Annotated in this window: 115 protein-coding genes, 11 tRNA genes, 9 rRNA genes, 2 pseudogenes and 2 other annotated features (2 of these 139 cut by a window edge); of the genes and pseudogenes, 133 read left to right on the forward strand and 4 right to left on the reverse strand. The window is 43.6% G+C overall.

From position 1 onward, the window contains the following. The 14 genes from P9989_RS00345 to rsmI all read left to right on the forward strand — a co-directional run. Positions 1-213, forward strand: a 16S ribosomal RNA gene (locus P9989_RS00345) (it extends 1,356 nt beyond the left edge of the window). A gap of 216 nt (positions 214-429) precedes the next feature. After that, a 23S ribosomal RNA gene (locus P9989_RS00350) occupies positions 430-3,353 on the forward strand. A 116-nt stretch (positions 3,354-3,469) separates the two neighbouring features. After that, positions 3,470-3,583, forward strand: a 5S ribosomal RNA gene (gene rrf, locus P9989_RS00355). Together the 16S, 23S and 5S rRNA genes form the textbook arrangement of a ribosomal RNA operon. 292 nt (positions 3,584-3,875) lie before the next feature. Further along, positions 3,876-4,058, forward strand: a complete 183-nt coding sequence (locus P9989_RS00360; RefSeq protein ID WP_283076913.1) for a sigma factor G inhibitor Gin — start codon at positions 3,876-3,878, stop codon at positions 4,056-4,058. An 87-nt stretch (positions 4,059-4,145) separates the two neighbouring features. Continuing rightward, on the forward strand, positions 4,146-5,573 hold the full coding sequence (locus P9989_RS00365; protein ID WP_283076914.1) for an aminotransferase class I/II-fold pyridoxal phosphate-dependent enzyme: 1,428 nt from the start codon (positions 4,146-4,148) through the stop codon (positions 5,571-5,573). A 13-nt stretch (positions 5,574-5,586) separates the two neighbouring features. Then, positions 5,587-6,213 carry a dTMP kinase gene (tmk, locus tag P9989_RS00370; protein WP_283076915.1) on the forward strand — a complete coding sequence of 209 codons (627 nt, stop codon included), beginning with the start codon at positions 5,587-5,589 and terminating at the stop codon, positions 6,211-6,213. Between the two features lie 56 nt (positions 6,214-6,269). Further along, complete coding sequence (locus P9989_RS00375; RefSeq protein WP_283076916.1) at positions 6,270-6,599, forward strand: cyclic di-AMP receptor DarA; 330 nt, start codon at positions 6,270-6,272, stop codon at positions 6,597-6,599. An 18-nt stretch (positions 6,600-6,617) separates the two neighbouring features. Then, positions 6,618-7,058, forward strand: a complete 441-nt coding sequence (locus tag P9989_RS00380) for a YaaR family protein (RefSeq protein WP_283076917.1) — start codon at positions 6,618-6,620, stop codon at positions 7,056-7,058. Between the two features lie 13 nt (positions 7,059-7,071). Then, positions 7,072-8,058: a DNA polymerase III subunit delta' gene (gene holB, locus P9989_RS00385; protein ID WP_283076918.1), complete on the forward strand. Its 987-nt coding sequence runs from the start codon at positions 7,072-7,074 to the stop codon at positions 8,056-8,058. Positions 8,059-8,065: 7 nt separating this feature from the next. Continuing rightward, positions 8,066-8,893 (forward strand): PSP1 domain-containing protein, encoded by an 828-nt coding sequence (locus P9989_RS00390; RefSeq protein WP_283076919.1) that lies wholly within the window; start codon positions 8,066-8,068, stop codon positions 8,891-8,893. Continuing rightward, positions 8,859-9,257: a DNA replication initiation control protein YabA gene (gene yabA, locus P9989_RS00395; RefSeq protein WP_283076920.1), complete on the forward strand. Its 399-nt coding sequence runs from the start codon at positions 8,859-8,861 to the stop codon at positions 9,255-9,257. Before P9989_RS00390 ends, yabA begins: the two co-directional genes overlap by 35 nt. 197 nt (positions 9,258-9,454) lie before the next feature. Next, positions 9,455-10,198 carry a tRNA1(Val) (adenine(37)-N6)-methyltransferase gene (locus tag P9989_RS00400; protein ID WP_283076921.1) on the forward strand — a complete coding sequence of 248 codons (744 nt, stop codon included), beginning with the start codon at positions 9,455-9,457 and terminating at the stop codon, positions 10,196-10,198. Beyond that, positions 10,188-10,481, forward strand: coding sequence for a GIY-YIG nuclease family protein (locus P9989_RS00405; protein WP_283076922.1), 294 nt, complete (start codon positions 10,188-10,190; stop codon positions 10,479-10,481). The genes P9989_RS00400 and P9989_RS00405 overlap by 11 nt, the downstream gene beginning before the upstream one ends. Then, positions 10,453-11,328, forward strand: a complete 876-nt coding sequence (gene rsmI / locus P9989_RS00410; protein WP_283076923.1) for a 16S rRNA (cytidine(1402)-2'-O)-methyltransferase — start codon at positions 10,453-10,455, stop codon at positions 11,326-11,328. The genes P9989_RS00405 and rsmI overlap by 29 nt, the downstream gene beginning before the upstream one ends. A gap of 107 nt (positions 11,329-11,435) precedes the next feature. Here rsmI and abrB read toward each other — a convergent pair whose 3' ends face one another. Continuing rightward, positions 11,436-11,714 carry a transition state genes transcriptional regulator AbrB gene (gene abrB / locus P9989_RS00415; protein ID WP_079524845.1) on the reverse strand — a complete coding sequence of 93 codons (279 nt, stop codon included), beginning with the start codon at positions 11,712-11,714 and terminating at the stop codon, positions 11,436-11,438. 420 nt (positions 11,715-12,134) lie between these two features. On the opposite strand from abrB, the gene metG reads away from it, so the two are divergent. The 25 genes from metG to P9989_RS00540 all read left to right on the forward strand — a co-directional run bounded on the left by metG (position 12,135) and on the right by P9989_RS00540 (position 36,150). Then, positions 12,135-14,102, forward strand: coding sequence for a methionine--tRNA ligase (gene metG / locus P9989_RS00420; protein ID WP_283076924.1), 1,968 nt, complete (start codon positions 12,135-12,137; stop codon positions 14,100-14,102). An 85-nt stretch (positions 14,103-14,187) separates the two neighbouring features. Further along, positions 14,188-14,958, forward strand: coding sequence for a TatD family hydrolase (locus P9989_RS00425; RefSeq protein ID WP_283078801.1), 771 nt, complete (start codon positions 14,188-14,190; stop codon positions 14,956-14,958). Positions 14,959-15,172: 214 nt separating this feature from the next. Next, a complete protein-coding gene (locus tag P9989_RS00430) occupies positions 15,173-16,456 on the forward strand; it encodes a G5 and 3D domain-containing protein (protein WP_283076925.1) in 1,284 nt (427 codons plus the stop codon). 100 nt (positions 16,457-16,556) lie between these two features. Continuing rightward, a complete protein-coding gene (gene rnmV / locus P9989_RS00435; RefSeq protein WP_283076926.1) occupies positions 16,557-17,120 on the forward strand; it encodes a ribonuclease M5 in 564 nt (187 codons plus the stop codon). Next, entirely contained in the window at positions 17,110-17,976 is an 867-nt protein-coding gene (gene rsmA, locus P9989_RS00440) for a 16S rRNA (adenine(1518)-N(6)/adenine(1519)-N(6))-dimethyltransferase RsmA (protein WP_283076927.1), read from the forward strand. Before rnmV ends, rsmA begins: the two co-directional genes overlap by 11 nt. Before the next feature lie 62 nt (positions 17,977-18,038). Continuing rightward, positions 18,039-18,917 (forward strand): sporulation peptidase YabG, encoded by an 879-nt coding sequence (gene yabG, locus P9989_RS00445; protein ID WP_283076928.1) that lies wholly within the window; start codon positions 18,039-18,041, stop codon positions 18,915-18,917. A 206-nt stretch (positions 18,918-19,123) separates the two neighbouring features. After that, positions 19,124-19,384, forward strand: coding sequence for a biofilm formation stimulator Veg (veg, locus tag P9989_RS00450; RefSeq protein WP_079524832.1), 261 nt, complete (start codon positions 19,124-19,126; stop codon positions 19,382-19,384). Between the two features lie 157 nt (positions 19,385-19,541). After that, positions 19,542-19,721, forward strand: coding sequence for a small, acid-soluble spore protein, alpha/beta type (locus P9989_RS00455; RefSeq protein WP_079524830.1), 180 nt, complete (start codon positions 19,542-19,544; stop codon positions 19,719-19,721). Positions 19,722-19,858: 137 nt separating this feature from the next. Beyond that, positions 19,859-20,725, forward strand: a complete 867-nt coding sequence (ispE, locus tag P9989_RS00460; protein ID WP_283076929.1) for a 4-(cytidine 5'-diphospho)-2-C-methyl-D-erythritol kinase — start codon at positions 19,859-19,861, stop codon at positions 20,723-20,725. A 62-nt stretch (positions 20,726-20,787) separates the two neighbouring features. After that, positions 20,788-21,609 carry a pur operon repressor gene (gene purR, locus P9989_RS00465; protein WP_283076930.1) on the forward strand — a complete coding sequence of 274 codons (822 nt, stop codon included), beginning with the start codon at positions 20,788-20,790 and terminating at the stop codon, positions 21,607-21,609. A 180-nt stretch (positions 21,610-21,789) separates the two neighbouring features. Continuing rightward, positions 21,790-22,086: a septation regulator SpoVG gene (spoVG, locus tag P9989_RS00470; protein ID WP_079524823.1), complete on the forward strand. Its 297-nt coding sequence runs from the start codon at positions 21,790-21,792 to the stop codon at positions 22,084-22,086. A gap of 222 nt (positions 22,087-22,308) precedes the next feature. After that, complete coding sequence (gene glmU / locus P9989_RS00475; RefSeq protein ID WP_283076931.1) at positions 22,309-23,688, forward strand: bifunctional UDP-N-acetylglucosamine diphosphorylase/glucosamine-1-phosphate N-acetyltransferase GlmU; 1,380 nt, start codon at positions 22,309-22,311, stop codon at positions 23,686-23,688. A gap of 15 nt (positions 23,689-23,703) precedes the next feature. Further along, the gene (locus P9989_RS00480) at positions 23,704-24,657 is read left to right on the forward strand and encodes a ribose-phosphate diphosphokinase (RefSeq protein ID WP_283076932.1); all 954 of its coding nucleotides are present in this window, start codon (positions 23,704-23,706) and stop codon (positions 24,655-24,657) included. An 89-nt stretch (positions 24,658-24,746) separates the two neighbouring features. Beyond that, the gene (locus tag P9989_RS00485) at positions 24,747-25,394 is read left to right on the forward strand and encodes a 50S ribosomal protein L25/general stress protein Ctc (protein ID WP_283076933.1); all 648 of its coding nucleotides are present in this window, start codon (positions 24,747-24,749) and stop codon (positions 25,392-25,394) included. A 134-nt stretch (positions 25,395-25,528) separates the two neighbouring features. Further along, entirely contained in the window at positions 25,529-26,095 is a 567-nt protein-coding gene (pth, locus tag P9989_RS00490) for an aminoacyl-tRNA hydrolase (RefSeq protein WP_283076934.1), read from the forward strand. A gap of 79 nt (positions 26,096-26,174) precedes the next feature. Beyond that, positions 26,175-26,405 carry an anti-sigma-F factor Fin gene (gene fin, locus P9989_RS00495; protein WP_079524816.1) on the forward strand — a complete coding sequence of 77 codons (231 nt, stop codon included), beginning with the start codon at positions 26,175-26,177 and terminating at the stop codon, positions 26,403-26,405. A 40-nt stretch (positions 26,406-26,445) separates the two neighbouring features. Continuing rightward, positions 26,446-29,982 (forward strand): transcription-repair coupling factor, encoded by a 3,537-nt coding sequence (gene mfd / locus P9989_RS00500; RefSeq protein ID WP_283076935.1) that lies wholly within the window; start codon positions 26,446-26,448, stop codon positions 29,980-29,982. A 242-nt stretch (positions 29,983-30,224) separates the two neighbouring features. Continuing rightward, positions 30,225-30,761 (forward strand): stage V sporulation protein T, encoded by a 537-nt coding sequence (gene spoVT, locus P9989_RS00505; RefSeq protein WP_283076936.1) that lies wholly within the window; start codon positions 30,225-30,227, stop codon positions 30,759-30,761. A gap of 181 nt (positions 30,762-30,942) precedes the next feature. Beyond that, positions 30,943-32,532: a putative polysaccharide biosynthesis protein gene (locus P9989_RS00510; protein ID WP_283076937.1), complete on the forward strand. Its 1,590-nt coding sequence runs from the start codon at positions 30,943-30,945 to the stop codon at positions 32,530-32,532. Next, positions 32,533-33,990 carry a bifunctional methyltransferase/pyrophosphohydrolase YabN gene (gene yabN / locus P9989_RS00515; protein WP_283076938.1) on the forward strand — a complete coding sequence of 486 codons (1,458 nt, stop codon included), beginning with the start codon at positions 32,533-32,535 and terminating at the stop codon, positions 33,988-33,990. It abuts the gene before it with no gap. A gap of 3 nt (positions 33,991-33,993) precedes the next feature. Continuing rightward, positions 33,994-34,254, forward strand: a complete 261-nt coding sequence (locus tag P9989_RS00520; protein ID WP_283076939.1) for an RNA-binding S4 domain-containing protein — start codon at positions 33,994-33,996, stop codon at positions 34,252-34,254. 151 nt (positions 34,255-34,405) lie between these two features. Continuing rightward, positions 34,406-34,708: a sporulation protein YabP gene (gene yabP, locus P9989_RS00525; RefSeq protein WP_283076940.1), complete on the forward strand. Its 303-nt coding sequence runs from the start codon at positions 34,406-34,408 to the stop codon at positions 34,706-34,708. Then, positions 34,705-35,295, forward strand: a complete 591-nt coding sequence (yabQ, locus tag P9989_RS00530; RefSeq protein ID WP_283076941.1) for a spore cortex biosynthesis protein YabQ — start codon at positions 34,705-34,707, stop codon at positions 35,293-35,295. The genes yabP and yabQ overlap by 4 nt, the downstream gene beginning before the upstream one ends. Positions 35,296-35,311: 16 nt before the next feature. Next, the gene (locus tag P9989_RS00535) at positions 35,312-35,689 is read left to right on the forward strand and encodes an FtsB family cell division protein (RefSeq protein ID WP_283076942.1); all 378 of its coding nucleotides are present in this window, start codon (positions 35,312-35,314) and stop codon (positions 35,687-35,689) included. 74 nt (positions 35,690-35,763) lie between these two features. Then, entirely contained in the window at positions 35,764-36,150 is a 387-nt protein-coding gene (locus P9989_RS00540; RefSeq protein WP_283076943.1) for a S1 domain-containing RNA-binding protein, read from the forward strand. Positions 36,151-36,741: 591 nt separating this feature from the next. Here P9989_RS00540 and P9989_RS00545 read toward each other — a convergent pair. Both P9989_RS00545 and P9989_RS00550 read right to left on the reverse strand, forming a co-directional pair. Continuing rightward, positions 36,742-36,813, reverse strand: a tRNA-Glu gene (locus P9989_RS00545). Between the two features lie 65 nt (positions 36,814-36,878). After that, a tRNA-Met gene (locus tag P9989_RS00550) sits at positions 36,879-36,952 on the reverse strand. Positions 36,953-37,223: 271 nt separating this feature from the next. Here P9989_RS00550 and spoIIE point away from each other — a divergent pair. The 50 genes and pseudogenes from spoIIE to rplA all read left to right on the forward strand — a co-directional run bounded on the left by spoIIE (position 37,224) and on the right by rplA (position 83,405). Further along, entirely contained in the window at positions 37,224-39,665 is a 2,442-nt protein-coding gene (gene spoIIE, locus P9989_RS00555; RefSeq protein WP_283076944.1) for a stage II sporulation protein E, read from the forward strand. 63 nt (positions 39,666-39,728) lie between these two features. Next, positions 39,729-40,466 carry a vWA domain-containing protein gene (locus P9989_RS00560; protein WP_283076945.1) on the forward strand — a complete coding sequence of 246 codons (738 nt, stop codon included), beginning with the start codon at positions 39,729-39,731 and terminating at the stop codon, positions 40,464-40,466. Beyond that, positions 40,429-41,361, forward strand: a complete 933-nt coding sequence (locus P9989_RS00565) for a serine/threonine protein kinase (protein WP_283076946.1) — start codon at positions 40,429-40,431, stop codon at positions 41,359-41,361. The genes P9989_RS00560 and P9989_RS00565 overlap by 38 nt, the downstream gene beginning before the upstream one ends. A gap of 110 nt (positions 41,362-41,471) precedes the next feature. Further along, entirely contained in the window at positions 41,472-42,863 is a 1,392-nt protein-coding gene (gene tilS / locus P9989_RS00570; RefSeq protein ID WP_283076947.1) for a tRNA lysidine(34) synthetase TilS, read from the forward strand. Between the two features lie 11 nt (positions 42,864-42,874). Beyond that, on the forward strand, positions 42,875-43,414 hold the full coding sequence (gene hpt, locus P9989_RS00575; RefSeq protein ID WP_283076948.1) for a hypoxanthine phosphoribosyltransferase: 540 nt from the start codon (positions 42,875-42,877) through the stop codon (positions 43,412-43,414). A 118-nt stretch (positions 43,415-43,532) separates the two neighbouring features. Then, on the forward strand, positions 43,533-45,596 hold the full coding sequence (ftsH, locus tag P9989_RS00580; protein ID WP_283076949.1) for an ATP-dependent zinc metalloprotease FtsH: 2,064 nt from the start codon (positions 43,533-43,535) through the stop codon (positions 45,594-45,596). A gap of 156 nt (positions 45,597-45,752) precedes the next feature. Next, positions 45,753-46,547 carry a type III pantothenate kinase gene (locus P9989_RS00585; RefSeq protein WP_283076950.1) on the forward strand — a complete coding sequence of 265 codons (795 nt, stop codon included), beginning with the start codon at positions 45,753-45,755 and terminating at the stop codon, positions 46,545-46,547. Between the two features lie 3 nt (positions 46,548-46,550). After that, positions 46,551-47,432 carry an Hsp33 family molecular chaperone HslO gene (gene hslO / locus P9989_RS00590; RefSeq protein WP_283076951.1) on the forward strand — a complete coding sequence of 294 codons (882 nt, stop codon included), beginning with the start codon at positions 46,551-46,553 and terminating at the stop codon, positions 47,430-47,432. Between the two features lie 153 nt (positions 47,433-47,585). Then, positions 47,586-48,512 (forward strand): cysteine synthase A, encoded by a 927-nt coding sequence (cysK, locus tag P9989_RS00595; RefSeq protein ID WP_283076952.1) that lies wholly within the window; start codon positions 47,586-47,588, stop codon positions 48,510-48,512. A 130-nt stretch (positions 48,513-48,642) separates the two neighbouring features. Beyond that, positions 48,643-49,467 carry a dihydropteroate synthase gene (gene folP / locus P9989_RS00600; protein WP_283076953.1) on the forward strand — a complete coding sequence of 275 codons (825 nt, stop codon included), beginning with the start codon at positions 48,643-48,645 and terminating at the stop codon, positions 49,465-49,467. Further along, positions 49,460-49,828, forward strand: a complete 369-nt coding sequence (gene folB, locus P9989_RS00605) for a dihydroneopterin aldolase (protein ID WP_283076954.1) — start codon at positions 49,460-49,462, stop codon at positions 49,826-49,828. Before folP ends, folB begins: the two co-directional genes overlap by 8 nt. Continuing rightward, positions 49,821-50,309 (forward strand): 2-amino-4-hydroxy-6-hydroxymethyldihydropteridine diphosphokinase, encoded by a 489-nt coding sequence (folK, locus tag P9989_RS00610; RefSeq protein WP_283076955.1) that lies wholly within the window; start codon positions 49,821-49,823, stop codon positions 50,307-50,309. The genes folB and folK overlap by 8 nt, the downstream gene beginning before the upstream one ends. 40 nt (positions 50,310-50,349) lie before the next feature. Further along, positions 50,350-50,916 (forward strand): annotated as a pseudogene (locus P9989_RS00615) (tRNA-dihydrouridine synthase). Positions 50,917-51,048: 132 nt separating this feature from the next. After that, positions 51,049-52,536, forward strand: coding sequence for a lysine--tRNA ligase (lysS, locus tag P9989_RS00620; RefSeq protein ID WP_283076956.1), 1,488 nt, complete (start codon positions 51,049-51,051; stop codon positions 52,534-52,536). Between the two features lie 416 nt (positions 52,537-52,952). Further along, positions 52,953-54,521, forward strand: a 16S ribosomal RNA gene (locus P9989_RS00625). Between the two features lie 216 nt (positions 54,522-54,737). Further along, positions 54,738-57,661: ribosomal RNA gene (locus P9989_RS00630) — 23S ribosomal RNA — on the forward strand. Between the two features lie 164 nt (positions 57,662-57,825). Beyond that, positions 57,826-57,939: ribosomal RNA gene (gene rrf / locus P9989_RS00635) — 5S ribosomal RNA — on the forward strand. Between the two features lie 15 nt (positions 57,940-57,954). Beyond that, positions 57,955-58,030 (forward strand) — tRNA-Val (locus P9989_RS00640). 6 nt (positions 58,031-58,036) lie between these two features. Further along, positions 58,037-58,112 (forward strand) — tRNA-Thr (locus P9989_RS00645). A gap of 34 nt (positions 58,113-58,146) precedes the next feature. Then, positions 58,147-58,222, forward strand: a tRNA-Lys gene (locus P9989_RS00650). Between the two features lie 7 nt (positions 58,223-58,229). Then, positions 58,230-58,311 (forward strand) — tRNA-Leu (locus tag P9989_RS00655). A 6-nt stretch (positions 58,312-58,317) separates the two neighbouring features. After that, positions 58,318-58,392: transfer RNA gene (locus tag P9989_RS00660), tRNA-Gly, on the forward strand. Positions 58,393-58,435: 43 nt separating this feature from the next. Beyond that, a tRNA-Leu gene (locus P9989_RS00665) sits at positions 58,436-58,524 on the forward strand. 11 nt (positions 58,525-58,535) lie between these two features. After that, positions 58,536-58,612: transfer RNA gene (locus tag P9989_RS00670), tRNA-Arg, on the forward strand. Positions 58,613-58,621: 9 nt separating this feature from the next. Then, positions 58,622-58,698 (forward strand) — tRNA-Pro (locus tag P9989_RS00675). Between the two features lie 17 nt (positions 58,699-58,715). Further along, a tRNA-Ala gene (locus P9989_RS00680) sits at positions 58,716-58,791 on the forward strand. Positions 58,792-58,968: 177 nt separating this feature from the next. Beyond that, a 16S ribosomal RNA gene (locus tag P9989_RS00685) occupies positions 58,969-60,531 on the forward strand. 216 nt (positions 60,532-60,747) lie between these two features. After that, positions 60,748-63,671: ribosomal RNA gene (locus P9989_RS00690) — 23S ribosomal RNA — on the forward strand. A 116-nt stretch (positions 63,672-63,787) separates the two neighbouring features. Beyond that, positions 63,788-63,901 (forward strand): 5S ribosomal RNA (gene rrf / locus P9989_RS00695). A 95-nt stretch (positions 63,902-63,996) separates the two neighbouring features. Beyond that, positions 63,997-64,689 carry an MgtC/SapB family protein gene (locus P9989_RS00700; protein ID WP_283076957.1) on the forward strand — a complete coding sequence of 231 codons (693 nt, stop codon included), beginning with the start codon at positions 63,997-63,999 and terminating at the stop codon, positions 64,687-64,689. A gap of 162 nt (positions 64,690-64,851) precedes the next feature. After that, complete coding sequence (locus P9989_RS00705) at positions 64,852-65,316, forward strand: CtsR family transcriptional regulator (protein ID WP_283076958.1); 465 nt, start codon at positions 64,852-64,854, stop codon at positions 65,314-65,316. A 20-nt stretch (positions 65,317-65,336) separates the two neighbouring features. Continuing rightward, entirely contained in the window at positions 65,337-65,882 is a 546-nt protein-coding gene (gene mcsA / locus P9989_RS00710; protein WP_283076959.1) for a protein-arginine kinase activator protein McsA, read from the forward strand. Continuing rightward, complete coding sequence (gene mcsB, locus P9989_RS00715; protein ID WP_283076960.1) at positions 65,882-66,952, forward strand: protein-arginine kinase McsB; 1,071 nt, start codon at positions 65,882-65,884, stop codon at positions 66,950-66,952. Before mcsA ends, mcsB begins: the two co-directional genes overlap by 1 nt. 19 nt (positions 66,953-66,971) lie before the next feature. Continuing rightward, positions 66,972-69,428, forward strand: a complete 2,457-nt coding sequence (gene clpC, locus P9989_RS00720) for an ATP-dependent protease ATP-binding subunit ClpC (protein WP_283076961.1) — start codon at positions 66,972-66,974, stop codon at positions 69,426-69,428. A gap of 172 nt (positions 69,429-69,600) precedes the next feature. Then, the gene (radA, locus tag P9989_RS00725; RefSeq protein ID WP_283076962.1) at positions 69,601-70,974 is read left to right on the forward strand and encodes a DNA repair protein RadA; all 1,374 of its coding nucleotides are present in this window, start codon (positions 69,601-69,603) and stop codon (positions 70,972-70,974) included. Next, positions 70,975-72,048 carry a DNA integrity scanning diadenylate cyclase DisA gene (disA, locus tag P9989_RS00730; protein ID WP_283076963.1) on the forward strand — a complete coding sequence of 358 codons (1,074 nt, stop codon included), beginning with the start codon at positions 70,975-70,977 and terminating at the stop codon, positions 72,046-72,048. Positions 72,049-72,208: 160 nt separating this feature from the next. Beyond that, the gene (locus tag P9989_RS00735) at positions 72,209-73,315 is read left to right on the forward strand and encodes a PIN/TRAM domain-containing protein (protein WP_283076964.1); all 1,107 of its coding nucleotides are present in this window, start codon (positions 72,209-72,211) and stop codon (positions 73,313-73,315) included. 132 nt (positions 73,316-73,447) lie between these two features. Continuing rightward, entirely contained in the window at positions 73,448-74,590 is a 1,143-nt protein-coding gene (gene ispF, locus P9989_RS00740) for a 2-C-methyl-D-erythritol 2,4-cyclodiphosphate synthase (RefSeq protein ID WP_283078802.1), read from the forward strand. 65 nt (positions 74,591-74,655) lie between these two features. Further along, on the forward strand, positions 74,656-76,125 hold the full coding sequence (gene gltX, locus P9989_RS00745) for a glutamate--tRNA ligase (protein WP_283076965.1): 1,470 nt from the start codon (positions 74,656-74,658) through the stop codon (positions 76,123-76,125). A 44-nt stretch (positions 76,126-76,169) separates the two neighbouring features. After that, positions 76,170-76,383 (forward strand) — a binding site (T-box leader). 50 nt (positions 76,384-76,433) lie between these two features. Continuing rightward, positions 76,434-77,096, forward strand: coding sequence for a serine O-acetyltransferase (gene cysE, locus P9989_RS00750; RefSeq protein ID WP_283076966.1), 663 nt, complete (start codon positions 76,434-76,436; stop codon positions 77,094-77,096). Beyond that, on the forward strand, positions 77,086-78,486 hold the full coding sequence (gene cysS, locus P9989_RS00755; RefSeq protein WP_283076967.1) for a cysteine--tRNA ligase: 1,401 nt from the start codon (positions 77,086-77,088) through the stop codon (positions 78,484-78,486). Before cysE ends, cysS begins: the two co-directional genes overlap by 11 nt. A 6-nt stretch (positions 78,487-78,492) precedes the next feature. After that, positions 78,493-78,909 carry a Mini-ribonuclease 3 gene (locus tag P9989_RS00760; protein ID WP_283076968.1) on the forward strand — a complete coding sequence of 139 codons (417 nt, stop codon included), beginning with the start codon at positions 78,493-78,495 and terminating at the stop codon, positions 78,907-78,909. Then, complete coding sequence (gene rlmB, locus P9989_RS00765; RefSeq protein ID WP_283076969.1) at positions 78,899-79,642, forward strand: 23S rRNA (guanosine(2251)-2'-O)-methyltransferase RlmB; 744 nt, start codon at positions 78,899-78,901, stop codon at positions 79,640-79,642. The genes P9989_RS00760 and rlmB overlap by 11 nt, the downstream gene beginning before the upstream one ends. A gap of 2 nt (positions 79,643-79,644) precedes the next feature. Then, positions 79,645-80,154, forward strand: a complete 510-nt coding sequence (locus P9989_RS00770) for an NYN domain-containing protein (RefSeq protein ID WP_283076970.1) — start codon at positions 79,645-79,647, stop codon at positions 80,152-80,154. Between the two features lie 80 nt (positions 80,155-80,234). Further along, positions 80,235-80,891, forward strand: a complete 657-nt coding sequence (gene sigH / locus P9989_RS00775; protein ID WP_283076971.1) for an RNA polymerase sporulation sigma factor SigH — start codon at positions 80,235-80,237, stop codon at positions 80,889-80,891. A 75-nt stretch (positions 80,892-80,966) separates the two neighbouring features. Further along, on the forward strand, positions 80,967-81,116 hold the full coding sequence (gene rpmG, locus P9989_RS00780) for a 50S ribosomal protein L33 (RefSeq protein WP_283076972.1): 150 nt from the start codon (positions 80,967-80,969) through the stop codon (positions 81,114-81,116). A gap of 39 nt (positions 81,117-81,155) precedes the next feature. Continuing rightward, the gene (gene secE / locus P9989_RS00785; protein WP_283076973.1) at positions 81,156-81,329 is read left to right on the forward strand and encodes a preprotein translocase subunit SecE; all 174 of its coding nucleotides are present in this window, start codon (positions 81,156-81,158) and stop codon (positions 81,327-81,329) included. A gap of 153 nt (positions 81,330-81,482) precedes the next feature. Continuing rightward, positions 81,483-82,019, forward strand: a complete 537-nt coding sequence (gene nusG, locus P9989_RS00790) for a transcription termination/antitermination protein NusG (protein ID WP_283076974.1) — start codon at positions 81,483-81,485, stop codon at positions 82,017-82,019. Between the two features lie 149 nt (positions 82,020-82,168). Beyond that, positions 82,169-82,594: a 50S ribosomal protein L11 gene (gene rplK / locus P9989_RS00795; RefSeq protein ID WP_283076975.1), complete on the forward strand. Its 426-nt coding sequence runs from the start codon at positions 82,169-82,171 to the stop codon at positions 82,592-82,594. Positions 82,595-82,709: 115 nt separating this feature from the next. After that, positions 82,710-83,405, forward strand: coding sequence for a 50S ribosomal protein L1 (gene rplA / locus P9989_RS00800; RefSeq protein ID WP_283076976.1), 696 nt, complete (start codon positions 82,710-82,712; stop codon positions 83,403-83,405). Positions 83,406-83,436: 31 nt separating this feature from the next. On the opposite strand, the gene P9989_RS00805 is transcribed toward rplA, so the two are convergent. Next, a complete protein-coding gene (locus tag P9989_RS00805) occupies positions 83,437-83,568 on the reverse strand; it encodes a hypothetical protein (RefSeq protein WP_283076977.1) in 132 nt (43 codons plus the stop codon). Continuing rightward, positions 83,459-83,599, forward strand: a sequence feature (ribosomal protein L10 leader region). It overlaps the preceding gene by 110 nt. Before the next feature lie 56 nt (positions 83,600-83,655). On the opposite strand from P9989_RS00805, the gene rplJ reads away from it, so the two are divergent. The 44 genes and pseudogenes from rplJ to P9989_RS01025 all read left to right on the forward strand — a co-directional run. Further along, on the forward strand, positions 83,656-84,156 hold the full coding sequence (gene rplJ / locus P9989_RS00810; RefSeq protein WP_283076978.1) for a 50S ribosomal protein L10: 501 nt from the start codon (positions 83,656-83,658) through the stop codon (positions 84,154-84,156). Positions 84,157-84,215: 59 nt separating this feature from the next. Continuing rightward, on the forward strand, positions 84,216-84,581 hold the full coding sequence (rplL, locus tag P9989_RS00815) for a 50S ribosomal protein L7/L12 (RefSeq protein ID WP_283076979.1): 366 nt from the start codon (positions 84,216-84,218) through the stop codon (positions 84,579-84,581). Positions 84,582-84,698: 117 nt separating this feature from the next. Further along, the gene (locus P9989_RS00820) at positions 84,699-85,301 is read left to right on the forward strand and encodes a class I SAM-dependent methyltransferase (protein WP_283076980.1); all 603 of its coding nucleotides are present in this window, start codon (positions 84,699-84,701) and stop codon (positions 85,299-85,301) included. Between the two features lie 317 nt (positions 85,302-85,618). After that, the gene (rpoB, locus tag P9989_RS00825; RefSeq protein ID WP_283076981.1) at positions 85,619-89,149 is read left to right on the forward strand and encodes a DNA-directed RNA polymerase subunit beta; all 3,531 of its coding nucleotides are present in this window, start codon (positions 85,619-85,621) and stop codon (positions 89,147-89,149) included. 58 nt (positions 89,150-89,207) lie between these two features. Then, the gene (gene rpoC / locus P9989_RS00830; RefSeq protein WP_283076982.1) at positions 89,208-92,813 is read left to right on the forward strand and encodes a DNA-directed RNA polymerase subunit beta'; all 3,606 of its coding nucleotides are present in this window, start codon (positions 89,208-89,210) and stop codon (positions 92,811-92,813) included. A gap of 165 nt (positions 92,814-92,978) precedes the next feature. Then, positions 92,979-93,230 (forward strand): 50S ribosomal protein L7ae-like protein, encoded by a 252-nt coding sequence (locus tag P9989_RS00835; RefSeq protein ID WP_283076983.1) that lies wholly within the window; start codon positions 92,979-92,981, stop codon positions 93,228-93,230. A 96-nt stretch (positions 93,231-93,326) separates the two neighbouring features. Beyond that, positions 93,327-93,740, forward strand: a complete 414-nt coding sequence (rpsL, locus tag P9989_RS00840; RefSeq protein ID WP_283076984.1) for a 30S ribosomal protein S12 — start codon at positions 93,327-93,329, stop codon at positions 93,738-93,740. A gap of 54 nt (positions 93,741-93,794) precedes the next feature. Then, positions 93,795-94,265, forward strand: a complete 471-nt coding sequence (gene rpsG / locus P9989_RS00845; RefSeq protein ID WP_079525120.1) for a 30S ribosomal protein S7 — start codon at positions 93,795-93,797, stop codon at positions 94,263-94,265. 42 nt (positions 94,266-94,307) lie between these two features. Continuing rightward, positions 94,308-96,386, forward strand: coding sequence for an elongation factor G (gene fusA, locus P9989_RS00850; RefSeq protein WP_283076985.1), 2,079 nt, complete (start codon positions 94,308-94,310; stop codon positions 96,384-96,386). A gap of 128 nt (positions 96,387-96,514) precedes the next feature. Beyond that, positions 96,515-97,705 (forward strand): elongation factor Tu, encoded by a 1,191-nt coding sequence (gene tuf / locus P9989_RS00855; protein ID WP_283076986.1) that lies wholly within the window; start codon positions 96,515-96,517, stop codon positions 97,703-97,705. 370 nt (positions 97,706-98,075) lie between these two features. Next, positions 98,076-98,384 (forward strand): 30S ribosomal protein S10, encoded by a 309-nt coding sequence (gene rpsJ / locus P9989_RS00860; RefSeq protein ID WP_079525128.1) that lies wholly within the window; start codon positions 98,076-98,078, stop codon positions 98,382-98,384. 33 nt (positions 98,385-98,417) lie between these two features. Further along, on the forward strand, positions 98,418-99,053 hold the full coding sequence (gene rplC, locus P9989_RS00865; RefSeq protein ID WP_283076987.1) for a 50S ribosomal protein L3: 636 nt from the start codon (positions 98,418-98,420) through the stop codon (positions 99,051-99,053). A gap of 22 nt (positions 99,054-99,075) precedes the next feature. Beyond that, entirely contained in the window at positions 99,076-99,699 is a 624-nt protein-coding gene (rplD, locus tag P9989_RS00870) for a 50S ribosomal protein L4 (RefSeq protein ID WP_283076988.1), read from the forward strand. Next, on the forward strand, positions 99,699-99,986 hold the full coding sequence (gene rplW, locus P9989_RS00875) for a 50S ribosomal protein L23 (protein ID WP_079525133.1): 288 nt from the start codon (positions 99,699-99,701) through the stop codon (positions 99,984-99,986). Before rplD ends, rplW begins: the two co-directional genes overlap by 1 nt. Before the next feature lie 34 nt (positions 99,987-100,020). Further along, entirely contained in the window at positions 100,021-100,854 is an 834-nt protein-coding gene (rplB, locus tag P9989_RS00880) for a 50S ribosomal protein L2 (RefSeq protein WP_283076989.1), read from the forward strand. A gap of 58 nt (positions 100,855-100,912) precedes the next feature. After that, positions 100,913-101,191 (forward strand): 30S ribosomal protein S19, encoded by a 279-nt coding sequence (gene rpsS / locus P9989_RS00885; RefSeq protein WP_079525137.1) that lies wholly within the window; start codon positions 100,913-100,915, stop codon positions 101,189-101,191. Positions 101,192-101,212: 21 nt separating this feature from the next. Further along, complete coding sequence (gene rplV / locus P9989_RS00890; protein WP_283076990.1) at positions 101,213-101,554, forward strand: 50S ribosomal protein L22; 342 nt, start codon at positions 101,213-101,215, stop codon at positions 101,552-101,554. Between the two features lie 3 nt (positions 101,555-101,557). After that, positions 101,558-102,224: pseudogene (gene rpsC, locus P9989_RS00895) on the forward strand (30S ribosomal protein S3). Then, positions 102,218-102,652 carry a 50S ribosomal protein L16 gene (gene rplP / locus P9989_RS00900; protein WP_079525143.1) on the forward strand — a complete coding sequence of 145 codons (435 nt, stop codon included), beginning with the start codon at positions 102,218-102,220 and terminating at the stop codon, positions 102,650-102,652. The pseudogene rpsC and the gene rplP overlap by 7 nt, the downstream one beginning before the upstream one ends. Beyond that, a complete protein-coding gene (gene rpmC, locus P9989_RS00905; RefSeq protein WP_008636054.1) occupies positions 102,642-102,842 on the forward strand; it encodes a 50S ribosomal protein L29 in 201 nt (66 codons plus the stop codon). The genes rplP and rpmC overlap by 11 nt, the downstream gene beginning before the upstream one ends. Positions 102,843-102,866: 24 nt before the next feature. Then, on the forward strand, positions 102,867-103,130 hold the full coding sequence (rpsQ, locus tag P9989_RS00910) for a 30S ribosomal protein S17 (RefSeq protein WP_283076992.1): 264 nt from the start codon (positions 102,867-102,869) through the stop codon (positions 103,128-103,130). A gap of 41 nt (positions 103,131-103,171) precedes the next feature. Further along, positions 103,172-103,540 (forward strand): 50S ribosomal protein L14, encoded by a 369-nt coding sequence (rplN, locus tag P9989_RS00915; protein WP_188379106.1) that lies wholly within the window; start codon positions 103,172-103,174, stop codon positions 103,538-103,540. A gap of 42 nt (positions 103,541-103,582) precedes the next feature. Then, the gene (gene rplX / locus P9989_RS00920; RefSeq protein ID WP_079525150.1) at positions 103,583-103,894 is read left to right on the forward strand and encodes a 50S ribosomal protein L24; all 312 of its coding nucleotides are present in this window, start codon (positions 103,583-103,585) and stop codon (positions 103,892-103,894) included. Positions 103,895-103,920: 26 nt separating this feature from the next. After that, positions 103,921-104,460: a 50S ribosomal protein L5 gene (gene rplE, locus P9989_RS00925; protein ID WP_283076993.1), complete on the forward strand. Its 540-nt coding sequence runs from the start codon at positions 103,921-103,923 to the stop codon at positions 104,458-104,460. 26 nt (positions 104,461-104,486) lie between these two features. Beyond that, positions 104,487-104,672: a type Z 30S ribosomal protein S14 gene (locus P9989_RS00930; RefSeq protein WP_035511674.1), complete on the forward strand. Its 186-nt coding sequence runs from the start codon at positions 104,487-104,489 to the stop codon at positions 104,670-104,672. Positions 104,673-104,702: 30 nt separating this feature from the next. Beyond that, on the forward strand, positions 104,703-105,101 hold the full coding sequence (rpsH, locus tag P9989_RS00935; RefSeq protein ID WP_204710840.1) for a 30S ribosomal protein S8: 399 nt from the start codon (positions 104,703-104,705) through the stop codon (positions 105,099-105,101). A gap of 31 nt (positions 105,102-105,132) precedes the next feature. Continuing rightward, the gene (rplF, locus tag P9989_RS00940; RefSeq protein WP_283076994.1) at positions 105,133-105,669 is read left to right on the forward strand and encodes a 50S ribosomal protein L6; all 537 of its coding nucleotides are present in this window, start codon (positions 105,133-105,135) and stop codon (positions 105,667-105,669) included. 35 nt (positions 105,670-105,704) lie between these two features. Further along, positions 105,705-106,067 carry a 50S ribosomal protein L18 gene (gene rplR / locus P9989_RS00945; protein WP_283076995.1) on the forward strand — a complete coding sequence of 121 codons (363 nt, stop codon included), beginning with the start codon at positions 105,705-105,707 and terminating at the stop codon, positions 106,065-106,067. Between the two features lie 20 nt (positions 106,068-106,087). Further along, positions 106,088-106,585 carry a 30S ribosomal protein S5 gene (gene rpsE, locus P9989_RS00950; RefSeq protein WP_079525159.1) on the forward strand — a complete coding sequence of 166 codons (498 nt, stop codon included), beginning with the start codon at positions 106,088-106,090 and terminating at the stop codon, positions 106,583-106,585. Positions 106,586-106,603: 18 nt separating this feature from the next. Beyond that, positions 106,604-106,786: a 50S ribosomal protein L30 gene (gene rpmD, locus P9989_RS00955; RefSeq protein WP_079525161.1), complete on the forward strand. Its 183-nt coding sequence runs from the start codon at positions 106,604-106,606 to the stop codon at positions 106,784-106,786. A gap of 31 nt (positions 106,787-106,817) precedes the next feature. Continuing rightward, positions 106,818-107,258 carry a 50S ribosomal protein L15 gene (gene rplO / locus P9989_RS00960; protein ID WP_283076996.1) on the forward strand — a complete coding sequence of 147 codons (441 nt, stop codon included), beginning with the start codon at positions 106,818-106,820 and terminating at the stop codon, positions 107,256-107,258. After that, entirely contained in the window at positions 107,258-108,550 is a 1,293-nt protein-coding gene (gene secY, locus P9989_RS00965; protein ID WP_283076997.1) for a preprotein translocase subunit SecY, read from the forward strand. Before rplO ends, secY begins: the two co-directional genes overlap by 1 nt. Positions 108,551-108,586: 36 nt before the next feature. Then, on the forward strand, positions 108,587-109,240 hold the full coding sequence (locus P9989_RS00970; RefSeq protein ID WP_283076998.1) for an adenylate kinase: 654 nt from the start codon (positions 108,587-108,589) through the stop codon (positions 109,238-109,240). After that, positions 109,237-109,983 (forward strand): type I methionyl aminopeptidase, encoded by a 747-nt coding sequence (gene map, locus P9989_RS00975; RefSeq protein ID WP_283076999.1) that lies wholly within the window; start codon positions 109,237-109,239, stop codon positions 109,981-109,983. Before P9989_RS00970 ends, map begins: the two co-directional genes overlap by 4 nt. Positions 109,984-109,999: 16 nt before the next feature. Then, positions 110,000-110,335, forward strand: a complete 336-nt coding sequence (locus P9989_RS00980) for a KOW domain-containing RNA-binding protein (protein ID WP_283077000.1) — start codon at positions 110,000-110,002, stop codon at positions 110,333-110,335. Next, entirely contained in the window at positions 110,313-110,531 is a 219-nt protein-coding gene (infA, locus tag P9989_RS00985) for a translation initiation factor IF-1 (protein WP_079525173.1), read from the forward strand. The genes P9989_RS00980 and infA overlap by 23 nt, the downstream gene beginning before the upstream one ends. Before the next feature lie 36 nt (positions 110,532-110,567). Continuing rightward, positions 110,568-110,681, forward strand: a complete 114-nt coding sequence (gene rpmJ / locus P9989_RS00990) for a 50S ribosomal protein L36 (protein WP_003156543.1) — start codon at positions 110,568-110,570, stop codon at positions 110,679-110,681. Positions 110,682-110,706: 25 nt separating this feature from the next. Next, complete coding sequence (gene rpsM, locus P9989_RS00995; RefSeq protein WP_283077001.1) at positions 110,707-111,072, forward strand: 30S ribosomal protein S13; 366 nt, start codon at positions 110,707-110,709, stop codon at positions 111,070-111,072. Positions 111,073-111,097: 25 nt separating this feature from the next. After that, entirely contained in the window at positions 111,098-111,493 is a 396-nt protein-coding gene (gene rpsK / locus P9989_RS01000) for a 30S ribosomal protein S11 (protein ID WP_079525176.1), read from the forward strand. A 175-nt stretch (positions 111,494-111,668) separates the two neighbouring features. Continuing rightward, positions 111,669-112,613, forward strand: coding sequence for a DNA-directed RNA polymerase subunit alpha (locus P9989_RS01005; protein WP_283077002.1), 945 nt, complete (start codon positions 111,669-111,671; stop codon positions 112,611-112,613). Positions 112,614-112,658: 45 nt separating this feature from the next. Then, positions 112,659-113,018 (forward strand): 50S ribosomal protein L17, encoded by a 360-nt coding sequence (rplQ, locus tag P9989_RS01010; RefSeq protein ID WP_283077003.1) that lies wholly within the window; start codon positions 112,659-112,661, stop codon positions 113,016-113,018. A gap of 225 nt (positions 113,019-113,243) precedes the next feature. Next, a complete protein-coding gene (locus tag P9989_RS01015) occupies positions 113,244-114,083 on the forward strand; it encodes an energy-coupling factor ABC transporter ATP-binding protein (RefSeq protein ID WP_283077004.1) in 840 nt (279 codons plus the stop codon). Continuing rightward, the gene (locus P9989_RS01020; RefSeq protein ID WP_283077005.1) at positions 114,059-114,931 is read left to right on the forward strand and encodes an energy-coupling factor ABC transporter ATP-binding protein; all 873 of its coding nucleotides are present in this window, start codon (positions 114,059-114,061) and stop codon (positions 114,929-114,931) included. The genes P9989_RS01015 and P9989_RS01020 overlap by 25 nt, the downstream gene beginning before the upstream one ends. Then, on the forward strand, positions 114,924-115,343 hold the 5' portion of the coding sequence (locus P9989_RS01025; RefSeq protein WP_283077006.1) for an energy-coupling factor transporter transmembrane component T family protein. The gene runs 378 nt beyond the window's last position; 420 of the gene's 798 nt are visible here — the first part of the coding sequence; the start codon lies at positions 114,924-114,926; its stop codon lies beyond the right edge, outside the window. Before P9989_RS01020 ends, P9989_RS01025 begins: the two co-directional genes overlap by 8 nt.

A 115,343-nucleotide genomic window follows, 5' to 3' on the forward strand; every position in this document is an offset into this window, starting at 1 on the left:
AGCCGGAATCGCTAGTAATCGCGGATCAGCATGCCGCGGTGAATACGTTCCCGGGCCTTGTACACACCGCCCGTCACACCACGAGAGTTGGCAACACCCGAAGTCGGTGAGGTAACACATTATGTGAGCCAGCCGCCGAAGGTGGGGCCAATGATTGGGGTGAAGTCGTAACAAGGTAGCCGTATCGGAAGGTGCGGCTGGATCACCTCCTTTCTAAGGAACTATGGAAGGCGGACACAACCTTCGGGTTGATGGATGCTGATCCATACGGAAGACGCACTGGTTGGTTGTTCAGTTTTGAGAGATCAAACGATCTTCTCAATGTGAACCTTGAAAACTGGATAAGATATTTCAGAACGTGTTTGATCGCAAGATCAACACGGGATGACAAGACATCAAACATCAATTTTTAAACGTCTTTTCACAGATAGTTAAGTGAATAAGGGCGCACGGTGGATGCCTTGGTACTAGGAGCTGATGAAGGACGGGACTAACACCGATATGCTTTGGGAAGCCGTAAGTAGGCTGTGCACCGAAGATTTCCGAATGGGGAAACCCCCTGCTCGTAATGGAGTAGGATCGTTTACTGAATTCATAGGTAAACGAAGGCAGACCCGGGGAACTGAAACATCTCAGTACCCGGAGGAAGAGAAAGCAAACGCGATTTCCCGAGTAGCGGCGAGCGAAACGGAATCAGCCCAAACCAGAAAGCTTGCTTTCTGGGGTTGTAGGACACTCCATTGGAGTTACCAAAAAAGAAGATAGATGAATCGATCTGGAACGATCAGCCAGAGCGGGTAAGAGCCCTGTAATCGACATCTTCTTTTCTCCGGAGTGGATCCTGAGTACGGCGGAACACGAGGAATTCCGTCGGAATCCGGGAGGACCATCTCCCAAGGCTAAATACTCCCTAGTGACCGATAGTGAACCAGTACCGTGAGGGAAAGGTGAAAAGCACCCCGGAAGGGGAGTGAAAGAGAACCTGAAACCGTGTGCCTACAAGTAGTCGGAGCCCATTGATGGGTGACGGCGTGCCTTTTGTAGAATGAACCGGCGAGTTACGACTGTATGCAAGGTTAAGCATCAGAAGCGGAGCCGCAGCGAAAGCGAGTCTGAACAGGGCGCGTGAGTATGCGGTCGTAGACCCGAAACCGTGTGATCTACCCATGTCCAGGGTGAAGGTCAGGTAACACTGACTGGAGGCCCGAACCCACGCAAGTTGAAAATTGCGGGGATGAGGTGTGGGTAGGGGTGAAATGCCAATCGAACACGGAGATAGCTGGTTCTCTCCGAAATAGCTTTAGGGCTAGCCTCAGAATAGAAAGTCTTGGAGGTAGAGCACTGATTGGACGAGGGGCCCCTACCGGGTTACCGAATTCAGTCAAACTCCGAATGCCAACGACTTTGTTCTGGGAGTCAGACCATGGGTGATAAGGTTCATGGTCGAGAGGGAAACAGCCCAGACCGCCAGCTAAGGTCCCTAAGTGTGTGTTAAGTGGAAAAGGATGTGGAGTTGCTTAGACAACCAGGATGTTGGCTTAGAAGCAGCCATCATTGAAAGAGTGCGTAATAGCTCACTGGTCGAGTGACTCTGCGCCGAAAATGTACCGGGGCTAAACACACCACCGAAGCTGCGGATTGATCCGAACGGATCAGTGGTAGGAGAGCGTTCTAAGGGCTGCGAAGTCAGACCGTAAGGACTGGTGGAGCGCTTAGAAGTGAGAATGCCGGTATGAGTAGCGAAAAAAGAGTGAGAATCTCTTTCACCGAAAGCCCAAGGTTTCCTGAGGAAGGCTCGTCCTCTCAGGGTTAGTCGGGACCTAAGCCGAGGCCGAAAGGCGTAGGCGATGGACAACAGGTTGATATTCCTGTACCGCCTCCTTTCCGTTTGAACGACGGGGGGACGCAGGAGGATAAGGAGAGCGCACCATTGGATGTGTGCGTCCAAGCAGTAAGACGGTCGAGGCAGGTAAATCCACTCGGCAACGTCAAGCTGTGATGGGGAGGGAACTAAAGTACCGAAGCTCCTGATTTCACACTGCCAAGAAAATCCTCTAGTGAGGAAAGAGGCGCCCGTACCGCAAACCAACACAGGTAGGCGAGGAGAGAATCCTAAGGTGAGCGGGAGAACTCTCGTTAAGGAACTCGGCAAAATGACCCCGTAACTTCGGGAGAAGGGGTGCTCCTCTGCCGAGGAGCCGCAGTGAAAAGGCCCAAGCGACTGTTTACCAAAAACACAGGTCTCTGCGAAGCCGTAAGGCGAAGTATAGGGGCTGACACCTGCCCGGTGCTGGAAGGTTAAGGGGATGCGTTAGCGCTTTTGGCGCGAAGCGTTGAACCGAAGCCCCAGTAAACGGCGGCCGTAACTATAACGGTCCTAAGGTAGCGAAATTCCTTGTCGGGTAAGTTCCGACCCGCACGAAAGGTGCAACGACTTGGGCACTGTCTCAACGAGAGACCCGGTGAAATTATACTATGCGTGAAGATGCGCATTACCCGCGACAGGACGGAAAGACCCCGTGGAGCTTTACTGTAGCCTGATATTGAATGTTGGTACAGCTTGTACAGGATAGGTGGGAGCCTGAGAAACCGGAGCGCTAGCTTCGGTGGAGGCGCTGGTGGGATACCACCCTGGCTGTACGGACATTCTAACCCAGGACCGTGATCCGGTTCGGAGACAGTGTCAGGTGGGCAGTTTGACTGGGGCGGTCGCCTCCTAAAGAGTAACGGAGGCGCCCAAAGGTTCCCTCAGAATGGTTGGAAATCATTCGCAGAGTGTAAAGGCACAAGGGAGCTTGACTGCGAGACTTACAAGTCGAGCAGGGACGAAAGTCGGGCTTAGTGATCCGGCGGTACCGTATGGAAGGGCCGTCGCTCAACGGATAAAAGCTACCCCGGGGATAACAGGCTTATCTCCCCCAAGAGTCCACATCGACGGGGAGGTTTGGCACCTCGATGTCGGCTCATCGCATCCTGGGGCTGTAGTCGGTCCCAAGGGTTGGGCTGTTCGCCCATTAAAGCGGTACGCGAGCTGGGTTCAGAACGTCGTGAGACAGTTCGGTCCCTATCCGTCGTGGGCGTTGGAAATCTGAAAGGAGCTGTCCTTAGTACGAGAGGACCGGGATGGACACACCGCTGGTGTACCAGTTGTTCCGCCAGGAGCATGGCTGGGTAGCTACGTGTGGACGGGATAAGTGCTGAAAGCATCTAAGCATGAAGCCCCCCTTGAGATGAGATTTCCCCTTACGCCAAGTAAGTAAGATTCCTCAGAGACGATGAGGTCGATAGGTCCGAGGTGGAAGCGTGGTGACACGTGGAGCTGACGGATACTAATCAATCGATGACTTAACTATATCAAAAAGCGGAGACGACCTTTATGGGAGTCAAAGCTAGATTATTAAACGTAAACATGATGTTTGTCTTGCCCCTCTTATCCAGTTTTGAAGGTTCGCCCTTCCTAACAGAATGATGTGGTGGCGACAGCGAAGAGGTCACACCTGTTCCCATGCCGAACACAGCAGTTAAGCTCTTCAGCGCCGATGGTAGTCGGGTCGATCCCCGTGAGAGTAGGACGCGGCCACGTCAATCTAAAAAGTCTTGGAATTTTCCAAGGCTTTTTTTGTGTGAAGTAACAGAGCAGCGCTAATCCTTCATTCCATTCAAAGGAACGCTTCACCTCGTCTTATCATAGTGTATAAAGGAATAATGGATGATGCCTAAACAGGCTACAATTATAATCATTGATAAAATCCAAGAAACCTTATTAATCTAAATTTTTTTAAAAAAATAGGTATACTATTAATAGATTCGGAGATACTAAGGGTAAATTAAAGATTGTTCTCAGGGCAGAGAACACTTTGAGGAGGGCGCCCAATATGAAATCTACTGAAAGCTGCAGTATTTGTTCCAAGAAGACTGACGATGGGATTCATTTGTTACAAGTCTATATTTGCCGTTCGTGTGAAAAAGAAATGATAAATACTCCTACTGATGACCCTAAATATCAGTATTTTGTACAACAAATGAATAAGGCTCATCGTTCAGTCATTGTATCCTAGTATTTAGGCCACTCTAAATGGGTAGAGTGGCTTTTTTCTATGATTAATAGAGAGTATGATACAGATAGGATAAGAGGGGGGAATCGTATGAATACAAGTCAAGATAAAACGCCTCTTTATAGTGCTTTACTCAAATTGAAGGAGAAAAGTCCTTATTCCTTTCACGTTCCGGGTCACAAATTTGGCAAAGTATTTTCAGAGAGGGGAAAAGTGCTGTTTCAATCCACTTTAGAAATGGATGCTACGGAAATCACAGGACTGGATGATTTACATGCAGCTAAAGGTGTAATTAAAGAAGCTCAGGAATTGGCAAGTCAGTTTTTCGAAAGCGACAATACTTATTTTTTAGTCAATGGGACAACTTCAGGAATTTTAGCCGCAGTTATGTCTGTTTGTCGCCAGGGAGAAACAGTTATTGTTCAGCGAAATTGTCATAAATCTATTCTTCATGGCTTAGAACTAGCCGGAGCTAAGCCCGTGTTTTTGCTGCCTGATTATGAAGAAAATACGGGGCGTTACAGTGGGGTAACTGCCGAATTAGTCAATGAAGCATTGAAACAGTATCCAGATACCAGAGCTGTCTTTCTTACTTATCCAGATTACTTTGGCCGTGTTTTTGATATAAAAAAGGTATGTGAAGCTGTACATAACTATAAGATTCCAGTTGTTGTGGATGAGGCTCATGGTGTTCACTTTAAACTAGGAACGCCATTTCCTGCTTCATCGATAGACTTAGGCGGGGATTTAATTATTCAGTCGGCACACAAAATGGCTCCTGCCATGACAATGGCTTCCTATCTTCATGTGAAGGGAGATAGGGTGGACCAATCACGTCTCAGATATTATCTGCAAGTTTTTCAATCTAGCAGTCCGTCTTATCCGCTGATGGCCAGTCTGGATTTAGCCAGACATTATCTTGCTTCCTTTGAACAAGCTGATAAAGGTAACTTGTTAACTTACATTGACGGTCTTCGACAAGTTTGGTCAGACGCTTCTGGTTATTGGCGGTTGTTACCGACCGGATATTGGGACGACCCACTAAAACTTACGTTAGAGGCCCGTGGTGGTTTGTCAGGGTTTCAATTAGCAGAAGTACTTGAGGCTCAACATATGTATCCAGAACTTGCTACTGAAAAGCAGGTTTTATTAACAACCGGGCTGGCACCAACTGTTAACCTGGACAAGTTGCAAGAACGCTTGGAGGAGGTAAATTGCCGATTAAAAAAACAGCCGATAAGTGCTACAATAAATATAGATCAACCACCGTATCCAAGGTTTCAAACTTTAGACATCGACTATGCGGACATGTCTTTAAAACCCGCAGAATTTGTGGACTGGAAAGATGCCGTAAACCGAATTTGTGCAGAGGCTGTGGTGCCATACCCTCCAGGCATTCCATTTATTTTGAAAGGGGAACGTGTCTCAAAGGAACAGGAAACTGGTGTGAAATCGTTACTTCGTCAAGGGACAAGTTTTCAGAATGTGCATGTTGAACGTGGAATCTGGGTATTTTAAAGGAGAATTGTTGGTGAAGGGACTTTTTATTACATTTGAAGGCGGCGAGGGAGCCGGAAAATCGACCATACTTAAAATCATTGGAGAGGAACTGACAGCAAAGGGATATTCTGTGCTGGAAACAAGAGAGCCAGGCGGCATACAAATAGCCGAAAGAATACGGGACATCATTTTAAATACACGTCATACGATGATGGATGCGAGAACAGAAGCGCTGCTTTATGCCGCTGCCCGGCGCCAGCACTTAGTAGAAAAAGTTCTGCCAGCCATGGAGGCTGGAACCATTGTGTTGTGTGATCGCTTCGTTGATTCAAGCCTGGCGTATCAAGGCGCCGCCAGGGGATTAGGAATAGATGAAGTATGGAAAATAAACGAATTTGCTATCGCCGGATGTATGCCCGATCTGACCCTATTCTTTGATATCAAACCAGACCAGGGGTTAAAGCGGATTGCTAAGAATAAGGAACGAGAGAAAAATCGACTGGACCTTGAGGAGCTCGAGTTTCATGAAAAGGTGTATCAAGCTTATCACATGCTCCTTGAGCAAAATCCGGATCGAATGAAACACATAAATGCTGAACAAACAGTCAAACAGGTGAAGCAGGATGCGATGCAGGAGCTTGAACTATTTTTGTCATAAAAGGTAAAAGGATTCTGCTATAATAAGTAAAAACGGTAATGGGAGGATGCATTTTTATGAAAATGATTATTGCGGTCGTTCAGGATAAAGACAGTAATCGTTTAAATGATGCATTGGCGGAAAATCAATTTAAAACGACGAAGCTATCGACAACGGGTGGGTTCCTAAGAGAAGGAAATACCACATTTATGATTGGTTGTGATGATGAGCAGGTTGATGATGCTTTAAATATTATTAAGAGAAATTGCAGTCAGCGTGATCAGATGGTCGCCCCGATTTCACCAATGGGCGGGAATGCAGATTCATATATTCCTAAGCCTGTGAAGGTAGAGGTTGGCGGTGCAACTGTATTTATCCTCCCAGTTGATTCTTTCTTTCAGTTTTAAGGGAAAGGGGTTATCGAAATGAAGATTACCCAGGATATTTTCACCCAGCTCGATGCAGCTAAAAAGCAGACTCCTCAGCAAATGAGCGGGAATACAAGCTTTAATCAAATCGTGCAAACTCAAACCCAGCAATTACAGCAAAACCAACTTAACAAGCTGTTGAAAAATATTTCTGCCCAGGGAGAGCGAATAGCAAGGTTTCGTTCGTTTCGTGACCTTGCTAAATATAAGCGGTTGGTCAAAGGTTTTGTTGAGGAATCTGTTCAGTATGGGATGAGCTTAAAGCATAGTCATAGTTTTGATTGGCGGGGCCGTAGTCGAAAATTGACCATAGTGGAATCAATTGATCAGAAGCTGGCTGAATTAACTGAATCCGTTATGGATCAAGAGAAGCAGTCCATTGATATTTTGGGTCTCATCGGTGAAATTAAAGGATTATTAATTAATTTATATACTTAAGGACGGAATCACTATGCAGACATGGGGAGAAATGAAAGAAGTTCAACCGCTAGTAAGTCAAATGCTTATGAATAGTTTTAACAAAGGGCGTATTTCGCACGCATACTTGTTCCATGGAAATAAAGGTACAGGTAAGCGTGAAATGAGTGTGCTTTTTGCCAAAAACATTTTTTGTAAGCACCGTAAGGGAGTTCATCCATGTCTTGAATGCAGGGATTGCATACGAATTGATTCAGGAAACCACCCAGATCTTCATTGGGTAGAGCCTGATGGTCAATCTATAAAAAAAGAACAAATCCTTAATTTACAAAAAGAATTTACGTATACAGGCTTAGAATCAAATCGTAAAGTGTACATCATCGTCGATGCAGACAAAATGACGGTCAATGCTTCAAACCGTTTGCTCAAGTTTCTCGAGGAACCTAGTCAGCAGACTACGGCGATGCTGTTAACAGAAAATAGCCAGGCGATGCTGGATACCATTAGGTCACGTTGTCAACTCCTTTCCTTCCAGCCCCTCAATCAGTTAAGAATTGCAGAAAAGCTGGTGGATCAAGGAGTCTCTCAGTCGAATGCCAAATTGCTTTCAGAACTTACGAATAATTTGTCTGTTGCCCAGGAGTTAAATGACGATGAGTGGTTTGCTAATGTGCGAAAATTAGTGATACAATTAATTGAAGTGCTTCTAAATAAACCAAATGAAGGACTTTTATTTATCAACCATCAGTGGATGTCTCATTTTAAGGAGCGTCAACAGCTTCAGATGGGGTTGGACGTGCTCATGCTATGGTTTCACGATTTAATTCATTATGATTTGGACCGGGAAGATGCCATTGTTTTTGTGCAAGAGAAAGAGAAAAGAAACCAGGCTGCTTTAAGGTGGTCACGTCAATCCGCTGTGCAATCCTTGTCGTTCATTCTTGAGGCTAAACGAAAGATAAATCAGAATGTCCATCCTACTTTAGTGATGGAACAGCTTACACTTCAACTGCAGAGGTGATTATCAAGTGATCGAAGTTGTAGGTGTCCGATTCAAACAAGCGGGAAAGATCTATTATTTTGACCCGGGGGATTTAACGATGACGACAGAAGATTACGTCATTGTCGAAACAGTTCGGGGAATTGAATTTGGTAAAGTGGTTATCTCTAACCGGTCAGTCGATGAGGAAGATATTGTTTTACCTTTGAAAAAAGTGATCCGAATCGCTGATGAAAAAGATAAATTGACTGTAGATGAGAACCATGACAATTCTCAAGAGGCTTACCGTGTATGTGAGATGAAGATACGTGAACATAAATTGGACATGAACTTAGTAGAAGTTGAATATACGTTTGACCGTAAAAAAGTTATTTTCTATTTCACAGCAGATGGAAGAGTAGATTTCCGAACGTTAGTAAAAGATTTGGCATCAGTATTTAAAACACGAATTGAACTGCGCCAAATTGGAGTCAGGGATGAGGCCAAAATGCTTGGCGGTATCGGGCCTTGCGGACGTATGCTTTGCTGCTCAACCTTTTTAGGTGATTTTGAACCAGTGTCTATTAAAATGGCCAAGGATCAAAATTTGTCGCTGAATCCAGCAAAGATTTCTGGTCTATGCGGTCGCCTTATGTGCTGTTTGAAATATGAGAATGATGACTATGAAGCTGCTAAGAAGGAACTTCCTGACATAGGTAGAAGTATTGCTACTTCCTTAGGTAAAGGGAAGGTTGTAGGGTTAAATATGCTGGAGCGAATCGTTCAAGTTGAATATAAAGAACAAGAACGTGTACTTGAGTATTCCCTGCAGGAACTGATCGATGAAGGAGTCGTTCAAACCGAAGCCACAGAATAATGAGGTGGAATCAAGCGTGAACAAAAAAGCTATTTTTGAACAAGTATCACATTTTGAGTCACAAATTGGCGAGCTTTATGAGCAATTAGGTGACTTAAAGGCCCAACTTGCTTACTTACTAGAAGAAAACCAGCACTTATCGCTTGAAAACCATCATTTAAGGCAACGTTTGGATAAAGAAAGTGAGCAAACTGAACAAGCTACACGGAATTCAAGTCATGCGAAAGGGACAGTTGTGGGTGAAGGTTATGATAATCTAGCCAGGCTGTATGAAGAAGGTTTTCATATTTGTAATCTGCATTTTGGCAGTCCGCGTGAGGAAGATTGCTTGTTTTGTCTGTCTTTTTTGAACAAGAAGAAATAATTTCGGTCCAGGCCTTTCCTTGCTTCACGCGAGGAAAGGCCCTATTTTTGACCCCGCAGGACGTGGGGTAGTTCGGTGTTGAAACAGGATGTTTCGGTTTTAGCCGAACTTCCATTATTCCCTTACTTCCTTTAACTTTTTACGATATCTTAACAAGTATGCGACTTGTATTTTTCACAATAGAAAGGATTACATATATGGTTGTGCTAAAAGGTGATGAACGAATTGACTTTCTGCTGGCAGAAGAAAATATGAGGATTATCCAAAGTAAAGAAGTGTTTGCTTTTTCAATAGATGCTGTCCTATTAGCTCGGTTTACCTCTGTCCCTATTACAAGAGGAAAAATCCTGGACTTATGTACCGGTAACGGTGTGATCCCTTTATTTCTTAGCCGAAGGTCCCAAGTGAAAATAACCGGCGTGGAAATTCAGGCACGTTTATACGACATGGCCGTTAGAAATATCCAGCTCAACGACCTTGAAAACCAACTTGAAATGATCCACGGAGATTTAAAGGATATGCCAGCGATATTAGGGAATGGGAAATTTGATCAAATTACGTGTAACCCTCCCTATTTTCCTACTCCTGTAACGGATAAAAGAAATATAAATGAACACTTAGCCATTGCCAGACATGAAATTTACTGTTCACTAGAAGATGTTATAAAAGCCTGCAGCCGTCTGTGTAAATCTGGCGGCAAGGTCTCAATCGTCCATCGTCCCGGCAGAATGATTGATTTGATTTCCCTCTTCCGAAAGTATCGTTTAGAACCGAAACGGATTCAGCTTGTTTATCCTAAAAAAGGGAAAGAAGCAAATGTTTTGTTAATTGAAGCGGCGCGTGATGGCAAACCCGATTTAAAAATTCTTCCGCCGTTGTACACCCATAATGAAAATGGAGAATATAGTCGGGAATTCAGGGAGATTCTTTATGGAAAATAACCATTTTGTCTACATGCTTCGTTGTAATGACGACACGCTTTATACAGGATATACAAATCATTTAAAGTCACGGATTGAAAAGCATTCTGCTGGCAAAGGAGCCAAGTACACGAGGGGCAGGGGGCCATTTACTTTAGTCTACTGCCAATCCTATGATTCAAAAACAAAAGCGATGCAGATGGAATATAAAATTAAGAAAATGTCTAGAGTTGAGAAGGAAGCGTGGATTGCAAATCATCAAGGGGGAATGCTGGATGAATATACAAAAAAGCTTCGGACATGATAGACAGGCCGGCGAACTTTATGTCGTCCCGACGCCAATTGGAAATTTAGATGATATGACTTATCGGGCAGTTGCAGTATTAAGCAAGGTAAATGTGATTGCTGCAGAAGATACAAGAAATACTAAGAAATTGCTCAACCACTTTGATCTTCATACCTCCTTGATCAGCTATCACGAACACAATAAAATGACGCGAGGACCTCAACTTATTGATCGGTTGAAAAACGAGGAAATGATTGCTGTCGTGAGTGATGCTGGAATGCCAGGTATATCTGATCCAGGCTCTGATTTAGTTAAGTTAGCTCTTGATGAGGATATCCCTGTTATTGTCCTGCCTGGAGCTAACGCCGCCATACCTGCTTTAGTAGGGTCTGGTCTGCCTACTGACAGCTTTTATTATTACGGTTTTTTACCTCGCAAAAAGAAAGATCGATTAGCAGAGTTAGAATTATTGCAAAATCAGAAATCGACTATTATTTTCTACGAATCTCCACACCGTTTAAAGGATATGCTGGCCCACGTTCATGAGCAGTTTGGAAACCGCAGGGCGGTGCTTGCTCGGGAGTTAACGAAACGTTATGAAGAGTATGTACGCGGAACATTGAAAGAATTATGGGAGTGGGCTAACCGTTCAGAGATACGTGGTGAGTTTTGTGTCGTTGTTGAAGGCACTACGGAAAATGAGGTAGTGGATCCATTTTGGTGGAGTCATTTATCTATTAATGAGCATGTAGAGTACTATATTCAGGAAAAAGCCTTGAAAAGTAAGGAAGCGATTAAACAAACTTCTGTAGACCGCAAACTTCCAAAACGAGAAGTCTACCAAGTATACCATGTAGAGAAATAATAAAGACCCTAACTGTCAGGCCTGTTTCAGTTAGGGTTTTTTTATTGAGCATATGCCATTTTTTATTAAAAGTTTGTTACATGCCAGTTGTCTGCTTATCTCTTTGTTTATTTGTTGATATGGCTTTGAATTTCTTTAAGTAACATTTGTGCACCTTCTTGGCTCAGCACTAAGTTACCATTTGCAAGTTTCATGTTGTCATCGGAAACTTCCCCTGTAACGTGACAAGTCATGTTAGGCTTATATTTCTTAAGAACGATACGATCATCATCCACATAGATCTCTAGCGCATCCTTCTCGTTAATTCCAAGGGTGCGGCGAAGTTCGATTGGAATTACGACACGACCCAGCTCGTCTACTTTACGTACAATACCTGTAGATTTCATTTTTTGGCTCCCCTCACTCAAAAGTTATTCGTCATATTTCGACATATGTCTCGCAGTATATAATACCAACGATTCCCAAACATGTCAATTCTGAATATTTTGTCCTATTTCCATACGTAATGCGGAAAAAATAACCATAAACTCTGCTAGATCAACCTATTCATGTACAAATTGAGAAATTCATATTCCAAAAATGGATTTAATATCCAAATTAAGAATTAATTACATTGTACCAAAGTCATGATTAATGTGAAACAACAAAAAAGAGAGCCTTTCTGTTTTTTGACAATTTATCAATTCATTCGGTATATTTGGAGGCTAGGAATGGAAATACAGAAAATATACGAAAAAAATGATACAATACACATTATACATGTCGAAATGATGCCAATATGGCTGTGAAATAGAGGAGGGAGTAAGATGTCTGAAAACAAAAAGACATTTTATATTAGTACACCAATTTATTATCCAAGCGGAAACTTGCATATAGGTCATGCCTATACGACAGTAGCTGGTGATGCTATGGCTAGATATAAGCGTTTGCAAGGCTATGATGTCATGTATTTAACCGGCACAGATGAACATGGTCAGAAAATCCAGCGTAAAGCAGAAGAGAAAGGGGTCAGTTCCCAGGCTTATGTAGACGAGATTGTAAGTGGGATTAAGGACCTCTGGGACAAGCTAGATATTTCATATGATGATTTTATCCGTACTACACAAGAGCGTCATAAGATCGTAGTGGCAAAAATCTTCGATTATCTTATGGAAAAAGGGGACATCTACCTTGATGAATATGAAGGATGGTATTGTACCCCGTGTGAATCGTTCTTTACTGAACGGCAGCTTGATGAAGGACACTGTCCAGATTGTGGCGGCCCTGTTGAAAAGGTAAAAGAAGAATCGTATTTCTTCAGGATGAGTAAATATGTTGACCAGCTTCTTGAGTTTTATGAGGAGAACCCTACATTTATTCAGCCCGAAAGCCGTAAGAATGAAATGATTAACAACTTTATTAAACCTGGTCTTGAGGACCTTGCTGTATCAAGGACAACATTTGATTGGGGCATACAAGTGCCGGGTAATGAGAAGCACGTGATTTATGTATGGATTGATGCATTAAGTAACTATATTTCAGCACTTGGCTTTGGAAGTGATGATGATGAGTTGTATAAGAAATTCTGGCCGGCAGATGTGCACCTGGTTGGAAAAGAAATTGTTCGCTTCCATACGATTTATTGGCCGATTATGCTGATGGCACTAGATCTGCCCCTGCCGAAGAAAGTATTTGCTCATGGTTGGATATTAATGAAAGATGGGAAAATGTCTAAATCAAAAGGGAATGTTGTCGACCCTGTTCAATTGAGCGAGCGTTACGGACTTGATGCACTTCGTTATTATTTACTCCGTGAAGTACCATTTGGTTCTGATGGGGTCTTCACGCCAGAGGCGTTTGTGGAACGGACAAACTATGATTTAGCTAACGACCTGGGCAACCTGTTAAACCGTACGGTGGCGATGATCACTAAGTACTTTAACGGTGAGATTCCAAGTCTTACACTTTCAGAAGATGAGTTTGATGCCAACCTTGAGCAATTAGCCGAAGAGACCAGAGTCTCTGTGGAACAATCATTAGAAAATATGGAGTTCTCTGTTGCTTTGGCTGATTTGTGGAAACTTGTCAGCCGAACAAACAAGTACATCGATGAAACGCAGCCTTGGATTTTGGCTAAAGATGAAAATAAAAGAGCTCGCTTAGGGAATGTGATGGCCCATTTAGCTGAGTCTTTACGACATATTGGTGTCATGCTTCAGCCATTCTTGACCCATACGCCTGAAAGAATCTTTAAGCAATTAGGCTTAGCTCAAGGTGAATGGAAGCAATGGAGCAGCATTACTGAATTTAAAGGTCTCCCTCAAGGTACTATTGTACAGAAGGATGAACCAATTTTCCCTCGGCTAGATGCAGAGGAAGAAATTCAAGCTATTAAGGATATGATGAAAAAGCCAGTTGCAGAAAAAGTTGAACAGAAGGAAGAGAAACAAGACGAGCAGGACCAGCCTGAAGAAATAACGATGGATGACTTTATGAAACTGGATTTTCGTGTTGCCGAAGTCTTAAAGGCGGAAAAAGTAAAGAAAGCTGATAAATTGCTCAAGCTACAATTAGATCTTGGCGGGGAGAAACGCCAGGTGGTGTCAGGCATTGCCGAACATTACAAGGAAGATGAACTCACAGGCAGAAAGGTTATTTGTATTACAAACTTAAAGCCTGTTAAGCTTCGTGGCGAACTGTCGCAAGGTATGATTCTGGCTGGAGAAGATGAGCAAGGAAAACTTGCTCTAGCTTCGATCGATCAAACCATTGAAAACGGTACAAAAGTTAAGTAGCAGGGAAGAAAGTATAAGAAGCGGAGGGGGAGCAGGAAAGTGAGCTTCCCCTTTGTTTTTTCAGGTAATAAAGGAGGTATTGATGATGTTGTTTGATACACATGTGCATTTGAATGCAGACCAATTTACGGAGGATCTTGAAGAGACAATCACACGGGCGAGGAAAGCAGGAGTTACTTACATGACTGGAGTGGGCTTCGATCGAAAAACGATACCAGCGGCGATTAAGATTGCCGAAGATCATGATCACATGTATGCAGCGGTTGGCTGGCATCCAGTTGATGCGATTGATATGACAGATGAAGATCTTGCCTGGATTGAGAAGCTTTCCGCCCATCCTAAGGTGGTCGCTATTGGAGAAATGGGGCTTGATTATCACTGGGATAAGTCTCCGGCAGAAACACAAAAAGAGGTTTTTCGCAAACAAATCCAATTAGCGAAAAAAGTAAACATGCCGATTATCATTCATAATCGGGAAGCGACTGACGATATTGTTGAGATCTTACGAGAGGAGAATGCTGCAGAGGTCGGAGGAATTATGCATTGCTATAGTGGCCCAGTGGAAACAGCCAGAGCATGTATTGATATGAACTTTATGATCTCCTTAGGCGGACCGGTTACATTTAAGAACGCCAAACTGCCAAAAGAAGTGGCTAAAGCTATTGACCTTGACCATTTACTTGTCGAAACAGATTGTCCATTCCTTGCGCCGCATCCGAATCGAGGAAAACGTAATGAACCGGCTTATGTCAAGCTTGTAGCGGAGCAGATTGCCGAATTAAAGGGACTGACTTACGAAGAGGTTAGTCAACAGACAACGAAGAATGCCCTCGATTTCTTCCGAATTCAGTCATGATATAGAGGACTTTCAGATTAATATTACAAATAAACGGTGAAAATGTATGGGAATTGTAACATGTTTGTTATGTTAATTTCCTAGGTACAAGTGCATAATGTTAAGAGTCAGCTACTATTAGCTGGCTTCTTTTTTATTAGAATACTTTTCTTTGACATCATTTTGTCATATTCATTATAATTCAACGCGTGCTTAAAGAAGGAGGAAGGGGAGAATGAAAAACGTTAAATCAGTACTGAGCTCAGCTCTGGTTTGGACATTTGTAATTTCAACCTTGAGTATCACTTTTTTAGGGTTCGTTATGTTTGAAGCAACAAAGGCTTCGGTACAGATTACAAAGAATGGCGAGCAGCAACTGGTTCGTACTCATGCCGATACGGTCAAAGAATTACTGGCAGATCTTCATGTAACCTTAGAGCCTCATGATCGACTATCACACGAATTATCACAACCTATTACATATGGTATGGATGTAGAATATACTGAATCTAAATCTATTAACCTAACTATTGATAAGAAGGCAAACCGGTTTCATACGACTGCAGCGACAGTTGGTGAATTTCTTAATGCCCAGCAATTGGAACTTAAGGAACGGGATTACATATCACACGACATGGATTCATTCATTAAAGACGGAATGAAGCTTGAAGTGAAAAAAGCTATTCAAGTAACGTTTAATGACGGCGGCGAGAAGCAAAAGATTTGGACTACTGCTTCTACTGTTGAAGAATTTTTAAGCAAACAGGACGTTACGATAGATGAATTAGATCAGTTAAATGTGTCTAAAACGGATAAAGTTCATGCTGAGATTCCTATATCGATCACACGGATTGAAAAAGTAAAAGACGTGGTTGAGGAAGAAGTTGAATACACGGTGATTACCCGCAAAGATGATTCTATTCCTGAAGGGGAAGAGCGTATTATTTCCGATGGAGAAGTGGGTTTAGTCACTAAAGAATATCAGGTTACTATTACGAACGGTGAAGAAACAAATCGCAAGTTAGTAAGGGAAACGGTACAGAAGGAAAGTCAGGATCAAATTGTTGCCCTAGGAACAAAGGTAGAAGCACCAAAGGTGGAAACAAAGCGTGTGACAGCCTCTGCTGACAAAGCTAAGTCTTCTCAAGAGCCAGCGGAAACAAATGTCGTAGCAACGAGTGCATCTTCTGATACGTCACCGACTCCATCGAGAAGCAGCGGTAGCAGGGCAAAAACGCTTCATATGAAAGCGACCGCCTATTCTGCGAACTGTCCTGGTTGCTCAGGTCTCACAGCTACAGGGATTAATCTGAAGGCGAACCCTGATAAAAAAGTGATAGCCGTAGACCCGAGTGTCATTCCTTTGGGAAGCCGCGTTTGGGTGGAAGGATATGGTTATGCAGTAGCAGGGGATACAGGTGGAGCTATTCAAGGGAACGAGATCGATGTTTTTATCCCTTCGAAAAGTAGAGCCAGCAGTTTTGGACATCGTACCGTACAGGTTAAAATATTGGAATAAAAGCCAGGAAGCAGAGGGGGTCTCCTCTGCTTTTTTCTATTTTATACTCGTGGTATGCTAAGTAAGATTATATGGAGAACCAACTGGAGGAAGATAGCTTTTGAGGATAAAAGAAGTTATTGTCGTAGAAGGAAAAGACGATACAGCAAAGGTTCGTCAGGCTGTTAATGCGGACACCATTGAAACGAATGGTTCCGCTATAGATAACTATGTAATTGAACAAATAAGGCATGCTAAGGAGAAACGTGGTGTCATTATTTTCACCGACCCGGATTACCCCGGGGAGAGAATCAGACATATTGTGGATCAGCACGTGAAGGGGTGTAAGCATGCTTTTCTGCCTAAAGAACATGCAAGAGCAAAAAAGGATCGTGGTATCGGGATTGAGCACGCTTCCCTTGAACATATAAGACAGGCATTATCATTAGTATATGAGCTTAGTGACCCAGCGCTAAGTGAGGTCGAGAAAGATGACTTGATTGCATTTGGATTAATAGGTGGTCCTGCTGCCAGTAGAAGGCGGGAGAAGTTAGGGGACCGGCTTCACATAGGAAAGACAAATGGAAAGCAACTTTTGCGCCGCCTTAACATGTTTCATATTACGAAAGACCAGCTTAGTACGGCCATGAATCAGATTATCCAGGAGGAAAAGAATGAACAATAAAGCTGTAGCTACACCAACTCGTACAAAAGAAATCCTTAACACACATGGTTTTTCTTTTAAAAAGAGCTTGGGTCAAAATTTCATTATTGATGTCAATATATTGAAGAACATTATAGAACATGCGGAAATCGATCAACATGCCGGCGCCATTGAAATAGGACCGGGGATTGGAGCTTTAACCGAGCAGCTGGCTCAGCATGCAGGCAAGGTCGTGGCCTTTGAAATCGATCAGCGTTTGTTACCGATCTTAGGTGAAAGCCTTTCCCCTTATGATAATGTAGAAGTTATTAATCAAGACATTTTAAAGGCTAACGTAAAACAGGTCATTGAAGAGAATTTCAGCTCGGATCAGAAGGTGAAAGTGGTTGCCAACCTTCCTTACTATATTACTACTCCTATCCTAATGAAGCTGTTGATGGATCGCCTGCCGATCGACAGTATAACTGTGATGATTCAAAAGGAAGTCGCCGATCGGATGGCAGCAGTGCCTAATACGAAAAGCTACGGATCCTTATCGATTGCGGTTCAGTATTATACGGTAGCCCAGGTGGCTATGAATGTACCTAAGACCGTGTTTATGCCACAGCCGAATGTCGATTCGTCCGTCCTTCATTTACAAATGAGAGCAGAGCCGCCCGTGAATGTGGACAATGAAGACTTTTTCTTCGATGTAGTGAAAGCTTCTTTTGGCCAGCGGAGAAAAACACTAATTAATAACTTAGCCCGCCACTTTAAAGGAAAAATGGAGAAGTCAGACATTCTAGGGTGTCTGGAAAAGGCGGGGATCAACCCTACACGTCGTGGTGAATCTTTGTCCATAGAAGAGTTCGGGTTGCTAGCCCGCCATCTTAGCTAAAGTCACACGATCTAACTCCCCACATACACTAACGTAGTGCTAGCTGTGAGGTGGGGAAATAAATGCTAACCAATGGAGATCTTGTGACAAGAAAATCTTACAATCATGATATTTTATTTCGTGTCAAATCAATGAATGGTAATCTGATCAAGTTAATGGGGGAGGATATTCGCTTAGAGGCGGATGCCCCATTGAATGATTTACAAAAAGTATCGGGAACCGAATATCACAAGCGTAAGTCTCATATTGATAAACAAGAGGCCTATTCCTATCGCTTGTTTCGGCAGGATTATCGCCTCTTGAGGGAAAAAAGGGAGGCAGAGGCTGGGAGCGGCTATGGTGACAGCACTGAGGAACCAAGTTACTTCCAAATACCTCCGCGTATTCTTCATATTGACGGAGACCCATTGTTTTTAAAGAAATGTATTCAATTGTATGAGCAGCTAGGGTTACAAGTTCATGGGCAGTATTTACAAGAAAAAGAAATGCCGGAGAAGGTTTTAGCTTTAGTGGAGAAGATTCAGCCAGAAATTGTCGTGATCACGGGGCATGATTCTTATTCTAAGACAAAGGGTTCAGCTCGTGAGCTGGATTCATATCGTAATTCGCGTTATTTTGTTGAATCTGTAAGGAATATCCGCCAAAAATACCCTCACTTTGACCAGCTAGTTATTTTCGCGGGAGCCTGTCAGTCACATTTTGAATCGTTAATAAAGGCCGGAGCTAATTTTGCCAGTTCACCAGCAAGGGTAAACATTCATGCCATTGACCCAGTTTATGTTGCTGCACGTATAGCCTACACATCGTTCGTGGACCACATCAACATTTGGGAGGTCATTCGAAATACAATCAGTGGGGAGAAAGGAATGGGCGGAGTAGAAACGCGTGGTTTATTAAGAATTGGAATTCCTTACTCAAAAGATGCTGAAGAGCGACTTTAAAAAAGGTGCTGAATGGTGATTCTGCACCTTTTTTACTCATTCACTAACCAATAACACATACTTTCCCTTAATTTGGATATGATAAACAATAACGAATTTTACAGATCATTGTGTTGACATTGAATTTACCATACTGGTATAATTAAATATTTTATTTGACTTTGTCCGTAAATCGTGTTATATTTTTAATAGTGAGGTGGAGTGTAGTGGCTAAAACGTTAGTAGAAATCAAGCAATCCCTTGAAGGGCAAATTGGAAAGCGTTTAACATTAAAAGCAAACGGCGGCCGTCGAAAGACGATTGAGCGTTCCGGTGTTCTTGCGGAAACGTATCCAGCCGTTTTTATTGTTGAATTAGACCAAGAAGAAAATGCTTTCGAACGTGTATCTTATAGTTATGCAGATGTACTCACAGAAACAGTTGAATTAAACTTCGACGACCTATCGACGATGGCTATGGAGCAGTAACCCTTCTTGAGGTTACTGCTTTTCTTATTTTACGAAATAAACTTAGTTTTACCCTAGAAACAGTTACCAGCTCTACATACATATGCCGGAATGAAAAAAAGTGCTCATCACATACTAAGCTTGTCGTAGCTAAGTGAGGCAAAAGGAGCTGAAAACGATGGGACGCAGAAGAAGTATGATGTCCGATTCGTTGAAAGAGGAAATCGCAAAAGAGCTTGGATTTTACGACAAAGTGCAAAGCGATGGTTGGGGTGGGATTACAACCCGCGATGCAGGTAATATGGTAAAGCGAGCCATTCAAATGGCAGAAGAACAAATGAAAAAAGATCAGTTTTAGGCTGAAACTGTCTCTCCAGCATCCATAATGCTGGAGAGTTTTTTTGTAATTGTTTCCGGTTTGACCGTCTTCTACGCTTTCCGTCATGATATGGTACAATGCATTTTATAAGAATATGTGAGAAGTGGGTGTAGGAGATGGAAATTTTGGAGAAGGCCCCGGCCAAAATTAATTTATCATTGGATGTATTATATAAACGTGAAGACGGCTTTCATGAAGTGGAAATGGTCATGACAACCGTAGACCTGGCTGATCGAGTTGAGCTGTCTACTTTAAGAAGCGGTGTTATTCGCGTCGAGTCGGAAAGTCGCTTTGTACCGAATGATGAACGGAACCTTGCTTATCGTGCTGCGAAACTGATGAAAGAGCATTATCAAATTAAAGAAGGCGTGCGGATCTTTATAGAAAAGAATATTCCGGTGGCAGCTGGACTTGCTGGCGGTAGCAGTGATGCTGCTGCTGTATTAAGAGGCGTAAATGAAATATGGGGGATAGGGGCAAGTTTACACGAGCTTGCTGAGTTGGGTGCGAAAATAGGATCCGATGTATCATTCTGCGTGTATGGGGGCACAGCTTTGGCTAGAGGTCGTGGAGAACAAATTCTAGAATTACCGGCTCCGCCTCCTTGCTGGGTCGTGCTTGCTAAGCCGACAATTGGAGTTTCCACTCAAACCATCTATCAAGGATTCAACCCGAAAACAGCTATCCACCCGGACACTAGAGAAATGATCAACGCTTTGAGACAAGGAGATTTTGATGCGATTTGTAGTCAGGTAGGGAATGCTCTAGAAGGGGTGACGACGAAATTACACCCTGAAGTGAATCAAATCAAAGAACAAATGCGTCAGGCAGGTGCAGATGCCGTGCTGATGAGCGGGAGCGGTCCTACAGTCTTTGCTTTGGCAGGGCAGGATGCGAGAGCACAACGGATTTATAATAGCTTGAAGGGATTTTGTACAGAGGTCTACATGGTGAGAATGTTAGGGAACCGGGAAATGACTTGATGAAAACCGTACAAATCTGATATATTATTATAATAATATTCGGATTCTAGAGGTGGCTTTTCATGAAAAGAAGTGAACGACTAGTTGTCATGACACACTACGTGTTGGATCGTCCTCGTGAATTAGTTTCTCTCCCTTTTTTAGCAGAGAAATATGACGCGGCAAAGTCTTCTATTAGCGAGGATTTAGCAATTATGAATAAAATGTTCCGCAAAGAAGGAATTGGTCATCTGGAAACTGTTTCTGGTGCTGCAGGAGGGGTGAAATACATTCCTGCTTATTCTAAGGACTACAGTCATCAATTTGTGCATGAACTTTGTGAACGGCTTGAAGATCCCGCCAGACTGCTTCCAGGCGGATACTTGTTCATGAGCGATATTTTAGGTGAACCCGATACAGTTCGCGCGATTGGGCGTTTATTTGCTTCGGCTTTTGCAGACAAAGAAATTGATGCGGTTATGACTGTGGCCACGAAAGGAATCCCATTGGCCTATGCTGTGGCTGCTTACTTAAATGTTCCAGTTGTCATTGTGCGCCGCGATCCTAAGGTTACAGAAGGATCTACAGTCAGCATTAACTATGTCTCAGGATCAACAAGGAAAATTCAAACGATGGTGCTGACAAAACGCTCGCTGGCAGAAGGATCAAAAGTATGTATTATTGATGATTTCATGAAAGCTGGCGGGACCATCAATGGTATGAGGAACTTATTGACTGAATTCAATGCGGAAGTAGCCGGCATTGGTGTGTTAGCTGAAGCGGAAGATGAAGAAGAGGATCGTGTAGTAGATGAGTACATTTCGCTGGTCCAAATTATGAATGTGGATGACCGAGAGGCAAAAATTGAAGTACATGCTGGAAATCTTCTGAATCGAATCGAATAACGAATCTTTTCGAGGAGAAAGTCTCACCTGTTGCAGTGACGGCTTTCTTTTTTTCGTACGTAAGACCTAAACAGGCTTAAAAATTAAATATTTAAATTTTTTTAGAAATAAGCAGGAATTTTTCCCGATATGTGGAATTATTCTAGTAAGTTCTTTTTTGGGAAAAGGTGGTGAATGATAATGGAAGTAACTGACGTAAGACTGCGACGCGTAAATACCGAAGGAAGAATGCGAGCAATTGCTTCTATTACCTTAGATCAGGAGTTTGTTGTCCATGACATACGGGTGATTGATGGCAACAATGGTCTCTTTGTGGCTATGCCTAGTAAACGGACACCTGACGGGGAATTTCGGGATATTGCCCATCCGATCAATTCTGGTACTCGTGGAAAGATTCAAGACGCTGTACTTAATGAATACCACAAAGCTGGTGAGATTGATACGGAAGTAGAGTATGAAGAAGCAGGTGCCTCTTAAAACTTGTGAAGATTAGAAGCCGGATCTCGTTTAAAAGAGAACCGGCTTCTTTTTGTTTTTTTGGGAAACAAGGAGAGGAATCTTTTATTACGGTAGGAATTGCCACAAGTGTCAGTGTTAATATAAACGGCCCTTCTCAATTTGCATCATAAGTTCAAATGTTGAAATAAAGCCTATTTTAAGATATTATTCATAATGGATAATTAGGATGGAGGTTACCTCATGACCAATAAATATGCGGTGGTGTTAGCAGCCGGACAAGGTACTCGCATGAAGTCAAAGCTTTATAAAGTTTTGCATCCAGTATGCGGTAAGCCAATGGTGCAACATGTAGTTGATCAACTAAAGGAATTACAATTAAATGAGTTAATTACCATTGTTGGTTTTGGTGCAGAAAAAGTTCAGGACCAGCTGGGAGAAGATAGTCATTATGTCGTGCAAGAAGAACAACTGGGAACAGGACATGCTGTTCTTCAGGCTGATCATATTCTTGCCGGGAAAAAAGGAACAACGGTCGTTGCTTGCGGAGACACGCCGTTACTCACGAAGGATACACTCAAAAAGATGATGGACCATCATGAATCTACTCAAGCAAAGGCAACTATATTAACAGCTCATGCTGAAAACCCTCATGGATATGGACGTGTCATTCGAGGTGGTAATGGGCAGGTGGAGCGAATTGTTGAGCAAAAGGATGCTTCACTGGATGAACAGGCTGTTCAGGAAATTAACACAGGTACATATTGTTTCGATAATGAATTTTTGTTTGAAGCCTTAAAGGGTGTTTCAAATGATAATTCACAAGGAGAATATTATCTGCCAGATGTCATTCAGATTCTCCAGGATAAAGATGAAACAGTAAGTGCCTATCAAACTCCAGAGTTTTCTGAATCCCTTGGTGTTAATGATCGTGTAGCCTTAGCTCAAGCTGAGAAGTTGATGAAGCAGCACATTAACGAGCGGCACATGCGCAATGGTGTAACAGTAGTAGATCCTGACCATACGTACATCGGCCCGGATGTAAAGATAGGACAGGATGTGATCGTGTACCCAGGTTCTGTCATTGAAGGAAATACAGCGATTGAAGATGATGCTGTCATTGGACCACATTCAACCGTGAAGGATTGCTATATCGGAGAAGATACGGTCGTTAAACAAAGCGTAGCCACAAACAGTCACATCGGGGCACGTGTTAATATAGGGCCGTTCGCTCATATTCGTCCAGAATCGTCACTCGGTGATGATGTAAAAGTTGGTAATTTTGTTGAAATTAAAAAAGCTATCTTCGGTAAAGGCAGTAAGGCATCACATTTAAGCTATATTGGGGACGCTGAAGTAGGAAGCGGGGTTAATATAGGTTGTGGTACAATTACAGTAAATTATGATGGACAACATAAATTTATGACCACTATTGAAGATGATGCCTTTATTGGCTGCAACTCAAATCTTATTGCGCCTGTTACTGTAGGCAAAGGCGCATATGTAGCAGCAGGTTCCACAATCAATGAGGACGTACCGGCTGAGGCCTTGTCAATTGCCAGGTCCAGACAAACAAATAAAGAAGGCTATGTAAGTAAACTTAATTCTAATAAAAAAGAGTAACGGAGGGTTCTATCCATGGCAACTGGGTACAAGGATTCAAAATTAAAGGTATTCTCTCTGAATTCTAATCCTGAACTGGCAGAAGAAATTGCTGAGAATATTGGAACAGATCTAGGGAAGTGTACGGTTACAAGGTTTAGTGACGGGGAGATTCAAATCAACATCGATGAAAGTATTCGCGGTTGTGACGTTTATGTAGTCCAATCTACGTGTGCACCTGTTAATCAACATATCATGGAACTCCTGATTATGATAGATGCTTTAAAACGTGCCTCTGCACGTACGATTAATATCGTTATGCCATACTATGGTTATGCTAGACAAGACCGTAAAGCTCGCGCACGTGAACCCATTACAGCAAAGCTGGTTGCTAATTTACTTGAGACAGCAGGGGCTTCTAGAGTCATTATGCTGGATTTGCATGCTCCTCAAATTCAAGGTTTCTTCGATATGCCGATTGACCATCTTGTAGGTGTACCGATTCTTTCCGATTACTTTGAAGAAAAGAATTTTGAAGACGTAGTCATCGTATCGCCGGATCATGGAGGAGTAACGCGTGCTCGCAAGATGGCTGACCGCCTTAAGGCCCCGATTGCCATTATTGATAAACGCCGTCCAAGGCCAAATGTGGCGGAAGTAATGAATATTGTCGGAAACATCGAAGGGAAAACTGCGATTATGATAGATGACATTATTGATACGGCCGGTACCATTACGCTGGCGGCTAACGCATTAGTTGAAAACGGTGCGAAGGATGTTTACGCCTGCTGTACTCACCCCGTGCTCTCAGGCCCGGCAATTGACCGTATTGATAATTCAACTATTAAAGAGCTGGTTGTCACCAATACGATCCCGCTTGGGGAAGATAAAGAAAGTGAGAAAATCACTCAGTTATCAGTGGCCCCTTTAATCAGTGAAGCCATTATTCGGGTTCATGAACGTCAATCCGTAAGTATTTTGTTCGATTAATTCATTTTTTTTGCTATAAAATGTTTAACAAAAGTCCAATTAGGGAATCCATCTTAAATGAATGGTAAATTCAATGGAGGTAGATTATTTTGGCTATAACACTAAAAGCAAATCAAAGGAAAGATTTAAAACAGTCGGTAACTCGTGAATTGCGCCATCAGGGTGATGTTCCAGGTGTCGTTTATGGTAAAGATAAAGAACCTGTTACTGTTGCTGTTAACAGTATCGAACTACTTAAAACCGTCCGTGATGAAGGGAAAAACGCCATCATTTCATTAGCCATTGACGGTGGGAATACAGTAAATGTAATGCTTCATGAATATCAAATTGATCCGATTAAGGATGAATTGATTCATGCAGACTTTTATATCGTGAACATGTCTGAAGAAATGGACGTTGAAGTACCGATTCATCTTGAAGGCGAAGCTGCAGGTTCGAAAGAAGGTGGAGTTCTTCAACAACCGTTATATGAACTGGCAGTCCGCGCTAAACCAGGTGATATTCCTGAAGAAATTGTCATTGATGTTTCTGAGTTAAATATTGGTGACAGCGTGATGGTTAGTGACCTGAAAGAATCTCGTAACTATGAAATTACTGAGGATGAAAATACAACCATCATTTCCGTTACTCCGCCTGAAGAAATGCCAGAAGAGCCTGACACAGATAACGCAGATGAAGAACCTGAAGTTATTAATGAAAAAGGCGATGCAGATGAATCAGACGACGATGGACAATAAAGAATAATTAGATTAAAAGGGGCGTAGCCATCAGGTACGCTCCTTTTTTATAATGCCTCCAGTTTTTTGACATATTTTTTATTAGGACTTTGATATAATAACGAATAGGAAAAAGATGAAAAGGAAGTTTTTCAATGAAGTGTATTGTGGGTTTAGGGAATCCGGGTAGGAAATATGAAAAAACACGCCATAATATTGGGTTTATGATTATAGATGAATTAGCACAACAAAATCATTGGACAATGGAACAAAAAAAGTTCAAAGGACTGTTTACCATCGAGCACATGAACGGTGAGAAAGTTCTTTTGTTAAAGCCCCAGACGTACATGAACTTATCGGGGGATTCTCTTCGGTTGTTCATGGACTATTATGGGATCGAAGAAGAAGATGTACTGGTCATTTATGATGATCTTGATTTACCGCCTGGAAGAATACGCCTTCGTCAGAAAGGCGGACATGGCGGTCATAATGGGATACGCAGCATCATTGACCAGTTAGGTACGAAAGGGTTTAAGCGTTTGCGGGTAGGCGTAGGTAGACCTTCTGTACCAATGAGCGTGGTTGATTATGTACTGGGTACATTTGATAAGGACCAGCAAGAGCATGTGCAAGAAGCCATAAACCAATCCGTTAAGGCTTGCGAAGCATGGTTTGAACAACCATTTGCCGAAGTTATGAATACCTTTAATGTTAAATCATAAATTAAAATGGTGTTCGTATAAGCAAAGACTCAAGCGGTAACAATAAATACAAATACTTCTGAATCGGAGGTTTGTATTTATGAATATTAATTATATATGCCGACACTGTAACCGCCAAGTCGGAAAATTAGACCGTGAACGAGTCGAAGTTTCCGAGCTTGGCTTAGAGTGTTTGAATGAGGACGACCACAGGGAAATGATTACGTACAGCAGTAATGGTGATATGAATATTAGAACGATCTGCCATTCATGTGAACGTACCCTTGATCAACATCCTCATTATCACGAACAAGATTATTTTATTCATTAAATCGTGGTCACCCTCTATGGTGATTGTGGAGGAGTTTGTTATGCAGGGAATAAAAGATTACTTACGGCCACAGGATGACATCCGCTCTGTAGTTGAGGGATTTGAATCCGGAATGAATGAGCAAATGATTGCAGGGTTATCTGGGGCCTCTAGAAGTATGATGATTTCATTAATACAGGAGTCGCTACATCGGCCTGTTCTGATCGTGACACACCAATTGATTCAGGCTCAGCAAATGTATGAAGACATGTTAGAGCTTTCTAATAGTGATCAAGTGCACCTTTTTCCGGTTAATGAGCTCATTGCATCTGAAATTGCAACGGCCAGCCCAGAGTTACGGAGCCAGCGGATAGAAGCGTTGAGCGGGTGGCTTAACCAAGATTCCGGTATTTTAATAGCGCCTGTGGCTGCATTAAAAAGAATCATGCCGCCTAAGGAATATTGGGAGCATAACCAGCTCCCTTTTCGTGTTGGGGAAGAAATTGATCTTGAAGAATACTTAAGAAGATTTGTCAGCATGGGTTATGAGCGGACAGATATGGTGGCAACGCCTGGAGAATTCTCTCTTCGTGGTGGAATCCTGGATGTTTACCCATTAACAGCAGAATTCCCTTACCGTGTTGAACTGTTTGATACTGAAGTAGATTCTATTCGAACATTCGATTCGGAAACACAGCGTTCTCATGAGAAGTTTGATCATGTTCATGTCGGTCCTGCGACTGAACTTTTATTAACAGAAGAGGATTATGCCCGGGCCTCGCAGCGACTGGAGGAATCCCTTAGTCACTCTTTACAAAAGCTTTCAAAAAAAGAAGCAAAAGAAACGCTAAATACTTACGTAGAGTCTGATATAGAAAAGCTTCGGCAACAAGAACGTTTTCAGGACATGTATAAGTATATAGGTTTCTTCTATGATCAGGAACTAAGTTTGCTAGATTACCTTCCAAATAATGGGTTGATTGTGTTAGATGAAATGAGCCGTATTCAGGAAACAGCGAGTCGTTTAGACCACGAAGAAGCAGAATGGCATCAGAGTCTGCTTGAAGTTAACCAAATTGTAAGGGATCTTAGCATTTCATTCGACTGGCATGGTACTTGGGATAACATGAAGCAGCCAAGGCTCTATATGTCCGTGTTCATGCGTCATATCCCTAACACCCATCCTGAGAATGTAATTAATATCTCCAGTCGACAGATGCAGCAATTCCATGGTCAAATGAATTTACTTAAGAACGAAATGGATCGCTGGGTGAAACAGGATTACTCTGTAGTCATTATGGCTCCAGATGAAAAGCGCGCTCAAAAGATTCATGATGTGTTAGATGATTATGATATGGAGTCCGTAGTTGCCAAAGAACCGGTTCATTTACCTTTGAAGCTGCCGACAATTATCGAAGGTAACCTCAGCAGCGGGTTTGAGTGGCCGCTGCACAAAATAGCTGTACTGACCGAGAGTGAGCTATTTAAAAAACGGACGTCTAAGACTAAGCGCAAACAGAAATTATCTAATGCCGAACGGATCAAAAATTATCAGGAACTCAAAGTTGGAGATTATGTAGTTCATGCCAACCATGGAATCGGTAAATATATCGGAATTGAAACCTTGAAAATGGGTGGGAATCATAAGGATTTCCTGATGGTAAAGTATTCGGGAAATGATAAGCTGTTTGTTCCAATTGACCAGATTGATTTAATTCAAAAATACGTTGGCTCCGAGGGTAAAGAACCAAAAGTATATAAGTTGGGCGGCAGTGAATGGAAAAAGGTGAAGAGCCGTGTTCAATCATCCGTAGAAGATATTGCGGATGATCTTATCCAACTATATGCTGAACGAGAAGCCTCAAAGGGTCATGCTTTTGGTGAAGATGGGGAGATGCAGCGTGACTTTGAAGCAGCTTTTCCATATGAAGAAACAGAGGATCAGCTTCGCTGTATTGATGAGATAAAAGAAGATATGCAACGAATTCGGCCGATGGATCGACTGCTTTGTGGAGATGTTGGTTATGGAAAAACAGAAGTTGCGATCCGGGCTGCCTTTAAAGCGATTGAGAACGGAAAGCAGGTGGCACTGCTAGTTCCGACTACCATACTGGCCCAACAGCATTATGAAACCTTGCAAGAGCGGTTCCAAGACTTTGGGATAAACATTGGTTTGCTCAGTCGATTCCGGACAAAGAAGCAGCAGAGTGAAACAACGGAACGGCTGAGAAAAGGACTTGACGATATTGTCGTCGGAACCCATAGAATTTTATCAAAAGACATTAAATTTAAGGACTTAGGACTGCTAATTGTAGATGAGGAGCAACGTTTTGGTGTAAAACATAAAGAAAAAATCAAGCAGTTGAAAGCGAATGTTGATGTACTGACATTAACGGCCACGCCGATACCGAGGACGTTGCATATGTCTATGCTTGGAGTTCGGGATTTATCTGTCATTGAGACGCCTCCTGAAAATCGCTTTCCGATCCAGACCTATGTATTGGAATACAATCCGGTATTTATGAGGGAGTCGATTGAAAGGGAAATGGCAAGGGGTGGACAGGTATTCTTTCTATTTAATCGTGTGGAGAACATTGAGCGAATGGCTCAGGAAATTTCTGCACTCGTCCCTGAAGCAAGGGTTGCTTTTGCGCATGGACAAATGAACGAAACCGAACTTGAAAATGTTATGTTCTCATTCCTTGAAGGAGAATTTGATGTGTTGGTGAGCACCACAATCATAGAGACAGGTGTAGACATCCCTAATGTGAATACGTTAATTGTTTATGATGCCGACCGTATGGGATTAAGCCAGCTTTATCAGTTAAGAGGCCGTGTGGGGCGTTCTAACCGAGTGGCATACGCTTACTTTACCTACCAAAAAGATAAAGTGCTGACAGAAGTGGCTGAGAAGCGACTCCAGGCGATCAAGGAGTTTACGGAGCTCGGCTCAGGGTTTAAGATCGCCATGCGGGATTTATCGATTCGTGGGGCTGGAAATCTTTTAGGTGCTCAGCAGCATGGGTTTATTGACTCTGTCGGCTTCGACATGTATTCACAAATGCTTAAGGATGCTATTGAAGCCAAACGCCAGGGGATTGAGCCGGAAGCTGTACAACCATTTCAAACCGAACTGGACCTTACCATTGATGCCTATCTTCCAGCGGAATATATTGAAGATGAAAAACAAAAAATTGATATGTACAAGCAATTCCAAGCGATTGAATCAGAAGATGACATTCATGATTTAAGAGATGAATTAATCGACCGCTTTGGTGATTACCCGGAAGAAGTCGAGAATTTATTCAAAGTAACTTCACTTCGTCTATATGCCAGGAAGGCACGCATCGAATCGATTTCTGAAGGGAAGAAAAAGATGGAGATGCTTATGGATTCTAGCCAAAGTCAGCAAATTGACGGTTCAAAGCTGTTTGATTTGGCGAACCAATATGGACGAATGATTCAGCTTGGGACAGAGGGCCAGCAGTTGAAAATTACGTTTATGTGGGAACGAAATACGAAGCCGAGAAGGTACGAGTTGGTGGAGGAGTTTATTCAGCGTCTGCCACAGTTATCAGAAGCAGCTACTAGTGCATAGAAAAAATAGGGAGCCGTCAATGGCTCCCTTTTGTAGATAGAACAAGGGCATATTGCAGTCCCTTCTCAGTCTTTAATGGTTTAATAAGGGCACATCCAAACGTTCTGAATACATTTTTTGAGAAAAATCCATTCTTGGGATGAATAGGTTTTTTCTGGAGTATCATACTATCCCTATCACCTGTTTATTCCGCATGTTTATTTGCGTGAGGGTAAACTACAGAGAGGGAGGCAGCATAAAGAATGAAAGCAACAGGAATAGTACGCCGAATTGATGATTTAGGGCGTGTGGTTATCCCAAAGGAAATTCGCCGCACGCTTCGTATTAGGGAAGGTGACCCTTTAGAAATATTTGTAGATCGAGAAGGAGAGGTTATTTTAAAGAAATATTCACCAATAAGTGAACTTGGAGATTTCGCCCGAGAGTATGCAGACGCTCTGCATGAATCGTTAGAGGCGCCTGTCTTAATTTGTGACCGCGATGAATTTATCGCAGTTGCTGGAGAATCGAAGAAATCCTATATGGGCCGTCAAGTAGGCAGCCGTATTGAACAAGTGATGGAAGGACGTACTTCTGCGTTTGAAAAACATCCGAATCCGGTAGAATTTGTCCGAGATTTAGAAGAGGACGTTATTTCTTATATTATTCATCCCATTATTGCCCAAGGTGATCCCATCGGTTGTGTAGTTGTCTTTAATAAAGAAGGCACCCCTATTGATGAAGGTTCCGAAAAGGCTGTCCAAACGGCAGCAAGCTTTCTAGCCAGACAAATGGAGTAACAAACCATTCAGGGGAGGGTTCAGTCACGTTGGAGGACTGATACCATCTGCTGCCCCTATAGGGCTAACGAGTCAATACATTAGAAACTTCAACTAAGAAGGAACAAGCCAGGTCACTCATAGGACCTGGCATTTTTGTGCTATAATAGGTTCAATTGTATTTATATGGGAAGGGCTCTACATGAATCATTCAAACTCATCGCACCTTTTGTTTAAAGGTGCTTTCCTGCTTACTTTATCAGGATTGATTGGTAAAGTATTAAGTGCAGGATATCGTATTCCTTTGCAAAACATCGCAGGGGATTTTGGCTTTTATGTTTATCAACAAATCTATCCGATTTTAGGAATAGCATTAGTGCTTTCGTTATACGGTTTTCCAGCGGCAGTTTCAAAGTTAGTCGCAGAAATAGGGGAGCGGGGACAGTCCCTGTCATTATCATCCTTTTATTTTCCTGCATTGTCATGGTTGTTTGGAATTTGTGGATTGATCTTTATGATTGGTTACACTCAAGCAGGTGAATTGGCTGATGTAATGGGAGACAAGCGTTTAACTCCTTCCTTACAGGCTGCGTTCACGGTATTTCTTTTGCTGCCAATCCCCTCATTATTAAGGGGGGTATATCAAGGTCAGGGAAATATGCAACCTACGGCGATCTCACAGGTGGCCGAGCAATTGGTAAGGGTTCTGCTCATTATAGGGGCAACGATTTACGTCGTGTCGGAAAGTCAGATCTATCATATTGGAATCGGTGCTGCTATCGCATCGCTGGGAGGCATCATCGCCTCCATCATAGTATTTATTTTTATTATTAGAAAGGATCCGCCATGGACAAAAGGGCCTGTTGATTACTCATCCCTTTCCTTTGTAAAAACGATCGTATTTTACGGTATATTCATTTGCCTGAATTATATGCTTTTACTACTTATTCAAATGACTGATGCTTTAACTCTTGTGCCTTCCCTAATAGAAGCCGGAGTAGCCCCCGTTGAAGCAAAGGTGCTCAAAGGAATATTCGACCGTGGCCAGCCGCTTATTCAATTAGGGACAGTCTTAGCGTCATCTCTGGCTTTAGCTCTTATCCCTTCTATTACAAAAAAGAAAATGCATGCACATCCTAAGCAAGTAGACGGGTATATCTTTGGGTCGATAAAGTTTAGTTTAATCCTGGCATGTGGAGCTTCAGCAGGGTTAATCGTATTAATGCCCTTTATTAATGAGCTGTTCTTTCAAAATGAAAAAGGAACAGCAGTACTAAGGGTTCTTATGCTTGTCATTTTATTCAGTTCATTGGCCGTTACTTTTGCTTCCATTTTGCAAGGTCTCGGCTTTGTTACTCATACAGCTATCATTGTGGTCTTTGCTATTTTGCTAAAATGGGGGTTGAATGCCTTGCTCGTCCCACATCTTTTATTAAATGGTGCAGCGATAGCCTCGATTTGCAGTGCTGCAGCCGTCGTGGTCTGCCAATGTCTTTTATTAAGACGTTATTTTTCATTTAAAAAATGGTTCAGGCTTCCGTGGCTTTCAATTACTTGGGCGCTGGCTGGGATGATAGTTGTGCTGCTAGTGCTAATCGGAATCAGGTCATTGCTAGGGATGGAGGGAGGAAATCGGTTTTCCCTGCTTGTTTATACACTTAGTCTTACTGCTGCTGGTGCGGTTACGTATCTAATCATGTTAATAAGACTAGGTGCCTTACACAGGAGAGAGCTAGAAGCTGTGCCATATGGAAGTTCACTCGTACGATTTTTACCAAAGGGGTTGAAATAGATGAACACTGTTAAAATTTTAGGGCTGGGCGCAGGTGGGTTGGAGCAGTTGTCGCTTGGAGTTTACCGTCAGCTTATTCATGCAAATGACCCTGTTTATAGTCGGACCCTTGACCACCCAGTGCTACGAGATCTGGAGAACGAAGGGGTTGATTTCATAGGCTTCGATGCTGTGTATGAACAAAATGACCGTTTCTCTGCCGTTTATGAAAGAATTGTGGATGAACTAGTAGAGGCTGCCAAGGAAAAGGACATTATCTATGTCGTGCCGGGGCATCCAATGCTTGCGGAGCGTACCGTCCAATTATTACTGGCAGATCAACGAGTAAATGTAGCAATCCAAGGCGGCCAAAGTTACTTAGATGATGTATTCTCTGCCTTGCAAGTAGATCCCATTGAGGGATTCCAGTTTTTAGATGCAACAGCTCTTGACCGCAGTCAATTACAATTTCAAAGTCATATCATTCTCTGTCAGGTATATGATCAAATGATTGCTTCAGAGGTGAAGCTGACATTGATGGAAGATCTTCCACCAGAGTATCCTGTGACCGTTGTCACTGCAGCCGGGAGCAGTGAAGAGGCACTTACTGCTGTTGAACTGCAGGAGCTAGACCGTGTTGTAGAAGTGAATAACCTAACGAGCGTCTATATTCCTCCGGTCGAAAAAACGAGGTTGAATCACCAGTTTTTCCGACTGAGAGAGGTGATTCGTACACTGCGTGGCCCAGGGGGGTGCCCGTGGGACCAAAAACAAACTCACGAATCTCTTCGTAGTTATTTAATAGAAGAGGCCTATGAGTTTATTGATGCTGTAAATCAGCTTGATGATCAGCATATGGCAGAAGAGCTAGGCGACATCCTCTTGCAAGTCATGCTGCACAGTCAAATTGGCGAGGATGAAGGGTTTTTCACGATTGACGACGTTATAGCCTCTATAACTGAAAAAATGATTCGCAGACATCCCCATGTATTTGGAGATGTTCATGTAAAGGATACAGATGAAGTGGTCACAAACTGGGATCAAATTAAAAAGCAGGAAAAGACCGTGTCCTCTGAGTCTTTATTAGATTCTGTTCCGACAAGTTTTCCGGCCCTCTTGCAAGCCGAGGAGTTACAAAAAAAGGCGGCTAAGGCAGGGTTTGACTGGGACAAAGTGGAGTTTGTCGAGGATAAAGTAAAGGAAGAATGGGCAGAATTTCTCGAAGCAAAAGAAATGAATCAACCGCTTGAAATGGAGAAAGAATTTGGGGATTGGTTGTTTGCTATTACGAATTTAGCGCGACATTATAAAATTAACGGTGAAACAGCTCTTCAGCGTACGAATCATAAGTTTAGAACAAGATTTTCGGCGATGGAAAGAAGTGCTTCAGATGCGGAACGAGCTCTTGATGACTATTCACTCGATGAGCTTGAAGAGTTGTGGGTAGCGGCCAAAATTAAACATAAAGGAGAGGAATAGCTCATGCGCTTAGATAAATTCCTGAAAATCTCAAGGTTAATTAAACGAAGAACCCTGGCTAAGGAAGTCGCTGACCAAGGGAGGATTAGTATCAACGGGTCAAAAAGCAAGGCGGCTACAGATGTATCGGTCGGAGATGAGTTGACCATACAGTTTGGGCAAAAGGTGCTCACGATTGAAGTGAAATCACTGAGAGAGAATGTTAAGAAGGACGAAGCGACGACATTATATGAAATCAAAAAAGAAGAACCTGTTAATAAATAAATCTTAGCCCGCTGCTTACCGGCAGTGGGCCTTTTCTTAATGTAACGCTGCACAGTCAAGTTCTATCGAATTAATTTCAATGTCTTACCATACGTTCTAAATTGCCCCCCTTTTACATAGCTTGTACTAGAGAAGAAGGAGGCTGGAATAAATGGAAGGCTACGATAAAAATTTACAAGCACGGACACATCAGGTGGATCATAATGTGAAAATGTGGAATAGAAGGAATCTTGAAATCTCAGGTGTCAAAGAGGTGGATAGTTTTGACAGTGAAGAATTTCTACTCCAGACAAGTATGGGTTACTTAGTCATTCGCGGCCATAATTTGCAAATGAAAAACCTGGACTTAGAAGAAGGAGAAGTCTCCATTAAAGGACGCGTCGATGAGATGACCTATTTGGACGAGAACCAAGGGGAGAAAGCTAAAGGATTATTTAGCAAGCTTTTCAAATGACACTGACCACACAATTTATGACGATGATTGTTATGATATCCGGAGGCATTTATGTAGGAGCAGCAGTTGATACCTTTGAGCGGCTCTTTTTTAAACGGAATAAAAAGAGCTGGCTTGAGCTTGTCTGGCAGCTTGCCTTCTGGGTTGCTCAGGCTGCTCTTCTTTTTTTTCTGCTATTTCTGGTAAACTATGGCGAATTACGTTTATATGTATTTATAGCAGTAATTTGCGGATATTCAGCTTATCGTGCATTATTTCAAACGCGATATAAAAAACTGCTGGAATATATGATACGCTTCGTGACTCAATTAATGACCTTCTTTGCGCGGCTATTTAATGCTGTTATTATTTGGCCGATTCGAACTATAATTATGGTGATTGCTTCTTTACTAATTGCTGTTTATAAAGTAATTTATAAGGGAATACATTTATTGTTTCTTGTCGTTTTATATCCATTCCTGTTAGTTTTTCGGTTGATTTGGAAGCTGTTACCGAAAAAACTGAAAAAAAACTTAAGCAAAACAGCAGGGTTTTGGGTTAAAATAAAGAATACTATAAATAAATGGAAAGAGAGAAAGCGCAAATAAAGGAGGTCTAACGTTCATGGCAAAAAAACAGTCAGTGGCCCGCCTGGATTCTACATACATGAAGCACTATGACGCCTACATGGAACGGCAGACGAAAAAGAAAAAGCGTCTATTCCGCCGAATCGTTTTGTTTGCCTTATTCGTAATGATCGTTGCAGGCTCCATGGTTACCTATCATGTTCAACAACAATCTCTACATGCACAGAAGCAGGAACACTATGAGGATTTACAAGCAAAAATGGATAAATTAAAGAAAGAAGAGAAGAACTTAAAAGAGGAAATAAAACTTCTTAATAATGAAGAGTATGTTTTGCAAATCGCAAGGTCCGATTATTTCTTCTCCAAGGAAGGCGAGATTATTTTTAAAATGCCAAATGAGGACCCTTCGTATTGACACCCTTTTCAATGCTTATATATAATAGTTAAGAAGATATCTTTATCGAATTTCTAAGGAGGAGCATTTTTTTTATGTCCATTGAAGTAGGCAGCAAGTTGCAGGGTAAGGTAACGGGTATCACTAATTTCGGGGCTTTTGTTGAGCTTCCTGAAGGGCAGACTGGTCTTGTTCACATTAGTGAAGTTGCCGATAACTATGTAAAAGACATTAATGAACACCTAAGCCAGGGTGACCAAGTAGAAGTGAAAGTCATTAATGTTGGAGACGATGGAAAGATTGGCTTATCCATCAAAAAAGCAAAAGAAAATTACGGTCGTCGTCCGCAGAAGCCCCGTAAACCGGCAGAGTCATTTGAACAAAAAATGAGCCGTTTTATGAAGGATAGCGAAGATCGTCTAGCATCACTGAAAAAGCAAACCGAAACCAAACGCGGAGGTCGGGGTGCTAAAAGAGGATAGCTTGCTGTCTATGACAATGAGTAAAAGATGCGCATGAATATAAAGAAACAGACCTGCTGTAATGGCAGGTCTGTTTCTTTATAGGAAATAAACTTTATAGATCGTAGTATAAGTGAGAAGACGATATGAGGTAATTTTCATATGGAGCGTAAATAGTACTGCTTTGGGAGGAGGGGCTGATCAGATTTACCTTCCTTTTTATGACCAGGAGGATGATACACATACTGAATTAACCATAAATCTTCCACGGCGTGGTGTAATCCTAATTGAGGGAGTATTTCTTCAACGTAAAGAGTGGAGAGGATTTTATGATTATGTGGTGTATTTAGATTGCCCCAAGAATAAAAGGTTTTCCCGGGAAACAAAATCTGCACGAATGGAGCATGAAAGATATAAAAATAGATATTGGAAAGCTGAAGATTACTATTTAAAGATGGAATCCCCAGCAAAGCAAGCCAATTTAGTCATAATCACCTAAATTTACTTTTCAAGAGGAGGAAGCTGGAGGGTGCAAGTCAAGAGAGAAAATTAAATCCTATAAGGTCGTAAAAAAACCGCCATCCTCAATGAGAATGGCGGTTTTCCTGCTGATGACCCGTACGGGATTCGAACCCGTGATACCGCCGTGAAAGGGCGGTGTCTTAACCACTTGACCAACGGGCCTTATATGTATAGATAATGTCTGTCTTATAAGTGTCGCATCTGAACAAGCATTCAGCACTTGTAAGTAGCGGCGGAGGGGATCGAACCCCCGACCTCACGGGTATGAACCGTACGCTCTAGCCAGCTGAGCTACACCGCCATATGTTCCAAAGACACAAAAGTTATAGTACACCATCCTAAAAATTATGTCAATAAAAAATAAAATTATAAGAGTAGTCTGTTAATTTCGATAGAGAATGGTAGGGAATTTTAGAACAGAGGGAGAATGTGCTGGTGTTTTTTTGTAGAATCCTCGTCAGACTGTAGGAAAAGCATCGAAGTTTTTGTTACTACTCTCCTGTTGTTTTGACAAAAAGCCTGTCCAGCCTGTGATTAAATAAAACATAACTAAAGAAGGAGTGGTGTATTTTATGTTGGGGACGGTTATGAAACGAGCTGGGCGTGAAGCAGTATGGAAAGAATCTACTTTAAACAGGGGGCTTGAACGTTTTTCTTTTTCAGTTGTCAGCTTTTTAGCTAACAAGGGTGTGTTTCACTTGGTGCTCAGCTTTCTGCTTGGACGGGCTATTATCTTATCCTCAATGGCACCGTTTGGGGTTGCTTTTCTTGCAGTGATCTGGTGGTTGAAACGCCCTTTTGTTATTCCGGCTACAGTAATGATGGCCGCTGGAGCCTCTACATATAGCCTAGGGCACGCTGGATTCATTCTCGGGGCATCCGCTACCTTTTTATTACTCAGTTTAATTTTAAATCGGATGAATCAACCACAGCAGCTGCTTCCCTTTATGGCTATGCTCGCTAGTGTGATTCCAAGAACGACAAGCCTGGCTTTCTTGGAACGTTGGCATTTATATGAGATTTTCCTTATAGCAGCGGAAGGAATTTTAAGTTTCACTCTTGTTCTTATCTTTATGCAGAGTCTTCCGCTTTTATCACCAAGACGTTATCATCCAACGTTAAAAAACGAAGAAATCGTTTGTCTCATTATCCTATTAGCTTCAGTCTTAACAGGGATGATTGGGTTTGAGATTCAAGGTGTAGCCACAGTGGATGTGTTTTCTCGCTACTTAGTTATTTTACTAGCTTACATTGCAGGGGCAGCGATCGGATCAACGGTTGGTGTCGTAACGGGCCTTGTCCTGAGCCTGGCAGCTGTCGATAATTTATATCAAATGAGTCTGCTTGCTTTTTCAGGCTTGTTAGGGGGACTTTTGAAAGATGGAAATAAATTAGGGGTTAGCGCGGGGTTGCTCGTAAGTACGGTGTTGATGAGTTTTTATATGGGAGGAAGTCTGTCTTCATCAATGTGGGCATCGGTTTGTGCCATTGCTTTGTTTATGTTGACGCCCAAACAATGGGTAAAGCGGCTCTCTCGTTATGTACCTGGTACAGAGGAGCACAGTCAGGAGCAGCAGAAGTACCTGCAAAAGGTTCGCGATGTAACAGCTGTTCGAGTTGGCAAATTTTCAGATGTATTTGAGGCTTTATCTAAGAGTTTTAACCATTTAGATGGTTCGAAAGAGGAGGTAAGTCATAACACAGAAATTGACTATTTTCTTAGTGACGTCACTGAAAAGACGTGTCAGTCGTGTTTTAAAAAAGAACGGTGCTGGGTGAATCAGTTTGATGAGACTCATCATTTAATGACAGATTTAATGATGGAGCTCGATGAGAAAGAAGATCCAGGAAGAATAATGCGTAAAAACGTAGATCAATACTGTGTAAAATCGCAAAAGCTGATCGATACGATGAAGCATGAGCTGTCGTTTTACCATGCAAATAAACAGTTGAAGCAGCAGGTGCTGGAAAGTCGCAGGTTTGTAGCGGACCAGCTCCATGGTGTGTCTGAAGTGATGAACAGTTTTGCTAAAGAAATCGTTAAGGAAAGGGAACACCATGAACAGAAAGAACAAATTATTCATGGAGCCCTTGAAAGAATGGGTTTTGAGATAGCAAAGCTTGAAATATATACATTAGATGCAGGTAATATTGATTTAGAGTTAATTATTGAAATTGATAACTACCGAGGGGAGGGATCTAAGCTAATTGCCCCTGTTCTATCAGACATCCTGGAGGAGACCATTGTGGTTACGATGGAGGATATTTCGCCATATCCGCATGGCCGTTGTCTGTTGACCTTTGGTTCGGCGAAACATTATACGATTGAGTCAGGCGTAGCCCATGCAGCCAAAGGAGGAGGGTTTATTTCTGGAGATAGTTACTCGATGATGGAATTAGGGAGAGGGAAATATGCCCTGGCCATTAGTGATGGCATGGGGAATGGCGAGCGAGCACATCAAGAGAGTATGGAGACGCTGCGTTTGCTGAAACAAATTCTACAATCAGGGATTAAGGAGTCGGTGGCTATTAAGTCGATTAATTCGATTCTAGCCCTCCGCACTAGTGACGAAATATTCTCGACACTAGATTTAGCTGTTATTGACCTTCATCAGGCCAGCTCTAAATTTATTAAAATAGGGAGCACCCCAAGTTTTATTAAACGGGGCAGGCAAATCTTTGCTGTAGAATCTGGTAATCTCCCAATGGGAATTATTGAAGATGTTGATGTCGATACAACAAGCGAACAGCTTAAAGCAGGTGATTTATTAATTATGGTAAGTGACGGCATTCTTGAAGGTCCGAAACACCTTGAGAATGTGGAGATTTGGTTGAAGAGAAAAATTAGAGAAATCGACCGGACAGACCCTCAGGAAGTCGCCGATTTATTATTAGAAGAAGTCATTCGCACACAGGCAGGAGCTATTGAGGATGACATGACAGTACTTGTGGCTAGGATTGATCATTATGTTCCGGAATGGTCCGCTATCCCTTTTGATAAAAAACGAGCCTAGCGGTAAGTATATTTACCTTCTTTTTCGGTCAAAATGTTGACAACGAAACAGGAGGGATATGCTATGAAGCCAGGACGGCTGAAACAAATTCTATTGTTAACGGATGGATGTTCGAATTACGGAGAAGATCCAGTAGCTGTAGCTGCACTAGCCAGGAATCAGGGGGTCACGGTCAACGTCATAGGTGTGCTTGATGATGAACAGAGGAATCATCCTCAAGGTCTTGAAGAAGTAGAAAACATTGCGGAAGCGGGCGGCGGGGTCAGCCAGATCGTCTATCAGAAAAATTTATCACAAACCGTCCAAACGGTCACAAGACAAGCCATGACACAAACGATTCAAGGTGTAGTGAACAACGAGCTACAACAGATTTTAGGTCAAGGGAAGACGATGGAAGAGCTTCCTCCCGAACAACGGGGTGAGGTCGTGGAAGTCGTAGATGACCTGGGGGAAATGTGTGATCTGGAAGTTCTAGTTCTAGTTGATTCAAGTGCGAGCATGCACCATAAGCTTCCGACCGTCAAAGAGGCCCTCTATGATTTATCGCTTAGTTTGAACGCACGAACCGGTTCGAATCAGTTCAGCATTTTCTCATTTCCAGATCCTAAATCTACAATTAAGAAAATGATAGATTGGACCCCAGAACTCGATGCTATCCATGGGATATTTTCCAAGCTTTCGAGTGGCGGATACACTCCAACAGGTCCTGCACTTAAAGAAGCTTTATACTCCTTTGCTGGTAAGACGATAAGAAAAAATGAGCATGATGGAGAAGATCCTTATGAAGAAGCTGGATTTTAATTTCACCCCTGGAACGACCTTACGAGGAAAATGGCAAGGACACACCTACCGGATTGTGAAAAAGCTCGGGGAGGGGGCTTGCGGTGTCGTCTATCTCTGTAAACGAAATGGCCATACGTATGCCCTGAAGGTGGGAACAGACAGTTCCCGTTTGATGCTAGAGGTGAATATGCTTAAGAAATTCAGCAAGGTCCAAGGTGTCAAACTTGGACCTTCTTTTGTGGACGTGGATGATTGGGTGAGCTCTCGGCGCCTTACGTATCCTTTTTATGTAATGGAGTATGTACAAGGCCAATCGTTACCAAGCTTTCTACAAGGCAAAAGTAAAGATTGGATCGCCTTAACTGCAGTTCAGCTGCTTAGTGACCTTGAGCATTTACATGCAGCTGGCTATGCTTTTGGAGACCTGAAGACGGAAAACTTACTGATGTCGTCTTCAAGGGTGCGGTGGATTGATGTGGGCGGGGTTACCGCTTTTGACCGGGCGATTAAAGAGTTTACTGAGTTTTATGATCGTGGATATTGGGGCTATGGATCAAGGCGGTCTGATGCTCAATATGATTTATTTGCTGTGAGTATGATTATGCTTGAGATGGTTTATCCAAAACGTTTTATCAAAGGAAAGGATCCTCATAAAACATTGCAGCATAAATTAGCGCTAGCCCAGATGCCTGACTTTTGTAAAAAAGTGATTAACAGCTGCTGGCAAGGGAAATATCAATCCGCAAACGAGATGAAGAAGGGATTTGAGAAAGGGTTGATGAAAAGGCAGACTAAGCCTTCCCGAGTTTCGAGAGCAACAGCAAAGAAATCGTCATCTGAGCGATCTGATTGGGGGGAGTGGATCGCAATTTCGATTCTCGTTACCATGTTCTATGGGTTATCATGGTTATAACTGAATGTTTTGCAGGATGGAAGTAGAGAGTGGTACGATAAGAGTAGGAAAGTAGATTGGTTTGCATTCTATTTGTGAAGGGCTATATAGGATAGAAGTGAGGGGTGTTAATGCAGGTTGTTCAGTCATTTATAGAAAAACATCAACTTTTACAAGCAAATCAGACCGTAGTTGTTGCGGTATCAGGAGGACCTGACTCCCTTGCTCTGCTTCACTATCTCAATCAGCTAAAAGCGACCATGAATTTAAGAATCGTTGCCGTTTCTGTAGATCATGGGTTAAGAGGTGAAACTTCGCTTGAGGATTTGCGCTATGTCGAGAAACTGTCTGCTGAATGGGAAGTGGAGTTTGTTGGAACGACAGTAGATGTTCATTCGTATAAAGAACAGACAGGTGGTGGTACACAGGAAGCAGCAAGAGCCCTGCGTTATCACTTTTTTGAACAAGTGATGAATCAAGTTGAGGGTGATGTTCTTGCTCTAGGCCACCACGGTGATGACCAGGCAGAAACGATGATGATGCAGATGGTGCGAAGTGTACGTCCTGAGTCTGTTCGGGGAATGCCTGTAAGCAGACCATTCTCTTTAGGGAAACTCATTCGTCCTTTTCTTTGTCTGGAGAAGGAAGAACTTCTGAGATATTGTGCTTTGCATAAAATAACTTATAAATTGGACGAAACCAATCAACACACCGATTACACACGTAATGCGTTCAGGAAATACGTGATGCCTTTCTTCAAAGAACAAAACCCTAAATTGAACAAGCATTTGCAGCTGATGAGTGAACGGGTAAGAGATAATCAGCAATACCTGGAATCGCAAGCCGAACAAGTGCTTGAGACAATGGAAATGTCTTATAAAAATGAACCTTTTGTGAAGTTTTCAATTCGTTGCTTTTTAACGCATCCACTTGCTTTACAAAGGACAACCTTTCATCTAATATTAAACTATCTGTACGGTTATCAAAAGGAAGAAGTTTCCTACATGCACGAAGAGGTGTTTTTTAAACTTTTGCATGAAGACAAACCTAATGCAGAATTGAATTTGCCAAATGGCTTGAAGGTGATCAGGTCTTACGATGAAGTGAGGTTGACATTTAGCAAATTGAATCAACCTGGAGCTTTCACAAAGACTTTATACATAGGGGATACCATTGAACTGCCCGACGGTTCAATCGTCACCGCAGAGTGGACGACAGACGATAGAGAGTTGGATTTATTTGAGTATATTTGTGATTCATATCACGTAAAGCTCCCACTTATTGTACGCACGCGCAGACCTGGGGATCGAATTTCCCCAAGAGGAATGGATGGTTCTAAAAAGGTAAAAGATATCTTTATTGACCAGAAGGTGCCGACAGACAGGCGGGAGGATTGGCCGCTTGTGACAGATAGCGATGGTCATATTCTATGGCTTGTTGGGTTGAAAAAGGGTGGAGACTGTGTCAACGGTAAATCTGATACAAGGCTTCGATTACAATATAAAAATATCCGAGACACGTAGGAGGAGCATGCATGCATAGTGAAATTGAGAAAATCTTAATTTCTGAAGAAGAAATTCAAGAAAAATGCAAAGAAATGGGGGCACAGCTGACGGAAGAATATAACGGTCGTTTTCCATTGGCTATTGGCGTTTTAAAAGGAGCCATGCCTTTTATGGGAGATCTGTTAAAAAGGATCGAAACGCATCTTGAGATGGATTTTATGGATGTTTCAAGTTACAACGGCGGCATGAGGTCATCTGGTGAGGTTAAAATCGTGAAAGACCTTGATACTCAGGTCGAAGGAAGAGACCTGTTAATCATTGAGGACATTATTGATAGTGGCCTCACGTTAAGTTATTTAGTGGACTTATTTAAGTACCGTAAGGCTAAATCCATTAAAATCGTCACCCTTCTCGATAAACCTACAGGTAGAACATCACATATCAAGGCTGATACAATCGGCTTTGAAGTTCCAGATGAATTCGTTGTTGGATATGGGTTAGATTATAATGAAAAGTATCGTAACTTACCTTATATTGGCGTACTTAAACCGGAAGTTTATGGCGGCTGATGTATGTGAAGGTTGCTTTAGGTTTAGAAGTACTTCAAATAAGGGTAATTAGTTGTGTCTTTAGTTTTTTGTGTGATAGTATTTACTATAGTTTTTCTCGCTTGGGAGGAGGTAGGCAATGAGCCGGATATTTCGTAACACCATATTTTATTTACTTATCTTCCTCGTAGTTATCGCCGTAGTCGGACTATTTAGAGGTCAAGGTGAGCCGCAGGAAACGTTAAATGTGAACGAATTTTACGATAGATTGAATAATGGTGAAATCGAAGAAATGACGATGCAGCCTGTCAATGGGGTCATTCGTATCACAGGACAGCTAGCTGGCAGTGAAGAAGGCCAGGGAATGTTTGTAGCTAAACTTCCAGCCAATGAACAAATTATTTCCAATGTGACGCAAACAGCACAAGAACAAAGTGTGTTAAAAGTTGAAGAAGAAGAGCAACCAAGTGTATGGGTGACTGTTTTAACGTCCATCATTCCATTTGTGATTATATTTATTCTGTTCATTTTCTTACTTAACCAGGCTCAGGGCGGCGGAAGTCGTGTCATGAACTTTGGTAAGAGTAAGGCGAAAATGTACAGCGAAGAAAAGAAAAAGGTACGTTTTAAGGATGTTGCCGGTGCTGATGAGGAGAAGCAAGAGCTTGTAGAAGTTGTAGATTTCTTGAAAGATCCTCGTAAATTCTCGCAAGTAGGTGCCCGAATTCCTAAAGGGGTTCTTTTAGTGGGGCCGCCGGGTACTGGTAAGACCTTACTGGCAAGAGCTGTTGCTGGAGAAGCGGGTGTTCCATTCTTCTCTATCAGTGGTTCTGACTTCGTAGAAATGTTTGTGGGGGTCGGTGCATCCCGTGTTCGTGATTTATTTGAGAATGCGAAGAAGAATGCACCATGTATTATCTTTATCGATGAAATTGATGCAGTAGGCCGTCAGCGTGGGGCCGGTCTTGGTGGAGGTCACGACGAACGTGAACAAACCTTAAACCAGCTTCTTGTTGAAATGGATGGGTTCGGTGCTAACGAAGGTATTATTATGATTGCTGCAACTAACCGCCCAGACATTCTTGACCCTGCCTTGCTTCGTCCGGGACGTTTTGACCGTCAAATTACGGTTGACCGCCCAGATGTGAAAGGGCGTCAGGCAGTACTAGGCGTGCATGCCAGAAACAAACCGTTATCAGATAATGTTGATCTTAAGACCATTGCTTTGCGCACACCAGGCTTCTCTGGTGCCGATCTTGAAAACTTATTAAATGAGGCTGCTCTAGTTGCAGCTCGTGCTGATGCGAAGAGTATCGATATGGAACATGTCGATGAAGCAATTGACCGGGTTATTGCAGGTCCAGCTAAGAAGAGTCGTGTCATTTCGGAAAAAGAACGCAATATCGTTGCCCACCACGAAAGTGGTCATACAGTGATTGGCATGGTTCTGGATGATGCAGACATGGTTCATAAAGTAACCATTGTTCCTCGAGGTCAAGCAGGTGGTTACGCGGTTATGCTTCCTCGTGAAGATCGCTACTTTATGACAAAACCTGAATTGCTTGATAAGATCACTGGCTTACTAGGTGGCCGAGTAGCTGAAGAAGTTATGTTTGGTGAAGTATCAACAGGCGCTCATAATGACTTCCAGCGTGCTACAAGCATAGCCCGTAAGATGGTTACAGAATATGGGATGAGTGAAAAACTCGGACCACTTCAATTTGGATCCAACTCTGGCGGACAAGTATTCCTTGGCCGTGACATCCAAAATGAACAGAACTACAGTGATCAAATTGCTTATGATATTGATACAGAAGTTCAAAACTTCATTAATCATTGTTATGACCGTGCTAAGACGATTTTAACAGACAATAAAGATAAGCTTGAATTGATTGCAGGTACCCTGTTAGATGTTGAGACATTGGATGCAACTCAGATTAAGTCCTTATTCGAAAAAGGTCGATTGCCTACCGATGAAGAATTAGAAGAAATTGCAATTAAGAACAATAAACAGCTCAGAGCTAATCAGGAAGAGCAAAGAGAAATTGATGAAAAGCAGGAAAAGAACATGCAAGTTAATGTTCAGTCTAAAGAAGAAACTCGAACCACTTCTGAAGATGAAAACGAAGATAATAAATCTTCAGAATCATTGCAGGATCAGCAGGATCTGAACCAAAGCTCTGATGATGATAAGAAACAATAAGAATCAATATGAATCAAAACGTGTTCTCCCTGTATAGGAGGACACGTTTTTTTATTGGTTCAGGGAAGTCAAGGGTTCAGTTCTTTGATCGAGGCACTTTCTGTTTTCGTATGGTATGATGGTAGCCGAAGGAATTGAACCGGGAGGCTAAGGTGTATGAATTTTGTACTCGACGTGGGAAATACCAATACAGTACTTGGAGTATTTGAAAAAGAGCAGCTGAAGTACCAATGGCGTATAAAAACAGACAGACATAAAACAGAAGATGAGTACGGCATGCTTATTAAATCGTTGTTTGACCATGAGGGATTAACCTTTGAAGACATGGATGGGGTGATTATTTCTTCTGTAGTTCCCCCTATAATGTTTGCTCTTGATCGAATGTCCCGTTATTATTTCAAGAAACAGCCTATGATTATTGGAGAACATGAAGTGGATCACGGATTAGCCATGAAGTATCCAAATCCGGCTGAAATAGGTGCAGACCGTATTGTGAATGCAGTCGGTGCTATTGAAGAATATGACACTCCATTAATCATTATTGATTTTGGAACAGCTACGACGTATTGTTATGTTAATGAGAATGAAGAATATGTAGGCGGGGCAATCGCGCCAGGTATCAATATTTCGATGGAAGCTCTCTATGCAAAAGCAGCTAAACTTCCTAAAATTGAAATGAAAAACCCTTCAGAGGTGATAGGTCAATCGACTGTCGATGCCATGCAATCTGGTGTTTTTTATGGCTATGTAGGACAGGTAGATGAGGTGGTACGTCGTATGAAAGAAACTTCGCTCAAAACACCTACAGTGATTGCAACAGGCGGCCTAGCTCCATTAATTGCCGATGAATCACGAACCATAGATTGTGTCGACCCATATTTGACCTTAAAAGGGCTTCATAAAATTTATCAAAACAACAAAGATAAACTTGCATTTAAAGGAGAAGGATGAGTAATGTCAGATTATTTAGTTCGCGCAATGGGATACAATGGACAAGTTCGTGCCTATGCTGTTCAGTCAACCGAAACTGTAGAAGAAGCGCGTAGGAGACAGGACTCGTGGGCTACAGCTTCAGCTGCATTAGGTCGGACACTTACCATAAGTGCTATGATGGGTGTAATGCTGAAAGGTGAAGATAAATTAACGATTAAGGTGGAAGGAGACGGTCCCATTGGGGCTATCATCGCTGATGCCAATTCTAAAGGGGAAGTAAGAGGTTATTTAAAAAATCCTCACGTAGATTTTGATTTGAACAGCCAGGGGAAACTCGATGTAGCACAAGCTGTAGGAACCACAGGCACATTGAGCGTTGTAAAGGATCTTGGCATGAGGGACCACTTTACTGGTCAAGTGCCTATCGTTTCTGGTGAAATCGGAGATGACTTCACTTATTATTTTGCCAACTCTGAGCAGGTGCCATCTGCCGTAGGAGCAGGCGTGCTCGTTAATACGGACCATTCAATTTTGGCCTCTGGCGGCTTTATTATTCAAATGATGCCAGGTGCTGATGAACAGACGACAGCTGCTATTGAAAATCGACTTAGCCAAATAGCTCCCATTTCAACGATGATCCGGGAGGGGAAAACTCCCGAAGAGATTCTCCAAGCGCTTCTTGGGGAAGAAAATCTCCAGGTGTTAGATACTATGCCTGTCTCCTTTTCCTGTCATTGTTCAAGGGAACGTGTTGAAATGGCAATTTCAAGTCTCGGAGACGAAGAAATTGATCGCATGATCGAAGAGGACCGTGGCGCGGAAGCGAAATGTCACTTTTGCAATGAAGCGTACCATTTTGATGAAAAAGAATTAAAGGAATTACAATCAGGAAAGTCACAGTAATTATGGTTCCCTTCGGATAAGCGAAACAGTAGAAGCTGTTTCGCTTTTTTCTTGAATACAGATAAAATAGATTGAAATGTTTGACAATACATGTTCAGTTACGTACAGTAAAGATTAAATCCCATAAAAATACTTGGTTTTAGGAGTGAGAAAATGAGAGTAGCTAATAGTGTCAGTGAATTAGTAGGACAAACCCCAATGGTAAAGCTTAACAGAAGTGCAGATGAAAACAGTGCAGATATTTATCTTAAACTTGAATACATGAACCCTGGAAGTTCTGTCAAAGATCGTATTGCTCTTTCGATGATTGAAGCAGCTGAAGAATCAGGAGAATTAAAACCAGGGGATACAATTGTGGAGCCAACAAGTGGAAATACTGGGATTGGCTTAGCCATGATTGCAGCAGCCAAAGGGTATAAGGCGACTCTTGTGATGCCAGATACGATGAGTCAAGAGCGCCGCAACTTATTACGCGCGTATGGAGCTGAATTAATTTTAACTCCAGGGAGCGATGGAATGAAAGGAGCCATTAAGAAGGCTGAAGAACTTAAAGATAAACATGGTTACTTTATGCCTCAGCAGTTTAACAATAAGGCGAACGTCGCTGTTCACGCCCGAACCACTGGTCCTGAAATTGTTGAACAGATGGGAGATCAACTCGATGCTTTCGTATCCGGAATTGGCACAGGGGGAACCATTACAGGTGCAGGGAAAGTACTGAAGAAACACTACCCTGACATGAAGATCTATGCAATTGAGCCTGAAGATTCCGCGATTCTATCTGGAGGAGATCCTGGACCACATAAAATTCAGGGGCTTGGTGCTGGCTTTGTTCCGGAAATATTGGATACTGAAATTTATGATGAAGTGTACACGGTTTCCAAGGAGGATTCCTATGCAGCTGCTCGTGAAGCTGCCAGCAAAGATGGAGTTCTAGGCGGGGTCTCTTCTGGGTCTGCGATTTATGTAGCGAAACAAGTGGCTAAAAAGCTAGGGAAGGGAAAGAAAGTGGTGGCTGTACTTCCTAGTAACGGAGAACGCTATCTATCTACACCACTTTACCAATTTGATGAAGAATAAATCACAAAAAGCTGAGCTCAAGGAGTTCAGCTTTTTTTATGGGGATGAATCTAAAAATGTCCCCGTGATAGATGTCGTAAAGTGTTGTAAAATAGAATGATACATTAAACTTTGAAAGAAGGAACGGAATATGCTCAATACTAAAGTAAAAAAACTAGATCTTTCCACACAAACACAAGTGATGGGCATCCTTAATATTACGCCAGACTCTTTTTCTGACGGCGGGAAATATAATGAACTAGACAAAGCGGTAGCACATGCTTTGGAAATGGAACGGCAAGGCGCCCAAATTATTGATGTCGGAGGAGAATCGACCAGGCCTGGACATGTACCTGTTACGGAAGAAGAAGAGATCGCACGTGTTGTTCCTGTAATCAAAGCATTACGCGAAAAGCTGTCCATACCAGTTTCTATTGATACGTATAAGGCTGAGGTAGCAAAACACGCGGTAGAAGCGGGGGCTTCCATTATAAATGACGTATGGGGAGCGAAGCATGAATGCGCGATTGCACAAGTGGCAGCAGATTATGATGTGCCGATCATCCTGATGCATAATCGGAAGGATAAAAACTATCAATCGCTTATTGAGGATATGAAAGCGGATCTTACTGAAAGCATTGATATTGCGAAGCGAGCAGGTGTCAAAGAGGAACATATTATTTTAGATCCGGGGGTTGGTTTTGCTAAAACTCCTGAGGACAATTTGCTTGTCATGAGAAACCTACATCAGTTTGTTGCATTAGGCTATCCAGTATTATTAGGAACCTCCCGAAAGTCATTCATCGGGCATACGCTTGACCTCCCGGAGGAAGAGCGAATGGAAGGAACAGGAGCAACAGTTTGCTTTGGAATTTCGCAAGGAGTACAAATTGTACGTGTGCATGATGTAGAACCTATTGTTCGAATGACGAAGATGATGGATGCCATGGTCGGAAAGGAGTTGTGTAATGGATAAAATCTACTTAAATGGAATGGAATTTTGGGGATATCACGGACTCTTCCCTGAGGAAAACAAACTCGGGCAACGATTCTATGTCGATCTTGAACTGGAGTTAGATTTGAAGCCTGCTGCTCAGAAAGATGATATGGATCAATCCATTAATTACGGCGAAATATATGAAGTAACGAAAACGGTAGTAGAAGGAGAAGCGGCAAAGCTTGTAGAAACGATTGCAGAACAACTAGCTCAACAATTACTGCAATCTTTTTCGCTGCTTGAGGCATGCCGTGTCAAAGTAACCAAGCCTGATCCACCTATTCCTGGACATTATAAATCTGTTGCGATTGATATCTATAGGAGCCGAAGAGATGACTAAAGCGTATATTGCCCTGGGATCTAATATTTCCCCACGCGAGCAATATCTTACGGAAGCTATTGCTATGATTGGTGAGCACGAAGGCATCACATTGGCAAAACAGTCAAAAATTTATAAAACCGCCCCGGTTGGGTATACCGATCAGAATGACTTTTTGAATATGGTGCTAGAGGTAGATACGCTTTTACAGCCGTTACAACTGCTTGATTATTGTCAGACGATCGAACAAAACTTAGGCAGAAGACGAATCATCAGATGGGGTCCACGCACAATAGACCTTGACATTTTATTGTATAATGATGAAAATATGAAAGCAGAGCGACTTACGATTCCCCATCCTCATATGCACGAACGCGCATTTGTAATCGTGCCATTGGCAGAAGTGAATCCTGACGTCAATTTGCCTACATTAAGGAAAACAGCAAAAGAGGTGCTTCGCCAGCTCCCCGAGGAAGACGTGAAGACTATTCAGCCGTTGTAATTTCGCAACTATATCTATAAATTAATTTATTGAAGGAGATATGCATTATATTTCAAATCGGAGATCTTACCATTCCGAACCGTGTCGTACTTCCCAAATGGCCGGTGTGTGTAACTCTGCCTTTCGTCTGACTGTTAAAGAATTCGGTGCAGGAATGGTCTGCACAGAAATGGTTAGTGACAAAGGGATTGTTAATAAAAATGAGAAAACGATGAATATGCTGTATATCGACCCGGATGAGGAGCCGATGAGCTTGCAATTTTTTGGCGGTGAGAAAGAGACACTCATCGATGCTGCTAAATTTGTTGATCAAAAAACGACAGATAATATTATTGATATTAATATGGGCTGTCCTGTACTTGTCGAGGAACCATCACCTAAAGAAAAAATTGATGTATGTATGCGCCACATGGATCGTCTGATTCGTTTAAAAAATGAAAAAGTCGCGATTCGGGAAATGCGTAAGCACGCTTCATGGTATTAGAAAGGTCTAAAAGGCGGAGGAAGGGTTCGCAATCGTATCAACCAGGCTGAAACCAGGAATACGATGCTAAATATTCTTTATGATTTTGCGAGTGGCCTTGAAGAAAGCATGAAGGTATCGTAGCTCCTTCTTCGTTGACACGAATCAAGGTCTTTTCTATACTAAATCATAGTTGCAACACTGCCAGAGCCCTTCTGGCAGTTTTTATTATTGAGCCGGATTAGGATAAATGATGTTAGGAATGGAGTGATGACAATGACGGAAGAACTCAATGATCAAATGCGGGTGCGCAGGGAGAAATTGAGCACGTATAAAGAGCAAGGACTGGATCCGTTTGGAGCTAAATTCGAACGAACAGCTCTTGCTGAGGATTTAATAGAGAAATACGATGATTTTTCAAAAGAAGAACTTGAAGACAAACAAATCCCAGCTACAATTGCAGGACGAATTATGACAAAGCGAGGAAAAGGGAAAGCTGGCTTTGCTCATATTCAAGACCTAAGTGGTCAGATCCAGCTTTACGTACGTAAAGATAGCGTAGGTGACGAAGCCTACGATGTGTTTAAGACAGCAGATATAGGCGATATTGTGGGTGTGTCCGGCGTTATGTTCAAGACTAATGTGGGAGAACTCTCTGTTAAGCCGGACGAATTTCAGATTTTAACAAAATCATTGCGTCCGTTACCTGAGAAATTCCATGGTTTAAAAGACGTAGAACAACGTTATCGTCAGCGTTATTTAGACTTGATTACGAACCCGGAAAGCCGGGATACATTTGTGACACGAAGTAAGATCATTCAGTCTATGCGTAGATATTTAGATGATCTAGGTTTCCTAGAGGTAGAAACACCAATGATGCATGGTATCCCTGGAGGGGCCTCAGCACGTCCGTTTGAAACTCACCATAACGCACTAGATATGCCGCTTTATATGAGAATTGCTATCGAACTTCACCTGAAAAGATTAATCGTTGGCGGCATGGAGAAGGTTTATGAAATTGGCAGGGTATTCCGTAACGAAGGAGTCTCTACTCGTCATAATCCTGAATTCACCATGATCGAATTGTATGAGGCTTATGCAGACTATCATGACATCATGGATTTAACTGAGAATTTGGTTGCTCATATTGCGAAGGAAGTGCTTGGCTCAACGATGATCACATATGACGATGTGGAGATTAATTTAGAACCCGAATGGACTCGACTTCATATGGTGGATGCGGTGAAAGAATATACAGATGTGGATTTCTGGCAGCAAATGAGTGATGAAGATGCCAAAATCCTGGCTAAGGAACATGGTGTGGAAATTCAGGATACGATGACGTTCGGACATATCGTAAATGAATTCTTTGAACAAAAGGTCGAGGAGAAACTTATTCAGCCTACCTTTATTTATGGGCATCCTATAGAGATTTCCCCACTTGCGAAAAAGAATCCAGAGGACGAGCGTTTCACGGATCGTTTTGAATTATTCATAGTAGGACGCGAACACGCGAATGCATTCTCTGAGCTGAATGATCCGATTGATCAGCGGGAACGCTTCGAAGCTCAACTCAAAGAACGGGAAGAGGGAAATGACGAAGCCCATATGATGGACGAAGACTTCCTTGAATCCTTAGAATATGGTATGCCACCTACAGGCGGTTTAGGAATCGGAATTGACCGTCTTGTCATGTTACTAACTAACTCCCCGTCAATCCGGGATGTATTACTGTTCCCACAAATGAGGAATCGCGAATCTTAGCTTTAGCTGCCTCCCTCGACTATTTGTCGGGGGTTTTATTTTGGGTCAATCTGTCAGAAAATACTTTTATTTTGATAGGCCCTTGATTTGCCCGTATAATCATGGTAAATTATTAAACGTCGCATTAAGCGAACAGAACACATCGCTTTTTGAAGAATAACATCATGAAAAAAGTTATTGACTTAACTTACTAACCATGATATATTAATTAGGTCGCTGTTTTGAAGCGGCACTCAACATTTTGATCTTTGAAAACTGAACGAACCAACCAGTACGTCAACACATTCTTTCTATTATATAGAGGGAATACAAACAAGCACATTCGGTGTGCAAAGAGTCAAAGGATCTTCAACTAGGTTCGCAACGTCCTGTTGCAACGTTGAAGGCAGTGCATCCGTGCACAAGCAAACTTAACTTTTATGGAGAGTTTGATCCTGGCTCAGGACGAACGCTGGCGGCGTGCCTAATACATGCAAGTCGAGCGCAGGAAGCAGGCAGATCCCCTACGGGGGTGATGCCTGTGGAATGAGCGGCGGACGGGTGAGTAACACGTGGGCAACCTGCCTGTAAGATCGGAATAACTCCGGGAAACCGGGGCTAATGCCGGGTAATCTTTTCCCTCGCATGAGGGAGAAGTAAAAGATGGCCTTTGGCTATCACTTACAGATGGGCCCGCGGCGCATTAGCTAGTTGGTGAGGTAATAGCTCACCAAGGCGACGATGCGTAGCCGACCTGAGAGGGTGATCGGCCACACTGGGACTGAGACACGGCCCAGACTCCTACGGGAGGCAGCAGTAGGGAATCTTCCGCAATGGACGAAAGTCTGACGGAGCAACGCCGCGTGAACGATGAAGGTCTTCGGATCGTAAAGTTCTGTTGTTAGGGAAGAACAAGTACCGTGCGAATAGAGCGGTACCTTGACGGTACCTAACGAGGAAGCCCCGGCTAACTACGTGCCAGCAGCCGCGGTAATACGTAGGGGGCAAGCGTTGTCCGGAATTATTGGGCGTAAAGCGCGCGCAGGCGGTTTCTTAAGTCTGATGTGAAAGCCCACGGCTCAACCGTGGAGGGTCATTGGAAACTGGGGAACTTGAGGACAGAAGAGGAGAGTGGAATTCCACGTGTAGCGGTGAAATGCGTAGATATGTGGAGGAACACCAGTGGCGAAGGCGACTCTCTGGTCTGTTTCTGACGCTGAGGTGCGAAAGCGTGGGTAGCAAACAGGATTAGATACCCTGGTAGTCCACGCCGTAAACGATGAGTGCTAGGTGTTAGGGGGCTTCCACCCCTTAGTGCTGAAGTTAACGCATTAAGCACTCCGCCTGGGGAGTACGGCCGCAAGGCTGAAACTCAAAGGAATTGACGGGGGCCCGCACAAGCGGTGGAGCATGTGGTTTAATTCGAAGCAACGCGAAGAACCTTACCAGGTCTTGACATCCTTGGACCACCCTAGAGATAGGGTTTTCCCTTCGGGGACCAAGTGACAGGTGGTGCATGGTTGTCGTCAGCTCGTGTCGTGAGATGTTGGGTTAAGTCCCGCAACGAGCGCAACCCCTAATCTTAGTTGCCAGCATTCAGTTGGGCACTCTAAGGTGACTGCCGGTGACAAACCGGAGGAAGGCGGGGATGACGTCAAATCATCATGCCCCTTATGACCTGGGCTACACACGTGCTACAATGGATGGTACAAAGGGCAGCGAAGCCGCAAGGTGTAGCAAATCCCATAAAACCATTCTCAGTTCGGATTGCAGGCTGCAACTCGCCTGCATGAAGCCGGAATCGCTAGTAATCGCGGATCAGCATGCCGCGGTGAATACGTTCCCGGGCCTTGTACACACCGCCCGTCACACCACGAGAGTTGGCAACACCCGAAGTCGGTGAGGTAACACATTATGTGAGCCAGCCGCCGAAGGTGGGGCCAATGATTGGGGTGAAGTCGTAACAAGGTAGCCGTATCGGAAGGTGCGGCTGGATCACCTCCTTTCTAAGGAACTATGGAAGGCGGACACAACCTTCGGGTTGATGGATGCTGATCCATACGGAAGACGCACTGGTTGGTTGTTCAGTTTTGAGAGATCAAACGATCTTCTCAATGTGAACCTTGAAAACTGGATAAGATATTTCAGAACGTGTTTGATCGCAAGATCAACACGGGATGACAAGACATCAAACATCAATTTTTAAACGTCTTTTCACAGATAGTTAAGTGAATAAGGGCGCACGGTGGATGCCTTGGTACTAGGAGCCGATGAAGGACGGGACTAACACCGATATGCTTTGGGAAGCCGTAAGTAGGCTGTGCACCGAAGATTTCCGAATGGGGAAACCCCCTGCTCGTAATGGAGTAGGATCGTTTACTGAATTCATAGGTAAACGAAGGCAGACCCGGGGAACTGAAACATCTCAGTACCCGGAGGAAGAGAAAGCAAACGCGATTTCCCGAGTAGCGGCGAGCGAAACGGAATCAGCCCAAACCAGAAAGCTTGCTTTCTGGGGTTGTAGGACACTCCATTGGAGTTACCAAAAAAGAAGATAGATGAATCGATCTGGAACGATCAGCCAGAGCGGGTAAGAGCCCTGTAATCGACATCTTCTTTTCTCCGGAGTGGATCCTGAGTACGGCGGAACACGAGGAATTCCGTCGGAATCCGGGAGGACCATCTCCCAAGGCTAAATACTCCCTAGTGACCGATAGTGAACCAGTACCGTGAGGGAAAGGTGAAAAGCACCCCGGAAGGGGAGTGAAAGAGAACCTGAAACCGTGTGCCTACAAGTAGTCGGAGCCCATTGATGGGTGACGGCGTGCCTTTTGTAGAATGAACCGGCGAGTTACGACTGTATGCAAGGTTAAGCATCAGAAGCGGAGCCGCAGCGAAAGCGAGTCTGAACAGGGCGCGTGAGTATGCGGTCGTAGACCCGAAACCGTGTGATCTACCCATGTCCAGGGTGAAGGTCAGGTAACACTGACTGGAGGCCCGAACCCACGCAAGTTGAAAATTGCGGGGATGAGGTGTGGGTAGGGGTGAAATGCCAATCGAACACGGAGATAGCTGGTTCTCTCCGAAATAGCTTTAGGGCTAGCCTCAGAATAGAAAGTCTTGGAGGTAGAGCACTGATTGGACGAGGGGCCCCTACCGGGTTACCGAATTCAGTCAAACTCCGAATGCCAACGACTTTGTTCTGGGAGTCAGACCATGGGTGATAAGGTTCATGGTCGAGAGGGAAACAGCCCAGACCGCCAGCTAAGGTCCCTAAGTGTGTGTTAAGTGGAAAAGGATGTGGAGTTGCTTAGACAACCAGGATGTTGGCTTAGAAGCAGCCATCATTGAAAGAGTGCGTAATAGCTCACTGGTCGAGTGACTCTGCGCCGAAAATGTACCGGGGCTAAACACACCACCGAAGCTGCGGATTGATCCGAACGGATCAGTGGTAGGAGAGCGTTCTAAGGGCTGCGAAGTCAGACCGTAAGGACTGGTGGAGCGCTTAGAAGTGAGAATGCCGGTATGAGTAGCGAAAAAAGAGTGAGAATCTCTTTCACCGAAAGCCCAAGGTTTCCTGAGGAAGGCTCGTCCTCTCAGGGTTAGTCGGGACCTAAGCCGAGGCCGAAAGGCGTAGGCGATGGACAACAGGTTGATATTCCTGTACCGCCTCCTTTCCGTTTGAACGACGGGGGGACGCAGGAGGATAAGGAGAGCGCACCATTGGATGTGTGCGTCCAAGCAGTAAGACGGTCGAGGCAGGTAAATCCACTCGGCAACGTCAAGCTGTGATGGGGAGGGAACTAAAGTACCGAAGCTCCTGATTTCACACTGCCAAGAAAATCCTCTAGTGAGGAAAGAGGCGCCCGTACCGCAAACCAACACAGGTAGGCGAGGAGAGAATCCTAAGGTGAGCGGGAGAACTCTCGTTAAGGAACTCGGCAAAATGACCCCGTAACTTCGGGAGAAGGGGTGCTCCTCTGCCGAGGAGCCGCAGTGAAAAGGCCCAAGCGACTGTTTACCAAAAACACAGGTCTCTGCGAAGCCGTAAGGCGAAGTATAGGGGCTGACACCTGCCCGGTGCTGGAAGGTTAAGGGGATGCGTTAGCGCTTTTGGCGCGAAGCGTTGAACCGAAGCCCCAGTAAACGGCGGCCGTAACTATAACGGTCCTAAGGTAGCGAAATTCCTTGTCGGGTAAGTTCCGACCCGCACGAAAGGTGCAACGACTTGGGCACTGTCTCAACGAGAGACCCGGTGAAATTATACTATGCGTGAAGATGCGCATTACCCGCGACAGGACGGAAAGACCCCGTGGAGCTTTACTGTAGCCTGATATTGAATGTTGGTACAGCTTGTACAGGATAGGTGGGAGCCTGAGAAACCGGAGCGCTAGCTTCGGTGGAGGCGCTGGTGGGATACCACCCTGGCTGTACGGACATTCTAACCCAGGACCGTGATCCGGTTCGGAGACAGTGTCAGGTGGGCAGTTTGACTGGGGCGGTCGCCTCCTAAAGAGTAACGGAGGCGCCCAAAGGTTCCCTCAGAATGGTTGGAAATCATTCGCAGAGTGTAAAGGCACAAGGGAGCTTGACTGCGAGACTTACAAGTCGAGCAGGGACGAAAGTCGGGCTTAGTGATCCGGCGGTACCGTATGGAAGGGCCGTCGCTCAACGGATAAAAGCTACCCCGGGGATAACAGGCTTATCTCCCCCAAGAGTCCACATCGACGGGGAGGTTTGGCACCTCGATGTCGGCTCATCGCATCCTGGGGCTGTAGTCGGTCCCAAGGGTTGGGCTGTTCGCCCATTAAAGCGGTACGCGAGCTGGGTTCAGAACGTCGTGAGACAGTTCGGTCCCTATCCGTCGTGGGCGTTGGAAATCTGAAAGGAGCTGTCCTTAGTACGAGAGGACCGGGATGGACACACCGCTGGTGTACCAGTTGTTCCGCCAGGAGCATGGCTGGGTAGCTACGTGTGGACGGGATAAGTGCTGAAAGCATCTAAGCATGAAGCCCCCCTTGAGATGAGATTTCCCCTTACGCCAAGTAAGTAAGATTCCTCAGAGACGATGAGGTCGATAGGTCCGAGGTGGAAGCGTGGTGACACGTGGAGCTGACGGATACTAATCAATCGATGACTTAACTATATCAAAAAGCGGAGACGACCTTTATGGGAGTCAAAGCTAGATTATTAAACGTAAACATGATGTTTGTCTTGCCCCTCTTATCCAGTTTTGAAGGTTTTCAAAAAAAACCTTGAAATTTTCCTTCAAGGATCATATAATATATCTTGTCCTTGAAAATAATAAGGTTTGGTGGTGACGGCGAAGAGGTCACACCTGTTCCCATGCCGAACACAGCAGTTAAGCTCTTCAGCGCCGATGGTAGTCGGGTTGATCCCCGTGAGAGTAGGACACTGCCAAGCCTTATTACATAATCCGGAGGATTAGCTCAGCTGGGAGAGCACTTGCCTTACAAGCAAGGGGTCGCAGGTTCGAGCCCTGCATCCTCCACCATTCATCGCCGGCCTAGCTCAACTGGCAGAGCAACTGATTTGTAATCAGTAGGTTGGGGGTTCAAGTCCTCTGGCCGGCACCATTGATACAACGTTATTTGATTCACTTTTGATCAAGAGCCATTAGCTCAGCTGGTAGAGCATCTGACTTTTAATCAGAGGGTCGGAGGTTCGAGCCCTCCATGGCTCACCATTTTTTAGCGGGTGTGGTGGAATTGGCAGACACGCTAGATTTAGGATCTAGTGCTTCACGGCGTGGGGGTTCAAGTCCCTCCACCCGCATTATACGCGGAAGTAGTTCAGTGGTAGAACACCACCTTGCCAAGGTGGGGGTCGCGGGTTCGAATCCCGTCTTCCGCTCCATTATTACTTAAATGAGAAATCAGAGACCTAGAAAGCTTGTCAAGCCGGGGTGGCGGAATTGGCAGACGCACAGGACTTAAAATCCTGCGGTAGGTTACTACCGTGCCGGTTCGAGTCCGGCCCTCGGCACCATAATAATATATGCGCCCGTAGCTCAATTGGATAGAGCGTCTGACTACGGATCAGAAGGTTAGGGGTTCGACTCCTCTCGGGCGCGCCATTTTTCTTACGGGAAGTAGCTCAGCTTGGTAGAGCACTTGGTTTGGGACCAAGGGGTCGCAGGTTCGAATCCTGTCTTCCCGACCATCTCTAACCAATTTAACGGGGCCTTAGCTCAGCTGGGAGAGCGCCTGCTTTGCACGCAGGAGGTCAGCGGTTCGATCCCGCTAGGCTCCACCATTTTGATCTTTGAAAACTGAACGAACCAACCAGTACGTCAACACATTCTTTCTATTATATAGAGGGAATACAAACAAGCACATTCGGTGTGCAAAGAGTCAAAGGATCTTCAACTAGGTTCGCAACGTCCTGTTGCAACGTTGAAGGCAGTGCATGCGTGCACAAGCAAACTTAACTTTTATGGAGAGTTTGATCCTGGCTCAGGACGAACGCTGGCGGCGTGCCTAATACATGCAAGTCGAGCGCAGGAAGCAGGCAGATCCCCTTCGGGGGTGATGCCTGTGGAATGAGCGGCGGACGGGTGAGTAACACGTGGGCAACCTGCCTGTAAGATCGGAATAACTCCGGGAAACCGGGGCTAATGCCGGGTAATCTTTTCCCTCGCATGAGGGAGAAGTAAAAGATGGCCTTTGGCTATCACTTACAGATGGGCCCGCGGCGCATTAGCTAGTTGGTGAGGTAATAGCTCACCAAGGCGACGATGCGTAGCCGACCTGAGAGGGTGATCGGCCACACTGGGACTGAGACACGGCCCAGACTCCTACGGGAGGCAGCAGTAGGGAATCTTCCGCAATGGACGAAAGTCTGACGGAGCAACGCCGCGTGAACGATGAAGGTCTTCGGATCGTAAAGTTCTGTTGTTAGGGAAGAACAAGTACCGCGCGAATAGAGCGGTACCTTGACGGTACCTAACGAGGAAGCCCCGGCTAACTACGTGCCAGCAGCCGCGGTAATACGTAGGGGGCAAGCGTTGTCCGGAATTATTGGGCGTAAAGCGCGCGCAGGCGGTTTCTTAAGTCTGATGTGAAAGCCCACGGCTCAACCGTGGAGGGTCATTGGAAACTGGGGAACTTGAGGACAGAAGAGGAGAGTGGAATTCCACGTGTAGCGGTGAAATGCGTAGATATGTGGAGGAACACCAGTGGCGAAGGCGACTCTCTGGTCTGTTTCTGACGCTGAGGTGCGAGGGTAGCAAACAGGATTAGATACCCTGGTAGTCCACGCCGTAAACGATGAGTGCTAGGTGTTAGGGGGCTTCCACCCCTTAGTGCTGAAGTTAACGCATTAAGCACTCCGCCTGGGGAGTACGGCCGCAAGGCTGAAACTCAAAGGAATTGACGGGGGCCCGCACAAGCGGTGGAGCATGTGGTTTAATTCGAAGCAACGCGAAGAACCTTACCAGGTCTTGACATCCTTGGACCACCCTAGAGATAGGGTTTTCCCTTCGGGGACCAAGTGACAGGTGGTGCATGGTTGTCGTCAGCTCGTGTCGTGAGATGTTGGGTTAAGTCCCGCAACGAGCGCAACCCCTAATCTTAGTTGCCAGCATTCAGTTGGGCACTCTAAGGTGACTGCCGGTGACAAACCGGAGGAAGGCGGGGATGACGTCAAATCATCATGCCCCTTATGACCTGGGCTACACACGTGCTACAATGGATGGTACAAAGGGCAGCGAAGCCGCAAGGTGTAGCAAATCCCATAAAACCATTCTCAGTTCGGATTGCAGGCTGCAACTCGCCTGCATGAAGCCGGAATCGCTAGTAATCGCGGATCAGCATGCCGCGGTGAATACGTTCCCGGGCCTTGTACACACCGCCCGTCACACCACGAGAGTTGGCAACACCCGAAGTCGGTGAGGTAACACATTATGTGAGCCAGCCGCCGAAGGTGGGGCCAATGATTGGGGTGAAGTCGTAACAAGGTAGCCGTATCGGAAGGTGCGGCTGGATCACCTCCTTTCTAAGGAACTATGGAAGGCGGACACAACCTTCGGGTTGATGGATGCTGATCCATACGGAAGACGCACTGGTTGGTTGTTCAGTTTTGAGAGATCAAACGATCTTCTCAATGTGAACCTTGAAAACTGGATAAGATATTTCAGAACGTGTTTGATCGCAAGATCAACACGGGATGACAAGACATCAAACATCAATTTTTAAACGTCTTTTCACAGATAGTTAAGTGAATAAGGGCGCACGGTGGATGCCTTGGTACTAGGAGCCGATGAAGGACGGGACTAACACCGATATGCTTTGGGAAGCCGTAAGTAGGCTGTGCACCGAAGATTTCCGAATGGGGAAACCCCCTGCTCGTAATGGAGTAGGATCGTTTACTGAATTCATAGGTAAACGAAGGCAGACCCGGGGAACTGAAACATCTCAGTACCCGGAGGAAGAGAAAGCAAACGCGATTTCCCGAGTAGCGGCGAGCGAAACGGAATCAGCCCAAACCAGAAAGCTTGCTTTCTGGGGTTGTAGGACACTCCATTGGAGTTACCAAAAAAGAAGATAGATGAATCGATCTGGAACGATCAGCCAGAGCGGGTAAGAGCCCTGTAATCGACATCTTCTTTTCTCCGGAGTGGATCCTGAGTACGGCGGAACACGAGGAATTCCGTCGGAATCCGGGAGGACCATCTCCCAAGGCTAAATACTCCCTAGTGACCGATAGTGAACCAGTACCGTGAGGGAAAGGTGAAAAGCACCCCGGAAGGGGAGTGAAAGAGAACCTGAAACCGTGTGCCTACAAGTAGTCGGAGCCCATTGATGGGTGACGGCGTGCCTTTTGTAGAATGAACCGGCGAGTTACGACTGTATGCAAGGTTAAGCATCAGAAGCGGAGCCGCAGCGAAAGCGAGTCTGAACAGGGCGCGTGAGTATGCGGTCGTAGACCCGAAACCGTGTGATCTACCCATGTCCAGGGTGAAGGTCAGGTAACACTGACTGGAGGCCCGAACCCACGCAAGTTGAAAATTGCGGGGATGAGGTGTGGGTAGGGGTGAAATGCCAATCGAACACGGAGATAGCTGGTTCTCTCCGAAATAGCTTTAGGGCTAGCCTCAGAATAGAAAGTCTTGGAGGTAGAGCACTGATTGGACGAGGGGCCCCTACCGGGTTACCGAATTCAGTCAAACTCCGAATGCCAACGACTTTGTTCTGGGAGTCAGACCATGGGTGATAAGGTTCATGGTCGAGAGGGAAACAGCCCAGACCGCCAGCTAAGGTCCCTAAGTGTGTGTTAAGTGGAAAAGGATGTGGAGTTGCTTAGACAACCAGGATGTTGGCTTAGAAGCAGCCATCATTGAAAGAGTGCGTAATAGCTCACTGGTCGAGTGACTCTGCGCCGAAAATGTACCGGGGCTAAACACACCACCGAAGCTGCGGATTGATCCGAACGGATCAGTGGTAGGAGAGCGTTCTAAGGGCTGCGAAGTCAGACCGTAAGGACTGGTGGAGCGCTTAGAAGTGAGAATGCCGGTATGAGTAGCGAAAAAAGAGTGAGAATCTCTTTCACCGAAAGCCCAAGGTTTCCTGAGGAAGGCTCGTCCTCTCAGGGTTAGTCGGGACCTAAGCCGAGGCCGAAAGGCGTAGGCGATGGACAACAGGTTGATATTCCTGTACCGCCTCCTTTCCGTTTGAACGACGGGGGGACGCAGGAGGATAAGGAGAGCGCACCATTGGATGTGTGCGTCCAAGCAGTAAGACGGTCGAGGCAGGTAAATCCACTCGGCAACGTCAAGCTGTGATGGGGAGGGAACTAAAGTACCGAAGCTCCTGATTTCACACTGCCAAGAAAATCCTCTAGTGAGGAAAGAGGCGCCCGTACCGCAAACCAACACAGGTAGGCGAGGAGAGAATCCTAAGGTGAGCGGGAGAACTCTCGTTAAGGAACTCGGCAAAATGACCCCGTAACTTCGGGAGAAGGGGTGCTCCTCTGCCGAGGAGCCGCAGTGAAAAGGCCCAAGCGACTGTTTACCAAAAACACAGGTCTCTGCGAAGCCGTAAGGCGAAGTATAGGGGCTGACACCTGCCCGGTGCTGGAAGGTTAAGGGGATGCGTTAGCGCTTTTGGCGCGAAGCGTTGAACCGAAGCCCCAGTAAACGGCGGCCGTAACTATAACGGTCCTAAGGTAGCGAAATTCCTTGTCGGGTAAGTTCCGACCCGCACGAAAGGTGCAACGACTTGGGCACTGTCTCAACGAGAGACCCGGTGAAATTATACTATGCGTGAAGATGCGCATTACCCGCGACAGGACGGAAAGACCCCGTGGAGCTTTACTGTAGCCTGATATTGAATGTTGGTACAGCTTGTACAGGATAGGTGGGAGCCTGAGAAACCGGAGCGCTAGCTTCGGTGGAGGCGCTGGTGGGATACCACCCTGGCTGTACGGACATTCTAACCCAGGACCGTGATCCGGTTCGGAGACAGTGTCAGGTGGGCAGTTTGACTGGGGCGGTCGCCTCCTAAAGAGTAACGGAGGCGCCCAAAGGTTCCCTCAGAATGGTTGGAAATCATTCGCAGAGTGTAAAGGCACAAGGGAGCTTGACTGCGAGACTTACAAGTCGAGCAGGGACGAAAGTCGGGCTTAGTGATCCGGCGGTACCGTATGGAAGGGCCGTCGCTCAACGGATAAAAGCTACCCCGGGGATAACAGGCTTATCTCCCCCAAGAGTCCACATCGACGGGGAGGTTTGGCACCTCGATGTCGGCTCATCGCATCCTGGGGCTGTAGTCGGTCCCAAGGGTTGGGCTGTTCGCCCATTAAAGCGGTACGCGAGCTGGGTTCAGAACGTCGTGAGACAGTTCGGTCCCTATCCGTCGTGGGCGTTGGAAATCTGAAAGGAGCTGTCCTTAGTACGAGAGGACCGGGATGGACACACCGCTGGTGTACCAGTTGTTCCGCCAGGAGCATGGCTGGGTAGCTACGTGTGGACGGGATAAGTGCTGAAAGCATCTAAGCATGAAGCCCCCCTTGAGATGAGATTTCCCCTTACGCCAAGTAAGTAAGATTCCTCAGAGACGATGAGGTCGATAGGTCCGAGGTGGAAGCGTGGTGACACGTGGAGCTGACGGATACTAATCAATCGATGACTTAACTATATCAAAAAGCGGAGACGACCTTTATGGGAGTCAAAGCTAGATTATTAAACGTAAACATGATGTTTGTCTTGCCCCTCTTATCCAGTTTTGAAGGTTCGCCCTTCCTAACAGAATGATGTGGTGGCGACAGCGAAGAGGTCACACCTGTTCCCATGCCGAACACAGCAGTTAAGCTCTTCAGCGCCGATGGTAGTCGGGTCGATCCCCGTGAGAGTAGGACGCGGCCACATTATTATATAGTAAAAAACCGGAAGCATATGCTTCCGGTTTTTTACTATATAATAATAACGATCCTTTATTCCTGACCAAGGAAGGTGGAATCTGAATGGATGAGTTTGTTATATTTAATGAACATTTGGAAACATTTTTTATACGTTTATTAATAGCATTGCTCTTATCAGGTGTTATTGGTTTTGAAAGAGAATTGAAAAATCACTCAGCAGGATTTCGTACGCATATATTAGTTGGGATCGGTTCGTGCCTCATGATGCTTTTATCCCTGTATGGATTTGAACACTTTATAAACAACTACGATAATGTACGTTTTGATCCTTCACGAATCCCTTCATATGTTATTAGCGGGATTGGGTTTCTGGGGGCAGGCACAATAATTGTGAATGGGATGACGATAAGAGGATTAACAACAGCTGCTTCTATTTGGACTGTTGCGGGACTGGGCCTGGTAGTTGGTGCTGGAATGTACGATGTGGCCATGCTTGCTACTATTTTAGTTTTGCTGAGCTTAATCTTTTTGAACAATTTAGAGAAAAAGTATTTTAGCAGTTATTTTAAAAATTCCTATGTACTTATTACCGATGAACGGATAGAGACTGGTAAATTGCTTGCTGTCTTTGATGATGAGGATATTGAATTGCAAAGTGTGGAAATTGAAAATTTGAATAATCGTACTAAAAGCATACTCATACACATTAACAAAGGCCAGGAATTTAATGACGCTGCACTAATTGAACGACTCTCAAACGTAGAAAATGTAATACAGGTCAAACAGAAAAGATAAGAAAACTATACGACAAAATCGTATAGTTTTTTTGGTTTTAAGCTCCCTTTAATTAGGGAATGATTACAGATATAACAAAACATTTTATTTGCGTATATGTACAAATTGAGTATAATAAAATTATAGTCAAAGATAGTCAAAGTCAAATGAGGAGGAGGGAAAATGCGGAATATATCCGACATCATAGAAGAATATTTAAAGAATGTTATAGACAGTAATGAGAAGAAAGCTATTGAAATCAAGCGAAGCGAAATCGCTGACAGATTTCAATGTGTACCTTCCCAAATAAATTATGTGATTAAAACACGGTTCACTGTGGAAAAAGGTTATATAGTTGAAAGTAAGCGTGGAGGCGGAGGCTATATTCGCATTAGGCGTGTTCAACATCGATCAGAAGCACAGATGATCGAAGACCTTATCCACCTTATCCACCCTAAGGTTTCACAATCTGTAGCGGTCGATATTATCGAAAGATTACTCGAAAATCACAGCATCACAGGTCGCGAAGCTCGTATGATGGTAAGTGTAATGGACCGTGAAATACTCGCTTTTCCCCTTCCTCTAAGGGACGAGATCCGTTCAAGAATTTTAACGGCTATGCTGTTTACCCTTAAGTACAAAAGCTGAAATAGGAGGGAGAGAATGTTATGGAATGCCAACGATGCCATAACCGTCCTGCCACTGTTCATTTGACACAGTTATTAAATGGTGAAAAGACCGAAATCCATGTTTGTGAACAATGCGCGAAGGAAAAAGGATATATGCATGACCATGAAGAAAACTTTATATTGAACGACTTGTTAACTGGACTCTTTAATTTCGAAACAAAACACTCGTTGAAAGGTCATCCCCATAGTGCTCCGTCACCTAAGGAACAACTCAAATGCCCTAATTGCGGTTTGACATTTCAAGAGTTCGCAAAGGCAGGGAAGTTTGGCTGTGCTGAATGTTATAAAACATTTGATGACAAGTTAAATCCTATTTTAAGAAGGGTTCATAGTGGCAATACGCGTCATGATGGTAAAATTCCTAGACGTGAAGGAGGCAACTTGCATCTTAAACGTCAGATGGATGAATATAAATCTGATTTGCAACGCTTAATCGAACAAGAAGAATTTGAGGAAGCTGCCAAAGTTAGGGATGAAATCCGCTCCTTAGATAGCCAACTCCATCAAAGAGGGGAGGAGGACTGATGTCATTACAGCAATTTATGAACGAGGCGATTAGTCCATGGATGAAGGAAGACGGACCAGATAGTGATATCGTGTTAAGCAGTCGCATACGTTTGGCACGTAACTTTTCTAACACCCCTTTTCCAACGATTTCTTCAGAGGAACAGCTGGAAAAAGTTTTAACCTTCTTTAACAATGAGTTTCAGGATCAATCTTTTCGGGATTATAAACAATTTGAAGTTGTTAAAATGAATGAATTGCAACCAATTGAGAAAAGAGTGTTAGTGGAAAAACACCTAATCAGTCCGCACTTAACAGAGAATTCAGCCCATTCGGCTTCGCTGATTTCTCAAAACGAACAAGTATCGATCATGATCAACGAAGAGGATCATATTCGCATCCAGTTATACTTCCCTGGTTTCCAACTAGACAGGGCGCTGGAGCAGGCTTCACAGCTTGATGATTGGCTTGAGGAAAAGATTGATTACGCTTTTGACGAGAAACGAGGGTATTTAACGGCATGCCCGACGAATGTAGGCACTGGAATGAGAGCCTCGGTGATGATGCACCTGCCTGCTCTTGCTATGACCCAGCAGATTAATCGCATGACCCCCGCAATTAATCAACTTGGTTTAGTTGTTCGGGGTATTTACGGGGAAGGTAGTGAAGCAGTAGGTAATATTTTTCAAATATCAAACCAGATCACTCTAGGGAAATCTGAGGAAGATATTGTAGAGGACCTTCATAGTGTAGTCAAACAGCTGATTGATCAAGAACGAAGGGCCAGGCAAGCACTGCTGCACCGTTCAGGTATCCAAATTGAAGACCGAATTTTTCGTTCATATGGTGTTTTAAAACACAGTCGAATCATAGAGTCTAAAGAGGCTGCTAAATGTTTATCAGATCTTAGACTTGGTATTGATCTTGGATTTATTGATCATGTACCACAAACCATTTTAAATGAATTGATGGTATTAACGCAGCCTGGATTTTTGCAGCAATACGCAAAGGAAACTTTATCCCCATCCGAGCGGGATGTCAGAAGAGCATCATTAATTCGAGAAAGACTTCAGTTAGAAAATAAAGAATAAATGCAAGGAGGTTGTATCCATGATGTTTGGACGTTTTACAGAGCGCGCACAAAAAGTACTTGCCTTAGCACAAGAGGAGGCCGTTCGATTAGGTCACAACAATATTGGAACAGAGCATATTTTATTAGGATTAGTAAGTGAAGGAGAAGGGATTGCTGCTAAGTCACTAACAGCGTTGGGACTTGAGGCAAGCAAGATTCAACAAGAAGTAGAAAAATTAATCGGCAAGGGTGAGAAAGTATCCCAAACGATTCACTATACTCCAAGAGCGAAAAAGGTCATTGAGTTATCAATGGACGAAGCACGCAAACTTGGTCATTCTTATGTGGGTACAGAACACATCCTTCTTGGTCTAATTCGCGAAGGTGAAGGTGTAGCAGCTCGTGTATTAAACAATTTAGGTGTGAGTCTTAATAAAGCACGTCAGCAGGTCCTTCAGCTGCTAGGAAATAATGAGTCAACAGGCGGGCAAAATCGCCGTGGCGGCGGTGGCGGATCACAGTCAGCCAATGCAAATACTCCGACGCTTGATTCCCTTGCCCGAGACTTAACAGCGATAGCAAAAGAGGGGAATATAGACCCAGTCATCGGACGAAGCAAGGAAATAGAGCGTGTGATTCAAGTGCTAAGCCGCCGTACAAAAAATAATCCGGTACTCGTAGGTGAACCTGGTGTAGGGAAAACAGCCATTGCCGAAGGGCTGGCTCAGCAAATCATGAATAATGAAATCCCTGAAATCCTGCGTGATAAAAGAGTTATGACGCTTGATATGGGTACAGTTGTGGCAGGAACTAAGTATCGCGGGGAATTCGAGGATCGTTTGAAAAAGGTAATGGAGGAGATCCGTCAAGCAGGGAATATCATTCTGTTTATTGACGAACTGCACACACTAATTGGAGCGGGAGGGGCAGAAGGTGCTATTGATGCCTCAAACATTCTGAAACCTTCCCTCGCTCGTGGTGAATTGCAGTGTATTGGGGCTACAACACTTGATGAATATAAAAAGTATATTGAAAAAGATGCAGCCCTTGAGCGTCGATTCCAGCCAATTCAGGTAGATGAACCTAACCTCGATGAATCTGTACAAATTTTGAAAGGGCTGCGTGACCGCTATGAGGCTCACCATCGCGTAACGATTACAGATGATTCTATTGAATCTGCGGTCCGCTTTTCCGATCGTTATATTACCGACCGATTCTTGCCGGACAAAGCGATTGATTTAATTGATGAAGCAGCATCTAAAGTTCGTCTTCGTTCTTATACTGCACCACCTAATCTGAAAGAGCTTGAGCAAAAGCTTGAAGAAGTACGAAAAGAAAAAGATGCAGCCGTGCAAAGCCAGGAGTTTGAAAAGGCCGCATCCTTAAGGGATAGCGAACAGCGCTTGCGTGATGAACTTGACCAAACGAAAGATGAGTGGAAAGAAAAACAAGGTCAAGAGGACTCTGAAGTGACAGTTGAGGATATCGCTTCGATCGTATCGACATGGACAGGTGTTCCAGTTAAAAAAATGACTAAAGATGAAAGTGAACGTTTATTACACTTAGAGGATACGCTTCATAACCGTATCATTGGGCAAGCCGAAGCTGTCAAGGCTATATCTAAAGCTATTCGCCGGGCTCGTGCCGGACTGAAGGATCCGAAACGCCCAATTGGCTCCTTTATTTTCTTAGGGCCAACAGGTGTCGGTAAAACAGAACTTGCCCGCGCATTAGCTGAAAGTATGTTTGGCGAAGAAGACGCGATGATCCGCATTGATATGTCTGAGTATATGGAAAAACACAGCACTTCTCGTCTTGTTGGTTCCCCTCCAGGCTATGTAGGCTTTGATGAGGGAGGACAATTGACGGAGAAGGTACGAAATAAGCCATATTCTGTTATCCTGCTTGATGAAGTAGAAAAAGCTCACCCAGAAGTCTTTAACATCCTGCTTCAGGTCCTTGAAGATGGGCGTCTGACTGATGCTAAAGGGCGTGTTGTCGATTTCCGAAATACGGTTCTGATCATGACATCAAACGTTGGGGCCCAGGAGCTTAAGAGAAACAAATACCTCGGGTTCTCAATGGATGACGCTAACCAGGACTACAAAGACATGAAATCTAAGGTGACAGATGAATTGAAAAAAGCATTCCGTCCAGAGTTCTTAAATAGAATTGATGAAACGATTGTCTTCCATTCTCTTGAAAGAAAACATATGAAAGACATCGTTACCTTGATGGCGGAACAATTAAGGAAACGACTGTTGGAACAGGAAATCGACTTTACTCTTACGGAAAAAGCTATTGAGCATATTGCTGAAGAAGGGTTCGATCCAGAGTATGGAGCAAGGCCGTTACGTCGTTCCATTCAGAAAAATGTGGAGGACTTACTATCAGAAGAGTTATTGAAAGAAAATATCCAAAAAGGTCAAAAAGTTAAAATCGACCTTAATGATAATAAGGAATTTACTGTTCACGTTCAGCAAGAAGTGAAATAAGGACGCAAATTTGAATAAAATATGAATAATTATAAATCGGAAGGGGTTTGCCTTCCGATTTTTTTCTTTATCAGCTATGCTTTTATTAAGAAGGTTTTAATATAATTGATAACTGCATGAAACTTTTTCACAATGTTTATCGTATAAAATAGTAAGAGAGGGGAAGATTCCCTTGGCTAAAAGAAAAACAAAGTTTGTTTGTCAAGAATGCGGATATGAAACGCCCAAGTGGATGGGGAAATGTCCTGGCTGTCATCAGTGGAATACACTGGTCGAGGAGACGGCGATAACGGGTTCCAGTTCCCGCCATGTATTTCAAACCAATACTTCATCATCAAAACCTGAGAAGATAAATGCGATCAAGTCTGAAAAGGAACCTCGGATGGCCACCGATATGCCTGAGTTAAACAGGGTTCTCGGAGGGGGCATTGTGGCAGGATCACTGGTTTTGATAGGGGGAGATCCGGGTATTGGGAAGTCAACATTATTATTGCAAGTCTCCGCGCAAATTGCGAATAAACAGTTGCCAGTTTTGTATATATCAGGAGAGGAGTCCTCACGCCAAACTAAACTGCGTGCAGAACGCCTTGGAATCCAGTCAGAAGAACTTTATGTATTATCTGAGACTAATTTACAGGACGTATTGAATCAAATAGAGGCGATTGATCCTAAATTTGTGGTCATCGACTCTATTCAAACAATTTTTAAGGAAGATGTTACCTCAGCACCAGGAAGTGTTTCGCAAGTCCGTGAATGTACGAGTCAGCTCATGAGGATAGCTAAGAGTAAGGGAATACCTATCTTTATCGTTGGTCATGTTACGAAAGAAGGCTCAATTGCTGGACCGCGGCTGCTTGAACATATGGTCGATGCCGTCTTGTATTTTGAAGGGGAAAGACATCATACTTTCCGTATTTTACGGGGTGTTAAGAACCGCTTCGGAAGCACACATGAAATGGGCATATTTGAGATGAAAGAGAAGGGCCTAGAAGAGGTGTTGAACCCTTCTGAAATCTTTTTAGAGGAAAGGTCCCAAGGTGCAGCGGGATCGATTGTAGTGGCCTCTATGGAAGGAACAAGGCCAGTCTTAGTTGAGATCCAGGCTCTCATATCGCCAACGTCTTACGGCAATCCTAGAAGAATGGCAACAGGCCTTGATAATAATCGAGTACCATTATTAATGGCAGTTCTTGAAAAAAGGGCTGGTCTATTACTTCAAAATCAGGATGCTTATGTGAAAGTTGCCGGCGGTGTTAAGTTGGATGAACCGGCGATTGATTTAGCCGTGGCCATCAGTATTGCCTCAAGCTTTAGGAACCGGGCTTCAAATGCTGATGATGTGGTAGTAGGCGAGGTAGGGCTAACAGGTGAAATTAGAAGAGTGGCCCGCATTGAACAACGAGTTCAGGAAGCTAATAAACTTGGTTTTAAACGTGTGATTATTCCTAAGAAGAACTTAGATGGATGGACACCGCCTCAGCCAATAGAAGTTATCGGGGTAAACACCGTTCAGGAAGCGATTCAGGTCACATTGGGGGAGCGGTAAATGGAATTACATGAGAAAAAAGATAATGGGATTGGTGAGATTCTTAAATTCGTTGCTCCCGGCACCCCTATACGTGATGGAATTGATAATGTATTACGTGCCAAAACCGGGGGACTTATCGTCGTTGGATATGGAGAAACCATACGAGAGTTAGTGGATGGGGGATTCCATATCCAGTCACACTTTACACCAGCCCATCTATATGAGCTGGCTAAAATGGATGGTGCATTAATTTTAAACGATGAAGGATCTACTATTTTATACGCAAACGCCCAACTCATGCCTGATCCTGATATTCCTTCAACCGAAACAGGGATGCGGCACCGGACAGCTGAGCGGGTGGCGAAGCAGACGGGCCATCTGGTTATTGCCATTTCCCAAAGACGTAATGTGATTACGCTTTATAAGGGTCCGTTAAGGTATTCACTAAAGGACATTGGTGTAATTTTGACTAAGGCCAACCAGGCGATTCAGACACTGGAAAAATATAAGAATGTGTTAGATCAAAGTGTGACAAACTTAGGGGCTATGGAGTTTGAGGATATGGTGTCCTTCTCTGAAGTTGTTCAGGTGGTCCATCGAATAGAAATGGTCCTGAGGATAAAAACAGAGATCCTAAATTATGTGAATGAATTAGGGACAGAGGGGCGTTTGATTCAACTTCAATTAACAGAACTTGTCTCTAATATCGAGGAAGATGCGAAGTCTTTATTAAAAGATTACAGCAAGCGGCCTGATTATGAACCGTATTATATACTACGGAAAATGCAGGAGGGAGCCAATACGGAACTACTTTCTGATGAACAAGTTTTAAAACTGCTAGGGTATTCATCTAACATGAAAATGTCAGATCCTATATGTCCCAGAGGGTATCGGATATTACAACGAATTCCCCGCCTCCCCCATTTAATTATCGAACATTTAGTGGAAAGGTTCGGAACATTAAATGAGATTATACAAGCTTCTGTAAAAGAGCTGGTTGAAGTGGACGGGGTAGGAGAAATACGAGCCACAAAAATAAGAGATGGATTGGATCGGATTCAGGAGCAGTTATTCGTTGACCGCCATATATAAAATATAAGGGCATTTGACAGTGTGATTAATTTTGTGTTAAAATAATTGTTTTGCAATTGACTATATTTGGAATTTGTGCTAGTTTTAGAACATCATTTATGTTTTTAACCGGTTAGTAGTTATGAATTTTGGTCATAATGTGATCAAGGAGGTGAACGCAATGCTTAGAAGAATTGTTCAATTATTTATAGTTGTAACCGGTGGAACGCTTGGCTATCTTTATATTCCTGAAGTACTTTCGATGATGAATCTTTCCTGGCAAGTGTGGATTCAATCTGTAGTTGGTGCACTTTTAGGAGCACTTATCTTATTTTTACTAACGTTTTGGGTTGTCGATTATATCGTTAACTTTTTAAGATGGGTGGAGGACACCCTTGTAAGAGCCCCGGTCGCTGACCTTTTGTTTGGCAGCCTTGGGTTAATTGTCGGTTTATTAATTGCCTATTTGGTCAATAACATTCTGCAAGATATTAAGATTCAAATTGTAAATCAGATTTTACCCATCTTCTTAACCTTTCTTCTTGGTTACTTCGGTTTTCAAGTTGGGTTTAAGCGGAAGGACGAGTTTTTAAACCTGCTTGCAATTGCGAATAGGAAAGATAAGAAGCTTGCTGAAGACGAGCTCACTGGAGCTGAAAGTATTGACCGTTCCATGATTCCGAAAGAGAAAATATTGGATACGAGTGTTATTATTGATGGACGAATTGCTGATATTTGTGAGACACATTTCCTGGAGGGCACGATCGTGATCCCACAGTTTGTATTGGAGGAGCTGCAGCATATAGCAGATTCATCGGATGGTCTCAAACGTAATCGCGGACGCCGCGGACTGGATATTTTGAACCGTCTTCAAAAAGATCTCCCTGTGAAGGTTGAGATATACGAGGGCGATTTTGAAGATATTCATGAAGTGGACAGTAAGCTTGTGAAACTGGCTAAAGTGATGGATGGGATTGTCGTTACAAATGATTTTAACCTAAATAAAGTATGTGAATTTCAAAATGTCCAGGTTCTAAATATTAATGATTTAGCAAATGCTGTTAAACCTGTAGTTCTCCCAGGAGAAGAAATGACGATTCAAATAATTAAGGATGGGAAGGAACAAAAACAGGGTATCGGCTATTTAGATGATGGAACGATGATTGTGGTAGAAGAAGGTAAAGATTATATTGGCAGAACGATTGAAGTGATCGTGACCAGTGTCCTTCAGACTTCTGCAGGTCGGATGATCTTTGCTAAACCAAAATCACTTGAAAAAGCTTTATAAAAACGGTATAAACAAATAGAGAAAAACAAAAGTGATAACCGTGTGTTATCGCTTTTGTTGTTTAATACTGCTAGGATGGTAAATATGACAAATTATAGTGTTGTGATTTTAGCTGCTGGACAAGGGAAACGTATGCTTGCTGGCAAGAATAAACAGTTTCTTACGATAAATGATAAGCCTTTAATCATACATACCCTTACCGTTTTTGTATCAGATGTCCACTGTAAGGAGATTATACTGGTAACGAATCAACGTGAACAAGATCGAATGATCGAGCTTATAAATGTATACGGTTTTTCCGGTGCTGTTACGTTTGTAAACGGAGGGGCTGAGCGGCAGGACAGTGTTTATGCAGGGCTCCAGTCCGTTCGTCAAACAGAACTCCCTGTATTTATTCACGATGGGGCACGCCCTTTTGTAACCCATGAAAGTCTACATAAACTAGCTGGAGTCGTTCGTAATAAAGGAGCCGCTTTATTAGCGACACCTGTCACAGACACCATTAAGCAAAAGAATCATGACCAATTATGTACACTTGATCGTAGTAAACTGTGGGCCGCTCAAACCCCGCAAGCTTTTGATTATGCCTTGATTACGGAAGCTCATGAACGAGCTCAAGGGGAAAAATACTACGGAACAGATGATGCCTCATTAGTGGAGCGGTTAGAAAGGGAAGTCGAAATTGTTGAAGGTAGTTATGACAATATTAAATTAACAACCCCGGAGGATTTGGCTAAAGCAGAAGCTTATCTAAAAGATACTCAGATTGGAAAGGAAGAGGATCAGACTATGTTTCGCATTGGACAAGGGTTTGACGTTCATCAGCTTACAGAGGGGCGTAAATGTATTATTGGCGGAGTGGAGATCCCTCATGAACGAGGATTGCTCGGGCATTCTGATGCGGATGTGCTGTTGCACACGATTGCGGATGCTTGTCTTGGAGCGATTGGGGAAGGCGACATTGGAAAACACTTTCCTGATACGGAGCCTGATTTTAAGGACGCGGATTCAGGCAAACTTCTGCAGCATGTTTGGGACTCCGTAACCAATAGGGGCTATGAGTTAGGTAATCTTGATTGTACAGTAATTGCAGAGGCTCCCAAGATGGCGCCGTATATTGGTGAAATCCGCGAGAACATCGCCCGGCTGTTAAATACAGAACAGTCACGTATTAATGTCAAGGCTACGACGACAGAAAAACTGGGTTTTCCAGGGCGAAAAGAAGGGATCGCAGCTCAGGCTGTAGTGCTTCTTCAAAATAGTCAACAATTATAAGGTAAAAATGGTAAAATAAAAAGAAGATTATGCACGGTTTTGTAATGTAGAAAGGAGAACGTAAGATGACGAACAATGTACGCGTGCGCTACGCACCAAGTCCAACAGGGAATCTTCACATTGGTAATGCTCGTACTGCTTTATTCAATTACCTTTTTGCAAGGAATGCAGGGGGTAAATTTATTATTCGTGTAGAGGATACGGATGCTAAGCGAAATGTCGAGGGCGGCGAACAGAGCCAATTGAATTACTTGAAGTGGTTAGGGATCGAATGGGATGAAGGATCAGATGTCGGCGGTGATTACGGACCATATCGCCAAATGGAACGTCTGGAATTATATAAAAAGTATGTGGATGAGCTGTTAGAAAAAGGGCTTGCGTATAAATGTTATATGACAGAAGAAGAATTAGATGCGGAGCGTGAAGCTCAACGTGCCCGTGGTGAAGTTCCTAAATATTCAGGAGCCCACTGTAATTTGTCAGAAGAACAAATCAATCAATTTGAAGCGGAAGGCCGTCAACCGAGTATTCGTATTCGAGTACCGGAAGAGAAGACGTACAAATTTAATGACCTCGTACGTGGAGACATTTCCTTCGAATCCAGTGACTTTGGTGACTGGGTCATCGTGAAGAAAAACGGAACACCTACTTACAATTTTGCTGTAGCTGTTGACGATCATTTAATGGAGATCACTCATGTGCTTCGCGGGGAAGAACATATATCTAATACACCTAAGCAAATGATGGTCTACGAGGCCTTGGGCTGGGATGCGCCGGTATTTGGCCATATGACACTTATTCTTAATGAGAGTCGTAAAAAGCTAAGTAAGCGTGATGAACACATTCTTCAGTTTATAGAACAATACAACAAGTTGGGCTATTTACCAGAATCCTTATTCAATTTTATTACATTGCTCGGCTGGTCACCTGTTGGAGAAGAGGAAATTTTCACAAAGGAACAGCTGATTGAACAATTTGATTCTGATCGTTTGTCGACTTCACCGGCCATTTTTGACCCTGCTAAATTAAAATGGATGAACAACCAATATGTGAAGGCGCTGGATTTGGACAGTGTTGTTGATTTGGCCTTACCACACTTGGTGGAGGCTGGACGTCTCTCTGAAACTATGACTGAAGATGACCAGTCGTGGGCGCGGGAGTTGATCAGTCTCTATCATGAACAGCTGGATTACGGTGCACAAATCGTGGAACTGACGGAACTCTTTTTCAAACAAGAAATTCAGTATGACGAAGCAGCGATGGACGTTCTAAAAGGAGAACAAGTTTCGGAAGTTCTTGATACGTTCAAGAAGAAGCTTGCAGAGCTTGATGATTTTTCACCGGCCAATGTTAAAGCACAGATCAAGGCGACACAGAAAGAAACAGGTCACAAAGGGAAGAAGCTATTTATGCCCATTCGTGTGGCTACCACAGGGCAGACACACGGTCCTGAATTGCCAGATGCCATTCATCTGTTAGGGACAGAGACGGTTACCATCCGTTTGAATGATGTACTGAACCAGCTTCAAAACTAATTAATTCACAAACATATGATTATGGCATATAGTAAAGATACTCATAAGAAACGTTGAAGAGGAGAAGTATGGAGTGAAATCCTTAACCAGAGACAATCACCACCGGCTGAAAGTGATTGTAAGGAACACTTCTGAAATGCACCTCGGAGTCTGCAGCTGAAAAAAGTATGCTGTCAGCGGCTTCCTGCCGTTATCAGGTCTTAAAGAGGGGAAGTTATTCCCAAAACAGAGTGGAACCGCGCATAACGCGTCTCTGTGCTGCCTAAGCACACGAGACGCGTTTTTTTATATAAAAGGAGGGGGTATGGATGGGGCTTATGAAAATGTTTAAAGAGGATGTTGATGTGGTTTTTGACCAGGATCCCGCAGCTCGTTCTTATGTGGAAGTCATTTTGACGTACTCCGGATTGCACGCAATATGGGCGCATCGGGTGGCTCATGCTTTATATAAGCGGAAGTTTTTCTTTATAGCCAGGGTTATTTCGCAAATCAGCCGCTTTTTTACAGGGATCGAAATTCACCCGGGCGCAAAAATTGGCCGTCGCTTTTTTATAGATCATGGAATGGGAGTCGTTATTGGAGAGACATGTGAGATCGGCGATAATGTAACGCTATTTCAGGGCGTGACGTTAGGTGGAACTGGGAAAGAGAAAGGTAAACGGCACCCTACTTTAAAGGATAACTCACTCGTTGCTACAGGGGCGAAAGTATTAGGATCGATTACAATTGGGGAAAACTCTAAAGTAGGAGCAGGCTCTGTGGTGTTACATGAAGTGCCGGCCAATTCAACTGTTGTCGGGATTCCCGGACATGTCGTAGTCCAGGATGGTAAAAAGATTGGCAGGAAGGATTTAGACCATCATAAGCTTCCTGACCCGGTTTATGATCGGCTGGATCAGATGGAGAAAGAAATTGTACGCTTGCGTGATCAGTTAGATAAGGTGGAAGGAGTCAATCATAATGAGCATTAAAGTTTATAATACACTAACTAGAACTAAAGAAACTTTTCAACCGCTGGAAGAGGGGAAAGTGAAAATGTATGTATGCGGACCGACCGTGTACAACTATATTCATATCGGCAATGCTCGTCCAGCTATCGTATTTGATACCGTGCGCAGATATTTCGAGTATCGTGGCTTTGAAGTTGAGTACGTGCTTAATTTTACAGATGTAGATGATAAATTAATAAAAGCTGCCAATGAAATGGGAGAGGAAGTCCCGGATATCGCAAACCGATTTATCAAGGCGTATAAAGAGGATGTGGGGGCGCTTGGAGTGAAAGAAGCTGTTCACCATCCTCGTGTAACAGACAACATGGAAGAAATTATAACTTTTATTAATGGGTTAATTAAAAAAGGTTTCGCCTATGAATCAGAAGGGGATGTGTATTTCCGAACCCGCTCTTTTGATGAATATGGGAAGTTGTCTCACCAATCAATTGATGAGCTTCGATCTGGGGCTCGTATTGAAGTAGGAGAGAAGAAAGAAGATCCCCTTGATTTTACGCTTTGGAAAGAAGCGAAGCCTGAGGAGATTTCATGGAAGAGTCCATGGGGAGAAGGACGTCCTGGCTGGCATATTGAATGCTCAGCGATGGCACGAAAATATTTAGGGGATACGATTGATATCCACGCCGGAGGGCAAGATCTTACTTTTCCTCACCATGAAAATGAAATTGCCCAGTCCGAGGCCAATAATGGTGAGTCATTCGCTCGTTACTGGATGCATAATGGCTATATCAATATTGAAAATGAAAAGATGTCTAAATCCTTAGGGAATTTCGTACTTGCTCATGACTTGATTCAGAAACACGATCCGCAAGTGATTCGTTTCTTTATGCTGAGTGTCCAGTATCGCCATCCGATTAATTTTAGTGATGAGCTTTTAGCAGGAGCGAAAAGCAGCCTGGATCGGATTCGGAATGCTTATGAAAACATTCAGCATCGTAAGAAATCCAGTATGAATTTGCAAGAAGATACAAATTCCTGGACTGAGCAAATTGAACAACATAAACAGCAGTTCATGACTGAAATGGATGATGATTTTAATACAGCTAATGCGATTTCTGTGTTATTTGATTTAACCAAGTCAGCTAACCTTTATCTACAATCTGCACAGACCAATGAAGGGTTGCTTGAACACTTTGAGCAGGCATTGAAAGAGTTAACAGATGTTCTTGGTGTGCAAATTGCCAAAGAAGAGGAGCTGCTAGACGAAGAAATCGATGCGCTGATCATTGAAAGGAAGCAGGCGCGGAAAGATCGCGATTTCGCCCGTGCTGATCAGATTCGCGATGAGCTTAAGTCCCGTAACATTATTTTAGAAGATACCTCTCAAGGTACTCGCTGGAAGCGAGGCTGAGCTTATATGACGGCAACGAATGTAAAACAAATGAAGAGCCTTGCTCTGGCTTATATGGGAGACGGGGTTTATGAATTATACGTCCGTAAACATCTGCTTGATAAAGGTGAGGTTATTAAGCCCCACCAGTTACATCAAGCAGCTGTGAGGTTTGTGTCAGCTAAATCGCAGGCAAAAGTTGTTCAGGCATGGCAGGAAAGTTCCTTTTTGACAGAGGAAGAGGAAGGCGTGCTCAGGCGTGGACGCAATGCCAAGTCAGGGAGCATACCTAAGAATACAAATGTCCAGACGTATCGTTACTCGACTGCGTTTGAGGCCGTGATTGGTTACCATTATTTAGCGGGGCATACGGAGCGGCTTGAAGAACTGATCACAAATGCTATTGATCTGGTTGAAGAAAGGAGTGAGAGCAATGAGAGATGAGTGGATTATTGGTAAAAACAGCGTACAAGAAGCATTAAGATCAGGACGAGCTATTAATAAATTACTCGTATCAGATCAACTTCAGCACCATGCTTTGAGGAAGCTTGAACAGCTTGCCAAAGGGAATGGCGTCATTGTTCAGAAGGTTCCCAAGCGAAAAATTGATCAATTAGTAGAGGGTAACCACCAGGGTGTAGCCGCTGCTGTAGCCGCCTACGAATATAGTGATATCGATGATTTATTTGCTCGTGCTGAAGAAAAAGGGGAATCCCCCTTTTTTGTTATTTTAGATGAAATTGAAGACCCTCATAACCTTGGGTCAATTTTGCGGACAGCAGATGCAAGTGGTGCCCATGGCGTAATCATTCCTAAGCGAAGGTCGGTCGGATTAACGACTACAGTAGCCAAAACATCTACGGGAGCGATTGAATATATCCCTGTTGCTCGGGTGACGAATCTTTCCCGCACAATTGACGAACTGAAAGAGCGGTTTGTTTGGGTCGTAGGAACAGATGCGGAGGGTACGGAAGATTTTCGGCAGTTAGATGGAAATATGGCTGTAGCCCTTGTGATTGGAAGTGAAGGGAAAGGAATGAGCCGCTTAACGAAAGAGAAATGTGACTGGATGGTACGTCTTCCTATGGCGGGCCAGGTGACTTCTTTGAATGCTTCAGTGGCGGCGTCCCTCTTGATGTATGAAGTCTACAGGAAGCGCCACCCCTTCGGTGAGTAACGATGATTGTTTTACTTGTTGATGGGTACAACATCATTGGAGCTTGGCCGGAGCTTAAGCGACTTAAAGACCGGGATTTAGGTCAGGCCAGGGACCTTCTGATTGAAAAATTGGCTGAATACCAGGCGTATACGGGCGACCGAGTCATTGTTGTTTTTGATGCGTACCATGTAAGGGGTCTTGAAAGGAAGCAGCACAATTTTAAAATTGAAGTAATTTTTACAAAAGAAAATGAAACAGCTGATGAGCGGATTGAGAAGCTTGCTGGCAGTTTAACCAATGTACGGACGCAGGTATACGTGGCTACCTCTGATTATGCAGAACAGCGTACGATTTTTGCCCAGGGAGCCTTCAGAAAATCTGCCAGAGAACTTTACATTGAGGTCATGAATATTCAGCGGGAAATAAACAAAGATGTAGAATCACATAAAGCGGTTCAATACCAGCCTAAGATCCCGATAAATAAAGAAATACGCGATATTTTTGAAAAGTGGCGTCGAGGAGGCAAATAGCAGGGGCTTGTTGACGCTAGTGAAACGCTTACTGTATAATATTTCTATATATTTAGGTACCACGGTCGGAGGGATCCTGAGTGAGCATCGGACAAACTAAGGCAGGCATCGAAGAGCTGGATCTTGATAAGCTTGATGATGAGTTAATCATCGAACGTATTAACAAGGGCCAGATCCAGGCTTTAGATTATTTAATTAATAAATATAAGAATTTCGTTCGTGCAAAAGCCCGGACGTATTTTCTTATTGGTGCAGATCGAGAAGACATTGTACAAGAAGGCATGATTGGCCTTTATAAGGCAATTCGAGACTATCAAGAGGACAAATTATCTTCGTTTAAAGCTTTCGCAGAACTTTGTGTTACCCGTCAAATTATTACCGCAATTAAAACCGCCACAAGACAGAAGCACATTCCACTCAATTCTTATGTATCGCTGGACAAGCCCATTTTTGATGAAGAATCAGACCGTACACTATTAGATGTTATTGCCGGTTCTAAGGCCATTGACCCTCAAGAATTAATCGTCAACAAAGAAAAGTTTGGCGATATGGAAGAAAAAATTTCTGAATTATTAAGCGAATTAGAACAGAAAGTGCTTGCGCTTTACTTGGATGGACAATCGTATCAGGAGATTTCTGTTGAACTGAAGCGGCATGTGAAATCGATTGATAATGCTTTGCAGCGGGTCAAGAGAAAGCTTGAGAGATACCTGGAAATGAGTGAAATTACGCTATAAGGTATAATTGACAGCTACTTGAAAGCGTGCTACATTTATGAAAGTGATTATACCTCTAATGTGAGGTGACGAAAGATGCCAATAAAGATTATTCTAGCTTGCGTACAATGTCAAAGTCGCAATTATAGCACTCATATAAACCGATCAAATCAACCCGAGCGATTAGAGGTTCGTAAGTTTTGCAAAACGTGTACAACCCATACACTTCACCGCGAAACGAAATAGAGCATGAAGCCGGAAGCATAAGTTTGGAGGTAGTGTAGCATGTTTAAATTCTTCAGGAACGTATCACGTGAAATGCGCAAAGTAAGCTGGCCTAAAGGGCAAGAGCTTACGAGGTATACCGTTACCGTATTGGGCACTGTAGCTTTCGTTGCTGTGTTCTTTGCGATTGTTGATCTAGGAATCTCTCAGGTACTTGAACTCATTTCTAAATAATAGTAAAGTCTAAATTGTGATATACTATATAATAGCCTTGCAACAAAAACCCGTTTAACGGGTTTTTTATGTTGGTTAAATAAAGCGAGTGTATCAATCGCATTATAAATTTTAAGTTAAGGGAGGGAAGGGCAAGCCACTTGTCCTGTATGAATGGAAAAAAGATGGTATGTGGTTCACACTTATTCAGGTTATGAAAACAAAGTAAGAGCCAATTTAGAAAAACGTGTCGAATCTATGGGAATGGAGGATAAGATCTTCCGCGTTCTTGTTCCTGAGGATGAAGAAACTGAAATTAAGAACGGAAAGCGTAAAGTCGCTAAGAAAAAAGTTTTTCCTGGTTATGTACTAGCTGAGATGGTGATGACGGATGACTCATGGTATGTAGTGCGTAACACACCTGGTGTCACTGGATTCGTCGGGTCTACTGGCTCTGGTTCAAAACCAATCCCTCTCTTGCCTGAAGAAGTGGATACAGTACTTAAGCGTATGGGTATGGATAAACCTTCTGCAGCTGAAGTTGATTTTGAAGTGAAGGAAAGTGTAAAAGTTACAGAAGGACCTTTTGCGAATTTCACAGGGTCAATCGAGCATATCGATTTAGATAAGCAAAAAGTAAAAGTTCATGTCAATATGTTTGGAAGAGAAACACCGGTTGAGTTGGACTTTTCACAAATTGAAAAATTATAAATCTCTACTCCCTCTTGCATTATATGAAAATAGATGCTAAAATTCTAATGTTCTTTATGTGCCTCTAATAGAGAGGCGTTGATGCATATTAGATGAGTGGGAGGGGAAAACCCTATTACCACATCACGGACTTTAAGGAGGTGTGTCTCGTGGCTAAAAAAGTTATCAAAGTTGTTAAGCTTCAGATCCCAGCAGGTAAAGCTAACCCAGCACCGCCAGTAGGGCCGGCGCTAGGTCAAGCAGGTATTAATATCATGGGCTTCTGTAAGGAGTTCAACGCTAAAACGCAAGATCAAGCGGGTATGATTATTCCGGTTGAAATCACGGTATTTGAAGACCGTTCATTTACATTTGTTACCAAAACTCCGCCGGCTGCCGTTCTTCTTAAGAAAGCAGCAGGTATTGAATCAGGTTCAGGGGAGCCTAACCGTAACAAGGTAGCAGCTGTCAAGCGTGATCAAGTTCGCGAAATCGCGGAAACAAAAATGCCTGACTTAAACGCTGCTGACGTTGATGCTGCCATGCGCATGGTTGAAGGTACAGCGCGCAGCATGGGGATCACAGTTGAAGACTAATCCCACAGCGTCACTTTGATGGAGTTAAAGGTTGCGAGAAAGGAAAATTCCTTGTTATCGCAACCTTTATTCGTGGGAGGTTAATCCGTTAAAACCACAACGAGGAGGAAATAAAATGGCTAAAAAAACGAAAAAGCAACAAGAACTTCTTAAACTTGTTGATCGTACGAAATCATATGATGCACAAGAAGCAATTAATCTTGTAAAAGAGACTTCAAAAGCAAATTTTGATGAAACTGTTGAAGCGGCCTTCCGTCTAGGTGTTGATCCGAAGAAAGCGGATCAGCAAATTCGCGGAGCTATGGTGCTTCCGCATGGTACAGGTAAAACCCAGAGTGTGCTTGTTTTTGCTAAAGGTGATAAAGCAAAGGAAGCAGAAGCTGCTGGAGCTGATTATGTAGGAGATCAAGACCTTATTAATAAGATTAATCAAGGCTGGTTCGACTTTGATGTAGTCGTAGCAACTCCGGACATGATGGCTGAAGTAGGTAAGCTTGGTCGCGTACTAGGACCTAAAGGTCTTATGCCGAACCCGAAAACAGGAACAGTTACGTTTGAAGTTGAAAAAGCTGTAAATGAAATCAAAGCAGGTAAAGTAGAATACCGTGTAGACAAAGCGGCTAACATCCATGTACCAATCGGTAAAGCCTCTTTTGATGCAGAGAAACTAAAAGAAAACTTCGATGCCATCACGGATGCTTTGGTCAAAGCTAAACCTCAAGCGGCTAAAGGAACTTACATGCGTAATGCTGCTGTTTCTTCAACAATGGGCCCTGGCATTAAAGTAGATATTTCTAGTTACGTAAAATAATTATTTACATGTTGACTTTCCGTTTCTTATTTCATATAATTAGAAACGTTGTATAAATCGAATACGTTATACCGTAGACAGCAGGTGCGAGTGATCGCTTAATTTCCTGCCGAGGTGTATGGATAAACAGGACGAACTGATGTCCTGGCATACGCACCTCCATGTCTGCATGGAGGTGCTTTTTTTGCCATCGGTCTGTTGGTCCTGGCATCGGAAGCGGTATGATGAAACGTCAATAGGAGGTGGAACGATGAGCAAAATTATCGAGCAGAAACAGCAAGTTGTAGCTGAAATTGCTGACAAGTTCCGTAACAGTAAATCTGCAGTACTTGTAGATTACCGCGGACTTGACGTTGCGGAAGTGACTGAACTTCGCGCACAGCTCCGTGAAGCGGGCGTTGACTTCAAAGTGTATAAAAACACAATGACTCGCCGAGCTATCCAAGAAGCTGAGCTTACAGAACTTGACGAGGTTCTAGTTGGACCTACAGCCCTTGCCTTCAGTGAGGATGATGCTGTTTCTCCGGCGAAAATCCTTAACAACTTTGCAAAGGATCACGACAGCCTTGAACTTAAAGGCGGCGTGATTGAAGGGCAAGTAGCAACACTTGACCAAATCAAGGAACTTGCAACCATTCCAAACTACGAAGGCCTTGTATCTATGTTCCTAAGCGTGCTTCAAGCACCTATTCGCAATTTCGCATATGCTACCCAAGCAATTGCGGACAAGAAAGAGGAAGAAAGCGCGTAAATCGGCGCTCGTTTTTGGCAATATAAATTACTATTTAAAACCTAAGGAGGAACTATCTCATGTCTAATGAACAAATTATCGAAGCGATTAAAGAGATGTCTGTTCTTGAGCTTAACGATCTAGTTAAAGCAATTGAAGAAGAATTTGGTGTATCTGCTGCGGCTCCAGTTGCAGCTGGCGGTGCTGCTGCAGGTGGCGAAGTTGAAGAGGAAAAAACTGAGTTTGACGTAGTACTAGAATCTGCAGGAAGCTCTAAGATTAAAGTTGTTAAAGCTGTACGTGAAATCACTGGTCTTGGCCTTAAAGATGCAAAAGATCTAGTTGATAATGCACCTGGCGCTATCAAAGAGGGCGCAGCTAAAGAAGAAGCTGAAGAAATGAAAGCTAAGCTTGAAGAGGCTGGCGCTTCTATCGAACTTAAGTAATCGTACTTGTTAAAGTAAAGCTCGCTGACTATCGGCGGGCTTTCTTTATCTCTTTTTATGTTATTAGAGTAAATCTTCTGAAGTGCTACTTCCTGTTATAAAGAGGGTGTTCACAGTATGTCGGAACATTATTATTCAAAAAGGACAGATACTAAAAGTGATGAGCGTTCATGGTCGTTTACGTTAAGGGGGATACCATTAACTTTTACGACTGACCATGCTGTTTTTTCGAAAAGAGAAGTTGACTTCGGATCTCGTCTTCTCGTTGAAACATTTCAGCAGCCGTCTATTAGCGGTGAGTTGCTGGATCTTGGCTGTGGATACGGACCGGTTGGCTTATCTTTAGCTAATGAATTAAAGCAACGCCATGTTTGGATGGTGGATATAAATGAACGGGCTTTAGTGCTTGCGAAAAGAAATGCCGAGCAGAACGACATTGAGAATGTGTCAGTTTTAGAGAGTGACCGTTTTTCGGGCATCCAAGGTAAACAGTTTGCAGCTATCCTGACGAATCCGCCTATACGTGCCGGGAAGAAAACCGTGCACCTTATGTTCGAAGAATCAAGAGATGCTCTTGTTAATCAGGGAGAACTTTGGGTTGTGATCCAAAAGAAACAAGGTGCCCCTTCAGCCCAAAATAAATTAAATGAATTGTTCGGCGATGTAGAGGTCGTCGAGAAGAAGAAGGGTTACTATATATTTAAAGCTAAAAAGGTTTGACTGCTCTATTGAATTGTGCTAGTATAGAAAAATGCCAATATGACCTTAGTGTTGTCAAGTCCTTTTTTTCATTATATTGAATAAATTTTTGATAGAAGGATAGAATGGTAAATCGAACAAGCAAAATGAAACGAGGTTTTTATTTGAAAACCCTTTTTCTTTTTTGTCTAACGTTAGAGAGAAATGAAGAAATACCATCCGGTTTGAGCGGATGTTTACAATAGTGCTTGTGGCAAGATCAACCGCAAGCCTGTTCGGCATGTCTTTGCCGAACCCTTTTTTCGTTATAAAAATGCTTGATTTGAGGGGTGAATCAGTTGACAGGTCAACTAGTTCAATACGGACGACACCGCCAGCGCAGAAGTTATGCACGCATCAGTGAAGTTTTAGAGTTGCCTAATTTAATTGAAATTCAAACAGCTTCTTATGATTGGTTCTTAGAGGAAGGTTTGAAGGAAATGTTTAAAGACATTTCGCCAATTGAAGATTTTACAGGTAACCTATCACTGGAATTTGTAGACTACAGCCTTGGCGAGCCAAAGTATCCAGTAGATGAGTCAAAAGATCGAGACGTAACATACAATGCACCGCTTCGTGTGAAAGTTCGTCTTCTGAACAATGAAACAGGCGAAGTGAAAGAGCAAGAAGTATTTATGGGAGATTTCCCACTTATGACAGACACGGGTACCTTTATCATTAATGGTGCTGAACGTGTTATCGTTTCTCAGCTTGTTCGCTCTCCAAGTGTATATTTCAATAAAAAGATTGATAAGAACGGTAAGCGAGGCTATTCCGCAACAGTAATTCCAAACCGCGGAGCCTGGCTCGAGTTTGAAACAGATGCAAAAGATGTTGTACATGTACGGATTGACCGTACACGTAAACTTCCGATCACTGTCCTTTTACGTGCCCTTGGTTTCGGCACTGACCAAGAGATTATTGATCTAATCGGTGAGAACGAGTATTTAAAAAACACATTGGAAAAAGACAATACTGAAAATAGTGAGAAAGCATTGCTTGAAATTTATGAGCGACTGCGCCCTGGTGAGCCGCCAACAGTCGAAAATGCCAAAAGCTTGCTAGTTTCTCGTTTCTTTGATCCAAAACGCTATGACCTGGCGCGAGTAGGTCGCTATAAAATTAATAAAAAGCTCCACATTAAAGATCGTCTTTTCAACCAAATCTTAGCAGAAACATTAGTAGATGAAGAAACAGGCGAAGTATTGGCTGAAAAAGGAGCAAAAATTGATCGTCGTTTGTTGGATAAATTAATTCCACACTTCGATAATGAAGAAGAAACAACAAGTGAACGTGTGTTGGAGACTGTGGATGGAGTTCTAGAAGAACCTATTCGTGTACAATCAGTTAAGATTGTAGATCCAACTGACCCTGAGGGTGAGCGTTCCATTAACGTTATTGGAAATGCGAATATTGACCGCGATGTGAAGAACATCATGCCGGCAGATATTCTATCTTCTATCAGCTATTTCTTTAACCTATTGCATGAGGTGGGAGGAACAGATGACATTGACCATCTGGGTAACCGTCGCCTTCGTTCAGTAGGGGAATTGCTTCAGAACCAATTCCGCATCGGGTTATCCCGTATGGAGCGTGTGGTAAGAGAGCGTATGTCGATCCAAGATACCTCTTCTATAACGCCGCAGCAGCTCATTAATATTCGACCGGTGATTGCTTCGATCAAAGAATTCTTTGGAAGCTCCCAACTTTCACAGTTCATGGATCAAACCAACCCGCTTGCTGAACTTACGCACAAACGTCGTTTATCAGCCCTTGGGCCTGGCGGTCTGACCCGTGAACGTGCAGGGTTTGAAGTTCGTGACGTACACTATTCCCACTACGGCCGTATGTGTCCGATCGAAACGCCGGAAGGACCGAACATCGGGTTAATTAACTCACTGTCTTCTTATGCAAAAGTAAATGAATTTGGTTTCATTGAAACGCCGTATCGTCGTGTCGATCCAGAGACAGGCAAAGTTACTGCCCAAATTGACTATTTAACGGCCGATGAAGAAGACAACTATGTTGTAGCACAGGCTAACGCAAAGCTTGATGAAGATGGCTCATTCCAAGATGAAGAGGTTATCTCACGTTTCCGTGGTGAAAACACAGTTGTCAGCCGTGATCGTCTTGATTATATGGACGTTTCACCAAAACAAGTTGTATCTGCAGCGACTGCCTGTATCCCATTCTTAGAAAACGATGACTCCAACCGTTCTCTTATGGGGGCAAACATGCAGCGTCAAGCTGTTCCATTGCTTAAGCCTGACGCACCAATTGTTGGTACTGGAATGGAGTATGTATCTGGTAAAGATTCCGGAGCCGCTGTTATTTGCCAACATGAAGGGGTAGTGGAACGCGTAGAAGCGAAAGAAGTGCTTGTTCGCCGCGTTTCTGAAGTGGATGGAAGAGAAGTAGAAGGCGATTTAGATCGCTATCGTTTGCAGAAGTTTATTCGTTCTAACCAGGGAAGCTGTTACAATCAGCGTCCGATTGTTTCTAAAGGAGACCGCGTAACGAAAGGCGAAATTCTGGCTGACGGACCGTCCATGGATATGGGTGAACTTGCACTTGGTCAGAATCCGCTGGTTGCCTTTATGACATGGGATGGTTATAACTATGAGGATGCCATCATCATGAGTGAACGTCTCGTGAAGGATGATGTATATACTTCCATTCATATAGAAGAATATGAGTCCGAAGCCCGCGATACTAAGCTTGGACCAGAAGAGATCACACGTGATATTCCAAACGTCGGTGAAGACGCGCTGCGTGACTTAGACGAACGCGGTATTATCCGTGTCGGTGCTGAAGTAAGTGATGGAGATTTACTAGTAGGAAAAGTAACACCTAAAGGGGTTACAGAATTATCTGCTGAAGAGCGTCTTCTTCATGCTATCTTTGGCGAAAAAGCACGTGAAGTTCGAGATACATCTCTTCGTGTACCACATGGAGCTGGTGGGATTGTGCTTGACGTGAAGATCTTCAACCGTGAGGATGGAGATGAACTGCCACCAGGAGTAAACCAATTAATCCGTGCCTACATCGTTCAGAAGCGTAAAATTTCTGAAGGGGATAAAATGGCAGGTCGACACGGTAACAAAGGGGTTATCTCTAAGATTCTCCCTGAAGAGGATATGCCGTTCTTGCCAGACGGAACACCTGTTGACATTATGCTTAACCCGCTAGGAGTTCCATCTCGTATGAACATCGGTCAGGTGCTTGAACTACACCTCGGAATGGCTGCCCGTCAACTTGGGACTCGTGTAGCGACACCAGTATTCGATGGAGCTCGTGAGGAAGACGTATGGGAGACACTTGAAGAAGCAGGAATGTCACGTGATGCGAAAACCATCCTTTATGATGGCCGTACAGGTGAACCATTCGATAATCGTGTCTCTGTCGGTGTCATGTATATGATTAAGCTGGCACACATGGTAGATGATAAATTGCACGCTCGTTCTACTGGACCATACTCTCTTGTAACGCAGCAGCCGCTCGGTGGTAAAGCTCAGTTCGGCGGACAGCGTTTCGGTGAGATGGAGGTATGGGCACTAGAAGCATACGGTGCTGCTTATACACTGCAGGAAATCCTTACTGTCAAGTCTGATGACGTCGTTGGTCGTGTGAAAACGTACGAAGCCATTGTTAAAGGTGATAACGTTCCAGAACCGGGCGTGCCAGAATCCTTTAAAGTTCTTATTAAGGAACTCCAGAGTCTGGGTATGGATGTAAAGATTCTATCTGGTGACGAGAAAGAAATAGAAATGCGAGATATTGAAGATGAGCAAACAAAAGAATCTGAGAACTTGAACATGGAAGAACAATAGACGAGATTGTGTTCTAAGCTTAGGGTAGAACCTGGAGACTGAAAGGGAGGTAGGCCCCTTGCTAGATGTAAATAATTTTGAGTATATGAAAATTGGTTTAGCATCACCAGACAAGATACGTTCTTGGTCCTATGGTGAAGTAAAAAAACCAGAAACAATTAATTATCGTACCTTAAAGCCTGAAAAAGACGGGTTGTTCTGTGAACGGATATTTGGTCCTCAGAAAGATTGGGAATGTCACTGCGGTAAATACAAACGTGTCCGGTATAAGGGTGTTGTTTGTGATCGCTGTGGTGTAGAAGTAACGAAAGCGAAAGTCCGTCGTGAGCGTATGGGGCACTTGGAATTAGCTGCCCCTGTTTCTCACATTTGGTACTTCAAAGGTATTCCGAGTCGTATGGGACTTGTTCTTGACATGTCTCCTCGCGCTTTGGAGGAAGTCATTTATTTTGCAGCATATATCGTAACGGATCCAGGGGAGACCGCTCTGGACAGGAAACAGCTTCTTTCTGAAAAAGAGTATCGTTCATACCGTGAAAAGTTTGGTCAAGGGTTCCAAGCTGCCATGGGTGCAGAAGCGATTCGTAAGCTGCTTTATGATATTGACCTTGACGGGGAAGTTGAGACACTGCAAGAAGAGCTTAAAACAGCACAAGGCCAACGCCGCACACGTGCGATTAAGCGTCTGGAAGTTCTTGAATCATTCCGTCACTCTGGAAATGACCCATCGTGGATGATTTTGGATGTTCTCCCGGTTATTCCGCCTGAATTACGCCCAATGGTTCAGCTGGATGGAGGCCGTTTCGCCACATCTGACTTAAATGATCTTTATCGTCGGGTGATCAACCGTAACAATCGCCTGAAGCGTTTGCTGGATCTTGGAGCTCCAACGATCATCGTTCAGAATGAAAAACGAATGCTTCAGGAAGCCGTCGATGCACTCATCGATAACGGGCGTCGAGGACGACCGGTTACTGGTCCTGGGAATCGTCCGCTTAAATCCCTTTCTCACATGCTTAAAGGGAAACAGGGGCGTTTCCGTCAAAACTTACTCGGTAAACGTGTTGACTACTCAGGGCGTTCTGTAATCGTCGTTGGACCAAGTCTGAAAATGTATCAGTGTGGTCTTCCTAAAGAAATGGCCCTTGAGTTATTCAAGCCTTTTGTCATGAAGGAACTCGTTTCCAGAGGTCTTGCTCACAACATTAAATCAGCCAAACGGAAAATTGAACGCGTTCATCCTGAAGTATGGGATGTTTTAGAAGATGTGATTAAAGAGCACCCTGTTTTACTAAACCGTGCTCCAACTCTTCACCGTCTGGGAATTCAGGCATTTGAGCCGACACTTGTCGAGGGCCGTGCGATCCGTCTTCACCCGCTCGTATGTACAGCTTATAACGCTGACTTTGATGGTGACCAGATGGCTGTTCACGTGCCGCTATCTTCTGAGGCTCAAGCAGAAGCGCGCATTTTGATGCTGGCTGCCCAGAATATTCTTAACCCTAAAGACGGTAAACCAGTTGTTACGCCTTCTCAGGATATGGTACTCGGGAACTATTACCTTACCCTTGAACGTGCAGGCGCCGTTGGTGAAGGGATGGTCTTTAAAGATCTAAATGAGGCTATTATGTCTTATCAGAACGGTTACACACACTTGCATACACGTGTTGCCGTTCAAGCCAGTTCATTGAAGAATGAAACCTTTACTGATAAGCAGCAGCAGCAATTGCTGATTACAACAGTAGGGAAATTAATCTTTAATGAAATGCTTCCAAACTCATTCCCTTACATGAATGAGCCGACACAGGAGAACTTGGAAGTGAAGACATCTGATCGCTTCTTTGTGGAGAAAGGTGCAGATATCAGGAAAGAAATTGCCAACCGCGAAGAAGTTCTTCCATTCAAAAAGGGAATTCTCGGAGACATTATTGCGGAAGTCTTTAAACGATTTACAATTAGTGAAACGTCCAAAATGCTGGACCGCATGAAAGATCTTGGCTTTGCTTATTCCACTAAAGCCGGTATTACTGTCGGTGTCTCTGACGTTGTTGTACTTCCAGAGAAACAAGAAATCCTGGATGAGGCACAAGGAAAAGTTGATAAAGTGCTTAAACAATTCCGTCGTGGTCTAATTACTGAAGAAGAACGCTATGACCGTGTCATTGAGATATGGTCAGCAGCTAAAGATGATATACAAGATCGATTGATGCAGTCACTAAATCCACGCAACCCGATCTTCATGATGAGTGATTCCGGTGCACGTGGTAATGCATCAAACTTTACACAGCTTGCCGGTATGCGTGGTCTGATGGCCAACCCGGCAGGACGGATTATTGAATTGCCGATTAAATCAAGCTTCCGCGAGGGACTTACTGTACTGGAGTACTTTATTTCTACACACGGTGCTCGTAAAGGACTTGCCGATACAGCACTTAAGACTGCCGACTCCGGTTACTTGACGCGTCGACTTGTAGATGTGGCGCAAGATGTAATCGTTCGGGAAGATGATTGTGGAACAGATCGTGGCCTAACCGTTTCTTCTCTAAAAGAAGGAACAGAAATGATCGAGCCATTGATCGATCGTCTAGTCGGGCGAACCGCTTTCCAAACGGTCAAACACCCCGAATCTGGAAAAGTTCTTGCTAACCGCAACGAAGTCATTTTCGAAGATGCCGCCAAACAAATTGTTGACTCCGGCATTGAGAAAGTTGTTATTCGCTCTGCGTTTACATGTAACACAAAACACGGGGTCTGTAAGAAGTGTTACGGTCGCAACTTAGCTACTGGTGATGAAGTAGAAGTTGGAGAAGCGGTGGGTATTATTGCTGCACAATCCATCGGTGAGCCAGGTACACAGCTTACTATGCGTACCTTCCACACAGGCGGGGTAGCAGGTGATGATATCACACAAGGTCTTCCGCGTATTCAGGAAATCGTTGAGGCTCGTAATCCGAAAGGGCAAGCAGTCATCACTGAGATCGCTGGTACTATCCACGAGATTAGTGAAGTGAAAGAGAAGCAGGAAATTGTTGTTCAGGGTGCTGTTGAAACTCGCTCCTACACAGCTCCATATGGTTCTAGACTAAGAGTTGTAGAAGGGGACGAAGTGGCTGCAGGGGAAGCCTTAACAGAAGGTTCCATCGATCCTAAAGAGCTTCTAAGTGTTCAAGGACTAGATGGTGTTCAAGAATACCTGCTGAAAGAAGTTCAAAAAGTATATCGTATGCAAGGTGTTGAAATTTCCGATAAGCACGTAGAGGTTATGGTCCGCCAGATGCTTCGTAAAGTTCGCGTGCTCGACTCTGGGGATACAGATGTACTGCCAGGATCTCTTCTGGAAATTCACCAATTTAAAGATGCTAACCAACGTGTTCTCATGGAAGGCGGCCAGCCTGCTGTTGGACGCCCGGTTATTCTTGGTATTACGAAAGCATCTCTTGAAACAGACAGCTTCTTGTCTGCAGCATCCTTCCAAGAAACTACTCGTGTCTTGACTGATGCAGCGATTAAAGGAAAGCGCGATGAATTACTTGGACTTAAAGAGAATGTTATCATTGGTAAGCTGGTTCCAGCAGGTACAGGGATGACAAGATACCGTAAGATCCAGGCTCAGTCTGAAGCCAGTGAAGAAGTTGAAACGGCTGAGGAAGTTACGCAGCCCTAAGCGAACTCGAATAATCGAGTAATGAAGCTAACAACTAACACAGGATGAACATTAAGGGAGCACCTTCTACAAAAACTATTTAAAATGCAGTTGACATGAATTTTAGGTAGTGATAATATAATCAAGGTGCTTCCGTTTATCCTTGTTACTTTGGAGGATATGAAGATGTCTTATGAAAAAGTAGCAAAGGCTAAATCTGATATAGTCATTGGGACCAAGCAAACACTTAAAGCTATGAAAAATGGCGAAGTGAATCACGTCATTACAGCTGAGGATGCTGATCAGTTTATGACAATGAAAGTAGCCAAACTAGCTGCACAATTGAACATCCCTCATACGAGTGTAGATTCGATGGAGGAGTTAGGCAATGCGTGCGGCATTGATGTAGGGGCTGCTACTGTGGCGATAAAGCAATAAAGTTTTGGCGGTTAAACGCGAAAGCTTTGTTTTTTGCCTTTTTATGAACCACCTGGATGTGTGGTATTAAGAATAGAAGAAGGGAGGACACTTATAATGCCAACAATTAACCAATTAGTACGTAAAGGACGCGTAAGCAAAGGTAAGAAGTCTGACTCACCTGCTTTGAACAAAGGCTACAACAGCTATAAGAAGCGTATGACCGATCAGTCTTCTCCACAAAAACGTGGTGTGTGCACTCGTGTAGGTACGATGACACCTAAGAAACCGAACTCTGCACTTCGTAAATATGCACGTGTTCGTCTAACTAACCAGCTAGAGGTTAACGCCTACATTCCTGGTATCGGCCACAACCTGCAAGAGCACAGTGTTGTTCTTATCCGTGGCGGACGTGTTAAGGACTTACCTGGTGTGCGTTATCACATCGTACGTGGTGCACTAGACACTGCAAGCGTTGATGGTCGTATGCAAGGCCGTTCCAAATATGGTACGAAAAGACCTAAAAAATAAGTAAAACGCACAAACTGTGTCGTTCACTAACTGTATAAGAAAGGAGGGGAACATATGCCACGTAAAGGTCCAGTAGCTAAACGTGATGTGTTACCAGATCCAATGTATAACTCTAAGCTAGTAACCCGTTTGATCAACCAAATTATGGTCAATGGTCAGCGCGGTAAGGCTCAGAAGATTCTTTATAAATCATTTGAACTTGTTCAAGAACGTAGTGGGAATGAAGCTATGGAAACATTTGAACAAGCTATGAAAAATGTAATGCCAGTACTTGAAGTACGTGCTCGTCGTGTTGGGGGTTCTAACTACCAAGTACCTGTTGAGGTACGCCCAGAGCGTCGTCAAGCACTAGGGTTACGCTTCATCGTGAACTATGCGCGTCTACGCGGAGAGAAAACGATGGAAGAGCGCCTAGCTAATGAAATTCTAGATGCTGCTAACAATACCGGTGCTGCAGTTAAGCGCCGCGAAGATATGCACAAAATGGCGGAAGCAAACAAAGCATTCGCTCACTACCGTTGGTAATCATCTGCGGAATAAATTTTCATTGAGGAAGGAGAAAGAATCATGCCTAGAGAGTTCTCCTTGGAAAAGACACGTAACATCGGGATTATGGCTCACATTGATGCCGGTAAAACAACGGCTACCGAGCGTATTCTTTTCTATACAGGACGTATCCATAAAATTGGTGAAACTCACGAAGGGGCTTCACAAATGGACTGGATGGAGCAGGAACAAGAGCGCGGGATCACAATTACCTCCGCAGCAACAACTGCTCAGTGGAAAGACCACCGTATTAACATCATCGATACACCGGGGCACGTAGACTTCACAGTTGAAGTTGAACGGTCTCTGCGTGTACTTGATGGATCTGTAGCCGTACTTGATGCTCAGTCTGGTGTTGAACCACAAACTGAAACAGTATGGCGTCAGGCCACCACATACGGTGTTCCGCGTATTGTATTTGTAAACAAAATGGACAAAATCGGGGCAGATTTCATTTATTCCCTGGGTACATTGAAAGATCGCCTGGGAGCAAATGCTGCTGCTGTGCAACTTCCAATTGGTGCTGAAGATGATTTCGAAGGAATCATCGACTTAGTACACATGGAAGCATACTATTACATGGATGACCTTGGAACGCGTGCGGAAGCTCGCGAAATTCCTGATGAGTACAAAGAACAAGCTGAAGAGTACCACAGCAAACTAGTTGAATCTGTTGCTGAACTTGATGAAGACTTGATGATGAAGTACTTAGAAGGAGAAGAAATCACTACTGATGAACTTAAGGCGGCTATCCGTACAGCAACTCTAAGTGTAGATTTCTATCCGGTTTTCTGTGGTTCAGCTTTCAAAAACAAGGGTGTTCAGCTTCTAATTGATGGAGTTATTGATTATCTTCCATCACCATTAGATGTACCTCCGATTGAAGGTCACGTACCACAAACGGAAGAACAGGTTGTACGTAAGGCTGACGACAAAGAGCCATTCTCTGCATTGGCCTTTAAGGTCGCCACAGACCCTTACGTTGGTAAACTTACATTCTTCCGAGTGTACTCAGGCACCCTTGACTCAGGCTCATATGTTAAGAACTCTACAAAAGATAAGCGTGAGCGTGTAGGACGTATCCTGCAAATGCACGCAAACTCTCGTGAAGAGATCTCTACTGTATATGCTGGGGATATCGCAGGTGCGGTAGGACTTAAAGATACTGGTACAGGTGATACAATATGTGATGAAAAGAGTTTAGTAATTCTTGAGTCCATGGAATTCCCTGAGCCGGTTATCGATGTTGCGATTGAGCCTAAATCCAAGGCCGACCAAGACAAAATGTCCATAGCACTTGGTAAACTTGCCGAGGAAGATCCAACATTCCGTACTGAAACTAACGTGGAGACTGGTCAAACCATTATTGGTGGTATGGGTGAACTTCACCTTGACATCATCGTTGACCGTTTACGTCGTGAGTTTAAGGTTGATGCGAATATTGGTGCTCCACAGGTTGCTTACCGTGAAACATTCCGTGGAAGCGCGGAAGTTGAAGGTAAGTTCGTACGTCAGTCAGGTGGACGTGGACAGTTCGGTCACGTTTGGGTTAAATTTGAGCCAAACGAAGAAGGCGCTGGATACGAATTCGTAAACAAAATCGTTGGTGGTGTTGTACCGCGTGAATACATTCCTTCTGTAGAAGCTGGGATTAGAGATTCTATGGAGAACGGTGTACTTGCCGGTTACCCAATGGTTGACATCAAAGCTACCCTTTATGATGGGTCCTACCATGATGTTGACTCCAATGAGATGGCCTTTAAAGTAGCCGCTTCAATGGCACTTAAAGAAGCCAAAAACAAATGTAAACCAGTTCTTCTGGAACCAATGATGAAAGTTGAAATCGTTATTCCTGAAGAATACATGGGTGATATCATGGGTGATGTAACTTCCCGTCGCGGACGTGTTGAAGGCATGGAAACCCGCGGTACTGCTCAGGTTGTTAAATCATTCGTGCCACTATCCGAAATGTTTGGCTATGCAACATCACTTCGTTCAAACACACAAGGGCGTGGAACGTACACTATGCACTTTGATCATTATGAAGAAGTTCCGAAGAGTATATCTGAGGAAATCATTAAGAAAAATGCTGGTGAGTAATTGATTTTTTTTCTAAGTTGAAGTATAACTTGTAATGTAAGCATAGGAAGATAAATTCTTCCTATTGCTTCATCATAAAAATAATTTCAAAAATAACTAAGTTATTTATTTAAAGGAGGAAATATACAATGGGTAAAGAAAAATTCGACCGGTCCAAATCCCACGTAAACATTGGTACAATTGGACACGTTGACCATGGTAAAACTACATTAACTGCAGCAATCACTACTGTACTTCACAAGAAATCCGGTGAAGGCTCTGCAATGGCTTACGATATGATCGATGGTGCTCCAGAAGAGCGTGAGCGTGGAATCACAATCTCCACTGCACACGTAGAGTATGAAACTGAAAGTCGCCACTATGCACACGTTGACTGCCCAGGTCACGCTGACTATGTTAAAAACATGATCACTGGTGCTGCACAAATGGATGGAGCTATCCTAGTTGTATCAGCAGCTGATGGCCCAATGCCACAAACTCGTGAGCACATCCTGCTTTCTAAAAACGTTGGTGTACCAGCGATTGTTGTATTCCTTAACAAAACAGACATGGTAGACGACGAAGAGCTTCTTGAACTAGTTGAAATGGAAGTTCGCGACCTTCTTTCTGAGTATGACTTCGATGGTGACGAAACACCAGTTGTAAGTGGTTCTGCTCTTAAAGCACTTGAAGGCGACGAGAAGTACGAACAAGCTATCTTTGACCTTATGGAGCAAGTTGATGCATTCATCCCAACTCCAGACCGTGACACTGACAAACCATTCATGATGCCAGTTGAGGACGTATTCTCAATCACTGGCCGTGGTACAGTTGCAACTGGTCGTGTTGAGCGTGGTCAAGTTAAAGTCGGTGACGAAATCGAAATCATCGGTATGGCTGAAGAAGCTCGTAAAACTACGATCACTGGTGTAGAAATGTTCCGTAAGCTTCTTGATTATGCTGAAGCTGGCGACAACATTGGTGCACTTCTTCGTGGGGTTAACCGTGAAGATATCAACCGTGGTCAAGTACTAGCTAAGCCTGGTTCTATTACACCACACACTAACTTCCAAGCTGAAGTTTATGTACTATCAAAAGATGAAGGTGGACGTCACACTCCATTCTTCTCAAACTACCGCCCTCAGTTCTACTTCCGTACAACTGATGTAACTGGCGTTATTCAACTTCCAGAAGGCGTTGAAATGGTAATGCCTGGCGATAACATTGAAATGACAGTTGAGCTTATCTCTCCAATCGCGATTGAAGATGGAACTAGATTCTCAATCCGTGAAGGTGGACGTACTGTAGGTTCTGGTGTTGTTTCTAAAATTACTAAGTAATAAATGACTACTTAACCAGGTAACGGCCTTTGGTCGTTACCTGGTTTTTTGGTTTTATATTCCTGTTCAAAACTATTAGATAAAAGTTTGCCTCATTATAAAAAAGTACTATAGTTATTTCTATTTAAACAGTGGGTTGAATTATGAATGGAATGTATGTATAATATCTTGAGGTGCTTATCATAACTTTTTTATGAAAACACTCTTGCATTGACCGCGTTTCTTCTATATAATGAATAATGTTGGTCATAAAAGGCGATGAAGCGAAAGGTTGTTGATACACCCGGCCCCTTTGCCATGGCGGGTAACATCAAGGAATTTTCGCGGAGAATGTCTATTTTAAAAAATGGGCGAAGAAGGAGGGAAAATAATGGCAAAAGAAAAAATTCGTATTCGTTTAAAAGCGTATGATCACCGTGTGCTTGATCAATCCGCTGAGAAAATCGTAGATACTGCGAAGCGCTCTGGAGCAAATGTTTCAGGTCCAATCCCGCTTCCAACAGAAAAATCTATCTATACTGTACTTCGTGCGACTCACAAGTATAAAGATGCTCGTGAACAGTTCGAAATGCGTACACACAAACGTCTAATCGACATTGTTAATCCGACACCGCAAACAGTAGATTCGCTAATGCGTCTTGATCTGCCTTCAGGTGTGGATATTGAAATTAAACTATAAATAAAAAACAAGTAACAATAGGAGGTGGAACGGATGACGAAAGGAATCTTAGGACGCAAGATCGGCATGACTCAAATCTTTTCAGAAGGCGGAGAGTTGATTCCAGTAACAGTTGTACAGGCTGAGCCAAACGTTGTTCTTCAGAAGAAGACAATTGAAAATGATGGCTATGAAGCGTTGCAGCTAGGTTTCGCTGATCAAAAGTCAAACCGTTTGAAGAAAGCTGACCAAGGTCACGCTGAAAAAGCAAACTCAACACCTAAGCGCTACATTCGTGAATTCCGTAATTCTAACCTTGATGACTACGAACTTGGTCAAGAGGTTAAAGTTGATATTTTCGAATCAGGAGAAGTAATCGATGTAACAGGAACTTCTAAAGGGAAAGGGTTCCAAGGCGCGATCAAGCGTCATAACCAATCCCGCGGCCCAATGAGCCACGGTTCCCGTTTTCACCGTCGTTCTGGTTCAATGGGGCAAGGTGCTGACCCATCTAAAGTCTTCAAAGGTAGAGGCATTGCAGGACAAATGGGTGGAGATACAGTAACTCTTCAAAACCTTGAAGTAGTGAAAGTGGACGCTGAGCGTAATCTGCTACTTATTAAAGGGAATGTTCCTGGACCGAAAAAATCTTACGTCAAAGTTACAAGTGCAGTAAAGGCTAGCAAATAATTAAAGGAAGGGAGGATATGTCATGCCTAAAGTAGCACTATTAAGCCAAAGCGGCTCTCAAGTTGGAGATATCGAACTTAGTGATGCTGTTTTTGGAATTGAACCTAACACTCATGTTTTACATGAAGCTGTTGTGTCACAGCGCGCTTCTTTGCGTCAGGGGACACATAAAGTTAAAAACCGTTCTGAAGTTAGTGGCGGCGGTCGTAAACCATGGCGCCAAAAAGGTACCGGACGTGCGCGTCAAGGGTCAACTCGTTCACCACAGTGGGTAGGCGGCGGAACTGTATTTGGTCCGACTCCACGTAGCTATAGCTACAAAATGCCAAGAAAAATGCGTCGTTTAGCATTGAAGTCTGCTTATTCTTCTAAAGTACAAGAAAATAATATTGTTGTACTTGAAGACCTTTCTTTTGATGCGCCTAAAACGAAAGAAGTAGTCAACATGCTTAAAGCGTTGGACGTTAATGAAAAGGCATTGATTGTTACAGCTGACCTAAATGAAAATGCTGTTCTATCATCTAATAATCTTCCTGCAGTGAAGACATTAACGTTTGATGAAGTAAGTGTGTTAGATTTACTAACGCATGACAAGCTTATCCTAACGAAGGAAGCAGCTGAAAAAGCAGGGGAGGTGCTCTCATAATGAAAGAACCACGCGATATCGTAAAACGCCCTGTCATTACTGAACATTCTGCTGACCTTATGGGAGAAAAGAAGTACACGTTTGAAGTGAGCACGAAAGCAAACAAAACGGAAATCAAGACAGCTGTTGAAGAGATTTTCGGAGTTAAGGTTGCTCGTGTAAACACTGCGAACCTTAAAGGTAAATTCAAGCGTATGGGTCGTTACGGTGGATACCGTTCTGATCGTAAGAAAGCAGTTGTTACACTAACTGAAGACAGTGAAGAACTCGAATTCTTTGAAGTATAAACTATAAATTCACTAAGTGAAGGAGGGAAATAAGATGGCGATTAAAAAGTTCCGACCAATTACTAACGGTCGTCGACACATGTCAGTATCAGATTTCGCTGAAATCACAACTGACAAACCTGAACGCTCCCTATTGACACCATTGCACAAACGCGGTGGCCGTAATAACCAGGGCAGGCTGACAGTTCGTCATCAAGGCGGAGGTCACAAGCGTCATTACCGTATCATCGACTTTAAGCGTGACAAAGATGGAATACCTGGACGCGTTGCTACGGTCGAATACGATCCAAACCGTTCCGCTAACATTGCATTAATTAACTACGTTGATGGAGAAAAACGCTACATTCTAGCTCCTAAAGGAATAAAAGTAGGTCAAGAAATCATTTCTGGTGAAGGTGCTGATATCAAAGCAGGTAATGCACTTCGTCTTAAAGATATTCCGGTAGGTACAGTGGTGCACAACGTAGAACTTAAACCGGGACGCGGGGGACAGCTTGTTCGCTCTGCAGGTGCTTCAGCACAAATCCTTGGTCGTGAAGAAAAATATACACTTGTACGTTTGGCTTCAGGTGAAGTTCGTCTAGTACTAAGCACTTGTCGTGCAACCATCGGTCAAGTTGGAAACCTTGAGCATGAACTAATCAGCGTTGGTAAAGCTGGACGTTCCCGCTGGAAAGGCAAGCGCCCAACTGTACGTGGTTCTGTTATGAACCCTAGTGATCACCCTCACGGTGGTGGTGAAGGACGCGCGCCTATCGGAAGACCATCTCCAGTGTCTCCATGGGGTCAGCCAACTCTTGGTTACAAGACACGTAAGCGTAACAAGCCATCAGATAAATATATCGTTCGTAGAAGAGGTAAAAAATAAACGGGGTTGAACGACGGGCGATAACACCCGTCTCTCAATCACGAAGGGAGGTTTATGCATGGGCCGCAGCCTAAAAAAGGGACCTTTTGTAGATGATCATTTAATGAAAAAAGTTGAGAAGTTGAACGAAGATAGCAAACACCAGGTGGTGAAGACGTGGTCACGTCGTTCTACAATCTTCCCAAACTTTGTTGGACACACAATTGCAGTTTATGACGGACGCAAACACGTACCAGTTTACGTGACGGAAGACATGGTTGGTCATAAGCTTGGTGAATTCGCGCCTTCCCGTACGTTTAAGGGACATTCAGGCGACGATAAGAAAACAAAACGCTAATGGAGAGAGGAGGCTACTCTAATGCAAGCTAAAGCAGTTGCTAAAACCGTTCGTATTGCTCCTCGTAAAGCTCGTTTAGTTATCGATTTGATTCGAGGAAAAAACGTAGGTGAAGCGATCGCAACATTACGTCTAACACAGCGTGGTGCGTCTCCAGTTGTGGAGAAAGTACTTAAGTCTGCGATTGCAAATGCTGAACACAATTATGAAATGGACCCGGACAATTTATATGTTTCCGAAGCGTTTGTAAATGAAGGTGTAACTCTTAAACGTTTCCGCCCTCGTGCGATGGGACGTGCAAGCCAAATCAACAAACGTACCAGCCATATTACAGTGGTTGTATCAGAAAAGAAGGAGGGATAATCAGTGGGCCAAAAAGTTAATCCGGTAGGTCTTCGTATTGGCGTTATCCGTGACTGGGAGTCTAAGTGGTACGCTGGCAAAGACTATGCTGACTTGTTGCATGAAGATATTAAAGTTCGTGAATATATTGAACAACGTCTCAAAGATGCTGCCGTATCTACAATTGAAATTGAACGTGCAGCGAATCGTGTAAACATTACCATTCATACTGGTAAGCCAGGTATGGTTATCGGTAAAGGCGGTTCTGAAGTTGAAGCACTTCGTAAATCGCTAAATAACCTTACTGGTAAACGTGTTCACATCAATATTATTGAGGTGAAGAAACCTGATTTAAATGCTACTCTTGTAGCTGACAACATTGCACGTCAACTGGAAAACCGTGTATCTTTCCGTCGTGCTCAAAAACAAACAATCCAACGCGCTATGCGTGCAGGAGCTAAAGGTATTCGTACACAAGTATCTGGCCGCCTAGGCGGTGCGGATATCGCTCGTGCTGAATATTACAGTGAAGGAACAGTACCACTTCACACACTTCGTGCAGATATCGATTATGGAACTGCTGAAGCTGACACCACATACGGTAAACTTGGTGTTAAAGTGTGGATCTATCGTGGAGAAATCCTTCCAACTAAAAACAACAACTAAGGAAGGGGGAAAAGCATTATGTTAATGCCTAAACGTGTTAAATATCGTCGTCAACACCGTGCTAGCTTAAGAGGTCGTGCGAAAGGCGGCACTTCAGTAGATTTCGGTGAATATGGTTTGCAAGCAATCGATCCTGCATGGATCACAGCCCGTCAAATCGAGGCAGCGCGTATCGCAATGACTCGTTACATGAAGCGTGGCGGTAAAGTATGGATTAAAATCTTCCCGGATAAGCCTTATACTGCTAAACCCCTAGAAGTACGAATGGGTTCCGGTAAAGGTGCTCCAGAAGGCTTCGTAGCTGTAGTTAAGCCAGGGAAAATCTTGTTTGAAATTGCGGGTGTATCAGAAGAAGTTGCGCGCGAAGCGTTGCGTCTTGCTTCACACAAACTGCCGATCCGCACTAAATTTGTAAAACGTGAAGAAATTGGTGGTGAAATCAATGAAGGCTAATGAAATCCGTGAATTAACCACTGCCGAAATTGAACAAAAAGTTAAGTCTTTAAAAGAAGAACTTTTTAACCTGCGTTTCCAGCTGGCAACAGGTCAACTTGAGAACACTGCGCGTATTCGCGAAGTTCGCAAGTCAATCGCGCGAATGAAAACTGTTGCTCGCGAACGTGAGCTAGGCGTAAATAATTAATAAATGAGAGGAGGTCACCCTCACATGAGTGAACGTAACAATCGTAAAGTTTACACTGGACGTGTAGTATCAGACAAAATGGATAAAACCATTACTGTTCTAGTTGAGACATATAAGTTCCACAAACTTTATGGCAAACGCGTAAAGTATTCTAAAAAATTCAAGACTCATGACGAAAACAATCAAGCTAAAAACGGTGACGTTGTACGCATTATGGAAACACGACCGCTATCAGCGACAAAGCGTTTCCGTCTTGTAGAAGTCGTAGAAGAGTCTGTTATTATCTAATATAGTTCGCTCGGAAGGATTCCGAAGGGAGGTTACAGTGTATGATTCAACAGGAGACTCGTTTGAAAGTAGCCGACAACTCTGGTGCTCGTGAAATCCAGACGATTAAAGTATTGGGTGGATCAGGGCGTAAGACTGCTAACATCGGTGATATTATTACCGCTACTGTGAAACAGGCAACACCAGGAGGCGTTGTTAAAAAAGGTGAAGTTGTAAAAGCCGTTATTGTGCGTTCAAAGAGCGGAATGCGCCGTAAAGATGGTTCTTACATTCGTTTCGATGAAAACGCAGCAGTAATCGTACGTGATGATAAAGGACCACGCGGAACACGTATCTTTGGTCCAGTAGCTCGTGAACTTCGTGACGCAAAATTCATGAAGATCGTATCATTAGCTCCAGAAGTATTGTAAAAACTCTGATTTGAAATGCCTTGTTAAGGAGGTGCGCGAAGCATGCACGTGAAAAAAGGTGACAAAGTTATGGTAATTTCCGGTAAGGATAAAGGCAAACAAGGTTCAATCCTTGAAGCATACCCGAAGAAAGACCGTGTTCTTGTTGAAGGTGTAAACGAGGTTAAGAAACACGCTAAACCTTCCCAAGATAACCCACAGGGTGGGATTCTTACTCAGGAAGCGCCAATTCACGTTTCCAACGTAATGCCGATTGATCCTAAATCCGGCGAACCAACACGTGTTGGTTATAAAGTTGAGAACGGAAAAAAAGTTCGTATCGCGAAAAAATCTGGTGAAGCTTTAGATAAATAATCCAGTGACGAAAGGAGGGCCACTTGATGAACCAATTCAAGAAAAAATATCAAGAAGAAATTGTGCCATCTATGATGAGCAAGTTTAATTACGACTCTATTATGCAAGCACCTAAAATCGAAAAAATTGTCATTAATATGGGTGTTGGGGATGCAGTACAGAATGCGAAAGCACTTGATTCAGCTGTAGAAGAATTATCATTAATCTCTGGCCAAAAGCCAATGATCACAAAAGCTAAGAAATCTATTGCAGGTTTCCGTTTGCGTGAAGGTATGCCAATTGGTGCGAAAGTAACTCTTCGCGGAGAGCGTATGTATGAATTCTTCCAAAAGCTAGTATCTGTTTCTTTACCACGTGTGCGTGACTTCCGCGGAATCTCAAAGAAAGCTTTTGACGGACGTGGAAACTATACACTAGGGGTTAAAGAGCAGCTGATTTTCCCAGAAATTAATTATGACAAAGTAGATAAAGTGCGTGGCATGGATATCGTAATCGTCACAACGGCTGACACTGACGAAGAATCACGTGAACTATTAGCTCAATTCGGTATGCCGTTCAAGAAATAATGAGCTAACTTTAAGGAGGGAAAATTGTGGCTAAAAAATCAATGGTCGCGAAGCAGCAGCGCAAACAAAAGTACCAAGTACGTGAATATACCCGCTGCGAACGTTGCGGACGTCCTCATTCCGTACTTCGTAAATTTAAGCTTTGCCGTATTTGTTTCCGTGAACTTGCATACAAAGGACAAATCCCTGGTGTCAAAAAAGCCAGCTGGTAAACCCGATATAGGGAAGGAGGTATATGAGTTATGACTATGACAGATCCAATTGCAGATATGCTTACGCGTATTCGCAACGCGAATATGGTTCGTCACGAGAAGCTTGAACTACCAGCTTCTAAAGTGAAAAAAGAAATTGCTGATATCCTAAAACGTGAAGGTTTTGTACGTGATTATGAATTTGTAGAGGATAGCAAACAAGGTGTCCTGCGCATATTCCTTAAGTACGGCCAAAATGAAGAGCGTGTTATCACTGGTGTGAAGCGTATCAGTAAACCAGGACTACGTGTTTATGCTAAAGCCGAAGAACTACCAAAAGTTCTAAACGGACTTGGCGTTGCCGTTGTTTCTACTTCAAAAGGTGTATTAACTGACAAAGAAGCTCGTGAACAAGCCATTGGCGGCGAAGTTCTAGCATATGTTTGGTAATCGAATTAGATAAGACAGGAGGTGCAAATGAATGTCTCGCGTAGGATTAAAATCATTAGAAATCCCTGAAGGTGTAGAAATCATTCAGGATAATAATACAATCACAGTTAAAGGGCCAAAAGGTGAATTAACTCGTACTTTCCACGAAGATATTACGGTGAAGATTGAAGATAACGTTCTTACAGTAGCTCGCCCAAGCGATCATAAAGAACATCGTGCTCTTCACGGTACAACCCGCAGTCTGATCGGAAACATGGTTGAGGGAGTATCTAAAGGATACGAGAAAAGCCTTGAAATTATCGGTGTAGGTTACCGTGCTCAGAAACAGGGAGATACAGTTGTTATTAACGCTGGTTATTCTCACCCTGTAGAAGTTGAGAAGCGTGAAGGAATCGAAATCGATGTGCCATCCAACACGAAGCTGACTATTAAAGGAATTGACAAAGAACTTGTCGGCGCTGTTGCTGCAAAGATTCGTGCTATTCGTCCTCCAGAGCCTTATAAAGGTAAAGGAATTCGTTATGAAAACGAACGTGTTCGCAGAAAAGAAGGTAAAACAGCTAAATAAGGTGCAAAGGTAAGGAATAGAAAGGAGTGACCCAGATGATCACGAAGGCTGATAAAAATGCCGTACGTAAGAAGCGTCATGCCCGTGTTCGTACTACTGTTGCTGGTACTGCAGAGCGTCCACGCTTGAACGTTTACCGCTCTAACAAACACATCTATGCACAGCTAATCGATGATACGAACCAAGTTACACTAGCAAGTGCTTCTACTGTTGAAAAAGACTTCGGTCTTGATAACACTGGAAATACTGAAGCAGCTGAAAAAGTCGGTGAATTAGTAGCTAAACGTGCCAAAGACAACGGGTATAAAGTCGTTGTGTTCGACCGTGGCGGTTACTTGTATCATGGACGTGTAAAAGCTCTAGCAGACGCGGCTCGCGAAGCCGGCCTGGAATTTTAATCGTTAAAGGAGGGACATAAATGCTAACAAACATTGACCCTAGTAAACTAGATCTAGAAGAACGCGTAGTAACGATAAACCGTGTTGCAAAAGTAGTTAAAGGTGGCCGTCGCTTCCGTTTTGCTGCATTGGTTGTTGTAGGAGATAAAAATGGTCATGTAGGATTTGGTACTGGTAAAGCGCAAGAGGTACCAGATGCGATTAAGAAAGCTATTGATGATGCGAAAAAGAATCTTATTTCAGTACCAATAAAAGATACGACGATCCCACACGAAATCACAGGACAATTTGGTGCAGGCAGCATTCTTATGAAGCCGGCAGCAGAAGGTACCGGAGTTATCGCAGGTGGTCCTGTACGTGCGGTTCTTGAGCTTGCAGGTGTTCAAGACATCCTTTCTAAGTCACTTGGCTCTAACACACCTATTAACATGGTGCGTGCTACTCTAAGTGGACTTGGCGAGCTTAAGCGCGCAGAAGACGTTGCTCGACTTCGTGGGAAGTCCGTAGAAGAACTGTAGGATAAGGAGGGAAATAAAATGGCTAAAAAGTTAGAAATTACCCTCACGCGCAGTGTTATTGGCAGACCTGAAGATCAACGCGCAACTGTTAAAGCGCTAGGTCTAAACAAAATCCGTCAATCTGTCGTAATTGAAGATAACCCAGCGATCCGAGGTATGGCTAATAAGGTATCTCACCTTGTATCGATTAAAGAAGTATAAGCTAAGAATTAATAAATAAGGAGGTGCTCGCATGAAACTGCATGAATTGAAACCAGCAGCTGGATCTCGTAAAGAACGAAACCGTGTTGGACGTGGAATGGCTTCCGGTAACGGAAAAACATCCGGTCGTGGCCATAAAGGCCAAGGACAACGCTCTGGCAGCAAAACACGCCCAGGTTTTGAAGGTGGTCAAATGCCGTTGTTCCAACGTCTACCTAAGCGCGGATTTACGAACATTCACCGTAAGGATTTTGCGATTATTAATCTTGATGCTCTTAACCGTTTTGAAGAAGGCACCGAGGTTACTCCTGAACTTCTACTTGAAACTGGTGTAGTCAGCAAGCAAAAAGCTGGCATCAAAGTTCTAGGTAAAGGTTCTATCGAGAAAAAACTTACAGTGAAAGCTCATAAGTTCTCTGCTTCAGCGAAAGAGGCTATCGAAGCAGCGGGCGGTCAAACTGAGGTGATTTAATGTTCCGGACAATCTCCAATTTTATGCGCGTGGGTGATATTCGGCGGAAAATTATCTTCACTTTATTGATGCTCATTGTTTTTCGCCTGGGTACATTCATACCTGTACCATTTACAAATCAGGATGCCATTAACTTCATGGATGAACAGAATGCATTCGGATTCTTGAATACATTTGGAGGCGGTGCGCTACAGAATTTCTCTATATTTGCTATGGGGATTATGCCGTACATCACAGCCTCCATCATTATGCAGCTATTGCAAATGGATGTAGTCCCTAAGTTTGCGGAATGGAAAAGTCAAGGTGATGTAGGCCGTCGAAAATTAGCTCAGTTTACCCGCTATGGAACAATCGCTCTAGCTTTTGTTCAAGCAATTGGAATGTCGATCGGTTTTAACACACTTGCTGGTGGTCAATTGATTAATAATCCTAGTGTTTTAACATACGCTGTCATTGCTCTTGTACTAACAGGGGGAACAGCGTTCCTAATGTGGCTAGGGGAACAGATTACTTCTCATGGTGTTGGAAACGGGATATCCATTCTAATTTTTGCCGGGATTGTTGCAGCGATTCCAACAGGTGTGAATCAACTTTACGACCAGTATATCTCTGGTGCTGGGGATCAGTTGTTCATGAACCTTGTAATTATTGCGATCATCGCTTTGGTTATCGTTGCCGTAGTTGTTGGAGTTATCTTTATCCAGCAAGCGCTTCGTAAGATTCCAATCCAATATGCAAAAAAATTGGTAAACCGTTCGCCGGTTGGTGGACATTCCACCCACTTACCGATTAAAGTGAATGCTGCAGGGGTTATTCCTGTAATCTTCGCTATTTCATTTATTATCGCTCCAAGAACCGTTGCCGGTTTCTTTGAAGGGAATGAAGTGGCTTCTGTCATTCAATATATATTTGATTATCAGAACTGGCCTGGAATGATTATCTATGTTGCGTTAATTATTGCCTTCACTTATTTCTATACATTCGTTCAGGTAAACCCAGAGCAAATGGCAGAGAATTTGAAGAAGCAAGGTGGGTATATCCCTGGTATTCGTCCTGGCGCAAATACTGAGACCTATCTGACAAGGGTTATGTACCGGTTAACCTTCGTAGGTTCTATTTTCCTAGCAGCTGTTTCGATTCTTCCGATTATACTAGGTGCTGCTGCAGAACTGCCACCGACTATACAAATTGGAGGAACTGGCCTGCTCATCGTCGTAGGGGTTGCCCTTGAAATGATGAAGCAGCTTGAAAGTCAGCTTGTGAAACGCCATTATCAAGGCTTTATTAAGTAGTTAAGCAAGATAATGAAATGAGACGGAGGGAATACGTTGAATTTAATTCTGATGGGTCTTCCTGGTGCCGGTAAAGGTACGCAGGCGGAGAAGATAGTCGAAAAATATAACATCCCTCATATCTCAACTGGAGATATGTTCCGTTTAGCTATCAAAGAAGGAACAAAACTTGGCCAAGAGGCCAAATCGTATATGGACAATGGCGAGTTAGTCCCAGATGAAGTAACCATCGGGATCGTTCGTGAGCGTCTAAGTAAGTCAGATTGTCAAAATGGGTTCTTGCTGGATGGTTTTCCTAGAACCATTGCTCAAGCAGAAGCATTGGAGAATTTGCTCAAAGATATGAAAGAATCTATTGATTACGTTCTTCATATTGAAGTTCCCAAAGACCAACTCATTGAACGCCTTACTGGACGAAGAGTTTGTCCGACATGTGGAGCAACTTACCACGTTGTATTTAACCCGCCTGAAGTGGAAGGAAAGTGCGACCACGATGATACCGAGTTAATTCAACGTGAAGACGACCAGCCTGAAACCGTGAAAAAACGTTTAGAAGTAAATGTGGAGCAATCACAACCTCTTTTAGACTTCTACCAGGATAAAGGATATTTAGTGAGCTTCAATGGTGATAGAGATATTGACCTTGTTTTCCAAGACATTGACAAAAAGCTCGGAGGCCTTGTGAAATGATTATTTGCAAAACACCACGGGAAATTGAAATTATGCGTGAAGCAGGCAGAATTGTTGCCTTAACGCACCAAGAAATGAAGAAAAGTATCCGACCCGGTGTAACAACTGGAGAATTGGATCAAATTGCAGATCAATTTATACGCAGTATGGATGCAATCCCTTCTTTTAAAGGTTATAATGGATTCCGTGGTAGTATTTGTGCATCGGTCAATGAAGAGCTCGTCCATGGAATACCGGGAGACCGGGTTTTAAACGAGGGTGATATCATTAGTATCGATATTGGTGCAAACTATAAAGGCTACCATGGTGACTCGGCTTGGACTTACCCTGTCGGCACCGTGGACGAAAACACAGAGGATTTGCTGAGAGTAACGGAGACATCATTGTTAAAGGGACTTGATGAAGCGAAGCCTGGTGAACGCCTTTCTAATATATCCCATGCCATTCAAAGCTATGTCGAAGCTGAAGGTTTTTCGATTGTACGCGAATATGTGGGCCATGGTGTTGGGCAAGATCTTCATGAGGACCCTCAAATTCCTCATTACGGTCCGCCCAATAAAGGTCCCCGCTTGAAACCAGGAATGGTTCTGGCTGTAGAGCCAATGGTTAATGCCGGGTCCCGGTATGTGAAGACCCTGTCGGACCGTTGGACGGTAGTGACACAAGATGGTAAAATGTGTGCGCATTTCGAACACACCATTGCGATTACGGAAGAAGGTTACGAAGTATTAACTAAATCCTAAGTGAAGGTGATTGTGTTTGAATGAATCTGAGTCGAGTCCACGAATAGGTCAAGTTGTTCGCATTGTGCAAGGACGAGAGGCAGGACAGTATGCGGTGATAATAAATATACTGGATGGCCGCTTTTTGCTGCTTGCCGATGGAGAGAAACGTAAGTACGATCGACCAAAGAAAAAGAATCTGCAACACGTGGAGCTTATGGATTTTATCTCTCCAGAAGTCCAAAACAGCCTTCTGGAAACTGGTCGCGTCACAAATGGCAAGCTTCGATTTGCCGTATCTAAATATGTCAATGAAGAAGTGACTGATTTGAAGAAGGGAGATCAACTCGATGGCGAAAGACGATGTAATTGAAGTGGAAGGAACTGTCGTTGAAACTTTACCGAATGCACAATTTAAGGTAGAGCTGGAAAACGAACATACCGTTTTAGCTCATGTTTCTGGTAAAATTCGTATGCACTTCATTCGAATCCTGCCAGGAGACAAAGTAACGGTGGAACTTTCCCCATATGATTTGACAAAAGGACGTATTACGTACCGTTATAAATAATAGTATGAAGCTCCGTTATAAAAGGAGGTATGGATGATGAAGGTAAGGCCTTCTGTAAAACCAATTTGCGAAAAATGCAAAGTAATCCGTCGTAAGGGTAAAGTAATGGTAATTTGTGAAAACCCTAAACACAAACAAAAACAAGGTTAATTAAAGAAGGAGGTGCACGTATCCAATGGCACGTATAGCAGGTGTAGATATTCCTCGCGATAAGCGGGTAGTCATATCTTTAACTTACATTTATGGTGTTGGTAAACCATTAGCTACTGAAATTTTAGCTGAAGCAGGCGTTTCTGAAGATACTCGTGTCCGTGATCTTACAGAAGATGAACTAGGTAAGATTCGTTCAGCAGTTGATAATCACAATGTTGAGGGTGATCTTCGTCGTGAAAACTCTCTTAACATCAAACGTCTAATTGAAATTGGTTCCTACCGCGGAATTCGCCACCGTCGCGGACTTCCAGCTCGCGGACAAAAAACAAAGAACAATTCTCGTACACGTAAAGGACCACGTCGTACCGTGGCGAATAAGCGTAAATAATTAACAAAGAAGGAGGTTAAACCACATGGCACGTAAAGGAAATACTCGTAGTCGTAAGCGTCGCGTGAAAAAGAATATTGAGAGTGGTGTGGCGCACATTCGCTCTACTTTTAACAATACGATCGTATCGATCACCGACGTGCAAGGTAACGTAATCGCTTGGAGCAGTGCTGGTGTACTAGGCTTCAAAGGTTCTCGTAAATCTACTCCATTTGCCGCTCAAATGGCTTCAGAAGCTGCAGCGAAAGATGCAATGGATAATGGTATGAAGACGATTGAAGTGACTGTTAAAGGGCCAGGAGCTGGTCGTGAAGCAGCGATTCGTTCACTACAAGCCGTTGGACTAGAGATCACAGCGATTCGTGACGTGACTCCAGTACCGCATAACGGTTGCCGCCCGCCAAAACGTCGTCGCGTATAATAATTCTGAATAGAATTTGTCACCCTGTCTATAATGGGTTATGATAGCTTTTAATCAGCACCGCATTAGACAGTAAATAAGTAGTTGTCTTGTATGGGACTGCCTACCTGAGGAATTTCGGTTAGACCAATTGTCTAACCGGGGTTTCGACGTTTTGAAGGAGGGTTTTGTTTAAATGATCGAAATTGAAAAGCCAAAAATTGAACCGGTTGAGATCAGCGAAGACTCCACATTTGGTAAATTCGTCGTCGAACCGCTCGAACGTGGATATGGTACAACACTAGGTAACTCCTTGCGTCGTATCTTGCTATCCTCACTTCCTGGCGCTGCTGTAACATCAGTTCAAATTGATGGGGTACTCCATGAATTCTCAACAATCGAAGGTGTCGTTGAAGATGTTACAACTGTTATTTTGAATCTAAAGAAACTAGCTTTAAAGATTTATTCTGATGAAGAGAAGACTTTAGAGATTGATGTTCAAAACGAAGGGAAGGTTACCGCTGCGGACATCACGCATGACAGCGATGTAGAAGTGTTAAATCCAGACCTTCAAATCGCGACGTTAGACAGCCAGACGTCTTTGCGTGTTCGTATTACTGCTGAGCGCGGAAGAGGATACCGCCCAGCTGAGGGGAACAATCACGAAGATTTACCAATTGGCGTGATTCCAGTTGACTCAATCTTTACGCCCGTTTCTCGTGTAACATACCAAGTGGAAAACACTCGTATTGGTCAGACTTCAAACTTTGATAAACTAACGTTAGACGTATGGACTGACGGAAGCATTCGCCCAGAAGAGGCAATCTCTCTCGGAGCCAAGATCTATATGGAACACCTAAATATCTTTGTAGGCCTTACTGATGAAGCTCAAAAAGCTGAAATTATGGTTGAAAAAGAAGAGGACCAAAAAGAAAAGGTTCTAGAGATGACGATTGAAGAACTCGACCTCTCCGTACGTTCATACAATTGTCTGAAGCGTGCAGGTATTAACACTGTTCAGGAGCTTGCGAACAAGTCTGAGGATGACATGATGAAAGTCCGTAACCTTGGCCGTAAATCTCTTGAAGAAGTGAAGCATAAGCTGAATGAGCTCGGACTTGGTTTGAGAAAAGAAGATTAATTGATCGATCACATCTAAGAGATTCTGATAAGGGAGGGATAATCCATGGCTAGAAAGTTAGGACGTACTACCGATCAACGTATGGCGCTTCTTCGTAACTTAGCGACAGACTTGATCATTCATGAACGTATTGAAACAACAGAAGCAAAAGCAAAAGAGCTTCGTTCTGTTGTAGAAAAAATGATTACACTAGGTAAACGAGGAGATCTTCATGCCCGTCGTCAGGCTGAATCATTCCTTTACCGTGCTGATGCGAATGAAGAAGGAGATCAAACAGCCCTGCAAAAGCTGTTCTCTGATATCGCTCCACGCTATGAGGAACGCCAAGGTGGATACACTCGCGTGCTTAAGCTAGGCGAGCGTAAAGGTGACGGTGCTAAGATGGCAATCATTGAACTAGTTTAATGTGAACCATTTGTATGGACACAAAAGGGCAGGGTGGAATCTCTTGTATGAGGTTAACTCCAGCCCTTTTTTTATTTTATATTTTTCTTTTTCTGAGCAATCGGTAAGACCCCTGTTGCTTATGAAGTCAGTTTTTACAGTTGAAAAGAACTTGTCGATGTGAATCAGGAAATGTTGAAATCTATTTCCCGGGAAATAGATTTGTCGAGCAGAGGGGGGAACCTTGTGAGTGTGAGTCAGATTGAGTTTAGAAACGTATCCTTTCGCTACCAGGAGGATATGCCTTGGGTGTTAAAAAATGTTAGCTTTACCATCCCGGAGAATGAGTGGGTGGCGGTTATAGGCCATAATGGATCAGGGAAATCAACGATTGCCAAGTTGATGAATGGTTTGCTCTTCCCTCAAGAGGGAGAGATTATGGTTGATGGTCAAAAGGTTGAAGCAGAGACGGTCTGGGGTGTGAGGAAAAAGGTAGGAATGGTTTTCCAAAATCCAGACAACCAGTTTGTTGGGACTACTGTACGCGATGATGTTGCTTTCGGGATGGAGAATCATGGCATGCCAAGGCCCCTCATGATTGAGCGTATCCAGGAAAGCCTTTCTGCTGTTGGGATGAGCGGTTACGAACGGCAGGAGCCGCATCGTTTGTCTGGCGGACAGAAACAACGAGTAGCAGTTGCCAGTGTCCTAGCCGTCTCGCCAAAATATATGATTTTAGATGAGGCTACAGCCATGCTGGACCCCCAGGGTAGAAAGGAAATATTAACTACGATGCTCGATGTACAGGAGCAAAGGAACCTTTCTTTAATTACCATTACTCATGACTTACATGAGGTAGTCCAAGCGGAACGCGTTCTTGTCATGAATGAAGGAGAAGTTTGGTTAGAAGGGACCCCTCGCGAGATTTTCGCGAAAAAAGAACAATTAACTGAAATTGGCTTAGATACTCCCTTTGTCACGAAATTAGCGGATGAATTGAAATCTGCTGGTGTTGACCTTAGCCGTGAGCCACTTAATCACCAGGAGTTGCTGGAGGAACTATGGACATTTCATTCCAAGAAGTAAGCTATGTCTATCAGCCGAAGAGTCCATTTGAGCACAGGGCATTAAACAATCTCTCCTTTAACATACCATCTGGAGCTTTCGTGGCTGTAATTGGTCATACTGGTTCTGGTAAGTCCACCTTAATACAACACTTAAATGGACTTGTTCAGCCAACAGAAGGAGAAGTCATAGTTGGGGAATATCATCTTAAGGCTGGGGAGAAGAACAAACAACTAAGATCGTTACGTGAAAAGGTTGGTGTAGTCTTTCAATATCCTGAACATCAATTGTTTGAAGAAAATGTCGAAAAGGACATTGCATTTGGTCCCATGAACTTTGGTGTGCCACAAGAAGAAATCAAACGACGTACGGGAGAGGCTGTCACATCTGTTCATTTGCCTGAAGATATTCTAGATCGTTCCCCTTTTGACCTAAGTGGTGGTCAAATGCGCCGTGTCGCAATAGCGGGTGTTCTGGCCATGAATCCAGAGGTCCTAGTTCTCGATGAACCGACAGCTGGACTTGATCCAAGTGGACAGAGGGAAATTATGAATATGTTTGCCCGAATCCATAAAGAGAAAGGTCTGACAACCGTGCTGGTTACACATAGCATGGAGGACGCCTTAGATTATGCAGATCACGTCATTATTTTGAATCAAGGGGAAGTCTTCATGCAAGGAGCGCCTGCCGATATCCTTCAAAAGAAACAGGAACTGAGTGAAGTGCAGCTGGATGTCCCGGAGATTATCCATTTCATAAATCAGGCAGAAGAAAAGTTCAATATGAAAATTCCTTTTCATAAACAGTCAGTAGCAGAGTTAGCAAAGGAGTTGGCTCAGATGGTGAAGGGTGGCCGCGATCATGAGTAGTTCAATGATTATTGGTCAATATATTCCGGGGGACTCCGTTGTTCATCGACTGGATCCTCGTTCGAAAATCGCCATGATCTTCTTTTTTGTTGTGATCGTATTTTTTGCTAATTCTGTTCTGAGTTATGGTTTACTTACTCTTTTTGCCATCGGGAGTGCTATTGCTACACGTATCCCGATTCGTTACATTATTAAAGGGTTGAAACCTGTGTGGTTTCTTATTGCATTCACGTTCCTGCTTCATTTGATCGTGACGAAAGAAGGTGAGGTGCTTACGACAATCCTGGGCTGGGAGCTCTATGAAGGAGCTCTTATACAGGGAGCGGCTATCTCATTACGTTTCTTTCTGTTAATCATGGTTACGTCACTGCTTACTTTGACAACAACTCCAATTGAAATTACCGATGCGATT

This window comes from Halobacillus naozhouensis, assembly GCF_029714185.1.
In the GTDB taxonomy this organism is placed as follows: domain Bacteria; phylum Bacillota; class Bacilli; order Bacillales; family Halobacillaceae; genus Halobacillus_A; species Halobacillus_A naozhouensis.

Excerpts from the sequence above, each read along its gene's own strand:
- P9989_RS00360 (WP_283076913.1), top strand. The coding sequence starts at position 3,876 with ATGAAATCTACTGAAAGCTGCAGTATTTGTTCCAAGAAGACTGACGAT.
- P9989_RS00365 (WP_283076914.1), top strand. The coding sequence starts at position 4,146 with ATGAATACAAGTCAAGATAAAACGCCTCTTTATAGTGCTTTACTCAAA.
- P9989_RS00375 (WP_283076916.1), top strand. The coding sequence starts at position 6,270 with ATGAAAATGATTATTGCGGTCGTTCAGGATAAAGACAGTAATCGTTTA.
- P9989_RS00380 (WP_283076917.1), top strand. The coding sequence starts at position 6,618 with ATGAAGATTACCCAGGATATTTTCACCCAGCTCGATGCAGCTAAAAAG.
- holB (WP_283076918.1), top strand. The coding sequence starts at position 7,072 with ATGCAGACATGGGGAGAAATGAAAGAAGTTCAACCGCTAGTAAGTCAA.
- yabA (WP_283076920.1), top strand. The coding sequence starts at position 8,859 with ATGAAGGAGTCGTTCAAACCGAAGCCACAGAATAATGAGGTGGAATCA.
- P9989_RS00400 (WP_283076921.1), top strand. The coding sequence starts at position 9,455 with ATGGTTGTGCTAAAAGGTGATGAACGAATTGACTTTCTGCTGGCAGAA.
- P9989_RS00405 (WP_283076922.1), top strand. The coding sequence starts at position 10,188 with ATGGAAAATAACCATTTTGTCTACATGCTTCGTTGTAATGACGACACG.
- rsmI (WP_283076923.1), top strand. The coding sequence starts at position 10,453 with ATGAATATACAAAAAAGCTTCGGACATGATAGACAGGCCGGCGAACTT.
- abrB (WP_079524845.1), bottom strand. The coding sequence starts at position 11,714 with ATGAAATCTACAGGTATTGTACGTAAAGTAGACGAGCTGGGTCGTGTC.
- metG (WP_283076924.1), top strand. The coding sequence starts at position 12,135 with ATGTCTGAAAACAAAAAGACATTTTATATTAGTACACCAATTTATTAT.
- P9989_RS00425 (WP_283078801.1), top strand. The coding sequence starts at position 14,188 with ATGTTGTTTGATACACATGTGCATTTGAATGCAGACCAATTTACGGAG.
- P9989_RS00430 (WP_283076925.1), top strand. The coding sequence starts at position 15,173 with ATGAAAAACGTTAAATCAGTACTGAGCTCAGCTCTGGTTTGGACATTT.
- rsmA (WP_283076927.1), top strand. The coding sequence starts at position 17,110 with ATGAACAATAAAGCTGTAGCTACACCAACTCGTACAAAAGAAATCCTT.
- yabG (WP_283076928.1), top strand. The coding sequence starts at position 18,039 with ATGCTAACCAATGGAGATCTTGTGACAAGAAAATCTTACAATCATGAT.
- P9989_RS00455 (WP_079524830.1), top strand. The coding sequence starts at position 19,542 with ATGGGACGCAGAAGAAGTATGATGTCCGATTCGTTGAAAGAGGAAATC.
- ispE (WP_283076929.1), top strand. The coding sequence starts at position 19,859 with ATGGAAATTTTGGAGAAGGCCCCGGCCAAAATTAATTTATCATTGGAT.
- purR (WP_283076930.1), top strand. The coding sequence starts at position 20,788 with ATGAAAAGAAGTGAACGACTAGTTGTCATGACACACTACGTGTTGGAT.
- spoVG (WP_079524823.1), top strand. The coding sequence starts at position 21,790 with ATGGAAGTAACTGACGTAAGACTGCGACGCGTAAATACCGAAGGAAGA.
- glmU (WP_283076931.1), top strand. The coding sequence starts at position 22,309 with ATGACCAATAAATATGCGGTGGTGTTAGCAGCCGGACAAGGTACTCGC.
- P9989_RS00480 (WP_283076932.1), top strand. The coding sequence starts at position 23,704 with ATGGCAACTGGGTACAAGGATTCAAAATTAAAGGTATTCTCTCTGAAT.
- pth (WP_283076934.1), top strand. The coding sequence starts at position 25,529 with ATGAAGTGTATTGTGGGTTTAGGGAATCCGGGTAGGAAATATGAAAAA.
- fin (WP_079524816.1), top strand. The coding sequence starts at position 26,175 with ATGAATATTAATTATATATGCCGACACTGTAACCGCCAAGTCGGAAAA.
- mfd (WP_283076935.1), top strand. The coding sequence starts at position 26,446 with ATGCAGGGAATAAAAGATTACTTACGGCCACAGGATGACATCCGCTCT.
- spoVT (WP_283076936.1), top strand. The coding sequence starts at position 30,225 with ATGAAAGCAACAGGAATAGTACGCCGAATTGATGATTTAGGGCGTGTG.
- P9989_RS00510 (WP_283076937.1), top strand. The coding sequence starts at position 30,943 with ATGAATCATTCAAACTCATCGCACCTTTTGTTTAAAGGTGCTTTCCTG.
- yabN (WP_283076938.1), top strand. The coding sequence starts at position 32,533 with ATGAACACTGTTAAAATTTTAGGGCTGGGCGCAGGTGGGTTGGAGCAG.
- P9989_RS00520 (WP_283076939.1), top strand. The coding sequence starts at position 33,994 with ATGCGCTTAGATAAATTCCTGAAAATCTCAAGGTTAATTAAACGAAGA.
- yabP (WP_283076940.1), top strand. The coding sequence starts at position 34,406 with ATGGAAGGCTACGATAAAAATTTACAAGCACGGACACATCAGGTGGAT.
- yabQ (WP_283076941.1), top strand. The coding sequence starts at position 34,705 with ATGACACTGACCACACAATTTATGACGATGATTGTTATGATATCCGGA.
- P9989_RS00535 (WP_283076942.1), top strand. The coding sequence starts at position 35,312 with ATGGCAAAAAAACAGTCAGTGGCCCGCCTGGATTCTACATACATGAAG.
- P9989_RS00540 (WP_283076943.1), top strand. The coding sequence starts at position 35,764 with ATGTCCATTGAAGTAGGCAGCAAGTTGCAGGGTAAGGTAACGGGTATC.
- spoIIE (WP_283076944.1), top strand. The coding sequence starts at position 37,224 with ATGTTGGGGACGGTTATGAAACGAGCTGGGCGTGAAGCAGTATGGAAA.
- P9989_RS00560 (WP_283076945.1), top strand. The coding sequence starts at position 39,729 with ATGAAGCCAGGACGGCTGAAACAAATTCTATTGTTAACGGATGGATGT.
- P9989_RS00565 (WP_283076946.1), top strand. The coding sequence starts at position 40,429 with ATGATGGAGAAGATCCTTATGAAGAAGCTGGATTTTAATTTCACCCCT.
- tilS (WP_283076947.1), top strand. The coding sequence starts at position 41,472 with ATGCAGGTTGTTCAGTCATTTATAGAAAAACATCAACTTTTACAAGCA.
- hpt (WP_283076948.1), top strand. The coding sequence starts at position 42,875 with ATGCATAGTGAAATTGAGAAAATCTTAATTTCTGAAGAAGAAATTCAA.
- ftsH (WP_283076949.1), top strand. The coding sequence starts at position 43,533 with ATGAGCCGGATATTTCGTAACACCATATTTTATTTACTTATCTTCCTC.
- P9989_RS00585 (WP_283076950.1), top strand. The coding sequence starts at position 45,753 with ATGAATTTTGTACTCGACGTGGGAAATACCAATACAGTACTTGGAGTA.
- hslO (WP_283076951.1), top strand. The coding sequence starts at position 46,551 with ATGTCAGATTATTTAGTTCGCGCAATGGGATACAATGGACAAGTTCGT.
- cysK (WP_283076952.1), top strand. The coding sequence starts at position 47,586 with ATGAGAGTAGCTAATAGTGTCAGTGAATTAGTAGGACAAACCCCAATG.
- folP (WP_283076953.1), top strand. The coding sequence starts at position 48,643 with ATGCTCAATACTAAAGTAAAAAAACTAGATCTTTCCACACAAACACAA.
- folB (WP_283076954.1), top strand. The coding sequence starts at position 49,460 with ATGGATAAAATCTACTTAAATGGAATGGAATTTTGGGGATATCACGGA.
- folK (WP_283076955.1), top strand. The coding sequence starts at position 49,821 with ATGACTAAAGCGTATATTGCCCTGGGATCTAATATTTCCCCACGCGAG.
- lysS (WP_283076956.1), top strand. The coding sequence starts at position 51,049 with ATGACGGAAGAACTCAATGATCAAATGCGGGTGCGCAGGGAGAAATTG.
- P9989_RS00700 (WP_283076957.1), top strand. The coding sequence starts at position 63,997 with ATGGATGAGTTTGTTATATTTAATGAACATTTGGAAACATTTTTTATA.
- P9989_RS00705 (WP_283076958.1), top strand. The coding sequence starts at position 64,852 with ATGCGGAATATATCCGACATCATAGAAGAATATTTAAAGAATGTTATA.
- mcsA (WP_283076959.1), top strand. The coding sequence starts at position 65,337 with ATGGAATGCCAACGATGCCATAACCGTCCTGCCACTGTTCATTTGACA.
- mcsB (WP_283076960.1), top strand. The coding sequence starts at position 65,882 with ATGTCATTACAGCAATTTATGAACGAGGCGATTAGTCCATGGATGAAG.
- clpC (WP_283076961.1), top strand. The coding sequence starts at position 66,972 with ATGATGTTTGGACGTTTTACAGAGCGCGCACAAAAAGTACTTGCCTTA.
- disA (WP_283076963.1), top strand. The coding sequence starts at position 70,975 with ATGGAATTACATGAGAAAAAAGATAATGGGATTGGTGAGATTCTTAAA.
- P9989_RS00735 (WP_283076964.1), top strand. The coding sequence starts at position 72,209 with ATGCTTAGAAGAATTGTTCAATTATTTATAGTTGTAACCGGTGGAACG.
- ispF (WP_283078802.1), top strand. The coding sequence starts at position 73,448 with ATGCTTGCTGGCAAGAATAAACAGTTTCTTACGATAAATGATAAGCCT.
- gltX (WP_283076965.1), top strand. The coding sequence starts at position 74,656 with ATGACGAACAATGTACGCGTGCGCTACGCACCAAGTCCAACAGGGAAT.
- cysE (WP_283076966.1), top strand. The coding sequence starts at position 76,434 with ATGGGGCTTATGAAAATGTTTAAAGAGGATGTTGATGTGGTTTTTGAC.
- cysS (WP_283076967.1), top strand. The coding sequence starts at position 77,086 with ATGAGCATTAAAGTTTATAATACACTAACTAGAACTAAAGAAACTTTT.
- P9989_RS00760 (WP_283076968.1), top strand. The coding sequence starts at position 78,493 with ATGACGGCAACGAATGTAAAACAAATGAAGAGCCTTGCTCTGGCTTAT.
- rlmB (WP_283076969.1), top strand. The coding sequence starts at position 78,899 with ATGAGAGATGAGTGGATTATTGGTAAAAACAGCGTACAAGAAGCATTA.
- P9989_RS00770 (WP_283076970.1), top strand. The coding sequence starts at position 79,645 with ATGATTGTTTTACTTGTTGATGGGTACAACATCATTGGAGCTTGGCCG.
- rpmG (WP_283076972.1), top strand. The coding sequence starts at position 80,967 with ATGCCAATAAAGATTATTCTAGCTTGCGTACAATGTCAAAGTCGCAAT.
- secE (WP_283076973.1), top strand. The coding sequence starts at position 81,156 with ATGTTTAAATTCTTCAGGAACGTATCACGTGAAATGCGCAAAGTAAGC.
- nusG (WP_283076974.1), top strand. The coding sequence starts at position 81,483 with ATGGAAAAAAGATGGTATGTGGTTCACACTTATTCAGGTTATGAAAAC.
- rplA (WP_283076976.1), top strand. The coding sequence starts at position 82,710 with ATGGCTAAAAAAACGAAAAAGCAACAAGAACTTCTTAAACTTGTTGAT.
- P9989_RS00805 (WP_283076977.1), bottom strand. The coding sequence starts at position 83,568 with ATGGAGGTGCGTATGCCAGGACATCAGTTCGTCCTGTTTATCCATACA.
- rplJ (WP_283076978.1), top strand. The coding sequence starts at position 83,656 with ATGAGCAAAATTATCGAGCAGAAACAGCAAGTTGTAGCTGAAATTGCT.
- rplL (WP_283076979.1), top strand. The coding sequence starts at position 84,216 with ATGTCTAATGAACAAATTATCGAAGCGATTAAAGAGATGTCTGTTCTT.
- P9989_RS00820 (WP_283076980.1), top strand. The coding sequence starts at position 84,699 with ATGTCGGAACATTATTATTCAAAAAGGACAGATACTAAAAGTGATGAG.
- P9989_RS00835 (WP_283076983.1), top strand. The coding sequence starts at position 92,979 with ATGTCTTATGAAAAAGTAGCAAAGGCTAAATCTGATATAGTCATTGGG.
- rpsL (WP_283076984.1), top strand. The coding sequence starts at position 93,327 with ATGCCAACAATTAACCAATTAGTACGTAAAGGACGCGTAAGCAAAGGT.
- rpsG (WP_079525120.1), top strand. The coding sequence starts at position 93,795 with ATGCCACGTAAAGGTCCAGTAGCTAAACGTGATGTGTTACCAGATCCA.
- fusA (WP_283076985.1), top strand. The coding sequence starts at position 94,308 with ATGCCTAGAGAGTTCTCCTTGGAAAAGACACGTAACATCGGGATTATG.
- tuf (WP_283076986.1), top strand. The coding sequence starts at position 96,515 with ATGGGTAAAGAAAAATTCGACCGGTCCAAATCCCACGTAAACATTGGT.
- rpsJ (WP_079525128.1), top strand. The coding sequence starts at position 98,076 with ATGGCAAAAGAAAAAATTCGTATTCGTTTAAAAGCGTATGATCACCGT.
- rplC (WP_283076987.1), top strand. The coding sequence starts at position 98,418 with ATGACGAAAGGAATCTTAGGACGCAAGATCGGCATGACTCAAATCTTT.
- rplD (WP_283076988.1), top strand. The coding sequence starts at position 99,076 with ATGCCTAAAGTAGCACTATTAAGCCAAAGCGGCTCTCAAGTTGGAGAT.
- rplW (WP_079525133.1), top strand. The coding sequence starts at position 99,699 with ATGAAAGAACCACGCGATATCGTAAAACGCCCTGTCATTACTGAACAT.
- rplB (WP_283076989.1), top strand. The coding sequence starts at position 100,021 with ATGGCGATTAAAAAGTTCCGACCAATTACTAACGGTCGTCGACACATG.
- rpsS (WP_079525137.1), top strand. The coding sequence starts at position 100,913 with ATGGGCCGCAGCCTAAAAAAGGGACCTTTTGTAGATGATCATTTAATG.
- rplV (WP_283076990.1), top strand. The coding sequence starts at position 101,213 with ATGCAAGCTAAAGCAGTTGCTAAAACCGTTCGTATTGCTCCTCGTAAA.
- rplP (WP_079525143.1), top strand. The coding sequence starts at position 102,218 with ATGTTAATGCCTAAACGTGTTAAATATCGTCGTCAACACCGTGCTAGC.
- rpmC (WP_008636054.1), top strand. The coding sequence starts at position 102,642 with ATGAAGGCTAATGAAATCCGTGAATTAACCACTGCCGAAATTGAACAA.
- rpsQ (WP_283076992.1), top strand. The coding sequence starts at position 102,867 with ATGAGTGAACGTAACAATCGTAAAGTTTACACTGGACGTGTAGTATCA.
- rplN (WP_188379106.1), top strand. The coding sequence starts at position 103,172 with ATGATTCAACAGGAGACTCGTTTGAAAGTAGCCGACAACTCTGGTGCT.
- rplX (WP_079525150.1), top strand. The coding sequence starts at position 103,583 with ATGCACGTGAAAAAAGGTGACAAAGTTATGGTAATTTCCGGTAAGGAT.
- rplE (WP_283076993.1), top strand. The coding sequence starts at position 103,921 with ATGAACCAATTCAAGAAAAAATATCAAGAAGAAATTGTGCCATCTATG.
- rpsH (WP_204710840.1), top strand. The coding sequence starts at position 104,703 with ATGACTATGACAGATCCAATTGCAGATATGCTTACGCGTATTCGCAAC.
- rplF (WP_283076994.1), top strand. The coding sequence starts at position 105,133 with ATGTCTCGCGTAGGATTAAAATCATTAGAAATCCCTGAAGGTGTAGAA.
- rplR (WP_283076995.1), top strand. The coding sequence starts at position 105,705 with ATGATCACGAAGGCTGATAAAAATGCCGTACGTAAGAAGCGTCATGCC.
- rpsE (WP_079525159.1), top strand. The coding sequence starts at position 106,088 with ATGCTAACAAACATTGACCCTAGTAAACTAGATCTAGAAGAACGCGTA.
- rpmD (WP_079525161.1), top strand. The coding sequence starts at position 106,604 with ATGGCTAAAAAGTTAGAAATTACCCTCACGCGCAGTGTTATTGGCAGA.
- rplO (WP_283076996.1), top strand. The coding sequence starts at position 106,818 with ATGAAACTGCATGAATTGAAACCAGCAGCTGGATCTCGTAAAGAACGA.
- secY (WP_283076997.1), top strand. The coding sequence starts at position 107,258 with ATGTTCCGGACAATCTCCAATTTTATGCGCGTGGGTGATATTCGGCGG.
- map (WP_283076999.1), top strand. The coding sequence starts at position 109,237 with ATGATTATTTGCAAAACACCACGGGAAATTGAAATTATGCGTGAAGCA.
- infA (WP_079525173.1), top strand. The coding sequence starts at position 110,313 with ATGGCGAAAGACGATGTAATTGAAGTGGAAGGAACTGTCGTTGAAACT.
- rpmJ (WP_003156543.1), top strand. The coding sequence starts at position 110,568 with ATGAAGGTAAGGCCTTCTGTAAAACCAATTTGCGAAAAATGCAAAGTA.
- rpsM (WP_283077001.1), top strand. The coding sequence starts at position 110,707 with ATGGCACGTATAGCAGGTGTAGATATTCCTCGCGATAAGCGGGTAGTC.
- rpsK (WP_079525176.1), top strand. The coding sequence starts at position 111,098 with ATGGCACGTAAAGGAAATACTCGTAGTCGTAAGCGTCGCGTGAAAAAG.
- P9989_RS01005 (WP_283077002.1), top strand. The coding sequence starts at position 111,669 with ATGATCGAAATTGAAAAGCCAAAAATTGAACCGGTTGAGATCAGCGAA.
- rplQ (WP_283077003.1), top strand. The coding sequence starts at position 112,659 with ATGGCTAGAAAGTTAGGACGTACTACCGATCAACGTATGGCGCTTCTT.
- P9989_RS01020 (WP_283077005.1), top strand. The coding sequence starts at position 114,059 with ATGGACATTTCATTCCAAGAAGTAAGCTATGTCTATCAGCCGAAGAGT.